Below are 115,343 nucleotides of genomic sequence, written 5' to 3'. Positions count from 1 at the left end.
TTTTCAAAAGTTATCTTGTATCATTATCTAAAGCTCAATTTTTTATTAGTTACATACCAGGATGTAGAATTCATATCCACTACTAAGCTATTTTTTATCATAATTTCATTGTAATTTATTTAAGCCGATATAACTATAAGTTGATTTAATATTTAGTAATCTATATTAATAAAATTACCATTTAAAGTCTTTCATTTTTACAACATGTAATTTATCATGAGTAACATTTTATACTCACAGTCATTAAGAAAAATAATATTGATATTCTTAGCCAAAAAAAATAACATACTCGTATAATAAAAAAGGTAGAGCAATATGCAGTTCCCTATTACACGGTTAAGACGTAAGCGTTCACATCAATGGTTACGTAATCTAGTAAGAGAAAATTATCTATCTATAAACGATCTTATTCTTCCTTTATTTGTACATGATAATGAAGGAATATCAGAACCTATTAAACAACTATCTGATATCAAGAGGTATTCAATTCCTGAGCTATTAAATATAGTAACACAAGCTGCAGATCTAGGAATAAACGCAGTAGCATTATTCCCAGTAGTAACAAACAACTTAAAATCCGAAAATGCAGAAGAAGCATTTAATCCTAATAACTTAATATGCAGAGCAATAAAAACACTAAAAGATCACATACCAAAAATAGGTATAATTGCTGATGTAGCACTAGACCCTTATACAATTTCAGGCCATGATGGAATTATCATAGACCAAAAAATTGATAATGATGCAACTGTTGCAGCTCTATGTAAACAAGCACTAGTATTAGCAGCAGCAGGATGTGATATTATAGCGCCTTCAGATATGATGGATGGCAGAATTAAAGAAATTAGAAATTCCTTAGATAACTGTAATTTCCAAGATGTGTGTATTTTATCTTATGCTGTAAAATACTGCTCAAGTTTTTATAAGCCATTCCGTGAAGTTGTAGGTTCATGTACAACATTTAAAACTATAGATAAAAGTACTTACCAAGCAGACATTGGAAATATCAACGAAGCACTTATTGAAGTAAAAATGGACATTAATGAAGGGGCAGATATCGTTATGATAAAACCAGGAATGCCATATTTAGATGTTATTAGATGTGTAAGTCAAAAATATCAAATTCCAGTATTTGCATATCAAGTAAGCGGGGAATACGCCATGATTAAAGTTGCAGCGCAAAACCATTTGTTAGACTATAATCAAGCTATGTATGAATCCTTGTTAAGTTTTAAACGTGCAGGAGCAAAAAGCATATTTACATATGCCGCTATAGATATAGCTAATATTATACTAAATAATCAATAGCCTTATAAACTTTATTGTATAACAGCATCTTTAATAAAAACTCTCTTCTGATTGTATACGTATACAGTGTACAAAGTACACAATATAAAAAATACCGACAATGCTAAAACTAAATATAGGCTTAATCCATTAACATAAAACAACAAAATACATAACTAAACACTACTTATGTAATCAAATATACCCTAGAAAATTTATTCACTGCCAATATTATTCCATTCATAATAAAAATATTATTTAGAATATTATCACATAAACTAAACACATATTCAATAATAAGTATATCATTTCTTAAATATAGAAAATATAATAAACACTTGATACTAAATTAAATCATAATTATGAGTTACCCATCAATTTTCATTTCTCAACTTAACTACATTTCTGAAGATCCCAATTACAATTACAATAAAATTCTAAAATCATATACAAAATCAATAAACTCATCAGCCGATATAGCAATATTTTCACGATATGCAGTTTCAGGATACATACAAAAAATCCCAACTTCACCTAAAGACTTTTTCAATCAATGCACACATACTATTGAAAAACTAGCAATACAAACCAAACAACAAAATACATCAATACTTATCGGTAGTATAAAACAACTTAATAATACAATACACGAAACTATCTACTTAATACAAAATGGTACAACTATAGAACTTATAACATTCGTAGCAAATACTCCACAAACAACCATTCCTATCACTTTTTCAATCAACAATAAAAATTTTGCACTATGTCCTATATCCGAAAACCCAGAATTACCCACACATTCAGAAAATACCATATTAATTATTATGGATAATATCCCATATACTCAACATACTAATACACGGCATAATGCAATTTTAAAATTAACAAACAATAAATATGCAGTATATATAAATCAAGTAGGTGGATATAATAATGTAGTTTTTTATGGAAAATCTTTCTTCACTTTTAATAATAATTATAACTTTTTAAACACATGGAAAGAAGATAGTAAAATTTGTACAGCAGATTCAAAAAAAAATAATTGTGATTCTTATACCTCAGATAGTGATATTGAATCAGACTATCAAGCACTGATGCTTGCACTAAAAGATTACGTATATAAAAACTCTATGACTCAAGTTATCATAGGATTATCTGGAGGAGTAGATTCTGCACTTGTAGCAACAATTGCTGCAGATGCATTAGGACCAGCCAATGTTCTGTCATTTATGCTACCAACAAAATACACATCAGAAATCAGCATAATCGATTCTCAAGAATGTGCAACAAGACTAGGAATCTCCTATAATATATTATCCATAGAAAGAATATTTCAAACTTCACTAACAACCCTTGAGAACATTTTTGTTGGCACACAAGAAGATATAACAGAAGAAAACCTACAATCTAGGATTCGTGGATTAATACTAATGGCATTAAGTAACAAATTTAAATTATTATTACTATCAACAGGGAATAAATCAGAATTATTAGTTGGATATGCAACATTATACGGAGATATGTGCGGAGGATTTGCTCCAATAAAAGATATATACAAAACCAGAGTATATGAAATAAGCCAATGGCGAAACAAAAATGTACCTGCAAATAGCCTATGTAATAATACAGAGGTTATTCCATCCCGAATAATAGAAAAACACCCATCAGCTGAATTACGTTATAATCAAACAGACCAAGACACACTACCTGCATATACTACCTTAGATTCAATCCTTAAATTACTAGTTGATCAATGTCTTTCCACAGAAGAAGTTATTAATAAAGGTCATAATAGTAAAGATGTAGACTACATAGCACATTTAATTAAAAAATCTGACTTCAAGAGGAAACAAGCCCCCACAGGATTAATCATCACAAATCCATATAATACAATTACTTAACTATAAGAATAACATACGTAAATAAAATTTAGAATAAAGAACAGATATACACATCATAATACGTATCTTATGAGAAATATCACTGTATATCTTAAAGTAACACTATACAAAAAAATATTTATCTAACTTGAGTAAAAGACTAATATCTTCAATATTATAACCTCATTGGGTCAAACCATGACCTACTGCCTAATTACGTTACTAATATGCACAAGTACAGCTTATACATATCTAATTATGCAGAAATCAAATAATAACAACCTGTTATAACACATACTTACAAAATCATGTACTCTATACTAAATAACAGCATGATTTTTTGCATACTATATAACTATATACAAATTACACATTTACCACAACTCTAAGTATTATGCTTCAATGGGTATTTACAACCCATATCCCCATAAACTACTAGTAATACAATAGTTTTATCCATTAGTACTCAAATAATATTCTGAATTATTTGTACATTTACATTGTTAGTGTAACAAATTACTTTTGAAAACTTGTCACATGTATCTACAATCACAATAGTCTACATTAAGCTCAATCTCTTCTTGAGACTATACTTATACACATTTTCTAAACTTCTAATTACGTGAAATAATAAATTGTTTAGAGATTGCTAATACTACTATACTTTTGCATGACTATATTGTTAATGTATACAAACTACCTCTGAAAACTTGTTACATCTATCCACAGTCACAATAGTCTACATTAAGCTCAATCTCTTCTTGAGACTATACTTATACACATTTTCTAAACTTCTAATTACGTGAAATAATAGATTATTCAGAGATTTCTAATACTACTGTATTTTCACATAACTAAAATTAAATTGCTCTTTACTCATACTTTACATTACTGATAAAACTATAATCATAAACATTAGAATATTAAACAACTTGCATCAGTTGTAAGACAATAAAAAAGCATATTCTAATACCACATAATTACAAAACTCTATTTCATTAATACAACTAGCATAATCAAGCGAATACTTACTCACCATACTACTAACATAAATTATTATAGCAAATGATGAATATTCCCTATCCATTGTCAATAGATTCACTAAATATCTTACATTCAATAGGTAATCCACAGACAAATTCTAATTGTAAATATCACCTAATAATTCTTTTATATAAAGTTACTTAACACATTCTTGCACAAGTATTATTACACAGACATCAAACAGCTATCATATTTACTAGGTTAACAAATCTTCATTAGCTCTTAGTTTATCCATTAAGTACTCTGCTCGACTTACAACCGATTGTGGGAATCCAGCAAGTTTTGCTACATGTATTCCATAAGACTTATCACTAGCACCAGGTATTATCTCATGTAAAAATACTACTTTCCCATCCCACTCTTCTACTTTCATACAAAAACACTTTATATGTTCTAAATGCCCATCCAACCTTGATAATTCATGGTAATGAGTTGCAAAAATAGCCCTGCTTCTATTAACATTGTGAATTTGTTCAATAACTGACCACGCAATAGACAAGCCATCATATGTACCTGTACCTCTACCAATTTCATCAAGTATTACAAAAGATCTTTCAGTAGCTTGATTAATTACCGCAGCAGTTTCCATCATTTCTACCATAAATGTAGAATACCCAAATGCAATATTATCAGATGCACCTACCCTGCTAAATATTTTATCAATTATTCCTATATGAGCGTACTCAGCAGGAACAAATGACCCAATATGAGCTAAAATACCTATTAATGCATTTTGCCTCAAAAAAGTGCTCTTACCTGCCATATTAGGACCAGTAATTAGATGTACACGTTGTAATGATGAAAGATCAATATCGTTTGCAATAAACTTACCATTTCTCTCAACTACAGGATGCTTACCCTTTTTAATATTAAATTCATAACTATCATCAACTATAGGTTTACTATAAGAATATTGTACTGCCAACTCAGCAAAAGAAGTCAACATATCAATTTCAGCAATAGCATGAGCAGTAACAGTTATGCTATCTGCATGCTCAATAACATGAGAACACAATTGACCAAAAATCTTGATTTCCAAACTAATAGCTGCATCTTTTGCAGATATTATTTTGCTTTCTAACTCTTTTAATTCGCTAGTTGTATATCTGACATTATTAGCTAGAGTCTGCCTATGAATAAAATTCTGATCATTAATCAAATGATTCGATGAAACCTCAATATAGTACCCTAAAATATTATTAAATAATATTTTTAAATTCTGAATATTAGTAACATTACGATATTTATCACGTAATTCCTGAATTATATTATTACTACAGTTTTGAATATATATATATTCTGACAATTGCGTATCATAACTAGGATTAATAAATCCACCATCCTTTATATTATTTACATTATTTTGTAATAATGCATTATTTAGAATACAAACTAGTTCCTCATATTTTCCTAACCTTGCACAAAAATCATTAATAATATCAACATCAAATTTACATAACAACTCAACAAGTTCATAAATTTTATCTAACGTCAATTTCAAAGAATACAAATCCTTAGGAGAACATCTAGCAATTTTTATCCGTGTTAATATACGCTCTATATCTGCAATACCACGCAATAGTTGCCTAATATTTTTACACAACATTTGATTATTAACAAAAAATTCAACAACATTCAACCTACGATTTATCGCATTAGCAGATGCAAGAGGAGATGATAAGGATCTTTTCAACAATCTCCCACCAGATGCTGTAACAGTAAAATCTATAGACGCAACCAATGATCCTTCTAATTCTCCAGATTGAGTACAAAACAATTCTAAGTTACGTAATGCTGCCGCATCTATAAACATAAAATCACTATCTACATATGCTTTTGGAAACCCTAATTTAGGTAAATTACCTTTTTGCGTTGCTTTCACATACTCTAATAAGGAACCACATACAGAAATTTCCACATCCTTCAAATCACCTAATCCTTTCAAAGTAGATATGCCATATACACTACACAAAGTATTGTATGCTCTGTTTGTATCAAAAAAACTACTTGAATACTGAGTTATAGAAAATTTATACTTCTTTATGGTAGAATACACTATATCAATTTCTAATAGATCATCAGAAATTAAAAGTTCCTTAGGACTAACACGTAACAAGTCACTATCAAGTTTAGTAAAACTAGTAATATGATAATAAAATAATCCAGTAGACAACTCTAACCATGCAATTGCACAACTATCATTAATTTTTACTATACAAGCTAAATAATTACTTTCCTTGGCTTCAAGTAAAGACTCTTCTACTATAGTACCAGGAGTAACAATTCTGACAACATCACGCTTTACCAAAGATTTATATCCTCTCTTTCGTGCCTCTTCTGATGTTTCTAGTTGTTCACAAATCGCTATTCTATAGCCCAATTTTACTAATTTATTTAAATAAGTTTCACTACTATGAAAAGGTACACCACACATAGGTACATTACCTTTCTTAGTTAATACAATATTTAATATTTTGGATGTTTTTATTGCATCATCAAAAAATAATTCATAAAAATCACCTAGCCTATAAAATAACAAATATTCCTTATACTGTTGCTTAAGTGTCACATATTGTTGCATCACAGGAGTAATACTGTTACTATTAGTCACCTTTTACCTATTATTAACTTTTATCATACATTATATACTTCATAAATAAATATGAAAATATAATGAGTATTTATAAAATTTAATCACAGTTATTCAATCAAAATATTAATAATACATAATGACATATTACAAATCGTAATGTATAATCAGTCTGTATTAGTTTTATCTAGACATTAATCATGGTATCATATGCTTTCTTTACTCAAGAAAGGTGTAGAAGTTGTTGTTAAAGTAGCTATCACACCAGCTACCACTAAGTTACCTCATAAAGAAAGCTTAGGTAAAATAATCCAAGGTGCTTTACCAGGTAAAGGTCCAAAAGAAAAATATTTTGATCTGCAAGTGCAAGATCCTAATTATAAAGCAGGTATAGAACTACCAGCTGAAACAAGAGTAGAAGGGAATCAGAATGAAGTTACGTTTAAGCTACCATATTATAAACTAGATCCTCAATCTTTACAGAAATTTGCAGCATGGCAAGAACAAGACAAAGAAGGAAATGTAGAAGAAACTAAACAAAGTCTTGCACAGTCTTTACTAGAGCCATCCAAAAAATTCAAAGAATTAGAAGCTAGTTACAGTGCAGACAGTAAATTTAATATACTAAAAAAATTAGACGAAGAACTTCAAAAAACAGGCGGAAAGCTTACTGTAGAATCCAAACTAGGTAGTTATAGACAACGCTTAAACATAGAAATAGACACAAGTGGGAAATCTCTGCAAGAAATAGAAGGTGAGGTAAAACATGCATTCAGTATGTTAGGCATACGCGATTCCAAATTAGTCAAAACTTCTGCAGCACGTCTTTATAAGTCATCCACTGATCCAAAAGTTACATCACTAGATATTAATACTAAGGATCCTACTCCCAATACACAAGAAGCATTAGATTCTGAGAAAATTAGTTCAGGAAGTACTCCAGAAAATGAAGGCTATGAAAAAATTAGTTCGGTAAACACTAACACTAACCAGAGTAGTACAACAGAACATGCACAAAATCCAGACAAAGTAGAAAGTAACAATTTTTCACTTACAAATCCTACACATATGCCTTATAGGAGAAGTCCATTACAGAGCTCAAGCATGCTACAACAGCTACAGGGTCAAATGCTAATGCAGAGTAGTCCATCAACATCATCTCCTGCCCCTATGCCTCCTAATGTAAGACAAAGTGTGGAAAAAATAGCAGCAGCTTTATCAGATACACTGTCTCATGAAGCACAAGGTAGTAATATAAGCACTACCACAAACAGCAAAGGTAAACCATCAAGTAGCCAAGGGAAAGTTCATAGGTAAGATAAAGAAATGAATAGCCTTTATGATGACAATAACATTTTTGCAAAAATATTAAGAAAGGAACTACCATGCGATATAGTATACGAGGATGAATTAGTACTATCATTTCACGATATATATCCTCAAGCTCCTGTACACATTTTGGTTATTCCAAAAAGCAAGTATATTTCATTCGATGATTTTATCAACTCTTCCCCTGACGTTATACACTTTTTTTCTGTAATAAAAAAAATTACCCATAAATTTCAATTAAACAAAACTGGATATAGACTAGTTACAAATCATGGAAAAGAAGGCGGACAGGTAATTCCACACTTTCATGTGCATATCCTAGGTGGTAAGCAGCTCTGATTTTTATTGAAACTAAAAAAAGATATAAATCAAAAACTATTTATGTTTTCCCATAGACTTTACATATTTATTTTATCTACATAGAAAAATTCACTATATTTCAATATATAACTTAGAAAACATATCCAATTAAAACTATAAGCATTCCAAATCTTTATTGACAATAAAGACAAATATACCTAATAAACTAGTATATTGCTAAACAAAAACATTGAGGAGCTACAACAAGATGATGCATACTGAAAAATTAAAAGGTGTTTTTACTGCGCTTATTACACCATTTAAAAGCGATTTTTCTGTAGACCATAATGCATTAACTGAACTCATCGAGTACCAAATTCAGAATAATATTAATGGTTTAGTACCATGCGGAAGCACTGGAGAGAGTACAACTTTAAGCTTCGAAGAATATTGCGAAATAATAAAACTATGTATCAAAGTTACAAATAAACGTGTTCCAATAATAGCTGGTTCTGGTTCATGCTCTACGCAAGAAACAATTAGGCGTACATTATATGTTAGTTCCTTAAATGTAGATGCAGCATTAATAGTTGTTCCATATTACAATAGACCAACCCATGAAGGAATATATCAACATTTTAAGACAGTACATGATGCAACCAACATTCCTATAATTGTATATAACATTCCTTCAAGAACCGGTACTGACGCAAGTGACACATTACTTGCACGTATATTAGCTTTACCAAGGGTCATAGGAGTAAAAGATTCAACTAGTGATATAAGCAGACCATTGAATTTAAAAATGCTAGTAGACAAGGATATACTACTATTTTCTGGAGATGATTTTACATGTTTAGCATTTAATGCCCATGGTGGTTCAGGATGCATATCTGCTGTTTCAAATGTAGCACCTAAAATATGCTCAGATATGCAATATGCTTTTTTTTCTAATAATATGAAAGAAGCTATGGAAAAAAGTAAGGCAATATTTAAACTATCAAAAGCACTGTTTTGTGAATCTAACCCATCACCAGCAAAATATGCTTTGAGCTTAATTACAAAATACATATCTCCAACAGTAAGGTTACCATTAGTTGGGCTAACTCAAGAAAATAAGTTAAAAGTCGAGAACACACTAAAAGAATTGGAACTTATTTAGTACTATCTTCACATAAGTTATTATTACACAATACACTTATGTGTGTATGTTAGTTCACTAGATAACATGTTCTACATAACATATTACAGTTAATACAATTAACTTATAAACCTAACAGTCTGTATAAGTTCCTTAAAGGCTATACAACCCTAGTTTTACATTTCCTTTTTTTATTCCTATTATATATAAGACCTACTTCGTACCATTTTCACGTAGGTTATTATTACATTATATAATTATGTCTGTATGTTAGTTCATTAAACAATATACTTTACATAACACATTACATACAATTAACCTTTAAGTTCTTTAACCTATAAACTCACAAGTATGCTTTTTCATTTTTACACATGTAAGGCCTACTTAGTACCATTTTCACGCAAGTTACTATTACATCATATAATTACACCTGTATATTAGTCTATTAGACAATATACCTGACATAACATATTACATACAATTAATCTGTAAACTCTTCGCCTACAGATTCACAAGTATTCTTTTTTATTTTTTACATATGTAAGGCCTACTTAGTACCATTTTTACGCAAGTTACTATTACATCATATAATTATGTCTGTATGTTAGTCTATTAGACAATATACCTGACATAACATATTATATATAATTAATCTGTAAGCTCTTCGCCTACAGATTCACAAGTATTCTTTTTTATTTTTTACATATGTAAGGCCTACTTAGTACCATTTTCACGTAAGTTACTGTTACATCATATAATTACACCTGTATATTAGTCTATTAGATAATATGCTTGACATAACATATTATAGTTAAATACAATTAACTTATAAACCTCACAGTCTGTAGTAAGTTTCTTAAAGGCCATACAGTCCTAATTCACATTTCTCTTTTTTATTTTCACACGCTGTGATGTCGACTATATCACCATAATTCATAAAAAACGGAGTAGGTATGACAATACCAATATCAGAAATTCAAGAATCCCTCAGTAATCTAACATCTTCATGGGAAGAATTCAAAACATTAAATGAAGAAAAGCTATTAGATATTAATAAAAAAAGCTCTTTATATCCTTCCATATTGGAAAAATTAAAAAAAACAGAAACTACCATTGAAGAACAAAATGAACGTTTAGATAGATTAGAAATATCATCACAACGTCCAATACTACATGATGACAAAACCTATACAGATTACGACTACAAAACATTCACACAATATTTACACAAAGGTAACACTGAGATACCAGGTGCTAAAACTTCAATATCAACTCTTAACGAATCATACTTCATCCCAAAAAATGTATCATACCACATAGATAAAAATTTGACAAAAAACTCAGTAATGCGTCAACTATGTTCTATAGAAAAAATATCCGGTGACAGTTTAGATTGCTTTGTAACAAACAACGATAAAACATCTGTAAATTGGAGAAGTGCACTTAATACCAGTAATACTCAAACATTACCAGAAGTTAACAAACATACCATAAACTTACATGAACTATATGCTCAACCAAAAATCACAAAAAAACTATTGGAAGACTCTTCAATAGATATCAGCAAATGGCTTATAGATCATTTAATCGATGCTTTTAGTAGAGCAGAAAATGCAGCTTTTATATCTGGAGATGGTAATAATAAACCAAAAGGTATCCTATCATATACAGATGAGTCACACACAATAACATCTACACAACTTGATAGTAATACAATAATTAAACTGTATTACTCTCTTGACGAATATTTTGCATCAAAAGCAGTTTTCCTAATGCATAGAAGTGTATTGCAGGAAGTTAGATCTCTCAAATCTCCTTCCGGACAATACCTTTGGTATCCAGGATTGACTACAGGATCTCCTGATACATTAATGGGATTACCAGTATACCAAACATCAGATATGCCATCATTAAGCTCAATATTGACACAATCGGATATGCCAAAACCAGCTATAGTACTTGCAGACTTCAAAAATACATATAAAATAATTGAAAACCGCGATATTAGAATACTAAGAGATCCATTTACAGATAAACCATTCGTAACATTCTATACAACGAAACGTGTGGGCGGAGGTGTAATTAACAGTAATGCTATGAAAATATTACAAATCCAATACACAGAAACACCAAGAAAGTAAATAATAAATATCAGTATTGATACCTTTTATTTGACTACTAACAATAATACACATATGATATATGTATAAATACTAAGATAAAACCCTATAACAGGGAATTTACTAATTACAACACATTATTATATGTGTATTACTTAATTGTCATTTTTGTATTCCGTAAGGCCGTAACATATTAAGTACTATCACTTGTTACAAATCCAATGTCTAGTTTAACCACTGATCTTTCCATAACACAATCAACAGCTATATTCTTAGTATATACAGTTGTACAATCTTATTATACATACACTCACACCAGGATTATACTGCTACGTCTATTTCCAGATAAAATAATAGCTTTACAACTAAACATTCAACACAGAATATTCTTATCTAATATAAAACTACCATATTATCTTTAAACATTTTCTTTTAACTAAACGTCATATTAGCAACTAACTTACATATATGGAGTATCAACTAATAACTCTTTGTAATTTTTGATTAAGCATATAATTTCTGAATGAGAATCACATCATAGTATTATAATAATACATCCTCACATTACTATTATATCAGACAGTACACTAATAAAATATAATACCTAATATAACTAACACTACATACTACATTCATACTCACTCAAACATACATATCTATTTGGCTATACAGAAATATCCAATTTTGGTACTTCAAGCACCATATATATTTGCACACATACTTTTTAACTATAGCAACAGAACTACTATATAAATTGAAAGTACATACTATAAACCTATTCTAATACACAAGATAAAATCTTACCCTGTTCTTTCAGATGATTACTTGTGTATCCAGCTGCAGTAGATGAAGAAGCAGGACGAGAAATGCATATTGCCTTTTTAGATTTTACATTAATTTTCATCAAAATATCTTCAATATAACTATTAATAAAAGTCCATGCACCCATATTCATTGGTTCTTCTTGACACCATACTACTTCTGCGTTGTTATAACGTTGTAATTCAAGCGTCAGCTGTTCTTCTGGGAAAGGATAATATTGTTCTAAACGTATCACTGCAATATCATTTATTTCATTTTTACTACGGGCTTCAATTATATCAAAGTACACCTTACCACTACATACTATAACTTTACGTACCTTATCATTACTACACAACGGATATATTTCACCAATTACAGGCAAAAAAGTACCAGAAAAATCAGATAACTTAGATACGGCCATTTTATGACGTAATAAGGATTTAGGAGTAAATACAATAAGTGGTTTACGAAAATCTCTACATACTTGCCTACGCAAAACATGAAAATAATTTGCAGGTGTTGTACAGTTAACAATTTGCATATTATCTTCTGCACATAATTGTAAATATCTCTCTATTCTCGCTGAGCTATGTTCTGGTCCTTGTCCTTCATATCCATGAGGAAGCAACATCACCAATCCACTGCAACGTAACCATTTAGTTTCCGCAGAAGAAATAAACTGATCAATAATAATCTGTGCACCATTTGCAAAATCACCAAATTGTGCTTCCCATATAACTAAAGTTGTTGGAGAGTTTGTACTATACCCATATTCAAACCCAAGCACAGCATACTCTGATAACGGACTATTAAATACCTCAAATGTTTCTTGCAATACACCTAAATTATTTAAAGGAACATAGTAATTTCCTGTCTTCTGATCTACTAATACTGCATGCCTATGTGAAAATGTTCCCCTACCACAATCTTGACCAGATAGTCTAATTTTAATATTTTCCGACAATAAGGATGCAAACGCTAGTGCTTCTCCAGTTGCCCAATCAATATTTTTGCCAGAAGACACTGACTCAAAACGTGCAGTCAATACCCTCAATATCTTCTTATTAACATCAAAGTTTTCAGGAATATTAGATAAAGCACTAGCTAGCTTTAACAATTCTTGCTCACTTACTCCCGTATTCGACAGATAATCTGCAAAATGGCCAATAATAGGCCTACGGAAGTTCTCCCAATTCTTCCTGAACCAATCCGCTTGATTAGGTGAATAAGATTCAGAATTTACAAATTCTTGATTAAGCATACTTTGAAACTTAGCTTCTAGAGAATCAAGATAATCTTGAGTAATTACTTTATCATTTACTAACTGTTCAACATAAAGTCTCATAGGAGTTTTATGCTTCATAATACAATTGTACATTATAGGTTGAGTAAATAATGGTTCATCACCCTCATTGTGTCCATAACGACGATAACACACTATATCAATCACAACATCTTTATTAAATTTTTGCCTATATTCAATAGCTAATTCAACAACTGCAACTACATCTTCTACAGAATCACCATTAACATGAAATATTGGAGCATCTATGACTTTTGCTATATCTGAACAATATAAAGAAGATCTAGAATCCTCTGGGTTCGTAGTAAATCCAACTTGATTATTAACTATTATGTGTATTACACCATAAACCTTATACCCAGACAAGTTACTCAAAGTCAACGTTTCCGCAACAACCCCTTGACCAATAACAGCAGCATCGCCATGAACTAAAATTCCAACTATAGAAGGCTTATCACCAGGCAATAATCTATCCTGCTTTGCCCTAACTTTTCCCATTACAGCTGGATTAACAGATTCTAAATGAGAAGGATTAGGAGACAAAGATAAATGTACAATTTTATCAGAAGACAATTGACGATCACAAGAATATCCTAAATGATATTTAACATCACCTGAAACTGATAAATCTTTTGGATAAGCAGTTCCACCTTTAAATTCATGTAGCATAGCTGCATAGGGTTTCTGCATAACTTTTGTCAATACACTCAATCTTCCACGATGTGACATACCTATCACTATTTCACGTAGATCAAATTTAGGTGATAAATCAACTATTTTTTCCAAAGCAACAACTAAAGAATCTCCACCTTCAATAGAAAATCTCTTATACCCTGGGTATCTAGTATGAATAAACTGTTCAAAATTTTCTACTTCCATTAGACGTTTTAATATATCTTTTTTTTCTATATCTGATACTTTATAAGGGGAACTCTCAATCTTATTCTGTAGCCAAAGTCTCTCTTCATGATCCCCAATATGCATAAACTCATAACCAATCTTACCGCAATAGATAGACTTCAAAGTATCAATTACATCATTTAAAGTAGGATTATTTAAATTTAAAACAGACTTTAACGGTTTAAAAGATTCTACATTGCTTAAATCAACATGTTTATTATATTCTAAATCACTAACTACACGTAAGCCTAAAGGATCCAAACACGCAACAGTATGTCCATAAGATCTAAAAAAGTTTAGTAACTCGATAACTTTAGACTCAGCTTCATTAGAAGCAACATCAATATTGTTCGAATTATTATCGGTTATACCTGTACTTTCTTGTATATATAACCCCTCAGAAAAAAATTTACGCCACTCCAAAGAAACAGAATTATTATCCTTTTGATACTTTTTATAAATATCCTCTATAAGATCTACATTTTCAGTAAATAAACAAGTTACATTTTTCATGTTTTTACCATACCAAACTTTAAAAAATCTAATGCTACTGTAGGACTCCATATAATTCAGATTTAAACACTTATGATAATTTCTTTCAACAAAATGTACTCATAATATAAAAATACCTAACAGTCACACAATTATATTATAGTTAGTGTCATTAACTTTTAAAATTTTACCACTAGAACAGAATCTATACTGAACTTATAAGTAGCTTAAGTAAAAACTACACTATTTAACAATCGTAGTAAGATTATCATCACTGTGATTATTTTTACATCAGTACCCTAGCATAACATGCTATACTAGCCATATACTCTTATCATAATTCTAGTCACTAACTTAAAATAAAAAATCTACCTTCCTATTAAAAATATTTAATTATCGCTCAAATATAAAATAATTAAAAGGTAAAAATTATACTTTAAACACGAATAATATTACAATTAAATATAACTAATAAGACTTAAATATATAAATTATATTCAATTCACTATCATACTCCGTAATATGCTTGATTTATACAATTACTATATGCTATACTGAAAATATAATTCTTAATTATCTTCTTATAGAACATTTATACTATATAGAATCTAGGACTAGTTGTTTCTTTTATTATATTAACAGTATTATTAAAGTAATTACCATTGATATCACTACTATTTGTAGTATAAGAAGATTTATATACCCCAGGATTTTGAAATAACAACTTTCAGACTCTACATTTTAAATGCTTAACGTAACCTATAGTGAATAAATTATGTACATACAAGTCAGATACACTTGACACTCACACATAATAGTTTACTGCAACCTTATTATCAACTAACTCTATAAAAACATGAAGAATATCAGTACAAAATTTAAACAACACATATCATCAGAAATTCTGACTCTTGCATATTGCATACAACTTACTTTGAAAAATAATAAAGTAATTGGTTTAACTGACTTTGACCAAGATTTAGTTATTGATAATATCACTTACAAATCAGCACCTGGATTAAACATAGATATTTTAAAATATAATACTACTTCCGGAAGTAGTACAAAAATAGAAACTATAATAGATGGCAATACAATAAAAGAAGAAGACATACTCTTTGGAATGTATGATTTCACCACAGTAAAAATACTTCTAGTAAACTACACAAACATAGATGAAGAAAATCTAATATTATTCTACGGAAACACAGATAAAGTAACAATAACTAATCATAAGTTAATAGTAGAACTTAATAGCATATCACATATCTTATTAAGGAATATAGGAAATTTTTTTTCGTCTTCATGCAGAGCTCAATTTTGTGATGCTCAATGTAAACTTAATAAGGAATCTTTTACTAACTCTCACTACATTACTAAAGTAATCAGCAAACAAGAATTTGAATGTATCACATTGATAAATACTGCAAATTATTATACATACGGATCAATAACATTTACTACTGGAAAAAATAGTAACCTCACATTAGAAATAAAACAACACAACAAATCATATGTTCAATTTTATAATTCATTACCACATAATATGAACATAGATGATAAATTTTTTATAATAGCTGGCTGTGACAAAAGCTTTAACACATGCAGTCATAAATTTAACAATAGTAAAAACTTCAGAGGAGAACCTCATATTCCTGAACTACAGATTTATACATATTAAGTTTACCAGTCACATCAAAGCAATTAGACAACTATAAGTGAATTATAATGACAATAGACTATATTTTTCTTCTGCCCTTTAAGAAATACGAACTTATAAAAAACCTTATTTATTTAAATACACCAATACTACAACTACTTATCAATCAATACCACATTCATATAAATTAAATGGTAAGCTTCCTTTTTTTACTAAAAATAACTTGCACCTTAGCTATATGTACAAGCTACAACTAAGGATACTATAAGAAATAATTTAAAACTATAAAAAACTTGAATAAAATTTTCTCAAAAATAACTATGAGTAATAATAATACCCATAATACTATTTAAGAATTAACACTCCAAGAATCCTTCTGTAGCAACTGTATTTATTATCCCATAGCCATCACACCAATCAACATCCCAAATGTACTACAATAAAAAACTCAATATAGACTCTGTTACATATTCTAATACATTATAGGTTACCGATAATACCGCATCATACAACACAAAATTTAAAATTATACAAAATCTGACTCCAAACCATAAACTTTAAAATTACCAACAAATATATTTGCACTTAACTATTGTAATAACAAAAGAACTGACAATTTCACTATCTCTCAATTACCACTAATATGTACTTAAGAAAGCATTCAAAAATACCTTCTATGAACTAATTTATTAAATACGTATATATAACATAAACTTGATGAATACTTGAAATGTAGATAACTTGCAATGCATTAAAAAAACAATATACACCTTATAGGTAAATTTTAGTCACCTAATACACATAAGTTATTAAATACTATAAAAAGTTCATCAAAATTTTTTTACAATCAACTTATTAATACAAAATACACAACATGACATAAACTTTGATATACATCCTAAAACTACAAATATTCTGTAAATACACACTACAAAGAATCAATAACATACACTTTAATTCACAACTAATAGGTTACCCCCATGTCTCTTATCATATTATCAAGTATAATTAACAGTATTAAAGAATCTATAGAGAACGTCCTTTCAGAAAAATATCATACAGCTAATCAAACCATACAAAATAACATAGATTTAAGCAGAGGTATCAAAAATAAATCAAAAATAAACAGTTTAAAAGTCCAAACATCAACTTATGGAAAAATGATACCTATAATATACGGAACAATGCGCATAGCAGGTAATATAATATGGATGGATAAAATAAAAGAAACAATACACCAGAATATAACAATTAAACAGACCCCTCATAAAGCTACTGAACATCTTAATTCTACACAACATCAATACCACGTAAGTTTAGCAATAGCTATATCAACAGGATATGTAAAAGAAATTTCAAAAATATGGGCGGATTCACAATTATTAGACTTAAGTACATTAACATATAGATTTTACCAAGGAACAGAAGACCAAGAACCAGACCCACTAATATCTAAAATAACAAACAACACCCCAGCATACCGTGGAATAGCATATGTAGTAATAGAAAATTTTCCATTGACAGATTACAAAAACCACATACCTAACTTTACATTTGAAGTCACAGCATATCCTCCTAATTATCTAAAGCAAGAACATATAACACATAAAATTAAGTGCATACATATTTCAGGACCAGGAGAATTCGCATATGATACAAAAATACATATGAAAACCTTCCAACAGAAAATTGGTAGCCAATATATCCCATATGGAACAGCACAACAAATTAATAACAACAGTACCCATAAAAAAGCAGATGCATTAATCTCTCTAAATCAATTACAAAATACTTTACCAAATACAGTATGGGTATCAGTTACTGTAGCTTGGTACGCAGACAGCCTAAACATACAAGACTGTAATATATATCCAGCAATTAACTTACAACCTAATATTATAATAACACCAGATGACTGGCACGTTGCAGGAATTAATAGAAAAACAGCAAGACAACTCTATAAAAACATTAATGATACATGTAATTATAATGGCACCACTAATGATACATCTTTAATCAGATATATACATGAACTCAAAGCAAGAGGATATAAAGTTATGCTATATCCTATCTTACAAACAGATACAGAAGAAAAATCATGGATAGGAAATTTAACTGGAGATGCTCAGAATATTAGTACATTCTTCAATAATCAATACAACCCATTTATCCAGCATTACTGCAACCTTACAAAAAATATAGTTGATGCTTTTATCATTGGATCAGATCTTATAGGCTTAACTAGAATAACAGATACCAATAATCATTACCCAGCAGTACATGAACTTATAAACTTAGCACGCTATGTAAAAACTCAAGTAGGAAGTAATACGATTGTAACATATGCAGCAAATTGGAGAGAATACCATTCCAATAATGGAGACTATAATATGGATGTACTATGGTCATCACAATATATAGATGTCATAGGTATAAATGCATATTTCCCATTAACTGATACACCACAACCTATCCAAGGATTTACAGAACAGGACATAATTAATGGATGGCATTCAGGCGAAGGATATGACTATTTCTACCTATACCCAGAAAAAAAACAAGACAAAGTCTTTTATACACAAGATAATAATCAATATGCTTGGAAAAATATACAACAATGGTGGAATGAATATCATTTTAATCAAGATAATAGCAAAACCATATGGATACCAAAATCAAAAAAAATATGGTTCACACAATATGGATTCCCAAGTATCGATAACTGTACAAGTCAACCCAGTATTTTCATAGACTACCCAGAACACAACACAAATCCAACATTCTCAAAAGGATCTATAGATTTCTACGCCCAAAAAATAGCACTCATAGGTACTATTACTGCATGGCATAATTCTGACATGGTAGAACAAATGTTTCTTAAAGAATGGGATGCAAGACCTTATCCTGATTTCCCTAAATTACAAAACATATGGCAAGATGCTCAAAATTGGCAAACCGGTTATTGGATACAAGGCAAGTTATTTTTATTAGATATATCACATATAATTCATAACATACTTACAAATATAGGATTACAGGATGCAAAAATAGCAATTCAAAATGTACATCATGCAGTAGATGGATATGCAATTACTGAAGCAGAGTCTGCCATATCTATATTAAATACATTACAAGATATATACAACTTTGAACTTACAGAACAAGATGATAAATTAGTTATTACCTCAAATTACCAACCATTTATACACAACATTCCAACAGAAGATATTATATTCAATCACAAAAACAATTATCTAAAAATTACTAAAACAAAATCATCAAATTTAGTAAATAGAATTAATTTCATGTATCTCAATAAAAACAATGATTATAAAGTCAGTTTACAATATGCAAGAATACCATTCATACAAAATACAATAGTAAAGAACTTTCAAATACCTATTGTTCTAAGTAATAATCAGGCAAAAATCATCACTCAAAACCTACTAAATAAAAAGTTGAACAATCAATACAGTTTCTACTTAACACTGCCAATAAAATATATCTGGCTATCTATTAACGATGTAATTAAGGTACAACATAATAACTTATCTTTTGATATAAAAATTACAAACATTAGCCTAGATAATCTCTCTATGAATATAGAAGGAATAAGCAATAATGAAATATCCACCAACCATCAACCTCTACTCTATGAAAATAGCATTATAGAAGATACTACAACAATACGCATTCTTGATCTACCATGCTTTCACAATATGGATAATATATTATATTTTATGATTACTAGAAAAACAACAGAGTGGAAAGGAAGTATTATATATTCACTTCAAGACAACACTGAACATCACAAACACGAATTATCTATAGACATAGAAACTATCACTGGTATTACAATTGATACTCTAGGTAATGGACCAACTACAATACCAGATACAGCAACTACACTAACAATCTTATTAAAAACAGGACAATTAAATTCAAGTACATCATTATTTATAAATAATAACAGTAATCTTGCATTAATTGGAAATGAGATTGTTCAATTCCAAAATGTTAAACATATCCGAGAAAATATCTATCAAATAAGTTATATGTTAAGGGGAAGATTCGGTACAGAATCATACGTTAATAAGCACAAAGACAGGGAACTCTTTATACTACTAGATAGCTTATCTTACATAACAACAAGTAAATCATTAATAAAAAAATCTTTAATGTACAAAGTCATATTTAATAGATCATCATCCTACGGGGAAGAATTAATTTACACATATTATGCTAACAATTTAAAACCATTATCCGTAGTACATGTTAAAGGTATGCGCGATATACATAACAATTTAACAATAACTTGGATACGTAGAGCACGTATCAACGCAGAATGGGTAGATAACATTGATACACCTCTTGATGAAGAAATTGAGAGTTACGATATAGAAATATTAGACAATCAAAATATAATAAAACGTACTGTTACAGTCAAAAACTCATCAACCTTTGTATATTCGATAGAACAACAAAACATAGACTTTAAATTCGCACAGAAAAATATAAACTTTAAAATATATCAGAATTCCAATACAGTAGGCAGAGGAAACGTTTATGTAGCAACTCTATAAACAATACATATTGATTAATAAATAGATCCTATATTACTAAATTTACCCTATAACTAAATATATACCTTAATATATCTATGAATAATAACACAATAGCTATAAGTCATATATTTAAAAACGACAATACTAAACATCAATATACAAAACTTACCTAAACAACATCACGTTATTAACACTATGATTATTCATATCAATAACGCAAACTGTAATTACAACAAATATCCCATCTAGGCACAACACAGTTTTTAAAGAAATCAATAATACTTCAGGTTCCGTGATAAGTTTTTCTTATCTATTTAAAAAATGAAAATACTAAACACCCATATACAAAACTTACCTAAACAACATCATGTTATCGACACTATGATTACTCATATCAATAATCCAACAAATACCCCATCTAGGCACAACACAGTTTTTAGAGAAATCAATAATACTTTAGGTTCGGTAATAAGTTTTTCTTATCTATTTAAAAAATGACAATACTAAACACCCATATACAAAAACTTACCTAAACAACATCACGTTATCGACACTATGATTACTCATATCAATAATCCAACAAATACCCCATCTAGGCACAACACAGTTTTTAGAGAAATCAATAATACTTTAGGTTCGGTAATAAGTTTTTCTTATCTATTTAAAAAATGACAATACTAAACATCCATATACAAAACTTACCTAAACAACATCACGTTATCAACACTATGACTCTTATATCAATAACGCAAATTGTAATTACAACAAATATCCCATCTAGGCACAACACAGTTTTTAGAGAAATCAATAATACTTACTGTCTTAAATCTTTTGCTAAGTTAGTACTACCAGAGAGAGTAGCTTGTTGCTCATCTTTAAGTTTTAAACAATCAATTACAATTTTAATCACAGTATCTTTGATAGACTCTGACTGTGTATCGTTGTTTCCCATAATTTATCCATTAAAAATTGAAACAGTATATACTGAACATAAACTTGTAAGAAAATAAACATTACACACTAATATATGTCGTGTTAAACTTACAAAGAACTAAGTTCAGCAAGAACAATAAAGTAAAATTGTAATACTGTTATTAGTTGAAAACAAAAACTGCACTTACTAGTGTATAATATATAACATACGCCTATAGGTTAGATTATAAACTCTCTCTATATATTCAGAAAATCGCCAAATAACACTTTATTTTATATTATCTACATCAATAAAGAAAAAATTATAAAATACCTAACTTTTATACACAAAAATATAATAATAATTATATCACAAGCTTTCTCTATCTACACCTGTTTACAGTTTTATCATTAGTAACTCATAATAAATACTCAGATAAGTTAATACTACACAAAAACTATTGTTTTGATATATTAATCATTATATGCTTATGAAGTAAAATAGTTGTCTATAAAGCTAATGCAAGGTCTATATATAAAGTCATACGGATGTCAAATGAACGTTTATGATGCTTTAATCATGGAAAATATTATCAAACCTCTTGGTTTCAGTATAGTAAATGAACCATCAGAAGCAGATATCGTCATATTAAACACTTGTCATATTAGAGAAAAAGCTGCAGAAAAGTTGTACTCAGAACTAGGGAGAATAAGAAAAATACAAGAAATTAAAGATTTAACTATAGTAGTTGCTGGATGTGTTGCACAAGCAGAAGGAGAAGAAATTTTTACTAGAGCACCATTTGTTGATATAGTAGTAGGTCCTCAAAGCATACATACATTACCTGAACTAATTATCAAAGCCCGTAAAATAAAGAAACAAGTTATTAACATTGATTTTCCTGCAATTTCAAAATTCGATTCTATTGCAGTAGAAGAATACACAAAAAACCAAGAAGTTTCTGCGTTCATCTCAGTACAAGAAGGATGCAATAAGTTTTGTTCATTTTGTGTAGTTCCGTATACACGAGGTGAAGAATATTCACGAACAGTAGAGTCAATTTTCAAGGAGGCACTCATTTTAGCAGATTCTGGAGTAAAAGAAATAACACTAATCGGACAAAATGTAAATGCATACCATGGAACATACAAAGGCAATGAATGGGATTTAGGCAAATTAATTCAACACATTGCAAAAATATCAAGCATAGAACGTATAACATATACAACATCACATCCACGCGATATGCATCAATCTTTATATGAAGCACATGGAAGTGAAAAAAAATTAATACCATTTATTCACTTACCAGTACAATCAGGCTCGGATAGGATACTAAAAAAGATGAATAGAAAACACACTGCTGAAGAATACATCAATATTATCAATACCTTACGCAAATATCGCACTGATATTGCTTATTCCTCCGATTTCATAGTCGGATTTCCAGGCGAAACACATGAAGACTTTGAAAATACAATGCAGTTAATAGAAGAAGTAAAATTTTCACAAGCATACAGTTTTAAGTATAGTCCAAGACCAGGTACACCAAGTGCAGAATATATAAACCAGATACCAGAAGAAATAAAATCACAACGTCTTGCAACATTACAAGAATTACTCCGTAAACAACAACTCGAATTCAATAAGAGCACAATAGATAAAGTTTATCCCGTATTGTTCAGCAAAAAAGGAAAATTTGATAACCAAATCATTGGAAAAACTCCTTACATGCAATCATGTTATATAAATACAAAACACCCAGAGTCATATTATAATCAGATAGCACCCATTAAAATAATAGATGCTCACCAAAACCACTTAACCGGCATAGTAAATTAGTAAGCTATCCACATAAATTTCAATAAAAAACCGTAGGTATATCCTAGATAATAACAATTTATATCACTAGAAATCACATTTTAAATATTGATAATATTAAAATTTATTAGCATCACTGTTATCCTAATAATCCAATATCAGTTTTAATATTACAAATATTAGACTACTATAAAAACTACTACATAACATAAACACAAAAAATATTGTCACTTTAAAACAAGTACAACTACAAAATATTTAGGCACTACTACTACTTAGCAACTCAGCATTACTTTTAATCACGATATCTATTAATAACAAAAAATTTTCATATATTAAAATATACAAAACATTGTCACTTTAAAACAAGTACAACTACAAAATATTTAGGCACTACTACTACTTAGCAACTCAGCATTACTTTTAATCACGATATCTATTAATAACAAAAAATTTTCATATATTAAAATATACAAAACATTGTCACTTTAAAATAAGTACAACTACAAAATATCTGATACTATTGTTACTTAATAACTCGCCATTAGTTTTAATCACAATATTCATTAACAACAAAAAACTTTCATATATTAAAATACAAAATATTGTTACTTTAGAATAAAGACAACTACAAAATACCTGGTACTATTGTTACTTAATAACTCGCCAATAGTTTTAATCACAATATTCATTAACAACAAAAAATTTTCATATATTAAAATACAAAATATTGTCACTTTAAAATAAGTACAACTACAAAATACTTGGTACTATTGTTACTTAATAACTCACCATTAGTTTTAATCACAATATTCATTAACAACAAAAAATTTTCATATATTAAAATACAAAATATTGTTACTTTAGAATAAAGACAACTACAAAATATTCAGGCACTACTACTCCTTAGCAATTCAGCATTACTTTCAATTATGATATCTATTAATAACAAAAAATCTTTATGTATATAAATATAACAACATTATCTATTTTGAAACGTTTCACGACAAAAAAATAAGAGAATCAATGATAAAAAAGTAATAATTGGCATGAAAAAGCTTATTTCTACAATACTGTATTCATTTTGATATTCTAACGCTAATCCTATAATATACATAATTATACCACCTGAAATAGACATAAATCCATTAACGACAGAACAAACAACTCCAACTCTATTTTTATCAACAATATCCGTTCCAATAGAAAAATTCAACATATGTCCTCCAGATGCAAATCCAAATATAAACATCAAAACACATAAAACATACGAATTACTACTAAACAACAGTAACGTTAAACTCACACATTGCAAAATACAAAAACTCATCAAAACATACTTTCTATTTTTCAAAACATGAGAAATTAAATTCACTAAAGGAGATCCTATAGCAAATCCTATCCAAATAACAGAATGTATAAGTGCCAAATAATACGTGTTCAAATTCAAAGCTATTAACAACTTTTGTCCCCACAACACTGCTACTGAGAGAAAAATACCAAACATTAAACTACCGACTATCGTAAAAAACCACATATCTCTTAGTAGTACTATCTCAAGAACATCATAAAATACCTCTGATAGTAATTTCGATATATTAATATTACTTCTCTTTAAATTCACTGATAACTTACAATCTGTTAACAATAACGTTAAAATAAGTACAATTATTTCAGCATACTCTATATACTGTATTAAGTACCTCCATGATATTCCATACGAAGTCAAAAATGTATAGAGATGCTCCATTAATAAAGAAGAAATACTATATATTGCTTGTACAAGTCCAAACATGACCCCTGATTTCAAATACGAAAAAAACTTATAGCTAATATACCCAGCACCTATAAAACCAAAAGATGCTCCAAAAGACAGAAAAATTTGTGATACAAAAAAACATATCCTATAATCAGAATAAGAAAATAAAAAAGTACCAATCAATATACTCAACATTGATATTGGCAATATTTTTTTCACACCATAATAATCCAGCATCAATCCACTAAATAGCTGAAAAATAGAAAAACACCACATATGCATTGATGCTGCTAGTGCAATGTATGTAAGACTTAAACTTAAATCTTGAGCAATGTAAGGATTTATTATAGAGTAAGTTATCTGAAAGTTACTACCACAAATAAGTACCAATATACTTATAAGCCAATTAACAATAGGAACAAAATTCATCTCTTATCCAAAAATCACCCTAACACCAAGTAAGAACTATCTATAGGCTAAACTATCGAAAGTCCCTACCATAGACAAGTACAAATACACTTATACATCAATTAACAATAGGAATAAAATTCATCTTTTATCCAAAAATTACCCCCAACACCAAGTAAGAACTATCTATAGGCTAAACTATCGAAAGTCCCTACCATAGACAAATACCAATATATTTATACATCAATTAACAATAGGAACAAAATTCATCTTTTATCCAAAAATTACCCCCAACACCAAGTAAGAACTATCTATAGGCTAAACTATCGAAAGTCCCTACCATAGACAAGTACTAATACACTTATACATCAACTAACAATAGGAACAAAATTCATCTTTTATCCAAAAATCATTCTAACACCAAGTAAGAACTATCTATAGGATAAACTACCAAAAACCGCTACTATAGACAAGTACCAATACATTTACACATCAATTAACAATAGGAACAAAATTCATCTTTTATCCAAAAATTACCCCCAACACCAAGTAAGAATTATCTATAGGCTAAACTATCGAAAGTTACTACCACAAATAAGTACCAATATACTTATAAGCCAATTAACAATAGGAACAAAATTCATCTTTTATCCAAAAATCATCCTAACACCAAGTAAGAACCATCTATAGGATAAACTATCGAAAGCCCCTACCATAGACAAGTACTAATACACTTATACATCAACTAACAATAGGAACAAAATTCATCTTTTATCTAAAAATCATCCTAACACCAAGTAAGAACCATCTATAGGCTAAACTATCGAAAGTCCTTACCATAGACAAGTACTAATACACTTACAAACCAATTAATAACTGGAATTTAATTCACCCTTTTTATCCAATAATTATCTTAATAACCAACACAATAACTATTATTACCCACACAATATCTTTATTTATAATAAATCTAGAATTATTCGCCTCATAATAACTGTTGATTAAATCTAGACTCTTATCAACTTTTTTCATAAAAAACGTAACATCATGCACTGTCTGATATAAACAAGATTTTCTCAATTTTTTAAGATATTTATTCTTATCAATCGTATATTTTTCCATCCATAACTCAGCTACTTCCCACATATTAACATTAAGAGACAATTGTCTACATACACCTTCTACTAACACTGTAGTTTTTTGTAACAAGAAAAGTTGTGGCTGTAATTTCATATTAAAATCACTAGTAACTTTGAACAACTGACTTAATAATGCAGCTATAGAAATATCTTTAGTATCTTTACCCACAATAGGCTCACCTATAGCACGACAAGCTGTTATAAAATTACTATATTTTGCATCAACATATCCTGCTCTATAATGAACATCAGCAACATATTGATAATCTCTCTTTATAAATCCCACAAGTATTTCTGTCACATACATACACGTAGCTTTATCCAATCTTCCGACAATACCAAAATCTATTATTACAATCTTGCCATTTGCATCTACCATAAGATTTCCTGGATGCATATCTGCATGAAATAACCTATCTCTATAAACTTGATTACAAAAACAAAATATCAAATTTTTTACTAGAGTTTCATTATTTTTTAAATTATAAAAACTATATATAGGAACAGCATCTACCCACTCTAATGTTAATATCCGTTTTGTAGTTCTGCTCCAATCTACCTGAGGGATATAACATGTTGGATCATCTTTCATGTTATGTCTCAATTCATCAGCATTTGCTGCTTCAAAACGTAAATCTATTTCCATTTTACATATTTCACTAAATGTTTGTACAAGTTCTAACAACTGAAAACGCCGTAACCCCTCAAAATATTGTGCTATTTTTGCTATCCAGAACATCAATTTGATATTATTTTCAAAAATCTGACCAATCTTTGGTCTCAAAATTTTCACAGCTCTTACATTTCCATCAATATCTTTTGCTTTATGCACTTGTGAAATTGATGCAGCAGCAACTGGAATTTCCTCAAATTCACAAAATACTTCACTTATTGCACATTTAAAATCTTCTTCAATAATCCTTACAACATCAGAATAAGAAAAAGCTGGTAATTTATCACATAAACATAAAAGATGATTTGCAACTTCTTCCCCTATAATATCACCTCTAGAGGCAATAGACTGACCAAACTTAATAAAAATTGGTCCCAATCTTTGCAATGCCATTGAAATTTTTTCTCCCTTAGACTTACATCTGATGGATCTGTTAGCAAACAGGTAAGTATAAGGTAATATATTATACCGTATTAAAACAACTAATATACCTAATATTGAACCTATATAAGAGAATATACTAAACATAAGATGAAAACATTTTTAAAAATTTTTCATTTTTCACAATTTCATTAGGAGATCCTTCACAGTAAATACTTTTATTAATACATATAACACGGTAGGAAGTTGCCATAACAAAATGCAAATCATGAGAAGTCATAATCACACTCAAGTTATATCTTAATATTAACTTATTGATTAATTTATAAAAACTATCTTTTGCATTAACATCCATACAACTTACAGGTTCATCCAAAATTATGATATCAGGATTAAGCATTAGACATCTTGCAAGCAAAACTAATTGTAATTCTCCATGAGATATTTCTGACATTTGCTTGTTTAAGATTTTCACAACATCTACATCTTTTAATACGTTATTTAAACTTAGCTTTTTCCTACATTTTGTATAACTAGATACTAAAAAGTATTCAACAGTCATTGGAATAAGAGAATTTACACTAAAATTCTGTGGTAAATATCCTATCACAAAATTTCTAGCATACTCCACTATTCCTAGATAATTTTTATATATCCCAACCAGAATTCGAATCAATGTTGTTTTACCTCCACCATTTGGTCCTAAGATTGTAACAATTTCACCAAACCTTACTTGAAAACTAATGTTATCAATCACTCTTTTTTTAGCATAAGCAAACGACAAATTCTTAACATTTATAATATAGTCATTGACGCATTTATCACGATGTGGAAAAATCTCATTTTTACCGAGCAAACTATGAAACATATAACTTTTATCTTATTCCTTTATATATCACTATATCCTATTACAGGATATTCTGTACCAAAAATTATAGCAACCATAAACCCAATATATTCTCTAGTTAATGCAGTAACAGAAAGTGTAACCAAACCAGTCCTACTAATTAATCAACAAATTTCAATACATGATTACATGTTAAGACCCTCAGACAAAAGGAAAATAAAGAATAGTGATGTAATCTTTTATGTAGACGATCATCTAGAAACCTTTGTAAGCAAAATACAAGATAAAACCTTAGTAAAACTATCCGATGTTGTAACATTACTACCATCAAGATATGACCCTCACTTCTCATATAAAGTTCACACAACATCAAATGATTTACATATATGGTTAAGTCCAGATAACGCAAAAAAAATAGTTGAGCATATAAGATCAGTACTATGTCAAATAGATCCACAAAATGCAGAAACCTACAATAAGAACGCACATGCAACTATATTAAAAATAACAGAACAAGCAAAAAAAATTAAACAACAACTTAATCCTATCAAAACAAAACCTTATGTTGTTGTCCACGATGCATACCAATATTTTGAAAAATATTTTGGTCTTAACTTCACAACATCTCTTTCTTCAAGTCACGATACAAACATCAGCGTTAAGAAACTAGTACACATACAAAAGATTATTACTGAAAACAATATATCATGTATTTTTTCTGAATCTCAAAATGAGAAAATCAGAAACTTATTTTCTCAACATAAAGTAATATTTCAAATACTGGATCCTATAGGAAATATTTCACACACAGAATCATATTTTGATATTATGCAAAATATTGCTGATAATTTCGTAAATTGTTTATCAACTACACAAAATTCGAAAAAATCAAGTGAAACATAGTTGCTACAAATACGGTACAGTTCTAATATTTAGTACATAAGCATTAGCTATTACAATAACATATAAATGATATTCAATCTGAATCTTATTTATGAGTATACTATTTACTTAAAGCTAAGTCTTAAACGTTCTAATGCGATTGGTTATTATGATGTAAATAAATACAGTACTAATATAGATGAGTGATGTCAATAATAATAAAACTCCTTATTTAAAACATTTAACAGACTACATTATCTTTTTTTTTTACGATTAACTATAACATAATTATCATTTTGTATTTTATGCATACACTTTATTACAGCTATAGTGCTTTTATACACTATAAATTAATACATACCTCGTACTGAAATATTCAAAAAACAATGACCCGATTTTAATAGGTTACACTACTACTATAATACTTACTTACATCATAAGTTATTTATATACAATAATTTAATTCTACATATAAAATTCCTTTATAAACTCAGAGATATACTATACTAATGTTAAGACATACAAAAACCAATACCCAACTCATTAACCATATTTAACAAACTATATTATACTAAATTTCATACAGGAAATTAACAGAAAATCCCACAACAATGCAGACTTTATCCTCGTACTTTCAAAAATAACGATCTAACTTTAAACAGATTACATCATAAATATAAACTTAGCTACACAATAAGTTATTTACCCATAACCACTCAAACCCAACTTTATGGATAAAAACTCCTTATCAACTTAAAGATAAACCATACCAATACCTAGATAAGCAAACAGTAGGACTCAGTCCATTGATTACATTGAATAAGCCATACTATACTAAATTCCACATAGAAAATTGAAAAAAATTCCTACAAATTTATTGCTTATTTAAGAAATAACATACCTAGAAGACAATGCAGCACTTAATGTACCTTCATCTAAATAATCTATTTCCCCTCCCATAGGTATACCACATGCTAATCTAGTGACTTTAACTCCCAATTCTTTTATCATTTGTGTTATATAATGCGTAGTAACTTGCCCATCCATAGTATTACTAATACCTATTATAACTTCTTCTATACCGGATTTTTGTATCCTAGTAATAATATTGCTAAAATTCAATTGATCTGGCCCTATTCCATAAATAGCAGATAAAGTACCCCCTAAAACATGATATACTCCTTGATATATTTTCCCTTTCTCAAAGGCCCATAAGTCTCCCAACTCTTCAACTATACATAACAACTTCTGATCACGTTTAACATCAGAACAAATACTGCATGGAGATTTCATATCTATATTAAAACATATAGAACATTCCTTAGCTTCAAGTGCTAAATCTTGAATACCTGATGCTAAAGGTAACATCACTTCTTCTTTATTACGAAGTAAATAAAGTACTATTCTTCTGGAAGAAGATGACCCTAGGTTGGGTAATTTTGCAAACATACCAATTAATTTATCAATATCCATGCTATTTCCCCCACACAACTAGCAAAAACTAATTAACACACCAAACGACCATAGAGCTTATTTAATACAAGCTCATAACATATAACTTTTAAAACTTATATGCAGATTTTACAGTACATTCTCAATAAAAAGTAAAATAAAATATGAACTGAGTAGTACAAAACTAACATGATAAATATATACTATGATATTGAGATATAAAAACAGTGCTCTATAAAATTAAAGTTTTGATTCATCTTCCGTTGATGTAAACTTATTATCTTTCAACTCCTGTTTTAAGTTACGAATACCTTTGCCTAAATCACTCATAACATCTGGTAATTTACCTGCTCCAAAGAGAACTAAGATTATTACTAAAATTAAAAAAATTTGCCAAGGACCCAATGTCATAATAAAACTCCCATACAAGTTATAAAATAATAAAACTATATCTTAAATAATAAAATTTTATTTAAGTCAAGCAAGATAAATATAGTATCACCAATTTGTGGTAACATTACATTATTAAACCTCATCCAATATGAGTGCCCTTTTACACATACAGATACCATATTATTAAAAAATTTTATATGCTCCACTATACCTTTAACTCCACAATTAGGATCATAAATAATAGCTTCAGGTCTTATACAAACTACTACTTCTTCACCATTATTAAAGGATTGTGCTGGTATTTCTCCTATTGGTAATGTTATAGAAGAATTTTTTACTACACCAACAAAATGATTTACCTCCCCAAAAAACCTAGCAAGCATGTGATCTTTCGGATTATAATAAATTTCATATGGCGTACCATGCTGTACTACATGTCCATCACGCATAACATATATTACATCTGAAACTTCTAACGCCTCTTCTGGATCATGAGTAACAAGTAATACAGTAATACCTTTAGATTTTAATAGTGACAATACATTTTTTCTAATATTAAAACGTAATACTGTATCAAGATTAGAAAATGGCTCATCCAACAATATGATTGCAGGCTTTTGAGCAATCGCCCTAGCAATTGTAACTAGTTGCTGTTGACCGCCAGATAACATATCCGGATACATATCTTTATAAGCGACCATATTTACAGATTGTAATATATCCAATGCAACCTGAAATTTTTGTGTCTTAGGTGGTTCTTTAATAGCAAACATTACATTCTCAATAACTGTCTGATGTGGAAACAGTGAAGGATGTTGAAAGATTAACCCAACATTTCGTTTTTCAGTAGGAACATAAAAATCATTATTAACAATAACCCTATCATTAATATATATAGAACCTTGACTGAGATTTTCTAATCCAGCAATTAGCTTTAACACAGTAGACTTACCACATCCAGAAGGACCAAGAAGACAAATCACTTCTCCTTTCTTACAAATTATATTAACATCATTTAATAAAAACTGACCTTTTTTATATTTATAAGAAACATTTTCCAACTGTAAACCCACCATTATAATAGACCTTCAGGAAATTAATACATACGAAACAGGCGCATAACTGCACCTCACGTAAGGTATGAACAAATTTTCAAAATATACCAAGTATACTAGCACATATGTTAATCTTTTTTTAGCTTTCTTGCAAGTAACACAACAATATAAAACTTACCTTTCTTATCTCAAACATCCCAATACACTAAAACTTCAGAAGTACTATAAAAATTTAGCAGAAACGATTTCATATGTTCTTAACAAACATTACATTTAACATATCTATCTATATCAATGCAATATATAATATAATTGTTGTCACAAGACGTAACACAATACATAATATATAAAACCAATCACTAAATCATATCTATACTAGAGTAAGAAATATCAAAATCTTAAACTAATTTGACAATCAACAATAAAATCTCTTTTTGAGTCTTGAAGAATATAAGAATATGAGCTATCATGATAGTATATAATCTTAGGCATATCATGTTTAGGCTGATATTTATAGTTTTAGTGACATTATTCATATATCACAATGGATATTCTGCAGAAGTTTCCGATCCTGTGAAAATAAAATTAATAGTAGGATCATTGGATATGAAAAGTAAAACTATGAACATAGGTGTTGAATTCAGAATTCAACGTGGGTGGCATATTTATTATAAATCACCAGGAGATCTTGGTTTACCAACAGTTTTCCAATGGCAAGAAGGTACTTTTAAAGATGTACAGATACATTGGCCACAACCTCTACAGCACACAGACACTACAAACAATAATATATTCCATAGCAACGTTTATAAAGATAATGTAATGTTTCCTATGTCATTTGTGCTAAAGGATAATCAACAAAATAATAAGGAGCTAAATACTACCTTGCGGATTAAGTATGCAGTATGCAAAGATGTTTGTATTCCTAAAGAAAATGTCATTATATTACATCGCTTCTTACAAGACTACATTAACACACAACATCTACAATTAATAAATTTTTGGAAAAATAAATAATATACTACAACAAAATAAAGCTCTATATAATATACCTATCGAAACTAATTCTCTATATTCTTAGGAAAACACCATTGTATTTCCTATCTCAATAATAACAAATACCAATAGTAATTTTTAGTAAAATCATAACGAAAAAAGCTACTCTATAACAATTAAGACCTTATCACTATCAGATTGTTATCAAATACATATATATTTGCTTAACAATACCAATACAGTTACATTAATATACACTCACATACTAACAAATAGAAAAACAACATTTTTTATACAAAATATTATGTACATAATATCACACTTTAGAGGTTAGCATGTAACCCAATAAACAATTATAAAACTACTACACCTATTATCATTTACAGTTAATACACGATACCTTTAATATGTTCAAAGGCAAGAATTATTAAAAAAATCAAATTTTATATTACACAAGTAAATATTTCTTAATTCAACATATTTGATATCATATATAAAACTTTATTTTTACAACACATATTAAAAATCTTAGAGAAACCATAAAATATTACTATTGCATAGGATTGCAAAGTTTGTTATACACATAAACTATTTGTATGCACCAAATTCACTATGGATACATTATATCATTTTCCACTTTGTCCATTTTCTAGGAAAGTACGTATTTTTTTGAAAGAAAAAAAGTTTAATTTTCATCAGATAGAAGAGAATCCTTGGAAAAAGCGTGAAGATTTTATTAAAATCAACCCCGTTTGCCAAGTTCCTGTACTAATTAGCGGACAATATGTCATTGCAGATAGCCAAGCAATTTGCGAATATATTGAAGAGTTATGTGATAGTATACCTATGTTAAGCAGTTCATTATATATTAGGGCCATTGTACGAAAGTTAATATTCTGGATTGATTACAAGTTTTATAATGAAGTGACAAAATACATAATAAACGAGAAAATATCAAAATATTATATAAAAAACGCAAGTCCAGATTCTAGGTTTATACAAGCCGCAAGACAAAATTTATTACCACACATTAGATATATAGAAAAATTATTAAAAACTACAAGCTGGATTGCATGTAACGAATTTACATTAGCAGACATTACTCTTGCAGCACATATCTCAGTATTAGATTATGTAAATATTTTACCTTGGCATTTAATCCCAACACTAAAAGAATGGTATTCTTTAGTAAAATCTAGGCCATCATTTAGTGACATACTAACTGATAAAGTAACAGGTATTACACCTCCTGTACATTACCAACAATTAGATTTTTAGTATATACTTATTATACTACAAGACTAGATAATAAAATATTATTCATACATAAAAACTATAACCTATACTATATGAAAACAACTTCACAACATATAAAATTACCAACCGGATATTCTATAGAACATCACGAAATCTTATACAATACAAACTATGAAGCAATAAAGCTTGCACAATATGGTGGTAATGATGGCACAATTATTGTATCTGATAAGCAAATCAAAGGAAAAGGCAGAAACAACCGGACATGGTATTCCCCAAAAGGAAATTTATACTTTAGTATTATAATAAGAAAGTCACCAGAAGTATTTCCTTTACCATTCATTTCCGCATTATCTGTTGGTACAACACTTAAACAAATATTTGATCAGGGAAATAATACAATTACAAAAGTACAATATAAATGGCCTAATGATATATTAGTAAACAACAAAAAAATATCAGGAATACTGTTAGAAAGTAGTATAGACCATAATAAACCTCAAGAATGGGTAGTAATTGGAATTGGAGTTAACATGTATGATGCCCCAGAATACGCAACAACTATACAGGATAATATGTCAAATTTCAGTTTATCAAATTTGGAGCTACTAGAAAAAATAATACATAACTTTGATAAGTTTAGAAAGGATTACCTAAATCACGGTTTTTCAAATATACGTAATTTATGGCTTAAGGATACATGTCACTATTTTAATGATCAAATTACCATTCAAAGTTGTAACAACATTTATATAGGGAATTTCGTGACATTAGATCTGAACGGTAGTATTGTGATAGAAAAAGAAGGACAAACTATACATATTACTTCAGGTGAAATATTTGATATTAAGTAACAATATAACTAAAAAATATATTGAAATAAATACTATTTATATTCTTAAATTAGAAATACAGAATATACATGATTTATCAAATAACAGATGACAATTAAAACCTTATGTAATACCACTAATTATACATAGATAATACATTTCCTATTTGTATCGACAATAATAAACCTGAATTATTTGACAACGCGTTAATTAATACACCTATGTCATAGATACAACTATACGTTAGAATACCTACACCCATATACAAATAATTTCACGTATAGAAACTATAAATTATGCAAAAAATACAAATTTTTAATTGACCTAACCAAGTTTTAAAGTAACAATACAGATGTTACCTAAAGTTCCATAAGGTTACTTTCAACACAATATTCCTTATAATAGTGTTTACTAACTGTGTGTTGATTTATACAGGAGTGTTATGCATAAAGTCAAATTAACTAATAGTCAGAAAGCTTTACTTAGTTTTGTTAATTCATTAACAAGAACTCATACACCTAGGAACCCATCTATCCTTCGAAATTGTCTCAGCTATATATCATTAACAATAGATAGGTTTCTATTCGGTAGACAAAACATTGTACATGAAGCATGTACTGTTGTAACTGAAGGAGTACGAGATCATATTATTATGAATTCGCCCTCATTTGAAGATTTTAGCACATTAGTATCTAGAATCGATGAACAACTTCAAGATCAAATTGGGGCTACATCTCTACTTAACATGCTATGTCTACAATTAGATAGGCAAGTTGCTACAGAAACTAGAGAGAATTTTAGATTAGCTCAAACAGCTCTTGGTAATACTGAAGAGATATTTTCTACACTAACTGTTACCAATAGTTTTGACGTGGGAAATCTAGAATCGTATATAGGTCTCCTATTAGATAAACTAAATGAGAGTAATAGTAATACACTATATCAGGAAGCAAAAAAATTACTTTCATTAACATGCTTATTAACTCCACGAACTATTTTGCTAAGAGGAATATCACGTGCTATATGTGCAATTGTTAATGGCGATAACATCACAACACTTCAAAATGAACATCACATAGAATACTGTACTACTACTTCCTTAAATATCACTGCATTTACAAGAGCATTTAGAGAAGATATAGTATCAAATCTTTCAGCAGAGTTTGCACGCACTCATCCAATAACAAACTGGCTTCTTAATGTTTCTAATAGTTTCAATACTAGCTGTACCACTCCAGCTTTATATGCATCCCTAGGGGCTGCACTTGGAATTTTTATAGCACGTGTTCATGCTAACTATGCTGTTAATCAAGCACAACATAACATAGTACAAGCATTACACAACCAGACAAATTATACTATAACTATTCTTAACAATCGTACTATTTATGAGAATGCTGTAAGTAATAATAGTATTAATGCTTATAATACTAATGGCACTAACATTACTATTTATGCTCCAGAACATGTATCTCAATACTTCCCAGAACACAGTGGGTGGTTTAATGGCATGGTTGAATGGATACCATTTGTCTTACGTACGGGCATGTTATTATGTGTATTACCAAGAGCTTTTCTCTCACCAGTAAGAAGAAATTTTATATTACGTAACTATAGGTCATTAGAGATTACACCACGAGAAAGGTTTGCACAACACACTCTACTCGCATCAATGGCATGGCGTTGGGCTTGCGTTACCAGTATGCAACCTGGAAGAATAGTAACTAGTACAACAAATGATACCTTTTTTAAATGGTCTATACTCAGGTATGTTGTACCAGCAACATTTCTAGAAGAATCTCTGAAAATCCAATCCATAGCAAAGTCTACTATTACAACAAGTTTCCGTGGTAGTCATAGTCAATTTAATGTAAGTCTTATACAAATTTATGTTAGTTGTATATTATCGTTGGCATTAGAATACACCAGTGTAAGCTTACCAACTGACTGGCAAGTTACAACCCAAGTTTTAACCATTATCACAAAAGTGATGAGGCCAGTAGCATTAGTTGCACCATTACTAATGAACCGTAGGCACATAATGTATTCTCCTTACATAAGGCAAGCTGCGTGTGCTAGTATGTTACGACTTGGAACAACAGGTATGTTCTTACCAGTCTTTGACTTATTCCGCGGTAAGACACATTATGAAAGCCTAACTGCTGCAGGATTACAAATCTGCAGCGCAATTTCTGATATGATGCTCGGAAATACTATAGTAACTATAAATACTGCAGAGATACACTTAACAATTATCAGTAGTATGGTGGACTCAGCTATATCAAGTCGTTCAACTATTATATTTCTCTTACCTTATGTAGAACAAGGATTTAGGAAACACAGGGATTACATGACTATTGCAGAGGCTGCAGCATTATTAGAAGAACAAATTCAACATACAACTACACAACAATCAAGCTCTGCATCCATCACAGAAATAACAGAAGATGAAGCACAACAGATAATACAAGAACAAGCAGCACAAGGAATAGCATCTGAAAGAGTAATAGTTAGGCAACGCAAATCTGACTTAAATGCACCACTAACAGAAGAAGAACTTGATCTATCATCACAAATAAAACCAAGAGTAAAAAGTTTATGTCCTGTTTCATTATATGATAATGTGGATACGACAGGCATAGATTCCACTTTACCGGAAGAAGGTCTGTCTTTATTACAATTACATGTAGAATCTCGCATATCTACTAGTGCTAGATCTCCAAGCTCAAGTTCTAGCGTAACAATACCTATTGTCCCAGACAATACTTCCCTATACCCAGAATTAGAAGTAGTAGTACATAGCACATATGAACCAAGTACAAGTGTAGATATATCTAGTGTACAACAATTAAAAAATATAAAGAGTACATCTCAAAAAAAGTAAAGGTACTTGATTATACCTAAAAATACATACATTTATATAAATATTAACTGAGGACACTGGAATTGCTAATTTAATATAGCTAAATTAAAATCTCAGGTATATAACGTTGTAATAAGTCTTTATATCTAAGTTTTTTATCATATATTATAAAAATATATTTTATTAATATTGATATACAACAATTGAGTAATTAATTTATCTAATAAAATAGGGGTGATAATAATAGATTTTACGATTTGCTATAACATTAATAAACGTCATATATACTACTCATAGCAATAATCTATAAGGAAATTACCCTTAGATTCTTGTTTAAAAGCACATAATAAACTAGTAAGTTTAAAATGAATTATTCCTATACTTTATATTTAATCGTTTCGATAATATTTCTCTGATAGACTTACTTTATTAGATTTATATCAAGTAAATTTGATAACTTATACATACTAATAATTATAAATAAATAATAATGTTATACTAAAAAAATATATATTAACACACGATTATTCAATTACACTACAATAATAAAGTTATAAGAATACGAAAATTTTCGTTGACCAGGTCAATTTTTTAATATAAGATTACTCTGGTTATGCAATCCTTGTTAAGGAATAGTTAATATCTTACTGTATCATCTCCTTAATAAGGTCAACCATGTCAAGTGCTTTTTCTATAAGGAGGTAACATGCATGGCAAGAATAAGATTAAACAGAGCACAGGAATCACTTCTTAGGCGTATCAGATCATTAATTTCAGACCACACACCTAGGTCTATCCAATTTTTTAGAAACCCCTTACGCTATATTATTAATCAATTTAACACAAGGTTACTTAATCGGCAAAATACTGTATATGAGTCATCTCTTCTTGTAACTGAAGAAATACGTGACTATTTTATTGACAATCATCTTTCACTTGAAGACTTAGTTATAGTATCCAACATAATTGAAAATGAGATTATTAAGTCTATAGAACTATCTTTATTCCATAAAATGTACTTGGACTTGAACAGATTCCTTTTGTATCAACTCCAAAATGATCCTACAAGAGCTCAAGAATCTGTATTTCGTCCTGAAGATAATACATCTCCATTAACACCATATCCAGGAAGGTTTGACCCAAGGAATCTTGATCACTATCTACAATTCGTAGCAGGTTATATAAACCCTAGCAATGAAGGAGTATTATACACTGAAGCACAAAGCATTTCTAGCAGAGTAAGTCTTATTACCCCACAAACTGCACTACTCAGAGCTTTAGCACGTGCAGTACTTGTTAGAAGTAATGATAATAGCCTTCCATTATCTAATGCACAAGAAGAAATTTCTACAGAATTTATAACTGCTATCTCCTTATCTTTGACTGCTGCTACACCAGGGTATAGATATTCTGTCTTGTCAGATTTGAGGCAAGAATTTGCCACCCAACATCCACACATGAACAGAATAATTAATGCATCCTCCGCTGTTAGTGCTTGCAGTCTTAGTCTTTCATTCGCATACATAATAGGTATTGGGGCAGTTTGGATAGTACGTGAGTACTCAGAACATGCCGTTAACAGAGCACGAAATGATATATTAAACATACTTAATCTAACAGATAATAACTCAACAGTAATTGTTAGAAATCGTACTCTCTATGAACTGTACATTAATAATACTAATAATTTTACTGATGTTTACAATAATAGTACTAATAGCACTTCAAATAATGCTACTATTATTCCTGCTCCTGGACATTCATCTGAGTATTTTCCAGAAAACTGGGGAATATTTAATGGTATACCTGGAATATGGACAACTATACTTTCTAGCACTCAATTACTTTGTGCATTACCAGCGTACTTCTGTTCAGCAGCTAGATCACAATTTATAAACTATAGGTTGCAAAATAGAATACAGCAAAGCTCATTAACTGTTATTCAACATTATCATCTTTTAGGCGCAGTCGTATTCCGGTGGATTGGTAACGTTGTTATGCAGCCTGCAGACATGCTAACTAACCCTACAAAAGATACTATTCTTAAGCACAGTATTTTTAGGTTCTTTTTACCAGCTTCATTTCTTGAGGAACCACTTAAGTGTGTATCATTGATGAATACTCTTGCAAGCAACACTCATCGTAGGCAAGAAAGAGCAGTAGTATCCCTACCTATTGTATATGCTACCACCTTCTCAACATTAGGGTTAGAATATCTTAATCTGTATATTAATAGTACTCCATTTACTGTCTGCATAAAAGCGCTCAGGCCATTTTCATTATTAATGGCATTATTTTGGAATCGCAGACATATAGCATACTCATCCAGGTTAACAAGGTACTGTGTAGCTTCTATTTCTCGTCTTGCGTCTTCACTGTTAGTATTACCATTATTTGACCTTGTTGGTGATCAATTACGTTACTTAAGTATCACAGGTGCAATAGATGTGTTGTTCAGTGTACAATCTGACATAGTTGCCAGTAATATGGCAAATGAAGCCAGTGAGATACAGATGCATATGGCTGTAATTCAACACTTAATAGATAGAAATGTACAACCTGGAAGTCCATTGCCTCTCATGTTATTAGCTGAAAGAGCACGTATTAGACAACAGCGCAGTCTTACCATATCACAAATGATACAATATCTTGAAGAAGAAATACAGAATATGGAACAGTGCTATGCATCTCCAAGAATAACAGAAGTTACAGACGCAGAAGCAGAACAGATACTACATGAACAACAAAGACAGTCACAACAGAGTAGGTCTGACTTAAATGCTCCATCACAACAACAAGAACCAGAAGGTGAACAAAGTACAAGCAGTAGTTGTTGTGTACCAGTACAACAATGTCTTGCAACAATGCGTACAAGAAGATCTGCTTCACATAGATCACATAGACATACTAGACGTCGAAGCAGTATAGACAGAATAATTCCTAGGTCTTATGATAGTGATAATGTAGAGTTATCAGAAGTACGTGTTTGTGGTGAATCCAGCATATTATTACAACCATCACGTCGTAGCATAGGTATAGGGAATCAAGATGACACCAGTGGAACACATGAAGACCGACCACCAGAAGAAGGCTCAGGTCCTTTATCTTCTGCAGTGGTACATCCCACAGTGCAAAGTACTACAGCTAGGCGTCGTAGTAGTGTAAGTTTAGTTGGTATAGACATAAGTACTACCGTCACACTACCACAAGACCAACAACCAAGGAGGCATACGTAATAAGCACATCTAAGCTATATATGCAAAAATTTATGTTGCTATTATTTTTTCTGCGTTAAAAACTTACATATATGCGGAAGAAATAGAATTTTGCTTCACTAATAGTAATAATTTTGTTGTTATTATGGTTCATTTAGCCTTAAATTTTAGTATTGTCATTGTTTGACTTTGTTTATAACTGATTACTTAAGCGTAATCAGATAGGCTAGATGTTCCAGTGTATAAGCTTACATAGTGTGCAGTAGTATAGCAGCTGAAGTCAGCAAAATACATGTGCATATGACCATAATCCTAACAGGTAGAGATTATAGATCTCCTTCTTTATTCTCCTATTCCCCTTTTTTTCTATGTGTTAGTAGTTGAAGGATGTGTGTAAAACTCATACACACTTACCAATAACACATAAGGAAGGTAAGTACCACACTATTATTTGATAAAGAATAATTAAAACATATTATTAAACATCATAGTTAAAAACTATCAATCTTATAATTCAAGTAATACAACATTCTAATACTTACTTATTGTACTTAATAGTAATATATGGTATAAGATGATATATAGCATTATCCTAACTGAGTAATATCATTAATACTTCTAGGAATTTGTGTATTACTTTGTCACTGACTACTGCAATACATTAACAATATGCATGTTTAAGAGAATACAAAAACTTTAATGTGTGCTACATCTTACTATAAAACTAATACACAATAAAATAAGAAATAATGTACTAAATTTATAACACGTTAACACGTAACATTGATCATGAGAAACAATCTCACCATATTTTCTTAAGCTTCACTACACTAACAAGTTACATAGAAAGAATTTTATTAATAAACCAAGACTTAAACATAATATTTTTATATCATAACATACTTAAATAGTACTAACTACTCTATATGTATGCACTATACATATGGGTTATCATTATATATTATTAAACTTAATACACAATAACACTCCTGCTAGTAGGAAATACCACAACTCACTATATGGGTCTTTTTCATTCTATCCTCATATTTTACAAATGTATTAATAAATTTATTATTTCTAAAACATACCCTACATAATGAAAGTTGTGCTCCTACTTATTATTACTGAAAAATTAATCACATAACTGATGAACTTTAAATGAATATAGAATTTTAGAGTTTAGCCATAGTAGCATTTATCTACCAAACATGGAGTATTACCTGAAGCACATCCAACGATAACATCTATTCTTACTGAACTCACCATAGGTTCATCAAGTAAAGTCTCAATTTTATGAATTAGCACATTTAATTCTCTTTCGTTCTCTAACAATATTTTACAACTTTTACACAAATTACATTTTTTACTTCTACGTGTTTTTAAACTATCTACTATATCTACCATAATATTATGCAGATGGGTTTCACAACTTCTTAAATCCATAAGAATATTATTAGCACATTTAACAAGCACATGAGATTGACGTATAAACTTCTTATTATAACTATCACATACATCTTCTAAAAATTTAAACCGATCTTCGTAATGTTTACATTCCTCTGCAATAGCATTTCTTTGTGTATTTAATTTGGCAACAAAAGAAGGTCCCATTAATTTTGACAATTCTTTAAAATCACGACATATATCATTAAAATCTGATAACATGATCTTGATCTTATCACGCACATTTCTTACTATTAAAATTTTTAACTTCACAGACTCCAATGATACATACACATCCAATTTCAACTTACCAAATACTAATTTTCTAAATAAATACAGCAACTTTGCACAAATACGTAAAGACATCACAAAAAGTAATGCAAATATTCCTGTACACAATAGCTCATCCTCTAGCTCTCCTCTTACTACAAAATCCTTAAAAGACAAATTATGTTTCTTTAACACAATTGTATGTGCAACATACCCAATAAGAACGCACATGCATGAGGAAATTACTGCTCCAATAAATAAATCAAGTAATGGAATAAGCGTATTAATTTTTATCGTATTATTAAATACTGTCTGCCAAAATTTAGCAGCACAATTAAAAAACAGAAAGAAAAATAGAACATTAGAAATAAAAACATTAATAGTAACTGCTATAATACTTATCACTTTACTTTTAGTACTACGATTAGCATAAACATATGTAATGTAGTTACTAGCGACATAAAATTTATTATGTTTATTACGCAAGATAATATTAATTAAAGTAATTACTGAAGGAATTAAGACTAACATCTTATATAATAAAAATTTATCCCTAATGTCATCATCAACAATAGCCATAATACCCTCCATATTACCTGACTATTCAACTACATAATCAAATATTAACATATTTTCATATCATATTACTAATATATTGATTATTTTCTTAATACTTTAGATTTATCAATTAAAATTAGTAAATCTTTTATATAAAAAAATATACAGTTACTTATTTCTCAATATAACATCTTATGAGTTATAAGATACCTAAATTACTGTTATCCAATAAATAAAAGACCTCTCAACATATACTGCATTTAAACAGAATCGATGGGACTTCTTTCTTCTACTGCTACACTTTTTACTTTTACTGAGCTACACAGACCATCTTTATCGTGTAATCTAGCTACTTCTTCATACCCTTCAGCATCAGCTATATTTCTAATACTCTCCAACACACGGGCAACCAAATAACTACCAGGTTGATGATACATTATGTACAATCCATCACAATATAATAAGAAAGCACTATGTAACATACTAGATCTAAAGTCGTCAAGTTTTCTACACAGTTCTTTACCTATATACAACTGAGAATTTGTTTTATATGTATCAATTAAAGAACAAATCATTTGCCGCTTACAATGTAAGTCTTGTACAATATCTTTTATATTATCTTTCATTTTATCAAGATATTGTTGAACATGCATATTCATTTCATGCTTTTCATAATATAATACCATAAATGAATAAACATTAAGATATAACTTAATGCTCAAATCTTTTAAATGTGACATTTGTACCCACGCCCTTTCCATGTACACCGAATTATCTACTTCATCCATACTAAAAGAACTTAAGAATTTATCAATTCTAACAAATACAGTAAATAAAAATGTGAACACACCAGTACATAACAGCTGATCTTCCATTTTCTCTGTAGCAAGAAAATTAGAAATAGGCTTACCCTGTGATTTTAAAACAATAGCATGGATTATACATCCTAGAATAACAGACATGCAAGATAACAACATTGGAAAAAGCAACATATGCACAGCAATACTGCTCCCGACATTACTATAAGTAAAAGTTCTCCAAAATTTAGGAATACACAGGCACACCATCATAAAAAATAGAGTATTACAAACAAAAATGTGCATACTCACTCTTATTCCACTAATAATTTGATCCTTAAAATTACGTTCTCGAGAAACATAATTTATATAATTTATAGGGAAGGAATAATTTTTATGAGTTGCTATAAATAAGTGCTCATTTAATATACTATCGCGTACTTTTTTAGCCTCAGGAAACAATAAACTTAGTGCTTTATATGATATCAATTTTCTTCTGACATACTCATCAACAATAGGCATAAGAGATATTATTATCTACTAAATTAACAACACTAATATTAACATAATAAGGTTTATTTATCAATACTTTTAATTAATAAATTAATAAATATAAGCCATATTTTTATAGATTGATTATTATTTCTTACAACTTTAAGAAAATTATCAGAGTATATTTTTATAATAGACAACATAATAATATGCTTTATTATACAATAAGCATTTTGTACATTAAATCATCTTAATTTAATTGAGCACACCTTAATAAATAGTATGTTTTACTATATATCATATTCTTAATTATACATGATAACTCTTCTGTAAAGAAGTCAAGCAATAGTTCAGAAAAATACTCTATAACCTAACAACAACTAAGTAATTAAAGTTTTGAACAATGCTGGTGACTATTCACGTATCAAACGTAACATGAAGATTATATTAGTTCTATATACTCAACAAATCACCCTAATTGAACATGAGGCAACTAGAAAAACAACAATCTATCAAAATTCATAGTTTCACATCAAAACATACATTACTCTAAATTATCACAACTGTTAATATATCTATATATTTTAAATTACATTTATAACATACTAAACTATATAAAATTGGAATACTTATTGCAGCTTTAATACTATTGAATATATAACACTGACATTTTTACTAAACATCACATACATTTTTAACAGTATAAATTAATAACTTACTCTTATAAGAATTTATCAATATCTATAATCACACACCTTATAAGAAGATAAGTTACACTTTATATACATAATATACATTTTACAATACAACTTTACCTAATATTTTTTATGGTTATATTAGAATCAATACTATATTATAATTCTAAGATAAAACCTTCTTATTAATAGTACGTGCTACAATATTTAAGATTACTACATATAATAAATCATCTTATTTCATACATTGTAGGTGAAGAAAGATTATTTCTACAAAATAATCTTTCTTCACATTCAACAATATAGCAAAAAGTACATTACATCTATATATTACTACATCCTTATATATATACTATATTAACAACGATTGACTGACAATGACTCCTGAAAATTTGTAGCACCAGTCACTACGTTATACAAATCATTACTAACAGCAACATCAGTAGCAGTACCAGCAGGAGCATCAGTAGCAGCGTCAGCACAAGAATCAGAATCAGCAGTTGAAACATCTGTCTTCATCTCTCGCCTAGGCAGTGTAATAAACTTATCATCATCATCATCATCATCCGTGGAGTATTGTGTTGTATATAGTCTCATTATCTGCCGCTGAATCTCTTCTCTTTCCTCAGGGGTCACATCTCTTGCACTATTATTTGATACCTTACTTGCAGTTACAAAATCCAATAATTTTTTGTTAACATGTAATACCAACAGACCAAAAAATGTACTCACCCCAGTACATAGTAGCTCATTTTCATCATTCACTGTAGACACAAATCTTGCCAAGCCTTTATGTTGAGAATCACGCTTAACAACATAATGTATCACATATCCAAAAAATAAACACAAACCTGACATAACAACTGAAGAAATCAAACAATTAAGCAGTCTATTTGATGTTAGGTTAATTCCTATCTTATCAAATATCCCTTCATAAGACCTAGACAAGGTATCAAATAATAGAAAGAAAAACAACGTGTTGAACATTAAAACATGAAGGGTAACAGCAAAAAATGCAATAATCTGCTCTTTTAGGTCACGTTCAATATCATCCTGATTTATAGTACTAGAAACAGAAGATACTGTTTTATCTTTCGGTTTACGAAAAAAACGAGATATGATTGAAGGAAGATAAGTAAATTTTTTATATATAATAAACTGATCTTTAACATAGTCATTACGTAACAACATAGCTATACCCATTATAATAGTTTTATGGTAAAATTAATATTTAGAAATTTAACTAATATAAGTTAATATAAATACTATTTAATTTAATTTATTTTATTAATTTTTATTAGAAAAATAAAGAAAAATTACTTATTATGGTTAATAAATATAACATTTCATTAAACTTATATTAGTATTTTACCTATATTAGAAAAAATATTATTATTTAATAACATCATAGGTATTAAAAAAACATGACCATTTCTTATGGTACAACTGCTGGTATAAATATCAAAACTATGTAATAAACAATTAACAAAACCAGTATAAGTATAGTTAATATAATACACTTAACATAAATATTAATAAGACTATACACATGAAGAATAAAGAGAAATGGAGCGGGAAAAGGGGTTCGAACCCTCGACCTCTACCTTGGCAAGGTAGCGCTCTACCAACTGAGCCATTCCCGCATACTTTAGGTTTGTACCTGAGGGTAGATTGTAAAACAATAACCATCTTAGTGCAAGAAAATTATCGCTCATTCTTTAAGATCTAAATTATAAAAAATAAATCTATTGCAAAGTATGCAAAAATTATAAACACTCTTAGTACTTGCAGGCTCAACGTTATTATTAAGTAAGAAAAAAGGTTACCAGATTATGCATCAATTTAGTCAACAATTACAGTGATGCTGTACATGTAGCATGCTATATATTTTTTACACAAGCAATAACATTTAACATCTGCAAAATAACTTTTACACACTGGAGACACGAAATGATCAAACGCTATAGTAGACCTGAAATGTCAGCAATCTGGGAAGAAAATAACAAATTTAAAATATGGATGGATATAGAATATTATGCATGTGAAGCACAAGTAAAATTAGGTATTATTCCAAGCTACATATTAGACAATTTAAAAAATAAAATTGAAAATTTTGACATAGAACGAATTAATGAAATTGAATCGACAGTAAAACATGATGTAATAGCATTTTTAACATATATAGCAGAATCTACTAATTCAGACATCAGATATTTACACTATGGCATGACAAGTTCCGATGTACTAGATACCTGTCTTTCTATTCAACTCAAACAATCTTGTGACATATTATTACATAATATAGAAGTAATATTAAACATCCTAAAGAAAAAATCTATAGAAACAAAATACATGCCATGCATTGGGAGAAGTCATGGTATACATGCAGAACCTATAACATTTGGATTAAAACTTGCAAGATTTTATGCAGAATTTAAACGTAATTATAATAGATTAAAAATTGCAAAAGATGAAATATCAGTTTGCAAAATCTCAGGAGCTATGGGCAACTTCGCTAATATCGATCCATTTGTTGAAGAATATGTAGCAAATTCCTTAAACTTAAAATCCGAATCTATATCCTCACAAGTAATACCAAGAGATCGACATGCAATGTTTTTTTCAACCTTAGGAGTTATTGCATCTTCAATAGAAAACCTTGCAATAGAAATTCGCCATCTACAAAAAACTGAACTTATGGAAGCTATGGAATACTTTTCATTAGGACAAAAAGGTAGTTCAGCAATGCCTCATAAAAAAAATCCTATACTAAGTGAAAATTTGACAGGTCTCGCTAGAATGATACGCAGCTATGTAATTCCCGCATTAGAAAATGTTGCCTTATGGCATGAAAGAGATATATCCCATTCCTCTGTTGAAAGATACATTGCACCAGATGCGTGTATCACGATGGATTTTGCATTAGCTAGGCTAGCAAACTTACTTGATAACATGATTCTATATCCAAATAATATGCAAAAAAATTTAGACCTATTAAAAGGTCTAGTATTTTCTCAAAGAGTACTACTTGAATTAGTGAAACACGGATTCACAAGAGAAAAAGCATATGAAATTATTCAAACTAGAGCAATGCAAGTATGGAATAATAACAGTAATTTTTTAGAAGAATTAAAAAACGATCTCCAAGTAACAAAGTATATCGATAATAAAGAATTAGAATCATTATTCAATTTTAATTATTATACTCAACATATAGATAAAATATTTAACAAAGTGTTCAACGAATAAATTTTTTGAATTTCTACATATCATATAATAATATTTATATATATATGACATAGTAAAACTACTTTTTATACAATCTAATTTAATGTATTTTCATATTAAAATAACTAAAAAAAGTGATAAGTTTTTTAACTAAGCATCGGTAAATATCAGTTATTTATTAATAAACTTATTAAATAATAGTAAGAAGGATTAACTAAAATTATAAAAAATATAATTTATATTAAAATTATTAAATAATTACTATTGACTGTTTACTATTTTTTAATTACAATACTAGTATTATTAACTGATTATGTTAATAAATATGGCCTTGTCTTACTATCAATGCATAACCATTAGGTAACACACACTTTATCTTACAGGTAAGACAAGGCCTCCATTAATACAAAATGTCAAACATTTCAAACGAATTGTTAATTAATTATACACATTTTATAAAAAGTAACAATTAGTTTCTACACACACAAGAATCATATATCTCGTTTTAACAAGAAAAATAAGCACAAACCTATTGATTATAATGTTTTATTATCTAGTGAACTTTACTTAGTACACTATTCATCCTTTCAGCAAAATCACTTACATCCTGTAACTCTTCCCCTTCAAGAATACATGCCTGACCCAACAACAGATGTAACATGTTACATAATACGTTATTCTCTCCATTTGCAGCATATTCATCTATCATCTTACTCACAATAGGATGTTTTACATTCACTTCCAAAATTTTTGTACTTTTATAGTTTAGCTGCTTCTGTTCTCTTAAGAATCTTTCCATTCTAATATCCATAGAACCATCTGCAACAGCCAAACATACAGGACTATCTGTTAATTTTTTTGAAACACGAACATTACTTACTAGATTATTAAGAACCTGAGCTGCATAGCTAATAAACTTATCTACTTTTTCCTTAGATTCAGTATCTTCACTCTTATTCCCTTTAGGTCCATCATCTTCTTCAACATCTGCAAACTTTTCCAAATCTTCATCTGCACGTACTACAGACCTTAAAGGTACCTTTTGATAATCAGTTACAACATTTGTCCAAAAATCATCAACAGGATCAACCAAAAGTAAAACTTCTATACCACGACTTACAAATCCTTCCAACTGTGGACTTTTCCTTATAGAATCTAAATCATTACCAGTCAAATAATAGATATTATTCTGCTCTGGTTTCATGCGTTCGATATAATCCTCTAAACTAACTAATGAGTCATTACTATACGTACTATAAAACCGGCATACAGATATCAATTCTTCACGAAATTCTGTATTCATTGACTCACACAATCCTTCTTTTAAAACTGAACCAAAGTTATCCCAAAATTTTGCATAATTTTCTATATCATTCTCAGCTTTCTTTTTTAACTCAGCCAATACTCTCTTAACTATTGAACGCTTTATTTTCTCAATAACCTTATTATTTTGTAGAGTTTCACGACTAATATTTAAAGGCAAATCTGAAGAATCTATAATACCCTTTAAAAACCTTAAATACTGTGGTATAATCTGTACATTATCTTCAGTAATAAATACTTTATTTACATATAATTTCACTGAGCACTTTCTATCAGGATGAAATAAATCAAATGGCTTAATAGAAGGTATATATAATAAATTAGTATATTCTATTACACCTTCATTCTTATTGTGCAATATCATCCAAGGTTCACCACCTACATGTGCTACTGTACGAAAGAAGTTCTGGTGTTCCTCAGCAGATATAGCATCTTTTGACTTTGTCCATATAGCAGCCTCACTGTTTAGCTTCTCTTCTTCCCCTTTATCATTAAGAAAATAAACTGGATAATTAATATGATAAGAATACGTAGTTACAATATGTTCAATACGAAACTTATCAACAAACTCACACTCCTCAGGTTTTAACGCTAAAGTAATTCTAGTACCACGAGACACCTGATCACCTTCTAATTGAGAAATGACAAACTCCCCATCACCAGAAGACTTCCATTGATAAGCTACCAATTCACCAGCCTTACGCGATTCAACTATCACCTCACTCGCAACCATAAACGCTGAATAAAAACCTACCCCAAACTTCCCTATCAATTCAACAACACCTTGCTGAGAAGAAGCACAATTATTCATTGCATCCAAGAATTTTTGAGTACCAGAATGTGCTATGGTCCCTAAATTATTAATAAGGTCTTCTCTATTCATTCCGATACCATTATCGGAAATACACAATCTATTTTTATCCCTATCTACACTTATAACGATCTTTAATTCAGAATCCCCACCCATCAAATCTTGATTAGACAAAGATTCATAACGTAGCTTATCACATGCATCTGAAGCATTAGATATCAGTTCCCTCAGAAAAATATCCTTATTAGTATAAAGAGAGTGGATAACAAGTTTTAATACCTTACCGACTTCAGCATCAAACTTCAAAGTTTCAGAATTTACAGTACTTTGCATTTCAACCCTCTTAAACTATTATTAGTAAAGATAAGTAATAACTACATTAATAATTTTCAAGACCTTTTCCCATATTAATTATCATAAATTTGCAACAAATCTATAGCATTCTTATATACCATAGCATCAGAATCCGGAGTACTGATTATTTCTTTTATTATACTAACAGCATTATCTAAATTATTATCCTTAATCATTGATATTGCTGCTATTTCCTTATTGGAAGATTTATACACATTAGATTTTTGAGATAACAATTTCTGGATTCTATCCTTTAATAAATCGGTATTATTAGTCTTAAGCAATGTTATAATTTCCAAATAACGTGCAAGCTCTCTTAATTCAGGAATCAATTTTTCATTATCAGCCAATTCAGCATATATTACCTGTGCTTCCTCTATTTTATCTTCAGTATAAATACTAGCTAACTTAAACTTAGCAAAATATTGATAATTAGACTTGTCATTCTTAATAACATCACTTAAAACCTTGATCATTTCATCCTTGTTAACATCATTCATTAATATGTTATACATTATGTCACCTACACTCTGCGACACCTTTTGATTTTGAAAATTTACCCAAGAAAATATTCCTGCAGATGTGACTAACAACACAAGCATGAATAACCCTATCCATTTTAACTTTACGATAGTCCCAACTATGTTTAATTTCATAAAACATCCAAACAATTCCCTAGATAACAGTACTGTAAAAAAATAAATTTATATAGTCAATCATTTTAGGCACATGTCCCCACAAATAGACCATTAATAGTAAATATATTAATTAACTAATTAATAACATTTAATCATAAATCATGACTACACTTAGATATTAATATGAATAGGTATAACTTATGATAAACTCAGCATTTTTTTATTTCTAATAGTAATTTCTTATTTGGTATTAACCCAATTCCACATATATCTGCAAGCATTAAATACATTACAATAAAAAAATATTACCTATCAAATATCACTGCATATTGATGCCAAATCTCAATTTTAAAATCGCTAGAATATACTTTTAGCTGATAATAACATACAATAATTAACTACAAGCAAAGCATTAAAGACATAAACTTTTTACAGTACTACCTTTGTTGCAAAATTGCCTCATTATCAGATTCATTGTAGTAAATATTAAAAATCATAGCCTTCCCTAGTTTACATTCATGTTATATGCATCCTACACGTAACCACAATAAGTCCTGTATAGTATTACATTCTACAGTACTTAAGCGATCAATAAGATATTAATCATTATTAAATATTCCTCTAACACTTATATAAACCACATATATCACAATCAGTTCCTACTTTTCTATAGTTTAAAAAAACTATATAGAACGTTAACACAAAATCATATAAACCATTATAATTCAACGTCACCAACAACTTACTTTTATAATTACTAAATCCATAGACTAGAACTAGCTTATAGAGTTTTTATACACATACATTACTAAATAATATTAACAAATAAATTGTAAAACTATATTGAAATTTTATGTCTAAAATTTAACATAACACGTTTAACTATACAACTAACACCTTGTGTTCACACATAATTATTCTTAAAACATTAAACAGTAGCTAACAACTATTTAAAATAATGTAGTTTATTATTGATTATTACATGCAACAAATCCTTTTAACAACCTAGTAAAACTACATTTGCTAGTTTTATATTATTATTCAACTAAACAATAGTCATACATTATCATTAGAGTAGCAATATATATTATATCACAGTAAGTATTAAGGAATTAACTTTTATTAGATAATATAAACCTTACATATACAAAAATAGCACATATTTATTTTTTACTCACTATATAACATATTCACAGTAACACAATAAATGTATATTATTCAATAAGGCATCTTAAATAACTTTTTATAAATATTTTTCATTATTTCTGTTACATAAGAACTAGATCAATGTCATAGTTCAAGAACAGATTATTTTTGTGGTATTATACACCTTAAAAAAAAAAAAAAAAGACTTGCACATGCTATGTCTATATCGATTTTATACATCTTTTAATATTCTTTTCTAATACCATAATACAATAACACCTACACAATAATAAATACCGTTAAAAAAATTTCTAGATACTTTTACTTTCATATTCACACAAATCTTGTACTATACATTTACCACATAGCGGTTTTCTCGATTTACATATATATCTACCATGCAATACCAACCAGTGATGTGCATACAATAACCATTGTTCTGGTATTACATTAACTAATGCACTTTCTGTTTTTAACACATTATTCTCTTTTACAAGACCTACTCTATTACTAACCCTAAATACATGAGTATCAACGGCAATAGTCGGTAAATTTAACCATGTATTTAAAAACACATTAGCACTTTTTCTACCTACACCCGGTAATGCAACAAGTGCTTCAAACTCTAAAGGTACCATACCATTGTATTGGTTTATAATAATATTACTGAGCGCAATTATATTTTTAGATTTTGCATTATATAATCCTATTGTATTAATATATTTTTTTAACCCTTCCTCTCCGAGATTCAACATTTTCTGTGGAGTATCAGCAATTTTAAATAATTTACTTGTAATCTTATTAACACTAACATCAGTAGTACGTGCAGATAAAACTATTGCCACTAACAATGTAAACTCATTAGAATACTTAAGCTCTATTTTAGGATAATGATTATGTTCTTGAAACTTACTAAATAACAAATTTATTTTGTTCTCATCCATCGCTCAAAATTATCAGAATTTATACATCATCAATGCCAGACTCATCTTTATGGTCAATTACTTTTGCTACCGATACAACCTTTTCTTGCTTATCAGTTTTAAATAAAGTTACACCTTGAGTACTTCTACCAACAATTCTAATATCGTTAACTGCAATACGTATTAGCTTCCCTTTATTTGTAATTAACATTATATGATCATTAGATTCAACTGAGAAACTACTTATAACATTACCATTTCTTCTAGTTGTTAAAATATTGACAACACCTACTCCACCTCTTAATGTAGTACGGTATTCATATGCAGAAGTTCTTTTGCCAAAACCATTTTCAGTAACTGTTAAAATAAATTCTTCATTCTGTACCATAGACATAAACATATCTTGACTAAGCCCGAGATCAACTAACATATTAGCTACACTCTGATTTATAACTCCATCCTCTTTTACAAGAAGACGTTTTTCTAAAGGAACTTTTAAATATAGATCTTTTGTCTCAGAGCTTACCTCCATAGCAATCAATACCGACATAGATATTACTTGATCTTCTTTTGAAGATAATCTAATTGCTCGTACCCCATCAGAAATTCTACCCTTAAACTGACGGATATTACTAACAGAAAATCGAATGCTTTTTCCTAACTTTGTGGATATGAGAACATGATTCTCTGCTGTACATACTTTAACAGATATCAAGGTATCACCTTCATCTAGTACCATAGCTATTTTTCCATTACTCGGCACATATTGAAAATCTGATAATGCATTACGTCTTAAATTGCCTGATGCAGTTGCAAATAAAATATTCAGTTGTTCTGTATCTTCCTGGTTCTCAGGTAATGGCATGACACTAGTGATTACTTCATTTTCACTGAGAGGGAAAATATTAACTAAAGACCTACCACGAGATGTAGGATCACCCAATGGAAGTTTATATACCTTCAACTTATATACTCTACCAATATTAGAAAAGAAAAGTACACTAGTATGAGTATTCACAACAAAAAGATTAGTTATTACATCTTCCTCCCTGATAGCCTGTCCAATCCTTCCTTTACCACCTCTTCTTTGAGCACGGTAATTAGAAAGTTTAACCCGCTTAATATAACCACTCATAGTTACAGTAACAACCATATCTTCTTTTGGTATAAGATCTTCAACGTCAGTTTCAAAATGTGAATAATCTATAGTAGTTTTTCTAGGGACAGCTAATTTTGTTTTTATCTCTTCTAGCCCATTTTTTACTAGTTTAAGCAAAGATTCTTTATTACCAAGAAGTTCAGTATACTGTTTTATCATGGATACCATAGACTTCAAATCAAGTTCTAACTTTTCTTTTTCCAGACTTGTCAGACGTTGCAATTTCATCTCTAATATAGATTTGACTTGAACACCTGTAAGCTGACAAACATCATTCACCACTATACTTTTACTATCTGCAACAAGTTCTATCATCTCTTTAACAGATGTTAAAGCACTCCATTTACACTCCAACAACCTCTTAGTAGCTTCTGCCGTGTCACGAGATGACCTAATAATAGATATAACTTGATCAATATTTAATACAGCAATGTACATGCCTATATATAAGTGAGCCTTCTCACGAACCTTTCTTAATCTAAATTGTGTACGGCGTGTTAGAACTTCTTTTCTATACTCAATAAACGTTGATATGATATCAAGTAATGACATCACTTTTGGTTTGTTATTATCCAATACAAGAGTATTAATACTAAAACTTGTCCTTAAAGGAGTTAGCCCTAAAATTTGATTCAATACTACCTGATGAGATACTTGTTTTTTTAACTCTATAGCGACACGTATCCCCATTTTGTTAGATTCATCACGTAAATCCAATATACCTTCTATTCTTTTCTCTTTTACTAATTCATGAATACGTTCAATAAGTTTCGCTTTATTAACCTGGTAAGGGATCTCATCAATAATTATTGCTTGTTTTCCAGATGGTAAATCTTCTATATGTGTTTTTCCTTGAACAATTATAGTACCTTTTCCAGTCATAAATGCAGAACGTATACCAGCATCACCTAATATAGTGCCTCCTGTAGGGAAATCAGGACCATGTACAATTTGAATTAGTTCATCAAAAGTAATATCAGGATTCTCAATATATGCTATACAGGCATCTACTACCTCACCTAAATTATGGGAAGGGATATTAGTTGACATACCAACTGCAACTCCACCTGCTCCATTAACTAATATATTGGGAAACTCCGCTGGTAGAACTACTGGCTCAGATTCATTACCATCATAATTAGGACGAAAATCAACAGTATCTTCATCTATATCATTTAATAAAAAGTGTGCCGCTTTTGCTAACCTTGCCTCTGTATAACGCATAGAAGCTGGTGGATCACCATCTATTGATCCAAAATTTCCTTGGCTATCAATCAATGGCAGTAATAAAGAAAAATCCTGAGCCATCCTTACTAAAGAATCATAAATAGCTGCATCAGCATGTGGATGATACTTACCCATCACATCCCCAACAACACGTGCTGCTTTCTTATAAGGCTTACTGTAATCATAACCAGATTTATACATAGAATATAAAATCCTCCTATGCACAGGCTTTAACCCATCACGTATGTCAGGTATTGCCCTACTGATTATCACACTCATTGCGTAAGATAGATATGAATCTTCTAATTCTTGTTCTATAGAAACTGGTATGACATTGTTGAGATCACTCATTTAAACTAATTAACATTAAAACATACCATACATCTTAATTACCAGATACACCTAGGTCAAGTAATTGTTTACAAAACAAATAATAGAATACAACAAAATAATATGTAACTCATTATCAACAAAACTAATATAATTGTATACCATTTAACAAACGATACATATTTACGCTAACAAAAACAAAGAATCTTTGAAATACTAATAATGATTTTTTAGTATATACCAATAGGTGTACATAACTACCTTGTACATGAATAAAAGACAAATAATTTTACCTTATTATGTTCATCACAATTTAAATGCCCATCCTAAAGTATTTTCCAAAAATTAATAAGTCTATAACAAAGCAATACATATAAAATTATAGCACAATAATCTTTTATATATTATAACCTACATATTTAATCACAAGATGAGCATCAAAACTATATAGTGCTCTCTTGCTCGGCTGAATTAATTTTCATTATGAACACAATACAAAACTATAATGTCACTCAAGACAAGACTACTAACTAAATATATATGTTTATAAATAATTACTTTTTATTACACAAGATATTAATACTATCAACTATGTTTTAATTTATTAGTACAAAACTACATGATATTTAGCAATATATAATAAGCCTGCAACGCTAGAAACAAAAAAACACCTTGCAATATCAATAACCAAATAGCACTTGGCAAAAGCTTCCTACACATAACATTAGCATATTGTATAAAAGTATATTTCTATATCATAAGATATTTTGACACCAGTCACTACATAACTGACCATCTTAAATGTTATATAAGTCTGATACAGAATGGAAAATACAGAATATAAATACTGTTATTACTAAACCGTTATTTCTTTATAATGTCGATTCTATTAGACTTATTAGATAAACAAGAGAAAAAACCTAAAATCAGCCATCTTTAGGAATATTCATATTTTTAATATTAATTTAGAAACAGATAATAGTGAAATTATCTAATATTCCAAAACTCAGATGGAAAATTACATTCACCTATTTTAATTTATTATATATCATCTTCGACTACTCAAGAATTAATAAATAATACCTACAAAATTTTACTATCTATACTAACACTAGAGATATTTTGACAAAGCACTGATATTTGACACAGTTATTGTTACTGTATCTTCAACAATAAAGCAATAACGACTAACTATAATAATCAGCCATTGTACATTATAAAGTAAGTGCTCACTGCTTTTATTTTAATTAAACCCTTGATAAAACAGAAATGCATTTACAAACATACTGACTATAACAATTGGTTATACTCTATCGAAACTGCTCACATAAACACTTACCATTTGAGAACAATATTAATAAATTTTTTCTCCTTAATTTAGTTGATTCCTAAACATTATTTTTACTACTATTTCAATATCCATTTTATAATTTTACTATCATATAAAAATCATTTTTACTGCATAAATACATCATCAAATTGCATACTTATCTACAAGTTCCATACCCAATCACATTATCTTTACTTTATATATCATACAATAATTTAGCTATATACCTAATAATGGAGAAATCAAACCCTAACCATCACTTGATAATAGCAACATACAAATGTATGATAAAAAAAGTACCAGTAGTACACTTCTTTTTTTAAAGAATCAATATTTTAACATTATATCCACCATATCAATTGATTTACAATAATCCTTAGTATTACAACCACTTATCCTATTAAAACCTACAGCTAGATATGCAAAATTATAAGTACCAATAACATTCTCACCTCTATGAAATAAAACTTCATATATTATTCTTAAATTATTAATTAAAAGTATTATAAAAAATAGATAATAAGTAAAAATCCTAAAAATATCTACTAATTTATTAATTTTTATGCTAATATTCATGGTTGTCATTATTACTTACAAAGGATAAGGAAATGCACCCATCAAATATAGCATTAGCATTCTTACTGGGATGTATAATATATGGTATACTAGTAGCTTTAATTACTGTATTAATACGGCACATTATATTTAGTAAAACAAAAAATCAAGTCACATCCAGTAAAAATATACCAGGTTTATCAGAAAATGATTTATCACAAATGTTCGACTCAGCAAATACCAAATTACACAAGCTAGACAGTCTATATTCTAAAGTGAATATACTAGTTGATAAGTCTACTATTGACGAAACAAGAATAGAATCAACATATGATGAACAAAAAATACAATCACTAGATCATTACTTGACTAAACAACATATAGAATATTTAAATAAAAGTAGAAACGATAATGACCCTGACAATCATAGCAGAGCTATATTAGGAGCATCACTTCATAGCATCTTTTTAACAGAGTTTTTAGACAAGGATAAGGTACCCAACATGCCTTTAATACATCATATGATAAACTATATTTACAGCAGCAGTTACATCAACTTACTATCTGATATAATAAATCAGGCAATACCTATTAAAGAAAAACATCCAATAAAAGAAATACATACCTCTAAACCAGCAATTACATTACAATATTATAGTAGAACACAAGAAGAATTTGCTGTTGACATAGAATTCGATCAAAAGATAATAAGAAAAGATAGGGCATATATGCCTTATTCGTTTACCGGGCATATACATTTTTCAATATCACAATTAAAAGATACACCCGAAGTTTTGCAATATTCACAAGGAGAAGTACTAATACATAGTAACAATGTATTAGACAATGTAGAATTATGGGGTCACAAGTCCATGCTAAAATTTACTATACCAAGCTTCACAGTTAATGCTCACTCTGCACAACAAACCGTTAATATACCTGTATTTGACACAATTACAAACAGTAAAGAAACAGAAGTTAGAGCAATTACATAATAGTAAATTTACTATCACAAAAGGTGACTATAATTTAAAGAAAACTTTTGTGTAAAAATTAGGAAATATCATATACTATATTATAATCAATGTCATAATTCTTATAAATATATCTACCTTAGTATTAATTAAGTAATTAATAAGAGGTAATAATTCTAACTACATCAAGTATTATTTTAAATTTATTAATAAAATATTACAAAAAATAAAAACATAAGTTTTTTACTGAGAATATATTAGTTTATTAACCTTTATATTAATATAATTATTAATATATTAACTTTAAAAAAGAAAAAGAAATGGGTAATTTGGAAATTTCAATCCTAGTAGCTACTGCGTTAGGAATGTTCATGACAGCTAGTATATTAATTGCTATCATGATTAAATGTATTTTATCAAAAAGAAGTGCATATACAATCAATAATGAAATACCTACCACAACTATTCCTAATTTATCAGAAGATAATTTATCAGAAATGTTTAATTCCGCAGATACTAAACTACAGGAAATAAACAGCCCCTATAACCATAAGGTCATCCTGAATATTGATGGAACTATAATTACTGCTCCAGTAATAAAATCAAAATATGAGGCATTAAAAAAAGATGGAGAAAATCACCCATTAGTTAAAAAACATATAGAATATTTACAAAAAAATAGAACTGATAATAGCCCTGACAACATTAACAGAGCTATATTAGGAGCATCCATTGAAAGTATTCTGTTAAAACATGATCCAGATAATACACCTGACACAGGATTAATACATCACATGATAAACCATATGTATACTAAAAGTTATATGCATTTACTATCGCATATGATAAATCAAGGAATACCTAACAAAGAAAAATACACAGTAGAAAACCTTAGCTTATCACCACAAATTACACTACATTATACAACTAATTCACCACAACAATTTTCTATCGATGCAAAGTTTTACAAAAAGTTACTCACAGCACAAAATAATACATTTCACTCTACATTTACTGGAGATATGCGTTTACTAGTATCACAATCAACAGATGATCCTAAATTATTGGATTACTCAGAAGGTAAAGTATCGTATATCCATTACAACACATTAAATGAACAAATACCAAATACTCAACGATCTAACACTGAAATGCGATATACTCCAATAACAGAACCAGAAGAAATACCATCTATACCAAGTATATCAAATATAACAGTATTAAACACTGAACAACAAGAAACTAGCAATACATCCGTTCTACCAAATTTTACTGTTTATACACACTCTGCAGAACAAATGCATGACAATATACCTAAGCTTGATACAATAACAACTGCTACTATACTATACAATAGAGACACACCTCTTCATTCAATGACATAAATATAAAACCTTACTTTTGTATTATTAAAGTGTCACTTAGTATTACAAGATACAATAGTCAATCTAATAAAAAACTGTAATAACACACTTAATAAAGTCAAATTAAAGACAGTTACGTAGAAAAACTATCTAAATATCTAGTAAAAAATATTGGAATACTACTATCTAGTTAACTATTCACAATTTCTAATACACTTAATTTACAAAAGTAAGGTTGAAAAAAACCCACTAAATAGTAATATAAATGGCTTATACACTATAAGCTAAAATCCCAATAATGATTGAATACAAACCTTAATTGTTTATACACAAAAACAATATTGTCATTCAATTCAAATTAGATCTTTCTTTTACCACATTATTCAAATTACATGGTAATGATAATATCATAAATAACCATTATACTAATAGGCTCTCTTATAAAGTTTATACTTAACAATCTTTTTAACCCTAATAAACATTTCACATCTATTACATAGACTCCAGTTGTTACATATAATAAATATCTACTACTCAATTCAAATATAAGATCTTCTTTTGACTGTATTATTAAAATATAACATACTACATGGTAACAATAATGATGAACTTATTACGTTATGGAAGACTATATTACTGCTCTTAATGAGGATCAGAAGGAAGCTGTTATCAATATCAATGGACCAATTTTAATATTAGCTGGGGCAGGAACAGGTAAAACCAGAACTATTACTTCAAGAATAGCTTATATTCTCAATAATAATTTCGCACTTCCCAATCAAATCTTAGCTGTAACATTCACTAATAAAGCTGCTAATGAAATGCTTTCAAGAATAAATGAGATAACTTTTGCATCTAACATATGGCTCGGCACATTTCATGCAATAGCAGCAAAAATTCTTCGACAACATGCTGAAATAGTTGGGCTAAAAAATGATTTCACTATTATTAGTACAGATGATCAACTACAAGTAATCAAAACAATAGTCAGTGACATGCACCCTGAATATGCATCAGATGCTCATAAAATCATCTTAAACAAAATACAAAGATGGAAAGATAGAGGGTTGTTACCTACAAATATAAGTGATACAGAACTAGGTAAACCAATTAATACAATAGCATTAAGCACCTACCACATTTATCAAGACAGATTAAAATTTCTTAACTGTGCCGATTTTGGTGATTTACTGCTACACAACATCGAAATATTTACTAAACAGCATAGTATTCTATTACATTATCAAGAGCAGTTTAAATATATTATGGTCGACGAATATCAAGACATCAATACCATTCAATATCTATGGCTGAGATTACTAGCACAAAAACATAAAAACTTATGCTGTGTTGGAGATGATGACCAATCAATATATAGCTGGCGAGGAGCAGAAGTTGGGAATATATTAAAATTCTCAGACGATTTTCCTAATGCAAAAACTATACGCTTAGAATGTAACTATAGATCAACATCAAACATCTTAGAAGTTGCTACAGCTATAATAAATAATAATAAATCCAGGTTAGGAAAAAAATTATGGACAACAAATAAAGAGGGAAATAAAGTTAGTTTGATGAAGTTCTGGGACAGCAGATTAGAAGCTCAGTACATATGTGAGTATATAAAGAACCTACACGACTATCAATTTAAAGAAACTGCAATTCTGGTCAGAGCAGGATTCCAAACTCGAATATTTGAGGAATACTGCATTAAGTACAATATACCCTATAAAATAATTGGTAGCACAAAATTTTATGATCGACAAGAAATTCGTGATATAATTGCATATTTAAAAATTACTGTAAATCCTCAACACGACATTGCTTTTGAAAGAATCATTAACAAGCCAAAACGGAATGTTGGAGCATCTACTTTCAACAAAATATATTCATGTGCCAAACAATACAATACTCATTTTTTGGATGCTACAAAAATATTAATTGAAAACAATCAGTTACCAGATAAGACATCTCGAACATTAAATAACTTATTAAACAAAATCAATTCTTGGAAAGAATCTTTGTTATCAGACTCAATATCAAACACTGTAAAAATGATAGCATACGATTCAGGATATATAGATATGCTAGAAAATGAAGGAGAAAGTGGACTAGCACGTATAGAAAATATAAAAGAATTGTTTTCCGCACTATTAAACTTCAATGATATAAATGCATTTTTAGAACACATTAGTCTTGTGACAGAAGTAGAAACATTAAACTATGATAACAATTATACATGTATCATGACACTACATGCAGCAAAAGGCCTAGAATTTCCTGTAGTTTTTTTACCAGGATGGGAAGAAGGAGTGTTTCCACATGAGAAATCTTTACAAGATAGAACAGGAGAAGCTTTAGAAGAAGAAAGAAGACTAGCATATGTTGGAATTACAAGAGCACGGGAACAGTTATTCATATCATGCGTAGCAGTAAGAGATATAAACAATTGGCGTCAACAAATGGAGATATCACGTTTTATAAAGGAACTACCTGTAGAACATGTACAAGTCATTAAAAACGTATCAAGTCATTATTAATTAAATTTACGTTTATAATTTTCTACCAATTATAAGCTGTATTTACCTGTTACACATATTATAATTATTAACTTTCTATACAATACATCTTTACAAATATTAATAACAATTCAACTTATTTAACATATACTTACAAGTGTTACATCAAAATATACTATATTATTAGAATACAATAAATATGGCCTAAACAGACTATTTAGTAACAATCTCACACTAAACAATATACATTAATATCCAACATATTCATCAATTATTAAAAATTAAATTGTTATAATATATTATAATTATTATTATGTAATATAATTACACGCTTTAATACATATTATACAGAGTTGTTATGATACATAGACTCCGCAACATATTTACTATACCTAAGTGTGTAAAAGCACTACAAACATTTAAATTAGAGAAGATAAGAAACACGCAATATAAAGAATGTTCTAGTGGACACCAAGCATGGTTGGACTTTCCTAGAAGTAATATATTAGTGAATGGCAAACATATAGACTTTAGTAATAAAATTGAACAATATTTAAAACAACATCATATAAAGAATATAAATAACATTAACTTCCGCGAAGCTTTACACAAGATACTAGACACAGTAACTCTTGAGCAATCTGGATTAAAAATAAAGCCAACACTTAAAGATGAGATAATAACTATCGCACACCAAGCATGTTTACATGGTTCATTATATACATCTGTACTGGCAGATATGGTTAATGATATACAGAATATACCAAGTAATCGTCATTCAAATCTTTTTGCAGTACTTAATAATTTTCAGACTAACATTACAATACTATCAGAAGATACTATAGATGTAGTGTATACCGAAGATGCACATATCAAAAATACAGAGCAAGAGCAGAATTTATATGATGGTATAAAGGCACGTTTATCATTTAAGGTTAGTACCTATGTTTCTGGAATTGCGGTATATCGCAATCCTTGTGTATCACTAACACTACCACAAACACTTCAAAGAGAGTTAGTGAGACCTCTACCAATGATCACATCAAATCTCTGGTCTAGAATCAAGCATTGTGTTAGGAAAATAAAAGACGGTGTACTAATTGCTGGCAGACATGCGGTCACACTTCACCATATCCAATCCACCATTGAGAATACATCAACAATATTCACCAACCAACGAGGTATGGTATGCAATACTGTAATGACATTCCAAAGATTACGAATTATGGAACAAGAAACTGAGGTCAATGAACCACAACATACCCCAAAACCACATCAGGTATTACCTAGATCTACAACATACTTATCAGAAGTCACTGGTTTTTCAGCAGAAGGACAAGGAGAGGGCCGATCAACATAGTGATTAAACAAATACAATTGCTATACTTATCAATAAGTTAAACATATGAATATTCCAGATATTTTATCATGTGCACAACACCTAAATCTCTCTAAGTTTATACGAAGAACAACACACCAAGAAATAACTTCAAGGAATACTCTATACCAATTAAGTAATAAGTTCTCATTAACACATGTAAATGGTATAGCCGTTGACATAAATAAAGAACTAGAAGAGGATTTAAAAAAATATTCAAATCCAACTTTAGAATTTAAAGATCAAACACGCGCTATTCTCTTACAAGCACTATCAAGGCTATGTTTTGCAGCCAGTAACATAATGCCTAACGTTATGATCTTAGATGAACTGATAAATATATTAAATCCATCAGGTTTATGCAGTACAGGGTATGTTACAATCACTCATAAACTACTCGATAAAATTACAGAGTGTATTCCAGATTCTTCAATTATGACAAAAAAATGTCATCACTTTCTTCACCTTAATTTCGAATGCAGCAATTTAGTACATATTTCATTTTGCGAAACTATACATTTAAATAATAATTCTGACCCCTCTTTATCTATAGGTACACAAATAGATTTTTCCATTCTAGCTAATCCTGACCACACTTTTGATTATGATAACATCAAGTTAACAATAAACGTACCACACAAAGTACATTCACATAAAATTTTAAGCAAGTGGAATATTATTAAAATAAATTGCAAAACAGCTATAACGAACTTTTTCCATAAAATTACTGCATGTTTTACTAGAAAAACTTATATACCAACACCAAAATTTAAAATACAAGAAACAATCGAAACAAACTCATCAGAAATAACATGCAACTTATCAAGCTTCACATTACATGCATTAAGACATCCAAAACAAATACAAAAACACTTATCTGACTTTCGGCAAGCTTTCAATAAAGCACAAAATTTACATCCTTCTACTACATCAAATCTATCAACAACAAAATTACCCTTCCAACATAATGTTCACAAAACTTCTGATTCTCAAGCTTCATGTTCTGACACTATATCAGACCTGCAAACAACAGAAAACTCAGAATCTTCAAGATTTAGATCTAATTCACGCTCATCATCTAGTACCTACTCTATCAGCACCACCTCAAAACAACCAATATCTAAATCTCAGTCCACACCAAACTTAGATCAAATACAACCAGTAAAGTTAAAGGCTAAATCCCATTCTGAATCAAGTATATGCAGTACATCTTCTTATGCAAATGCTAATACTCCAAGTCAACCACAAGAAAGAGCACAAAAAGGTAATGTTAGTCCATTTACCAAATTACATATTAAATTCAAACTAATAACTCAGCATAATAGAACAAATTTAACAAAATAAGTTATATTTTCGATAAATAATCTACGCCAATATTCAAAAACAGAGAGAGTAAACATATGTATACTTTATTCTGTGAGCGCAATTATATGCTAAATCTGCAACAACAAATCAAGGTAATAAATTAAGTTATTTTTATAGTCAATTAATACCAATATTTAAACAGAAAAAACAATATGTACATACTTGCTAAATTTGCTACTAACAAACTAATGACATATTATAAACATACTTGATAACATACAAATTTAACACATAAATCTTATAAAAGGCTACTATTGTCTCATAACTAATCAACTCTGTATAATTTAAGTGACCAAGTATTTCCTACATATTTTGACAGATTATACAACTATTTCACAACTAGTAGATAATATTATCTATTAGTATATATTACTAAAAAAAATCTATCTATATTGTTGAAACAGGCATTTTATTACAAATTAACTAAATTGTCATTACTTCTCTAGAATTCAATAGCAGTAAACAACTTATATTAACTAAAAGTAACAGTATTACATAACTGATAGGTTATTTCCCGTCATTCCTAAATATTGTACATTTGTTCTTCCAACAACATCAAGTACAGGAAGCATACTATCAGATACTTGTCTTTTAGAAAGTTTACGTTCTTTCACAATAAAAATTGGCATACTACATTGTACAACATTATGTATCCCACGAGGACATCCCATAAAATTAGTAATTATAGACATAAGACCTTCTACTGAACAATACTGTAAAATCTTGCTGTTATATTTTGTAGGCAATATAAAAAACTCGATGTTTGAGTAAACTGCATAGTCATATTCTTCATTCATAGATTTCTTTTTCGCTAAATCATCAAGCTCTATATTAATAGAAAGTAGGTGTGGCAATATTCTAACAGTCATTACTGTAGAAGTTCTATCATTATAATAATATGGTAAAGATTGCGCTACTGCCATATACTCTTCTTGTTGTACTAAATTGTCTATTATATTTAGTAACAAATTCTTATAACCTTGAGCATACAGATAGCTTATAGTATGATGTATTAAACATATATTGGGCTTATTTTCTACATTTTCTGCAATAAGACTTTCAAGAGCTGCTCCCATTGTAGCCCTCGTAATTTTATCATGCTCACTATTATATTTATAACTCTTACTAGCTTTTACATATTTTAAATGCTTTTCCATCAATTTATGATCTGGTCTTCTTTTATAATAATAAAATCTATCTATCAGTTGTTTCCCAACCTTAATATCATTAACATAAAAAGAAATCCTATCCTGATAAGAAATTTGTATATCACCCATAGTAGTATCCGCCGAACTAACTATTTTTGATAACTTACTTTGCAATGAACAATGTGATTTACCTTGCCTTTGAAAAATATAGGATTTTAAAAAAACAGCAACAACCAATAAAATCAGGATAACCATAATGCAGTATAATAATATACAGCCTATACAACTCATTCTTACTTATTAGCAAATATGATAACAAGTATCTATAATAACATAAATATTAATAAATTAATAGATCATAAAAGAATATTTCTATCTTGTAATATTTAGGATAATACTTATACTCTATATTAATAAAACAAAAACAATATAATACTTTTATACTATAACTATTTTCTAATATTTAATATATTTATTACGGACATACTTTAAACATTCTAAAAGTTTGTAGATTCCATATAAAACATGAACCGATTACTATTATAAGCTACATACCACCACATGTAAAATAGTTAAAAATAAAAATGCAATTCATGTTAAGTATTAGAATCAATATTTCATACCATAACAGCACTACATACCTTGATATTGAAATAAATTTTTATAAATATAAGAGTAATAACTATACTAATTCTTAGCATAAAGTTTTCATTGGCAGCTATATAAGTATTTATATCGGCCACATTTTATCACATATACAGACCAGATCCAGTACTTGTTCCTTCTACATCACTAACTAAAAGAGGAGATCTTTCCCCATGAGTCACTTGATTCGCCACAGTATATACTACACCCCTCCGATCTACTTGCTGCTTTATATTAGGTAAATGATCAAAGTCTGGTATACAATGTATATAAATCTCTTTAGGATGTATTACTTGACCTCTTTCATCATACTTAGTAATTGAAAAGCGGATACCTTTTTTTGATGAATATTCTAAAACCTCATCATTATTTTCTGCAGGTGATATTAATAAATTCATAGTTGAAAATAATCGACTACTATACCTTTTACAACACACCCCATTCACCATTGGTATACGCTTGCTAAGACTTACATCAATAGAAAGTTGATTTGGTAATGTTGTATCATACCTTACATTAAGTACTTGACAACTTATATCTAGAGGATACTGTAAACGCTCATACCCCATTGCTTTGTGCTTCAATTGTATTACATCATTTATCATATTTATTAATAAACATTCATAACCTGGAGAATACAGATAACTTATAGTATGGTGTATTAAACTCATACTTGGTGTCACCTGTGTACCTTGCATAATAATACTTTCAATAGCTGCACCAATCATAGCCCTGCTCATCTTAGCATGTTGACTGTGACTATTATATCTTTGACTAGTTTTTAGATAGTTAAGATGCTTAAGTACTAATAAATCATCTTGTCCCCTTTCTTGATAATCATTGAGTTGAGAACTGATCTGCTTACTTTTCTCCTCACCATTAATAAAAAAATAGGTTGTACCATTAGCTAAACAACTCTGCGTTCCATGAATAGCAGTATCTGCTGAATCAACCATGTCTAATAACCTAGTTCCTAACAAGGTTAATTCTTCACCATACAATATAATATATACTATTAAATAAATAACAAGAGCTAGGAACATGATACCAAGCACTATAGTAAAACATACTATTTTCCAATCATCCATTGTTTGTGTTCTAATAAATAATAATTAATGTTGTATAGCATAGTATATTAAAAAAGTAAAATATTTTATTAAAAAATTAACCTTAATATTTACTAAGAGCCTCAAATAATACCTAAAGCCCTATAACTACATGAAATTGCACAATATTCTTTATAGCATTACAACCTTATCTCACACAGCTTATGCTATTATATAAAATGAATTAATAATTATACTCGTTTTTCAGAAACTATACTTTTCTAAGTACAACATAATCCAATGATTAAACATAAATTGTATATATATGCTTTGATAACACAGAAAAAAGCACAGTCTCAATTCATATTTATCTTAAATCAACACCAATCTTGCAAATATTTAAAAGGAATACACAAATAATATTGAGCAAAACTTTATAAATAAACATAAAAAATTTTAATATAAAATCTTTGCTGATTATCACACAATAATATTTAAAGTGCAGTTTCAGCAATATGTCTATCGTCAACAACACTAGATCGTAACATACTACTCACACGCCTAGAAGGCGTCTCTTCTTTACCAACACAAAATGTTGGAATTCTAGTTCCATGTATCATGTTATACAGAAAAGCACTGTCTTTAACCACAGAATTCATGCCTGTGCATGACTTATATTGTAACGCTTGATTATTACGTCCCACAGGTAATACTGATAAATTTATATCTGAATATAAGTATCGAATACAATGCTCACTACCCAACTCTGATATAGAATCATTATTCTGAACTAGCACTTCCAAACTAACCTGATTTTGTCGCATTTTAGTATCATACTTAATAGTGAGCTTTATGCTCTCTCTATCAACATGATAACTATAGACAGGTATACGTATAAATTTATATATTGTAGATAGTTCATGTTGTATAACACGATTTACAAACTTTACTAACAAATCCTGATAACCCTCAGAATAAAGGTAGCTTATCACATGATGTATCAAAGATAAATCTAGTGTTTTCGTACTAACTTTTTGAATCATACTTTGAAAAGCTGCACCCATTATAGCCCTTTTTACATTATCACTATCATTGTTACTACTATATGCTTTATTAGTCCGTAAATATGCTAGATGTTGTTCTATTAATACATCATCTTGGTTCTGTTCATAATAATCAAACATCTCCATAAATTGTTTTCTCATGTCAACATCATTAACCATCAAACAAATGCTATTACTATAATCCCTTTCGGCTTTAATAGTAGTATTTGCCCCATCAATTATTGATGATAATCCATCTCCCAACAATTTCATTCTCTTCTTATGCAATCTTAGTAATACTATCATAGCAATCAAAACGATCATTAGTACGATCCCACTAAAAATAAGCAAGCCATACAATATTTTATTTGTACCTATCACACCCATTATTTACCTATATTAAACAATATTAATATTGTATAATATTTATTAAGTAATAAAAAGATATTTACTTTAAAAATTTATTTAACAATATTTATTAATAATCTTAAATAATGTATACAATTTTATGCTGTGTATAGTATTTTTTACATGTATATTAGCTCATCTGGTATAGTTCATGTTATTATATAGAATTCATGAATAACTTATATTTTCCTTAAAAATAATACAGATCTTTACACACAATGTTTTTATAATATGATAAATACACTATAAATTTACATTTTGTATTTATGTAAATACTTGGTATTTACAATTAAGTTAATATTGAGTTTAATAGTAATATATTCATATTGATTAATAATCTATAATTATTAGTAAAAATATCGTATATTTTTTATTAAAATTCCGATTAATACCTACATATATTAGGTTTCCACTATACCAACATCTTGACATTTAACAACATCTGACAAACATACATTATTAAGTGTGCGCATCAATACGTGGTCTACAAAGAACTCTGGTATAATACTCTCACATCTTACTTGAGATACAAGTCCTAACCTTCTACGTAAAAAATCCCAAACTAAGGATGTAAGACCTTTTTTTGATCTATATGTTAAAAATTGATCATCACTTAGTGTAGGCGATATAAATAATTTCATGGTTGAGAATGATGTTCTTTTCAACTCCAATTCACTATTGCAATTCAAAAAATCCTCACTGTACATGTCTACTTTAATACAACACTGATTACTCAATACTCTACTATCATATTTAATAGTAAGTGTAACACCGTTCCCAGGACGAATATTTGATACATACTTCACATTACTACACCATGTAGATCTTTTATATTTTAGTACCTCATTTACTAAATGCACCAATAAATCTTCATAACCTATAGAATAAAGATAACTTATCACATGATGTATTAAGCAAAGATTTGGACTAAAAGTATTTTTTCTCACAATCTTTTCAAAAGCTGCACCCATCATAGCTCTTCTTATCATCTTATTCTCATCATGCGAACTATAGCCCGCACTAGTTTTTAAATATTCTAGATGTTTTTTGACTAATATATCATCTGGCACCTCTTTATAATAAGCCAAGTTTTGCATAAATTCCTTTCTAATTTCAATACCATCAACAATACAACAGATTTTTTGACTATAATCTTCTTCCTCTCTTATAGTAGTATCTGCTATACTAACCATTACTGATAATTTATTTGACAATAATTCTAGCTTCCCTGCATTTCGTATACACACTATCACTATCACAGCTAATACAAGAACCATCACTATTAATACCAGAGCCATCATACCATATTTTTTTACCATCTCTAAAACTGTTACATCCATTGTTTACTTCCATTAAATAATTATTAAAAAAATTATATATGATATAGCATAAAAAATAAAAGTCTTAATTAAGATTTATTTGATAATATTGATTAACAATTTAAGTAGTTGATATCCTATATTCTCTAAAGTTGAAAAACATTTTTCATACTATAATTACCATCTTAGTATATATACACCACTAGCCATGAACCAATAGTGTACTCTAGAAACAACATATCCTCTATATGAATACAAATATACCAATATTAGAAATTGTCACATGCTCATACGTTTACAATACAACAATAAATTTTTATATGCTAAGTTGTAAAAATCGTTGTTGTACAAACTCGTGTAAACAAAATAGATATCGATTAAAATATTATTATCATATTGGCAGTATTATTAAGATACATAATAAACCCTCAACTGTAGGGTCTTAACAATTACATCAATTATTATATAAAACTATTAACTAACCTACATATTATTAAATTTAAATATTTTCAAGCAAAAACAATTAATTGATGTAAAAATCCTATCTATAATTTGTAAAGTTATATAACAAGATATTACGTACTGTATTGATATTTTATTCACTATCAGTTATGATTATTTAATAAGAAATTAATATTAATATTTAATTTATATACTATTTACTGCGTTATTTTAATATAATTGAATCATATCAATTTAGTACAATAAAAAATGCTATCAATTTGTTACAATAAAATAACCAACACTTTTGTCATTCTGAAAATCATAATGTTTGCTATACTTTCTATATTGCCAATACTGTTAATACCAATTATAGCCTTGTACAGTGTACTTAATCATATTCATAATAGTCATTTTTTTAAAAAACACTTAAGATGTCCTTCTGTAAAAGGGTTACAAGAAACCTTAATACCCCAAAAAGTAAGTAACTCAATAAAAACAGGATTTCAAACATTAAAAGATATTCAAAAGATCAATATTGAAATAAATGGTCATGAAATAGACACTAATGATATAGAAGCAAAACTCAACAAGTATAACAATTACAGAAATGCCTACGATATACCACAACGTATGTTATATCATATAGAATACATATCAAACAAATGCAAGATAACACACAAACAGACTAGAGAGATTTTTTTTGATAGAATCAGTTTAGCATTAGTACTTGAAGATCTGATATCCGAATATACACATAAAACAACTAATAATATACCTAACCCTAAACCTAATCCAAAAATTATACATGAAATAATAACACGGTGTAATAAACTCAACTACCTTAATGTTCCTAAACAAATATCAAGTAATATACTCAATTTAGAAGACAACCCATTCCTCATAGAACAAAAGCATCGTAACATCCAAATATCATTAGACACGATACTATTTACACCACAAAACAGTAATACTATGATATGTACTATTACAGAAGAGTTACCCATATCAGAAACACAACAAAAGTATTTGACCCTAGATCAAGAAACGTCAAATATAATTTCATCATTAAGATTTACTTTAGATGCAGAGTCACAAGACGACAGTATATTATACAACAATATAAGCTTTGAACTCAGTATACCTAATAATTTAAAAAGATATACCACAAAAACACATTGCAGAAACTTTATAAAAAAATCAAATAAAACTCATGCTATATTAAGTGAAATAGATACATATAATGGTAGAACATACTTTCTATACGATTTTCCAAAATTACAATCTTCCAATTTACTATCATTGACCAATAATGACATTACATACTCTGAGTATGAAATATCAACTTTAAACATTAGTAATTCTCTACCTTTTTAGTATAAAACACATGATTCTTGTAAAAAATAATTCTACTTAAAAGATATAATAATATAATTCGTATTTTTCTATAAATAACTATTACCTTATTAAATAGTTACTCTATTAAAACCACACAACATAATACTAAAAATGGAATCCTGGTATATTAAAATACTAAACAAAGTATATTAAGATTTAAACAGGATAGTAAAAATTAGACACATAATAATAACCTAACTTCTTATCCTATCCAACTATAGACTTAGCTTATCACACCTTACACAAAAATCTAAAATTGTTTATTAATATATATTATAAAATTAAATGATATATTAACAATTCTTTATGCTATAATAACACAACATTTTTACACAAAGCATTAAATTAACATACATAATGACCCGCTCATTTACTACTTTTGTTATTGCAACACTAGTCATATCTTTTATCGTAATAATGTATTTTATAATAAGACGGTACAAATATTTACCTAGCAAAAAAATAATCTTTAATACACACCTAACAAATTTATCACAAAAGACTACATCTATTATTTTTTCTACATCAGATGACATAAATCAAGATACATTAACAGCAACTCACTCTTTTGAGAATCTAACTAATCTACAAATTAGGTTACATAATGGGGGAATAATTGCCAAAGAATTTATACAAGCAAAATTGAAAAATTATACCCTACAAAATCAATCAAGTGTACAATTGATGAGACATACGCAATATATATCAGATCTATTAAACATAAGACCTTTTCATAAATGCTACAAAATGTACTCCCAGAGAATTATTGCATCTGCAATGCTTGATGAACTTTTTAAGTATTACAGTAAGATTAAACCTGATCCTAGTATAACATATGAAATAGTAAACCATCTACATAGTCAAGGTTATGAAAAGCTAGGATACAAGTTCTTAAAGCAAATATTAAATAGCCAAGGATATCAACTTGAAAATACAGACATTACTAGTAATGTTATACATTTTACTGTTATCAATAGTCACAAAATCCAGATATCGATTAACACAGATATACTCATATCCGCTGAAAATACCCATATTCACAATAGCAAAATAAAAACATGTATTACATTTAACTTATCATTGACAGAGATAACACCAACCCTAAGTTCAGCACTATACACAGATATAAAGCTGATTATAGGCATCCCCAATAACATCACAGATTATATAACGACAAAACAACCTACAGATATAACAGAAACAAATAGCACCTATAACTGTGCTACCATGATATTTAATGACAATAAACTTAGTGTAAATCAACAAGACTCCAAGTATTGTTATATCGGTTATAAACTACCAAATCCCACATTTAGTTCATTAAATAACCAAACACTACATAACCTACATACATTCTCACACAATACTACCCCCATTTAAAAGGGTATCTTTATAATTATAAATAATTTATGTCACCAAATATTATTCACCTTCATACTTTTCCTAACCAATAACTGTCCTACGTAAATATCATATATCCTTAGAAATACTGATAATACTTGTTTAACACTACATTTAAATAAAATATAAGCACACCCTCATAAATTAATTATATGGTTACAAATATACTGCAATCACCAATATAATATATACCAAAAAAATAATAAAAACTACTAAAAATATTAAATTAACAATATAGTACACAATATATAAATAATTTAAATAAATATCTTAATATTATTTAAAATAATTTTATATAATTATATTAAATAAAAAACTTGTAACATATAATGAATCATACCACAACTATTGGAATACTAGTAATAGCAGTACTAGGATTACTAGTACTATTCTCTGCTCTACTACTACTGCACATAAAATACACTGAGCAAAACACCAAAAAAATCATTTTCAGTTCCCATTTCAAACACCTCTCACACGATGTTATACAAAATATGCTATATCCACCAGATAACATAAAAGATCAAGTAACTACAGGACAGAGAGCACTTAGCAATATTAATAATTTATCTATTGATATACCTTCAACAAACAATACCCAATTTAAAGAGGAACTAACACAACAATTAGAACATTATCAATCACAAGATATGTCTAATCCAACCATAGCAAAACATTTGAGATACTTTTCACAACATTTTAAAACCACATCTCCTGAAGAGCTATTTCGCACATACAAAGACAGAATAATCTTAGGTGCAGCCTTTGAAAAAACAATAACAAAATTGAAATCAAATCTAATACTTGCTCCACAAACAATACAAGAAGTAATATACCATATAGGGTACACAGGTTTTACAGATAACATCCTAAATAATATTTTAAATCCAGATAAACAACCAACTTATTATATATCAAATCATAGCAAAAAAATACGCATAATTCCATCTAGTCAATACGAAACAGTGTTCGAAATTACAAGTAATATATCGATATGTGAAATTACAAATCCTAAAAAAAAGTATACTTTTAACACTAAATTATCCTTTTGTATACTACTACAAAATAACAAACTATCATATACTCAAACATTGTTTTCACTGACCCTTCCTAACAAAATAAAAGAGCATATTACTAATAAAAAAAGAACTGCTATAGAAATGGCAACCAATCCTCTGCCTACAGATTTAAGCTATGCTACGTTAAATTATACAGGACAAACTAATATTAATAGGACTTCCCATTATATAATTGAATATGCTATGCCAAATCCTAAACCATTAGATTTAACACAATTAAACAATCCTCCACCTAGAATACTAGATAACACACATATAAGTAATATAGATAATCCTATTATTAATACAACAAAGTTATAAAAATACACTGATTAAATAATAAGGAATATATTTATCATCACAATAATATAACTTCACCTTATAAAACTACTTGATATTGTAAAACATATATTTTCAAACAATAAATGTTTTACCAATACCACACAATATTAAATAATAGTATTATCACTTTAAGTGATAACCATAAAAGTTAAACAATTACATATCAATAACCAGCAGTAGTTATAAATATCAAATAAATCTTATAATATCCACCATTAAAAAAATAGAAATACCATTTTAAGTTATATGATAATAAAAGAATTTCTATCAATTCCTAATAAGATAAAAAACATGAGCTATCAATATAATATATTATATAAATACACTATCTTTTTAAACCTATTAAACTTAAGTGACTTTTACTTGTTAAAGTTATAACCCATCTCTTTAGTATAAATATTTACTAAATACTTTACCTATCTTGATAAATTATGTATAATTTTACTAAAATTACTAATATATTTAGTAAATATTTCTATATAGATTATGAATAACATTACTAACATAACCATTGCTACTATAATAGTATCAACAATTATCATTACATTAAGCGTTATATTATTTTACACATTACTATCACTGGCCAATCAAAATATCAGGTACAAATTTAGTATCGCAACATTCAAAGCATACTTAAATACATTATCAAAGAATGACATAAAGAAAATACTATCCCAAAAAAGTAAGTATATTATAGAGACAAACACAGGAACCAATCTTCTCAACTTAAATATTCTAATTAATGGAGTAGACTTTACTACACTCGAGAAAAAATCACAAAGACATTACCAAGACAATGATTATATAAAACTACTACACTCTATAAAAAACAAACATATTCATTATCTATCACAACTATTAGATACAACACCCAATGTACAAGAACTTTACAAATATACAGATGAAATTAATTTAGCTACATCTTTAGATGCAGTATTTTCAATCTTTTGCACAGTTATATCTGACAAGTTTGTTCCTCCTACTCCAAGCATAACACATGAATTAGTAATACAGCTTTGTAAGACAGGATATGAAATGCTCGGATACAGTATCTTGATGAATACATTAAAAGATAGTCAAACATATAACATAACAATAACTGACAAAAAAACAGAATTTTTACTAACCAACACACCTAATAAACTCGGAGTAAGGGTATTGACAGATATATTAATTTACAATCGTATTAATCCAAACATACGCTATAATATCAGCACTACATGCTCTTTCTATATTTTACAACAAAATCAAACATATAATAGTCACATTTCATACACTAATATGTATTTTACACTATCTTTCCCCCAACATATGAAACGCTATATTAATATAGAAGGATATGATATTGTTCAAAATTTAATAGAATCTGCACAAGAAAATCATAACTATCCTATACTTATTTTCAGCGAACAAAATCATCATAACCAGTACATTATGCAATACAAGATTCCATCTCCGATAACAGTACAGTTACCTACAATACAAGAACATACTACTACAAAAAATAGAACATCTACCCAAAACAACACTAGCCCTACAACAAAAACAATACCCCAAGAACAACAAAGACAAGTATTACATTTACAAGTTGAAAAGGATGGTATTTCCCATTTTATTCGCAACTCATCTCATAAAAAAAAGTGAATACATAACTTACCATAAAGCATCTTATATACACACTAAGAAACATTAGATTGATCTTTTTCTTAATACTGACTATAGAATATTTCTCACATTCCCTATTAATGCTTATTATGTTAAACTTATCATAACATCACTATGAGTTTATGCATGATATATTATAAACAAAACATTTTATACCACTGTAAGAATTTTAAGATAAAATATACGATGTTAACTCTGCTGATAGATTAAATTTTTCAAAAGCTACATGTTTATAAAAGTAAACTCTTATATCAACAAAAAACTAACCATAGTTTCTTGCATAAAATATACAACTAAAAATATCAAAATTTACATAATTTATAATGAATACTTCCCATCAAAGGATAACATTACCAAAATAATAACTTATATTCTAAATACAACACAGGTACAAATGTCTAATATCTAAATTAAGTAGTTTTTCATTTTATAGACAGAAAATCCACCTTTATAAGTACAACAATAAAATGTGCTATTACCCTCATTAAACTACTATACAATTCTTAGACTAACACTACCATAATAATTACAAAATCAATTTAAAATATAGTAATTAAATTTTTAGTTTCACCTTCACTATAATATTGTATATAACAAAAGCCCTATTAGGGAGGGCACCATTAATCAAAAAATACACATTGTATTAATATTACTAATGTTTATTAAGTAATATCATACCGTAACCTATTAAGAAATAATACAAGAACTTTGTAGTGCTACAATAACTAAAAAATCAAGACATATTCAAGAACTATAAGACGATACTTGATCATGATTTGCAGTATTTAAACATACATAATATTAATTATTAATTTTATATAAGTGATCTTTTTGTTTTTTTATCACATTAAGACCTTAATATCATCAATGCTTACCAGCCAATATTACACCGTAACCTATTAAGAAATAATACAAGAACTTTGTAGCGCTACAATAACTAAAAAATCAAGACATATTCAAGAACTATAGACGATACTTGATCATGATTTGCAGTATTTAAACATACATAATATTAATTATTAATTTTATATAAGTGATCTTTTTGTTTTTTATCACATTAAGACTTTAATATCATCAATGCTTACAGCCAATATTACACCGTAACCTATTAAGAAATAACACAAGAACTTTGTAGCGCTACAATAACTAAAAAATCAAGACATATTCAAGAACTATAGACGATACTTGATCATGATTTGCAGTATTTAAACATACATAATATTAATTATTAATTTTATATAAGTGATCTTTTTATTTTTTATCACATTAAGACTTCACACAAATAAACAAAAAGATATTTCATTATTTATGATTACTATGTATATAACACTAAAAAATAATCCACTATTCCATAGCTCATTAGAATATTAAATAAACTAACTCCCAAACATAATACTATCAATATACACACGTTAAGTGTATTTATTTTAGCTGCATTGTGGAACGTGCCGATAATTTTTGACTATATTTGTAGAAATTTCATTAACAATTATAAATTTATTATTAAAGTACTCTATTATAAATAATCTACAACAACCAATCTATAAAATAATAAATATACTTTTTAATTGCACTATCAATTAGAACTAATACCATAGTATATTTACAATAATTTTACTACCACAATATTTACATGCTACTGTATTAATATAACTGAACACAAATTTGCATAATATTAATTGACTATTTTAATAAAAAATGACACAATAATTAACAAATTTACTATATTTAGTAAATACTTAATTATAGACTTAACATTAATCTTAGCATTAACATGTTTGATCTAGTTCTACAGTTTAATAAAAACACAAATCATATATGCTTGCTAACAATATGGATATTAATTACTTTACTAAGTACACTAGTTACTATTTGTACAATTCTTTATCTTATATCATTTATTCATAGAAAATACTTAAGCAAAACACATACTAAAAAAATTCCAGCAGATACCCAACATATACCAGGCCTATCAAAAAGCAATTTATCAAAAATATTATCTTCAGCAGATACTACAATACAAAAGACAAATAGTCCTCATACTGGTAAGTTAAGTTTGTACATAAATCAGCAAGTTATACAAGATAATGCGATAACACAATTAAACAACTACCATCAAAGTACAGAAGATGATATACCAATAAGAAAACATATACAATACCTAGAAACACTACCACAGGTCTATAACTCCTACTTTTGTTTATCAGATAGAGCTATATTAGGAGCATCTCTTGAAAAAATTTTTAGTACATCAACAAAACATACACCAGATTTAAAATTAATACACCACATGATAAATTACACTCATACCATAAGTTACACTAATGCATTATCTGAAATACTAAATAATACAGTACATAACAATTCAAGATATAAACTAATAAATACTGCACTTCGCCCACAAATTAAAATAATTTACAACAGCGAAACACCAAATCAATTTTCAATTGATGTAAAATTTGAAAGATCATTAATAACAACAGGTAAAAAACCTAAAATATATCCAATAACAGCAGAAATAACTTTTTCAATATCATTATCAGAAGATAAAAATCAAACCCTGCAATACTCACAAGGAAAAGTTGTACTAAATCTTACTAAGACATCCAATTCAAATATAAGGTCTTTTTTAAATATCTTTTACAGATCTAATAAAACAATATCACGTGCTTTCCATAAAACAACGCTACATCAAGTATCAGAAAACTTAACTAAATTAATATATCCTTTACCAGATTTTACAATTCAAAATATCACACCCATAGAACAATCCCCACAGGAGATACCTACAATGTACAATACTAGCATCTCATCTAACCCAGAAAAAAGCACAAGACAACATTAATACATATATATTTTATTTAGTTATACAAGATACAATACCCCACATAAAAATGCAAAATTCTTACTATAGTAAATAATTTTGGCCAATATCAAAAATATATTACCACACAATAAGCTGATCAGTACATACTTATATAATCAATACACACAAAACACACTAACTAGACATACACTAAGAACCATTTCTATATAATAAGTAAGAATTTCTGATCTATAGTAAACATATTTGATTAATATCACAAGTATACTACAACCACAATAAGTTGATAATGATGTATATAAATTAATATATATTCAGAAAAAAAACACAAGCAATATACCAATATTTACAACTTTCTACATAAAAAGCAAAAATTGATCATTTACAGTAAATACCATAAACCAATTTCAACAATTCATGATAATACATTTATATATTATTCACAAAATTACATGCCTATATCAGAATCACTATCTATCTACACTATGATAAAATACTACACTTTACACAATACCAAACCCACTAGACTTGAAATCATAATATTAAGACTACTTAACACATTAAAAGTCACATGTATTTTTATAAATTTACTCCTACAGCTCAACTTCAAAATATAAATTCATATTAATATTAACACATAACAACAGAACAGAACCATGACACATCACTATTGAATAATTTTCTAAGTTACCAACCAAAAATACAATAACACTAAGTACACCGGAACACTACAGTATAGTACACACATTTGCTATATATATTTCTCACATGATTTGGGTATTCATTACCACATGCTTTACATGAACTACACTCTAACAAAATACAATAACACTAAGTACACTGAAACAGTATAGTATACACATTTGCTATATATACTTCTTATATAATTTGGGTATTCACTACCACATGCTTTACATGAACTACACTTTAACAAAATACAATAACACTAAGTACACTGGAACAGTATAGTATACACATTTGCTATATATACTTCTCCATAATTTGGGTATTCACTAACATATGCTTTACATTAACTACATTCTAACAATACATAACAATATTAAGTTATCGGAATATAGGATACACATTTACTACACATAATCTCTCATATGATTCGTACGTTGATTACCAGATTTTTTATGTTAACATACCTTAACAATATGTAACTATACTTATCACTTAAAGTCTATACACCAACTTAATCTACTTTACTACAATATAACTAGTACATATTTGTTTATACAAAACATATAAGCAGGAATTAATATTACTGTAGTAGGTAGTAATATTAAACAGAAAATTTTAATATAAAGAAAACTTGATATTATCATAAAGTTATTACTATAACAAATACAGATATTGATAGGTCATATATCAATTTTACTATTAACATTGTTATTTCACTTTCTTCATCCAAATCTAGAAGTATATATTCTACATCATAAGGCTACATAAATAGGCACTCCAACACTACTATAAGACATTCTAGCCAATAATATAAAATCATCTTAAATAACACAGAATATTCTCAAAACTATTAATAATCTTCTACAATGAAAAATAACGACACTAAGATCAACTCCATATAACACCCTATTGTACAAAATAGCATCACTTTATTAATTATTTAATGATTTTTTATATAATTAATCTTGAAATGTTAACATAATTAATACACTATAAAAAGATTTATTAATTGGTTATTAAATATGTAATAAGGTTGTTCAGGATGTTTATACTTTTATTTAAATCTCAAAATATATTCAAGTACTTTTTCATTATAATAACTACATATATGCTCTTACTTTTATTTGCATTAATAATTAGTAGAATAATATTCTATAATCACAATAAAAAAGTTAACCAAAACTTTAAAATTACATTTACAGATTACTTATCTACCCTTAAATTTCAACATGTACCAAAGATTATAGTTCCTAAAAAACTAAATGATCATATTATACATGGAGGATGTACAAAACAAGACAATCAACGCTTTAATTTACAAATTAACGGATATAAAGTTCATGATACTAAAGAACAAACAACAAATAAGATAGAAAAGGCACGAACTCAGAATCCTAAAAAATTTCATGCTATTGAAAATAGTCATAGACAATATATACTTCAATTAACAGAAAGTACCTCTATTGATGATAAATTTAAACCTAGAATCGAAATGGCTGCATACCTTGAACACATATTTGAACAATGTGGACAAGTACCTCAAAAAAATCTTATACATGAACTAATAACTTATTTAAATCAAGGAGCTTACTTATCATCGTCCTATTTTGTAATATATCGCATGATCAGCAAACATGCATTAAATCAAAATGTACACTTAACAAATACACCGTCTCAAGTAGAGATTACAGTAATTAATCCACATTCTCTTAGACTAACTATAAAGCATGACTTCCCTATAAAAGCTATAGATAGTGAAGGCAGTGTAACAAACAAAGTAAAATATACTATCAACTCTGAGTTATCTTTTGTAATATCATCAAAACCAAATGATATTTTTAGTTCTATTTCGTATAGTCAAGTTCAGATGAAATTCAACAAACCTAAGCTTTTATCACAATATTTTAGTAACAGCAAACATGAATATACAAAAGATGGTCATAAATTTATCATATCAGTAAAAAAGAACAGAAATAATATCATACTAAGAACATCTAATTTTAACTCACCACCTCATACAACATACTTAAAAAAAACAGAAGGTTACAAAATAGCAGACTATTATTCTGAACAACATGCTCATAGATACTTAGATAATACAACATGTAGTAAGACTTGTACTTTAAGTAGATAAACATCTAAATATTTTTTAAACTAAGTCACAACTTAATATTTACATAAACAACAAATACAACTTCAACAGTAAAACATAATATATACCTTGAAATTACATACCAACGCTATTTAGTACATTACACCATATATACTTTTATAAATTTACTACTGCAATTTAACTTCAAGATATAAACTTACATAAACAATAGCTCTGGTCACAATACAAATAATTTAAATTACCTGACAATATTCTACTCGAACCAATAACATATAGAAAATTTCTCACTACAAAAATTGACAATATATATAACAGTATCACAAGAAATAATTTAAAGTATATTAAACCACTGCATTTATTGATAACATTATGCAATTTTACACTGATGAAATTCACTCAAAAAGGACATCACTAATTCATATTCGCATCACTATATATAACTTATAAAAACAATTAACAGTATTACTAAAACCACTATATCTATTGGTAAACATCACGCTATTTCACATTGATAAAAGCCATATAACAAGATCAACATTAATTCATACTTACTATAGCTCACATCACCCATATATACTAAATCACCTGTCTATTAGTAGTAATATTACGTAATTTCACACTGATAAAAGTCATCTAAAAAAGCCATTACTAATTCACACCTGCACATAAATACACACAACTTATTTTTTTAGATAAAAAACACTGATAAATTTCATACATTCGATACTACACAAAATAATTACACACTTTGCATATTGCATTTACATGATATAATTCTCAAAATATACTGTATTCAATCATGTTAGATGACTTTAAAATAGATCCACTAGTCAAAGACAAGGAACCTCCATTAACAACTGTAGTTGTTGCAATGTCTGGAGGAGTCGACAGTTCAGTAGCAGCAGCACTGCTACATAAGTTAGGGTATAAAGTCATTGGCATAACTTTACAGCTATATAATAATAATCATAACAATGCAAAAGGTGCATGTTGTGGCAGTTTAGATACAAAAGATGCAAAACAAGTAGCATCAAGTATGGGGTTTCCTCATTATACCCTTAATTATGAAAAGGTATTTAGAGAAGAAGTCATAGAAGATTTTATAGATACATACACACAAGGTAAAACTCCTATACCATGCGTAAAATGCAATCAAGTTATTAAATTCCGAGATTTACTTAATACAACAAAATCACTAGGTGCTGATGTGTTAGTCACAGGACATTACATTAGAAAAATAGAACAAGGTGATGACATATACGTATATTCAAGCAAAGATGTTAAAAAAGATCAAAGCTATTTCCTATTTGCAACCACAGTTGAACAATTAAAGTTATTAAGATTTCCATTAGGTAACTTTCATAAAGAAGATATAAGAAAGTTAGCCAAGTATCTTAATCTACAAGTTGCAAATAAACCAGATAGTCAGAATATATGTTTTGTTACAGACACATATAAAAAAACAATCGCTGAATTAAGACCACAGACAATAAAAAAAGGTAATATAATAGACACTGAAGGTAACATATTAAGTCATCATAATGGTATAGTTAACTTCACAATTGGACAAAGAAGAGGCATCGGATTGTCTTCTAGAGAACCACTATATGTAATAAAACTCAATCCTGATACTAATGAAGTCACAGTAGGACCAAAATCTGCATTACTACAAAATAAACTACATATAAAAGAGCTCAATTGGTTAGCAAAAGAGCAAATTCCACACAACGGGTTAACAGTTAAAGTCAAGTTAAGGTCATCTCATACAGGGAGCACTGCTATTATTTACCCAAATAATAACAACACAGCAACCGTACTATTACAAGATAGCTATTGTACTGTAACTCCTGGACAAGCATGTGTAATATATGATCAAGATAGAATGTTAGGTGGAGGATGGATATGCTAATACTAGTCACAACATTCAGAATCAAACAATAATTTATACAAATATTGACATCAACTCATCGTACTTATCAACAAATAGCCACACAAGTTACTCACGTTTAAATACATAGCAGTTGCAGATATGTTAATCCTACTAACAACATCATCAGAATAACATTCAGAACTCAACAACAACTCATACAAACATTGACATTAATTCATCGTACTTATCAACAAACAGTCATACAAGTTACTCATGTTTAAATATATAGCAAATGCAGATATGTTAATCCTACTAACAACATCATCAAAATAACATTCAGAATCAAACAATAATTTATACAAATATTGACATCAACTCATCATATTTATCAACAAATAGTCATACAAGTTACTCATGTTTAAATATATAGCAAATGCAGATATGTTAATCTTACTAACAACATCATCAGAATAACATTCAGAATCCAACAATAATTTATACAAATATTGACACCAACTCATCGTACTTATCAACAAACAGTCATACAAGTTACTCATGTTTAAATATATAGCAAATGCAGATATGTTAATCCTACTAACAACATCATCAGAATAACATTCAGAATCCAACAACAACTCATACAAACATTGACATCAGCTCATCATATTTATCAACAAACAGTCATACAAGTTACTCATGTGTAAATACATACATATGATTAAGCAATATTAGAATAATGTATAGTATAAATTATATACTTACATATTATTTAGGGAGTAGTCTTTAGAACAAATGATAAACCGACAATTGTATTTTCCAAATATCTTCTTACTCCTATATAAACCTATATAATCTTTCATATACTCATATTATTAAAGTATTGTGATAAAAGGTTAGGTTTTCTATATTTCACTGCATCTTACTGCATACATTATGCATATAAATTTAAGTTATATCAGCAAATCAATATAACACGTTATTCTGAAACATAACAACTAACTAAATATTTAATTGATATTCATACGCTTACAAACAATGAACACATCTTTATTATTAAAGACACACAAGAATATCATAGAGAAATATAAGGAGACAAAAATTAATAACACAACCTCTTAATACCATAACAACTTACAATATTACAAATCATATACACAATAATTCAATAACTTATTTAAATAGTTTCTGTGTAACACATATTTAAAAATAAATGATATCAATAATTTATAGCAGATATATTAAACTGATACCTGACTTCATTTACATACCTTGTATTATAACATCCTTAAGGCCTGTTTCTATACAATAGTCCATTCCATTATAATAAAATTAATTTTACAATAATAAAACAATCAGTAAATACTCATCAGACCCATATATAACTAAATACATATTTCCTTACTATCAGATAGGTAGAACCAACCTTGATGTTCTTCTTTCATACAAAACATACTATATAGTATAAAAGACTATATAAACCCTTCACAATAAGTATAAGTTACCTTCTAATAAAACACTACTTACTGTTTTTTTGTGTCATATTACCTTAGAAACAGCAATAGCAATTTTACATGTTTTCTTTATTAAATATGATAACACCTTATAATCCTTACCATTAGCAGAATTATGACATGCAGCAATATTATGATGTTCTAATTCTTCATCACGAAACTGTACTATTTTCCTTCTCAATTCACTATCATCTAAAATTGATATTTGATCTTGATAATGTTCACTTATTACATCCTCAACAGCAACAGTACATGCCATAGCTGCACCTTCTCCTAACATAGCTGTTGTAACACCTAACATGACCCCCATAACATGCCATATCGGTATAAAAGCTGTAGGACGTATTTTTTTCTCTCTCATAATAGAATCAAAGTAAGAAAAGTGCTTCTGTTCTTGTCTTTTCATTTCTAAAATTTTTTCACCAATCAACTTTTTACGAAAGACTAATTCTTGACCATGATATATACAAACTGCACCATACTCTCCAGCATGATTCACTCTAATCATTTGATCTAAAACACTATTTATCCTTAACATATTGTTTAAAAAATAAATGAATACTTAACACTAAACACAACAAACAATATATAAAATTACAAGCAGCCATAGATAACCCCATAAATAGGAAACTAGGATGATTACAAGATACTGTAATACTTTTATTCAATAAAGCGTTTTTAATATCATCAAATGTACCAGATTCTATAGAATCCGTACACCCAAAAATATCTGAAACCCAACTATGTTCTAACGCAACATGGTAACCAGAAATTAACACATTACATACATAACACAAACACATACAGAAAAAAATGACCTTAGAAGGCTTTAACAAATGTATTAAAAATAAACCTATTGTAATAAAGTATGGTACTCGCTCATATATACACAATTTACATGGAAGCATTAAGAATAAGTATTGAGAAACATATGCTACAGATAAAGCAATAACACTAGCTATAAAAAGCAAGATAATACTATAGTTATTCATTATTTTCATAACTTTACTTAATAACCTTCACCAAAGTAAAAATGTACTTATTAAAAACTAATGCATTGTTAATAGTCAAATCAAAACATATAAAAGCAGCAAGATACATAACTATCAATGTATATATAGCTAATATCAACCCTTCAGATATTATTGAACAACAATTATTATACAATATCTGCATACTAGAAATTGGCCAAGGTTTTATTATTTCAATAATGTTAAAAAATACAAATGGGATCAGAAAAAATATCAAAAAATGCATAAAATCGTTAAACCAAGCAGGACATATAAAAACACCATGACATATTTTATTATAAAATACTGACAAACTATTATATATTGCAACTATTGCAGGCATGGTCAATCCAACTACTAGAAACTGTCCTGTTACTATCTGTATTACTATAGTATCACTTCTATCATCACCAAAACTATTAGACTGAAACACAAATATTGATATTACCCCCACTATTAAAAGAACCAGTGATATCTTTAAAAAAAATGCAGCAATCATAGAAGACATTACAATTAAACCATATGACATATAAGACATGCCATATACCAAGTAAAAAAACACGTACCCTAACAGTAGTGACAAAAGAGCTGCCCAATGATTTTGCCATGCTGGCAAATATCCAGTACCCATAAAGGTACTAATTAATTTAGTAGGTAATAATTTACCAACAAGTTTCATTAAAACTTGACACCATGAAGTTAACATATGCTAATACAAAAATATAAATTATTTTCAAATAAATCAAACATACAAGCTTACTTACATATGAATTATAAGCTAATATTGACTGATACTCTAATATTTATTCTTTAATATAACACATAAAATTATGCAATTTAAATACTTTCTTGACTGATATCAAATTTATTATTATGCTTACTTCAGTTATTACTTAGTTACTTGTTGTTTATGGCTAAAAGAGGCGCTACTTTACTGGTAAAATTGGCAAGCAGTGCAGGTACTGGTTATTTCTATGTAAAAAAGCGTAATCCAAAAAAGTTAATTAATAAGCTTTCTTTTCGTAAGTATGATCCTGTTGCAAGAAAACATGTATTATTTACTGAGGAAAAGTTACGTTAATCTGTGGTGATTGACAATCTTCTACAGATAACCCAGTAACCGTGGTAGTACAGCCTTTTGCACTGTCGGTATTTCCTTCTCCGTTTTTATTACTTATTTCTATTTTACTTTCATAACTTAATTCTGGTGTTTCTAGGAAAGCATGATCATTGTATATTGATATATAGTCACTATAAGTAGAAGATGTGCTTTTCATTAGTGCACCTGCAGTAGTGGAACAAACATTCTCAGGATTCATAGGGAAAAGTTTTTTATATGCTGATAAATCAGTACGTAGTTGAAATGCTACACAACATCCTATACAAATAATTCCTAAAGAAAAGATTATCAAAGCAGCTAAAAACACTTTTAAAAATAATATATCAGAACCCAACATCGCGAGCATGTTATCAACTTTGTCAGGAAAAGTCACAATGCCAAAGACTATAATACCAAAAAAGAATAAGAATACTAACATAGAGAACAAAGACGATTTAACAAACTGTTTTGTTCTAATTTTCGCGTACTTTTTGTTAATAATCCTCAACACTTTCCGTGTCATTAAACCTTTACTCATCAATTTTATGACATAACTATTACCATAAAGATCAAATAAACTTTGTCTTGAATCAGCAAGTAAACAATCTATTACACTCGCATTATTATATTTTATTGCAACATCTAATGGAGTTTCATTACAACGATTTACACGTTTTAGACTAATCTCATTATAAGATAATAGACGTTTCATTATTGGACCACTATCAAAACTTGCAGCTTGATGAATCAAGGTATTCCCTTCAGGATCTAATATTGCAAATATTGTATTACCTAACTTATCTTTATATTTCACACCATAATAATATTCTAACAATACAACAGCACACTCTACTCTACCTTTTTCAATTGCAAGATCAAAAGCTGTTTTACCAGCAGCATTACGTACTAACATAACAGTATTCCATCCCAAATCTATAGCCTTTTTCAACAATCCAGGATTATCACAAACAACACAATGATGTAGTAGAGTATTTCCATTACTTGCTCTAGTTCTCATTGTACTAGTAATAGGAGTATATCCTTCTACATTTTGAATAGATAAATCAATATCTTTACAGGACAATAAATAGTTTACGATCTCTAAATTTCCACCTTCTACTGCAAAATGTAATGCTGTACAACCTTCACTATTATTTGCACCTTCTTTATCAGTCAATTTTACTTGATCATTAATATCTAAACCAATTTCAACACAAAATGATAAAGCTCTACTATCAGTAGCCATAGCAGCATGATGCACTATACTTCGCCCCATAGAATCTCGTTTCCTAATGTCACGTGGATTATACTTTTCCAACAACCTCAATACATCTACTGCACCACTTGCTGCAGCTAAATGGGACGGTGTTACTTTAGATTTAACAGGTTTTCTTAAAATTACTGGTTTAGTATTATATTTAAGTAAAAACTCTGCACAATTTTTTGCATTATACATTGCAGCAAAATGCATTGCTGTATAGCCATACGCATTTTGTGTAGCAATATCAATATTATATTGAGAAAATAACTTTTCTATAACGTCTACACAATCTGACTGCATCATAAGAAAAACAATATTATCCTCATCAGGACCATATACCTTATGTACCATATCTGGAGACACCATATCAGTACTACCAACAACATAAGAATCACGTCTTCTATATTGTTTAGCAGACCTTACAGGTTCTAATTGTTCAACTTCCCGTAATTCAAGCAAGCACATTGTCCTTACAATATTCTCATAAGGTGTTTTACATACTTTACCTAACAATGAACTATCAGAACACACAGTGTGAGTAAAAGCTTTGAACTGTTGTACTATATTTAAATCTGTTAAACTCTGAAGATTAAAACCTTCACTTTGTAGTGCTAACAAATGATCAAGACAACCTAATATCTTATAGTCAACTTTACTTTGATTTCTATCTATCTTATATAATATCAACTCAGTTACTCTTTTTACTATCTGTCTACCAGTTTCACACCTCATGAGTACGCGACACAGCGAATCAACTGCTTGCCTATCTTCATGTTCCATAGCATATTGTAATGATTCAACTTTAAAAAATACAGGATGATAAATTAACTGTCCATCAATACATTCTACTGACAATTTGCTGATCCTTGATCCTCTTATCACAAAATTGCTATTAGCAATTGATGTCATAAAGTCTACACGATCACAAGATTCATGAGGAAAAACCAAAGCTATGCTACCAAGATCACATATATATATATGGCATAGACCACTACAGTTTGCACGTACCCCATCAATAGAAAGCTGAATACTATATTTTCCCGATGCATTTTGTAATATCAGGAAACCACACTCACGCCTAATACGCTTATTTTTATCACGTATTAAACGTGATGAAAGTTCCTGAAAAAATTCAGAAAAATCCCCACTTTTTGAAGCATGTGCTAATAATACGTTTAGTACTCTAATAGCTTCAGGAGATATTCCATATGTTTTTGCAGCATTTACCTCTCCAATATCTTGTTCTGATAAAGTGTCATCATGCTGCATAGACATATCAACAGAGAGATCACTTGAAATACCAAGCTCACTTGATACACTTCCCTCTTCTACCTCTTGTTGTAATTTAACATCATCACCACCTAACATCTTAATCTCTCTGCACTTATTTTGAGACTATTTCTATAAGCTAATACTATGAAAGATATATTAATAATTGTGATATATGATTAATCCTACAACTATAGATTAACTATAAAAAATATTTTACCTAACAGTACTAATCTTCAAAAGAAAATGTACATATTTGATCATAACTACACTTGGAATAAAAATACTATAAACACGTCTAACTTACATCAATCCTAACATATATGAGTTCCTACATTTACTTATAACACTAGAAACATATATATCTTTTCTTACAGTTTAAATAAGCAATTTAAACACACTTATTCTACATATGCTAAATATATATAACACAAAAAAACAATATTCTTAATATTAACAAAAGACATCCATATGCATGGTTCATTACATATTAAAATACGTAATCTTATATCCCTAAGACACACTGAACTCTATATATAGTAAATACATTCAAATAAACTTCTATTTCAGCATCTTTAATCTTTTATAAAAAAACAAACTAATGTAATGTATAAATAGTTGAATTAGTATATTAATAATAAGTGTTGACAAATTAACCACCGATAATTAGCATAGTAGTTATTTACATTATAAAAATTAATAAGTTAATTAATTTATTAATTGATAGCACACAAAAAACCTTAAGTTACATATTGTTAAAATACTTTATGAATAAAAATTTAGAAACAATACTAGAAGAAATACTAGAAACACCATTTTTTCATTCTATACAAACTATAGGAAACATGAATAATGTCTTTTATAAAGTTAACAGACGAAAAGTACGCAAAAATTATCAAAATATTATAAAACAATACGAAGATTTTCAAATAGCAACAACTTCACATCTTGATCATGCAATTTTTTTACTATACATGAGAATAGATTGACAACAAATACTAAAAAAAATTTTTCTAGTTTTATCATAGCATTACAAGAATCATATACCGATAATTTTCACCATCGACCTAAAAATAAGTTCTTGCAACAATTACAGTATATAGCTAGCAGCTTAACAAATTTAATGTACTTACAGTTCCATGCAGAATCACGATGGATAGATTACCCAGCACCTTTAATTCAAACATTAGACGCATTTGACAATCTAAAGATACTATCTTTAACCAATATAACAACACCCATGTTGCCCACATATACAAAAACAGAGATAACACTACGTAAAAACGCTGCTACTAACCACAATACAGAATACCTATTTTTAAACAACTACTTACTTACAACAATACAGTACTTCCCAAGACTTAAGTTTCCACAGATCTCACCTCATCCTTTCACGGCAAACATACTATATAATAAAACCCAAGCTATAACACTACATAAATATTTTCATTCTAATGCAATAACCTTAAACACCTTAGCATTAAGCAATACCACAATTGTAAATAATAGTGCAGTTGCAGTATACACCTGTAAAAATAAACGTAATAAAATTACATATGACCTAAGGAATGTTAAAGTCAAAAAAGACGGTATTACTAATAAAACACATCACATTGAAATCAAGACTTACCATAATATAACAATAGAAGACATACCATCAAATAACACTGTAATTTACCAATTTATACATTCTTTTCATTTCTCAAATTATAGCAATATTACTTTAATATTACTTAACACACCACAAAAATTAGAAACTATAAAACAGATGATTCACAATATACCTGATTATACATTAATCAACGTAGAATTACATACAACAACAAGTAGCCCCACAAACAAAAAAGAACATAATGATCACACATATCACATACCAGTATTACTTACCACATCAAAATCTCACACCATCAAGCCTAGTGATACAGGTTTTCCTAATACTAATATTGATACTAAACAAACTCACGTTAACACTGAAACACAAGCACTCCCTAGTACATCATCAAAAAGCTTACGTAGTAATTTAAATATCACAAGCCCACCTATAACCAATATTAAACAATCACATTCTAATATGAAAACACCAGACAATAAAAACTCACAGGATTCTCCTAAATCAAGCACTACATTAAAACCTCACATGATTAGTCCTAGTAGTACAAATCCTATCAACACTCATACTAATACCCAACATCAAACATCAGAATTCCCTAATACGTCAAAGACTTCGCACAGTAATTTTAATACAACAAGTTCACCCATGGTTGATGTTCAAGCATCATATGATGAACACTCTTATGGTTCATCAGAATTCCCTAATACACCTAAAACTCCAGGAAGTAGTTTCAATATTACTAGTTCACCCATGGTTGATGTTCAAGCATTATATGATGAACACTCTTATGGTTCATCACAATTCCTTAATACACCTAAAACTCCAGGAAGTAGTTTCAATATTACTAGTTCACCCATGGTTGATGTTCAAGCATTATATGATGAACACTCTTATGGTTCACCACAATTCCCTAATACACCTAAAACTCCTGTAAGTAACTTTAATATTACTAATTTACTTACAGGAGACCCACCAATAGATCAACTTGAAGAAGACAGTATAATTGAATTTTACATTAATGAAATCAAACAGAATAGGCAGATTGATATTTCCTTACTTGAAAATTATACATTAAAAAATGCTCACACCACACATTTACCTGTCTATACAGAAACTAATAGCTGTCAATATGAAAGCCCTAGTAGTATTTCCAGTGATATATCAATATCATCACATACTATGCAAGAATACACATCAACTACTAGAATCATCACACAAGGAATTAAACCATCACAAGTCAATAGAACACAGAATAACACAACAAATAATCAAAAAATAGAAAAACCACGAGTAAGCACCATAAGCACAACACTTTCAAATATTAGAAGAACAAGCATGTTAAATGTTATAGATACTACAACAGATCAGCATAGCCCAAGTCTTACTGTAACAACACAAAAAAACTTACTCAGTACAAACAATATAAATAGTAAAACAATACAATCTCATACAGCAAATCAACCAATAGATCCTTTAGCGGAAAAAACAACTCAAGGAAGCAGCCCTAATCTCACAAGTACAATTAACACAGTACATACCCAACAAACTATCAACCAATTAACCTGTATCGATATAAACTCATTGAGCATAGAGAAATTAATAGAAATGTATCTTGACGAAGATTATTACTATCAGAAAACAGATTTTCCAGAAAAAGAAGAGCATGAACCAATCAACATAAACACAGTAAACTCCCCAAGCACAAGTAGTGCACATTCTGAAAAATCACATAAAGACCTACCATTAAGTCCTTATACAACTTATCCAATAGACAGAAGCAAAAATGCTACTTTATCTACAACAATACACAATACCAATATAGTACATAGTAATACTACTCATACAACAGAAGAACACTCCTCTTCTCCAAGTTATAAGATAAAAGTTTCACACAGAAAACCATACAAACCTTATAATAAAACAACACAACAAAGCTCTTCAAGATAATATTTTTTTTCTATGTTACTGACTTACCTTACAACAATCAGTCATTTTATACTTATTATTATTTATTAATAAGTATACATTATAGCTTATAAAGTTAGCAATCTTATGAAAATCTTATATATATATTGTAAATTTAATAAAAATGTAATAATATTTTTAATATATTTAAAATATAAAAACTATAAGCACATTAAAATAAATAATTATAAACTAATATCTAGATTAACTATGTTAAGGAATATCAATCCTGTAATTTAAACAACAAAATACATTATGTTATAACAAATACACACAATCAACTATATCTGAAGTTATCATTTTATATTAATGATATAACCTGATAATCTCATTATATCTACAACAACATTATCCATTTATTCAAGCTAATCAAAAATTATAACAATTACTACCAAAAGAACAGATGCCTTCACACATCTTAACAACTGTGACACCCAATATAAAATACATGTATAAAGTAACAATATCTTTGATATTAATTAGTTAGCATACTAGTAACATAGTACATAACTTTCTAGATGTTGGTACATTAAACAACATCAACAATGCATTATAAGTAAAATTAGCAATATAATACCTTTATATACCATAAGTGATATTTTATTAAATAGGTTGATTCTTACAGACGTATGTTATATATTACACACTAGTAAGTACAGTTTTTGTTTTCAACTGATAACAGCATTACAAAAATTTTACTTTATTGTTTTGCTGAACTTAGTTCTTTGTAAGTTTAACATGACATATGTTAGTGTGTAATGTTTATTTTCTTACAAGTTTATGTTCAGTATATACTGTTTCAATTTTTAATGGATAAATTATGGGAAACAACGATACACAGTCAGAGTCTATCAAAGATACTGTGATTAAAATTGTAATTGATTGTTTAAAACTTAAAGATGAGCAACAAGCTACTCTCTCTGGTAGTACTAACTTAGCAAAAGATTTAAATTTAGACAGTCTAGATTTTGTAGACCTTGTAATGTGCTTAGAGGATCGTTTTTCTATAGAAATCTCTGACGAAGAAGCACAAGGGCTCGAAACTATAGATAAAATAGAGGAGTACATACGTAATAAACTATCAGACAAAACTAACTAGAGTTATTTTATGACAAAAAGAAAAGTTGTTATTACTGGTTTAGGTTTAGCAACTCCACTGGGAAGCGACACAAAAGCAGTGTGGGATCTCTTATGTAAAGGAGCCTCAGGAATAAAGAAAATCAACAGGTTTGATACATCTGACCTTGATTCTCAAATCGCTGGTCAGATAACAATGAAATCAGACTCTGAAGCATACATTTTTGATCCAACAAACTGGATAGAAGAAAAAGAACTAAAAAAAATGGATATTTTTATTCATTTTGGTATAGCAGCAGCTGCTCAAGCAGTTAACGACTCAAATTTGTTAGCTTACAATAATCTTGACTATAGTAGAGTAGGAGTAGTAGTTGGATCCGGAATAGGTGGGTTACCATTTATAGAAAAAACAACTCTTTGTTTACAGGACCGTGGACCAAAAAGAATTAGTCCATTTTTTATTCCCGCAAGTTTAATTAATTTACTACCCGGCCATATATCCATAAAATATGGTTTTACAGGACCTAATGATGCAGGAGTAACCGCATGTGCAACAAGTGCACAAACCATAGGTAACGCAGCAAGAATAATTAAATCCGGGGAAGCAGATGTTATAATAGCAGGTGGTGCTGAAAGTGCAATATGTCGCATAGGTATTGCAGGGTTTGCCGCATTAAAAGCTCTATCGACAAAATTCAATGATAGCCCAGAATTAGCATCACGTCCTTGGGATAAACAACGTGATGGGTTTGTTATGGGAGAAGGATCTGGCATAGTTGTACTAGAAGATTACGAGCATGCTAAAAAACGTGGAGCAAAAATATATGCAGAACTAATAGGATATGGTATGACCGGAGATGCATATCATATGACAGCACCACACCCAGAAGGAAAAGGTGGGAAAAAATCCATGGAACTAGCACTAAGTACTGCCCAGCTAAGTCCAGATTCTATAAATTATATAAACGCGCATGGAACGTCCACTCCTCTTGGCGACAGTACTGAAATTCATGCAATACAAGAAGTATTTAAAGATAGTGCATACAAGATTCCAATATCATCAACAAAGTCTTCCATAGGACATTTGCTCGGAGCAGCTGGAAGTGTTGAAGCTATATTTTCTATACTTGCTATAAATACCGGAATAATTCCACCTACTCTTAATTTATATGATTCATCTGAGGATCCAAGATTAAATCTTGTTCCATTAACTGCACAAGAGCATACAGTAAATTATGCTCTATCTAATTCTTTTGGCTTTGGTGGAACAAATGTATCACTGATATTTAGTAAGTTATGATAAAATCCAAAATAATAGGCTGAAGAATACACAGAGAGTCATTAACTTTCCCGTTATCATGGTTTTTATTAAACAAGTTTATCACTGAAATTTAGCAAACTACACCAAAACCAAAAATAACACCTCGGATAAAGAGCACATAGTAAATTATTTACTATTTAATTTCTTTGTTTTTTGTAACACACACGCACTACTAATATTTAGCAAGTTGCACCAAAATCATCAATAATCTACTGAAGCACACAAAGAATTATTAACTTTCCTGTTATCATGGTTTTTATTAAACAAGTTTATCACTGAAATTTAGCAAACTACACCAAAACAAAAAAAAATAACACCTCGGATAAAGAACACATAGTAAATTATTTACTATTTAATTTCTTTGTTTTCTGTAACACACACGCACTACTAATATTTAGCAAGTTGCACCAAAATTATCAATAATCTACTGAAGCACACAGAGAATTATTAACTTTCCTGTCATCATGGTTTTCATTAAACAAGTTTATCACTGAAATTTAGCAAACTACACCAAAACCAAAAATAACATTTCGATAAAGAATATAAAGTGAACTATTCAATATCTAGCTCATTTGGTTTTAGTTAGACAGATATGTTTTAACATTTAGCAATCAAAATAATATATCTCTTGTGTACTAGTTAGTAAATTTTTTATTCTTTTTTACAATGTAGTAATTAATTGTTTGATTATTCTTACTTAATATTTTAACTTATATTTTAAGTATAAAAACAAATCAATCATGCAAATTCAAAAAAAACTATCTTACAAAGAACTTGTATCATGTCTTAGAATAATTAGAACACAAAATATTGGGCCATCAACATTTTCTGCATTAATAAAAATATATAAAACATGTGATAACATACTAGAAATTCTACCAGAATTAATCAAAAAATCTAAAACATACAATAAAATCCATACTATATGTTCCATTGAAACAGTAGAACAAGAAATTGAAAATACTCACAAAATAGGAGGCAGAATAATTACAGTCTTCGATGAAGATTATCCAGAAAACTTACGTAACATTCATGACTATCCACCTATACTTACAACATTAGGAAATATATCACTGCTGAAGCAAAAAATCATAGCTATAGTAGGAAGTAGGAACCCATCAATCAATGGACAAAATTTTGCTTATAAGTTATCTTATGAGTTAGCAAACGCGGGGTTTACAATTGTATCAGGATTAGCTAAAGGAATAGATAAGTCCGCACATAGCATAATTTTTAAACATTTGCCAACAATTGCTATAATGGGTAACGGAATTAACATAGTATACCCACAAGAAAATACAACTTTATATAAAGCAATAATAGATAATGGAGGACTAGTTACAACAGAGTGTCCATTTGCTATGTTACCAAAAGCACAACTATTTCCTCAACGTAACCGTATAATCTCTGGATTATCACTAGGAGTAGCAGTTGTTGAAGCATCCATGCAATCAGGATCTTTAATAACAGCAAATTTTGCACTTCATCAAAATAGAGAAGTATTTGCAGTACCTGGATCACCTTTTGACTATAAATATAAAGGCAGCAATTACTTAATTAAAACAGGATCAGCCAAACTCATAGAACAGACTAACGACATAATAGAAAGTCTACAGTTCAACAACCATCATTACGTACAACACTCTCTTTTTGATAATATTACAAATTATCAAAACATTACAGAAATTCATAATGCAAAGAATCTTATTTTACAACACATAACCCATAGCCCCGTTGAAATTGAAGAAATCATTGTGTCAACCAACTTAAGTATAAGTACTACCTTAATAGCACTACTAGAATTAGAAACATCACATAAAATAGAAAGATTACCTAATAATAAGGTGATGCTTATACACAACTAAATGAATTTCCAATTTTACAATATCACAAAAACACAAATAGAACAGTTGTCTTACTGTAATATAACCCTATATGCTATTTAAAACATTACAAACATAGACCATTTCAATAGGCATATTTCATTTATAAAAATCACTGTTGAATTAAAATTAGTATATTCTAACAGTCATATATACACTTCAATAACTCTATAAACAGTAAGACAAGCACAATAAACAACAATACTCAATCTACATTCAACAAAATACAATTTTTTTTAATATACTTTTACAATACTACAAATTACAATACCTTAACAATTCTACCTTGAATTTGTAAACTATATAACTCAACTAAAATTAGTATATTCTGACAGTCATATATACACTTCAATAACTCTATAAATAGTAAGACAAGCACAATAAACAACAATACACTCCCGATACATAACAAAACATAGTTTTCAGAACTTTATAATGCCATAAGTATATATTAGAAATTGCTGTTCTATATCTAACATAATCCGATGCAATTATATTTATAAAGTAAATTATTAATATCAGTTCAACTGCATAAATAGATCATCCTAATGTATATATAGAAATACCTTTCCCTGTGATTTATTCTTGCTTTGATAAAAAAACATCTCTATCCTCCACAGTTAATCTATTATGAGGATAACCTATTGCAAACTATAAATCCATTATCTACCACATGAAAAAATAATATTTCACTAACGTATAAAAAATTATAATGGTATTACCTTACATATAGAAAAATAACCTTATGTTATCTCCTTAAAAACAACTTATCTATTTCAAGCAAACTTAGTTTTATATAAGTTGGTCTGCCATGATTACACTGCCCAGAATGTGACGTATTTTCCATATTTCTTAAAAGAGCATTCATTTCTTCAATTTTTAATTTTCTACCACTCCTAATAGAGCTATAACATGCTATTGTAGCACATATATCTTTAATCTTATCATCCAAAAACAAAGTATCTCCTACTTCTACAATACTATCAAGTATACAACAAATTAATGCCTTTACATCAAAACTACCAAAAATCGCAGGTACTTCTCTCACTATAACTGACAAATTACCAAGCGATTCAATAAGCAACCCAAGTTTTAATAATTTTGCCTTATACTCCATTAGCACCTCTAAGTCACAGCTATTATTCATTTCAACAACTTCAGGTATCAATAATATCTGACGCTTTACACCTTCTTTTTCCATAACCTGTTTCATATATTCATAAACTAATCTTTCATGAGCAGCATGTTGATCAACAATAATAATCCCATCTCGTATCTGGGATATAATATATCTACTATGTATCTGACATACAGCATATCCCAATGGATCACAATCAATTAAACTATTCTCCTGCTGATTACTAGTTGCTATTGTATTTTCACTCTTATTATAAGTAATAGGAATCATATCATGATCTTTTACCACACAATACAATCCTTGTTTTTCGTAGTCACTCGGGTGTAGGTCCTTTCGATCTTCTTTAACTATACACGACACATCAACATGAGAATTTCCACTTTTAGATTTATCCTCCAAAACAAAAAATTCCTCAAAATTATTATTAACACTAACATTGAACGTATTGTTCAATATTTCATTATTTTTTACAGATAAATTATCTATAGTAAATGATTGTACATCTGAATTAGATGTTTCAAAATCATCAATAGATGAATACCGTTTTAAATTACTCTCAGAACACTGTTCACCTAAAGAATACTTATCAACAACATTTGTTGAATTTTTTACCTTAGTAATATTATCTCTTATAAACGGATCATTTCCCAAATTACTAATAGACCTTAATTTATGACTAATTTTAATAGCTAACGCATTCTTGATTGCATTTACTACAACTTTATATATTAACCTTTTATCCTGAAACCTAACTTCAGACTTATTAGGATGAACGTTAGTATCAACTTGATCACATGGCATATTAATATACAATACAACTATTGGATACTTATCCTTTTCTATAAAATCACTGTAAGCATATCTAACTGCCCCTATTAACATATTATCATAAATAGGACGTCCATTTACAAATGTATATATAAGGCTTGACTTACCCCGACTCAAAGTAGGAAGACCAATATAACCAGTCAAAGTTATCATATTTTCAACTAAATGTACTGGCAAAGAATTCTTATAAAATTCCATACCTAAAATTTTAATTTCAGCTAACCTATCAATTTCTGATTGCTGTTTTAAATACTTTAATATCTGTTTACCATCAACATACAAAGAAAATATAATGCTATGGTTTACCATAGCTAGTTTATTCACCATATCAATAATGGATTGCACTTCTGCTTTTTCAGTCTTTAAAAATTTTAATCGATTAGGAGTAGCAAAAAATAAATCACGTACCTCTATATAAGTACCACAAGAAAGAGCATTTGGTATTAATTCTTGTACCTTTTCTCCACCTTCAATTATTATTGACCAAGCTGTATCAGAATCATGAGATCTAGATATCATTTTTACTTTACCAACAGCTGCAATAGAAGTCAGCCCCTCTCCTCTGAACCCCAAAGATTTTACTCTAGTTAAATCACCATCAGGAAGTTTAGATGTAGCATGACGGACAAATGCAATTTCCATATCTTCTTTTCTAATACCAACTCCGTCATCACTTACAAGTATTAAATTACGTCCACCACGCTCTATTGTAACACTAATAGTAGTAGCTTTAGCATCTATCGAATTTTCAACTAGTTCTTTAACTACACTAGCAGGACATTCTATAACTTCACCTGCAGCAATTCTATTAATTGTCCTAGGATCTAATAATATAATCGACATATGCTAACATTCAAATAAATACACAATTACAGTATATAAGAAATAACAATAAGAGATCACTAGCACAACTATAAAATACTTATTCTATAAAATAGAATTTAAATTATACCAATACACCAGATATTATTTCTAAATAATACTTATAAAAAATACTATTTCAACTGCATCACGGTACCAAAATTACGCTAACAGTACAAATAAAATATCAAGACAGCAAAGTAACAAAACTAGCAAACTCATCTAATAACAAGACAATTACCTAATATACAGATAATCACATAGTATTGATATGTTTTTAATGCTGTAAACAACACAATCAGATGATAAACAACTTTTCAATTTAGTAGGATACACAATAATATTCTATACAAACAAATACTTATATAATCATTTTACATTCTATATAACACCGAAAAGTTAAAGACAATACAACAAGCAACATATCATTATCTTATAGTCCTACTCTTATATATTAAAAATTGAAACACTTTTTATTAATTACACATTGAATGTTTATGCTCTTGCTAATTAAAAAGACAAAATTACACCCTACTTAAAAATAATACATTCTCACACTGATAATTTTTATACAACAATTACATAGACACAACTTACACACTACAAGTACTACATACTTTTCACTGTATTTTCAATTAACAATAAATAAAACTAGAAAACACTAGTGTTATTATATACTAGACTCTATTCATGCATTCTTTCTTTATAAACAAGCAGACTTATAAGATTGTTTGTACATCCATATCATTCAAAGAATTATTAATAGATGCAATATGTTATACATAAAATACACAGTACATTTTATTGATCGGATGGTAAATAATAAATATATCTGAATATACAGAAGATGAAAAATTAGAAATAGCGAGAGTACATTCTCTTACTTAAATATATATTTTAAATTAATCACTAAAAATAATTTAAGTCTCACTAACACTAATATGTAATGATGTAAATTTAATACACAATATTCTAAAATACTTTTACTACAAAATAACATTTACATATTATTCAGAAAATATAATAGATGAGTCCTTGTTTAAAATCACATACTATCCAATCACTAAAAAGCAATCACAGTTTTATTAATTCCCAATAACTCTAAAATTCTTGTCCCTGTAAATCCTCAGTATAAGGGAAAGTCAATGTGACTACAGTACCAGCATTTGGTTCACTCTTTATTTTGAATACACCATTCATAAGCTCAACTAATTTCCTACTTAAAGGTAATCCCAATCCCGTACCTTCATACTTACGAGAATGCTTACTATCGACCTGCCCAAAAACAGACATAACTTTATATAAATCTTGCTGTGCTATACCTATTCCAGTATCAGTAATTTCAATAACAATCAACTTATCTTCGAGATTATACCTAACAACTAATTTTACAGTTCCATTCTCAGGAGTAAATTTTATTGAGTTAGACAATAAATTAATGATTATCTGTTTTATCCTTTTAGGATCAGCTACCATTACTACCTTATCAGATGGTAGATTTTTCTCTAGGTACACTTTCGCCTCTTCAGCCCGCGGAATCATCATATTAAAACATGATGAGACAATCTTGCTTAAATCAAATTTTATAAATTCTATCACCAATTTATTCGCCTCAGCTTTAGAAAAATCTAAAATGTCATTAATTAAACTCAACAAATGTACACCAGAACTATGTATATCATTTACATACTCTTTATAATCAGAATTTCCTATAGGCCCCAAAGACTCACTTTTTATCATTTCTGAAAATCCAATAATAGAGTTCAAAGGAGTACGTAATTCATGGCTAACATTTGCAAGAAACTGTGACTTACTAATATTTTCCTGCTCTGCTATTTCCTTTGCTTCCTTCAACTTAAGATTTACATCATATTGTTTACTAAGCATCTTTGTATTTCTATAATATATACACCACGTTACAACTACAAATATGACAATAATTAAAACAACGATAACTAAAAATATAGTATAGAAATCAACAATGAAACTAGATAAGTTTTCAGAATTTTTAATAATCTTTAAAAACATCAAAGGATGATGACTCTGGTCACCCAACGGGAAAATAGGAAATATTGAAACAACATCTGCACTACTCTTAACTTTATGGTCTATATATTCTCCTCTCAATAACGAATTCATATCACTAGAACGAAGTAGTAAATCTTGTTCTGCAATTTCATCACTACTTTTATTAGAAAATATCACATTACCATCAACATTATATAAAATAACGTGAAAATCTTCAACTCCATCCAATGCCTTTAAAAATTCAGCACGCAACCTGATCAGTAAATCCATATAATACGCATTAGTCCCCATATGACTTGGAGCCTTAGCTAATAATTGAGCATACTTATTAATTACAGAATTGACTAGTATTGCTTTAATATTAACATTGATCTCTTTTGAAACTTCATATAAATAATCATTTTTCAAGTATACATGTGTATATCCAATCGCAAAAAATAAGGTAACCAGTAAACATACTAATAATAGAATTCGTACAGACTTCATATATAAACCTAATTACATAATGAGTATAATATTATTTATATAATAGTATTTTTATAAACTTTTTCTTAGTTGACATATAACAATATTATATTATCCTAAGTTACGCGTTAGTTGGTATTTTAGTACATTATCTAAAAGTTCAAAGTTTTAAGGAGCAGCTTTCATGCAGGATTCACCAATTTTACAGGTTTATGATCCCTCACTTGTTACTTTTTCGCATGGTAAAGGAGTCTACCTATATGGTCATGATGGGAAAAAATACATAGACTTTCATTCAGGAATTGCAACCAGTTCTTTAGGACATGCGCATCCTGTACTAGTAGAAACTTTAAAAAGGCAAGGTGAAAAGTTATGGCATTTATCAAACTTACACACAATACCTGAAGCTATAAAGTTAGCACAAAAATTAGTAGACATAAGCTTTGCAGATAAAGTATTTTTTAATAACTCAGGAGCTGAATCTGTAGATTGTGCGTTAAAAATAGCACGGTCATACCAGTGTGGTAAGGGTAATACCCAACGCTATAGGTTTATTACATTACAACACTCTTTTCATGGTAGAACTTATGCTGCGTGTTCAGCAAATGAACCAAGCAATTTCTCTCCTCTGCTAAAGCCATATGTTGAATGGTTTGACAGTGTAGAACCTAACATTAAAGCTGTAAAAAACGCATTAAACGAAAACACAGGAGCAATATTAATAGAACCTATCCAGGGTGAAGGCGGAATTAATGTACTAGATGCTTCTTTTATAAAGGAATTACGTGCAATCTGTGATCAGAACGACATATTACTGATTTTTGATTGTGTCCAATGTGGAACTGGAAGAACAGGAAAATTTTTTGCATATGAGCACGTTAATGTAATGCCTGATATATGTACCCTTGCAAAAGGATTAGGTAGCGGCTTTCCAGTATCAGCGTGCTTATCAACCCGTAATGCCTCTCAGTTTATGGGAATTGGGATGCACGGATCTACTTTTGGAGGGAATCCACTAGCAACTACTATTGCTGGAACCGTTGTTGATGAAATTCTAAAACCCGGATTCTTAGAAAATGTAACTAAGAATAGTCAGTATTTACATAAAAAACTAGAAGACCTATCCGACAAATTTCCAGTGATTCAAGAAATAAGAGGGAAAGGGTTGTTAATCGGAGTAAAAGTCAATACCAACAGTAGAGCATTAATGAAAGATTTAGTAAATTATGGCTTACTACTCAGTACTGCACGTGGTAACGTTTTAAGGGTAATACCACCTTTAATAATAACTCAGCAAGAAATTGATGAAGGTATAAATATTTTAGAAAGCTATCTACAAGAAAATAAGAATAAATTGTAGTTAGCTAATAATTAGTTTATACTTGTTAATTGAGTTTACATTAAAAGCTCCTTATTGTTTAATTTAAAGTGGTGGAGGGTTATGTTATGCTACACAAAGGTTATGATGATATTTTCGGAAACAACAGACCAGGAGATAATGATGCTTCATGTTTCAAGCACATAGCAATAGAAGATCTATATAATAATCAATCATCATCCAGTGATAGTTCTTCTACAAACGCTATTGATTATGACAGGATCTTTGTTGCTATATCTTTTATTTCTTTAATAGTAGAAGCAGCATCATCTGGGTTTAATTTAATATCATCTCAAGTAAATATAGCAAGTAATATTAAACGCACAATTGCTATTGTTTTCTATATAATTCATACTTTACTTACCATTTGCGCAATTGTAAATTCAGCACTTGCAATAAAACAAGCAATAGACTTTAGGCGTGCAAATAAAAAAAAGTATACATGTGATAAATATGTAAAATATTCAAACGATCTACAAGTTTCTGAAAATTCTTTAACTATCATATCACAAGCATTATGGATTGTAGTTTGCGTATCATCATTGTTAATGTTATATACATCTAGTAATGCAAGATTAGAATGTGCATTGTTATACATATCAATCTTAGCTCCTTTATTTGGTGTACTTTCTTGCATTTTAAGAGTATCGGATTCTACAATAAAAACTAAAAATCCTAATATTCAAGAAGATAAGAAAAAGAATGCTAAGTGGTTTACAATTTTGTATGGTATTGTTTTACTTGTTGAAATAGCACATTGTGCATGCCATATAATTGAAGCAATGTCTTTAGAAGGTAAAATGCAAAATCTTTACGATTTTTCAAATTTACCTGTACTTATCATAGAATTGGCAACAATATTTGCATTTACAGTTGCACTTATTGCAGAACAGTGCCTTAACAAGCCACCTAAAGAAGAACCTTGTAAGTCTCAAATCTTGGTACAACCTTTATTAAATGTTGTCGACGACTCTACCAAACGGGTACAGTATTGTTGTATGTCTTAGTAAATTTTTAATTTAGCTCTTATATCAGTGTAATAAATTTACATCTCGTATAGGGGTGTTTACCTTTTGTTACAACTTTAGCTCTATCATCACATAGGTATCACATATCATTTATATATATAACAAAATAAAACTACCATACTAGTATCACCACTATATAAACAAAGATGTGAATACTCAATATACGTACAAAAGCAAAATAACAGTTTAGCTATATTTTAATAACATAACCTCAGATGTATTCACTAAACAAAAATAATAAAGAAACCCTACTAACACGATTTGCACTTAAATTTAACTACAACTTTATTACATAAATGATACACCTCAAATAAAATCACTACAGAAACTAGAAAATAATTAATAGCTCAACATCAATTATTCCTTACTATTAATCAGCTGTAGATTAGTATATTTGGTAACATTCAAACTATTTGATAGTACAAATTATATTTATAAACTAATCAAGCAATATTTCCCGTTTACCAGTACTAGCCATACCAATCACCCCATCTCTTTCCATACGTTCCACCAAATTCGCAGCTCTATTATATCCTATTCTCAATTGCCTTTGTATATAACTAATAGAAGCTTTACGGTCCCTCATCACAATTAACACTGCTTGTTTATATAAATCGTCATCACGATCAAAACCATTATCATCTATAATATCGTCATAATCTTGATAAACTTGCGTAATACCATCTACATATTCTGGCACACCTTGAGATTTTAAATACGAGACAATATTCTGTACTTCATCATCGCTGACAAAAGCTCCATGAACACGTATTATTTTTCCTCCAGATACCATGTACAACATATCACCCATACCAAGCAATTGCTCAGCACCTTGCTCTCCTAAAATTGTTCTACTATCTATCTTTGAAGTCACAGCAAAGCTAATTCTAGTAGGGAAATTTGCTTTTATCACTCCTGTAATCACATCAACAGAAGGACGTTGAGTAGCCATAATTATATGAATACCTGCCGCTCTAGCCATTTGAGATAACCTCTGTATTGAAGACTCAATTTCCTTTCCAGCAACAAGCATCAAATCCGCCATCTCATCCACTATAACTACAATATAAGGAAAAACACGAAGTTCCACTGATCTTTTTTCAAATACTGCTTCACCCGTTTCTCTATCAAACCCTGTCTGGAAGACCTTCTCTAATGATCTATTTTGACTAATTGCTTCATTAATTTTATCATTATATCCAACAATATTTCGTGCACCAATATCTGACATCAACCTATAACGACTTTCCATTTCACTGACTACCCATTTTAAAGCAGCAATAGCTTTCTTAGGTTCAGTTACTACTGGTGTTAATAAATGCGGTATAGAATTATAAACTGACAACTCTAATACTTTAGGGTCAATCATAATCATTTTGCATTGATCTGGGCTTAAACTATAAATCAGCGATAATATCATCGTATTAATTGCAACAGATTTTCCAGAACCTGTGGTGCCAGCAATCAAAAGATGCGGCATCTTAACTAAATCAGCTATAATTACTTCACCATCGATCCCTTTACCTAAAGCTATAGGCAACCTAAGGCTAGAATCTCTATATTGAGGACTTTCTAATAAATCACGCAACATTACAATTTCTCTATAATGGTTAGGTAATTCTATCCCCATTACATTTCTTCCAGGAATAACTGATATACGTGCTGATAACGCACTCATTGAACGAGCAATATCATCAGATAGACCTATCACCCTTGAGGATTTAGTACCAGCAGATGGTTCAAATTCATACAATGTAACCACCGGACCATATCTGATATTAACAATTCTTCCATGTATAGAAAAATCTTTAAGTACTTTATTAAGCAAAATCGCTGTGCTATCATCTGGGCAATACTGTCTACCACTTACTGGAGCAGGTTTAGCTAAGTATTCAATACTAGGCAATTCAAACGTACAACTAGGTTTTCTACTTACCACATTACAGTTGTTAAAACTGACAACTTCTTTCTCATAGTCTGGAAAATTTATTTTACCTTCCATTAAGTGTTTATCTTCAAGGTTTGTAGACCTCACTTTCCCATGATCTTGCTCTTGACTAAATACTTCACTCACAAAACCTTCATTTTCAAAGTCTTGATCTAATAATCCATCATCTGTAAAATCTTCGTCCTCACAATCTTGATCTGATAAGTCATCATCTGTAAAATCTTCATCTTCAAAGTTTTGATCGGATAATTCATCATCATCTGCAGAATCTTCATCTTCAAAGTCTTGAGCCGATAAGTTATCATCAATGAAATTTTCATCTTCAAAATCTTCTCCTGATAACTCATCACTTATTAAGCTTTCATCCTCCAGATCCTGATCCTGTAAGTCCTGATTTGAAAAATCTTCACTTATTAAGCTTTCGTTTGCTAGACCTTCATTAACTAAATCCTGGCCCATAGATACTTCTTTTTCATGCTCTACATTGTAAGCATTATGCAATTGTTTCCCACAATGAGCTACTGCTACAACAGAATTAGTACCGTAATTATTACTCAACCAGTCAGTTACTCTATAATATATTGTTAAAATGACATCGTAAAAATATATCCCTACCTTTTTCCAACCAATAACTCCCACAACACCTATTATCGTCATACAACACAATATAGGCATAGGAAATTTTTGAAAAGCAGTTCCTAGAATACCTCCTTGATAATACTTATCCATAAACTCCAAAGAGAAACTAGATACAATGCCACTTATACTAACTATAATGCTACACCCATTTACAAGATATAGATAAATCTTCCTATTAAACAACACAGGAAATATAATCAACAATACAATTACAAAACTCGATATTCCAAATATCTGCACTAATATATCAGCTATATGCGACCCAATAATTCCACATAAATTTTGTACAGGAGCACCAGTTGCTACATTAAAAGACAGATCTTTACTAGAATATGTTACAATCGATAGAAAAAGAAACATTCCAGTACAAGATAACAAAGACATCCTGAAGAAGAAAATAAATTTATCAAATGTAAGTTTCATATTAACAATTCTCTACCCAAAGTAGTAACGCAAAGCATATCTCACAAAGTTAATAAATACTAGTAGTATAAGAGGAGACAAATCAAAACTATAAGAAACAATAAAAGGAAAAAGCTTTCGTATAAAATTCACAGCCGGAAACATGAGTTTTGACAAAAACAAAAAAACATTATTAATAAACTCATTATACCTATTCACAATATTTAAGGCTATCAACCAACCCAATACTATCCATAACACTAAAGAAAAGTTATAAATACTCAATAATGTATCAAGTAAATATACAATAGGATGCATAACTAATAGCTCTTTCTTATATAAATAACCTTAAAGGGTATAATACACTAAAATCATAGTCAATTAAAATAGAAAATTTGAACTTGAAAAACACAACATTGTTATTTATTATGTATAGTTTACTTTAATATCTTATCCTTGATGGGTTTATTGGTAATTGCAACATTTAGTATACTTATATTACTAATTCTATCAGCATTTTTTTCTGCTGCTGAAACAAGTATTACTTCACTTAGTAGTTCTCTTGTACATAAGCTGATGCTGAAAGGTAATAAGAGAGCAAAAATTATTCATAACCTCAGCCAAAAAAAGAAAGTAGTCATTAATACTGTACTAATAGGTAACACTATTATTAATATCACGGCTTCTTCAATCGCCACAGCTGTTTCAATTGAAATTTTAGGGCCTCAAGGTATACTGTTTTCAACAATAGCTATGACATTTTTCATATTAATATTTTCTGAAGCATTACCTAAGAGCTACGCTATACTCAACCCAGAAAAGATTGGGCTACTTATATCTTATCCATTATCATTTTGTGTATTAATTCTATCACCAATAACTTTATCTATACAGTACATAATAGATTGTATCTTGAAAATACTGCACATGCACAAAGATAAAGAAATCATTTCTGCAGCTGATGCCATGCGAAATTTGATATCATTACATGATAGTAAAGGTACTATGCTAAAACAAGATTTAGACATGTTAAGCAGTATATTAGATCTTGCAGAAACTGAAATTTCACAAATAATGACACACAGAAAAAATCTATTAGCCTTTAATATAGACACAAACATACATGACTTAATAAAAAAAATATTATCAAGCCCACATAGTAGAATACCATTATGGAAAAACCAGGAAGACCAAATTATAGGAGTAGTACACGTTAAAGATGTTATCACATTAGTCAGAGAAAAAGGCAAAAATATAACTCAAGAAGACCTCAATATAGTAATGACAAAACCATGGTTTGTACCAGATACCACTTTATTAAGTGTACAATTACATAACTTTCTAAGAAGTAGAAAACATCTTGCTTTAGTTATAGACGAATATGGAACCCTACAAGGAATAGTAACATTAGAAGATGTAATTGAAGAAATAGTAGGAGATATCACTGACGAACACGATATTACAAAAGAAGCTCCTATCAAAAAAATCTCTGATACTACATATCACATCAACGGTGATACCTCTATAAGGGATATTAATAGACAATTACGCTGGGATTTACCCGACGAAGATGCATCCACATTAGCAGGTGCAATCGTATATGAAGTTGAACGTATACCAGAAGAAGGAGAAGAATTTTCACTATATGGCTTATTATTTAAGATACTAAAGAAAAATGGACATACAATTTCTGTTATTCAAGTAGATATACCACAAGAAAATACTTCTGTAATACAAGCTAACGAAAAACAGTGACACTGAATACAATATATTTCACAACTACTAAATTCCAACTAATTTTATAAAACACATTTTTGTTCACTTCTTGCAAAGTTAACAATAACAACTTTATTGTTATGTACAAGTAACTACGTGCTAAGTACTGTTCTCTTACAGAAATAAACTAATAAAAATTACAAAAATATATGCTTTCTCTTATTTAATTACATAACACTTTTTTTAAACACAAACATAAAAGAACTCTATCCTTAAAAACATTCAACAGGTGATACATTCCACTTACAACAAAACCACTAACATCAATTAGAAATATAATATCAATGAATTATTGTTTATGATACTATATTTATTATTTACTCGAAACTACATTCAATACATAAAACTATCCATTCAAAAAACATTACTATTTGTCAACAACATCAAAAACATAAATATTGCAACCAACATATACGCAGTATATTACATAACAACACGTATTTTTCTCAATATTATTATAATTGTTATCAATAACATGGAACATTTTTACATAAAATAACACTATTATTACTTAGAAAATAAAAAGAGATTCTATAAAGCATCCAGGTGCAGATGATTGTAATGTTGATAAATTAAAATAGTATATCTTATATTAACTACTATATTTTACAAAAACAGTAGAACTATATTACTTTTAAATAGCTAGCAACATCATCTACATCGAAAATTAAATAACCATGAAGTAGTAACATAGTAAATACTTATCATATATCAAATAACTTTATGTTATCACTAAACATAAAAATTCAATTTTCACGAAAGTATGTACTAATGCTATTAAACTATTATCCATATTACATATATTGTATAAATAATAAAGACCATACTACCTAAATAGTTAGTACATCACATCTTTTAATAACTAAGTGACTATTAATTACCAACATCTAGTCTATTTATTATCTATATCTACAATCTAAATTAATAATATCATTATTACTAACAATACAAAGTGCAATTCATAAAAAGGTAAACGCTATGTTACTAATTACCAATTTACATTACATCCTAAAAAAACTATGAACTTTTTTCTCACACTACAATCAAAATACACATATCTCACTAATAAAAATAAAAACACTACAAGTATCTATACTCTCCTTTCAGAGAAACCTATATGTTTCAAATGCTCAAATAACTTTATATGAAATTACTATTTACTCTATATTTCAAAATTATATTGGTTCTCTCCTTTTTTTACAAATATAAGCTTACTAACACATAAAATTGCACACTATAATAAACAAAGTAAATACATAACTAATAAATAATAGTACTATATGGTTAAAACAACAACTAATATAATCAACCACATTTTTCTAAAAATTTACTAATCACTCTATCAGGATATTCACTATTGATCACTGCAGAAATCACTGCTATTCCACTCACACCTGTTTTAATTACAGACTCTACATTAGACAAATTAATGCCACCGATAGCAACAATATTATAACGTAAGTGCTTAACCCAATAAGTTAATAAATCTATTCCTTGTGACACAAAATCCATACTTTTTAACGTTGTAGGGAAAATAGGACCAAAAGCAATATATGAAGGAGATAAATACCTAGCTATTGCTAATTCATAATAACAATGGGTACTAATACCCAGTTTCAATCCTGCGTTAAATATCTCTTGAAAATTTGCATTTTGTAAGTCCTCTTGTCCCAGATGAACTCCATATGCTTTATATTCTATTGCAAGTTCCCAATAATCATTAATAAATAACTTGACACCATATTGATCTGCGATGTAAACACACTCTTTTATTTCTTGTGCTATCTCATCCATAGATCTATTTTTTATCCTTAACTGAACTACTTTGACACCACAATTAATGACATATTTTAACCATGACAAATTTGGCACTATTTGATAGAATCCAATAGGTTCTACAATAGAATAAAATTTTACTTTAGCAGAATTATTATTATTATACACAACCACTGGAAAACACTCCTCATCCAAAAAACAAGCACATTGATTAGCAATTTGATTTATAAATGCCCTAGTCAACACTAACGAATCCTTCTGAAAATCAGAAAAGTTCAAACATTTACTTACCAATACTTTTGTTTTTTTATAAGTAGAAATGAATTCCTCTTTAGTGTTAGATTCTATACTATTATACAATAGCCAAAAGCCTTTTTTACCATCAAAATAATAATCTCTACATAAATTACCATTTGTGTTAAATACATTAACTACATATATGCTCTTTTTTTTTATATCATATAACAAACTTACAC

General features: G+C 28.9%; 68 protein-coding genes and 1 tRNA gene (1 of these 69 running past the window's edge). 38 read left to right on the top strand and 31 right to left on the bottom strand.

Annotated features, from left to right (window positions below):
- Positions 1-315: 315 nt before the first annotated feature.
- Positions 316-1,308 carry a porphobilinogen synthase gene (gene hemB, locus EDL80_RS01490; protein WP_158406442.1) on the top strand — a complete coding sequence of 331 codons (993 nt, stop codon included), beginning with the start codon at positions 316-318 and terminating at the stop codon, positions 1,306-1,308.
- A gap of 341 nt (positions 1,309-1,649) precedes the next feature.
- Positions 1,650-3,191: an NAD(+) synthase gene (nadE, locus tag EDL80_RS01485; RefSeq protein WP_158406441.1), complete on the top strand. Its 1,542-nt coding sequence runs from the start codon at positions 1,650-1,652 to the stop codon at positions 3,189-3,191.
- 1,219 nt (positions 3,192-4,410) lie between these two features.
- On the opposite strand, the gene mutS is transcribed toward nadE, so the two are convergent.
- The gene (gene mutS, locus EDL80_RS01480) at positions 4,411-6,795 is read right to left on the bottom strand and encodes a DNA mismatch repair protein MutS (RefSeq protein ID WP_158407087.1); all 2,385 of its coding nucleotides are present in this window, start codon (positions 6,793-6,795) and stop codon (positions 4,411-4,413) included.
- Between the two features lie 219 nt (positions 6,796-7,014).
- Between mutS and EDL80_RS01475 the strand changes: the two genes are divergently transcribed.
- The 4 genes from EDL80_RS01475 to EDL80_RS01460 all read left to right on the top strand — a co-directional run bounded on the left by EDL80_RS01475 (position 7,015) and on the right by EDL80_RS01460 (position 11,715).
- Entirely contained in the window at positions 7,015-8,121 is a 1,107-nt protein-coding gene (locus EDL80_RS01475; protein ID WP_158406440.1) for a hypothetical protein, read from the top strand.
- A gap of 9 nt (positions 8,122-8,130) precedes the next feature.
- Positions 8,131-8,472, top strand: a complete 342-nt coding sequence (locus EDL80_RS01470) for a histidine triad nucleotide-binding protein (protein ID WP_158406439.1) — start codon at positions 8,131-8,133, stop codon at positions 8,470-8,472.
- 232 nt (positions 8,473-8,704) lie between these two features.
- A complete protein-coding gene (dapA, locus tag EDL80_RS01465) occupies positions 8,705-9,595 on the top strand; it encodes a 4-hydroxy-tetrahydrodipicolinate synthase (protein ID WP_158407086.1) in 891 nt (296 codons plus the stop codon).
- A gap of 932 nt (positions 9,596-10,527) precedes the next feature.
- Complete coding sequence (locus tag EDL80_RS01460; protein WP_158406438.1) at positions 10,528-11,715, top strand: phage major capsid protein; 1,188 nt, start codon at positions 10,528-10,530, stop codon at positions 11,713-11,715.
- A gap of 754 nt (positions 11,716-12,469) precedes the next feature.
- Here EDL80_RS01460 and EDL80_RS01455 read toward each other — a convergent pair.
- Complete coding sequence (locus EDL80_RS01455; RefSeq protein ID WP_158406437.1) at positions 12,470-15,214, bottom strand: 2-oxoglutarate dehydrogenase E1 component; 2,745 nt, start codon at positions 15,212-15,214, stop codon at positions 12,470-12,472.
- An 835-nt stretch (positions 15,215-16,049) separates the two neighbouring features.
- Between EDL80_RS01455 and EDL80_RS01450 the strand changes: the two genes are divergently transcribed.
- The 3 genes from EDL80_RS01450 (at position 16,050) to EDL80_RS01440 (ending at position 21,916) form a co-directional block, all read left to right on the top strand.
- A complete protein-coding gene (locus tag EDL80_RS01450; RefSeq protein WP_158406436.1) occupies positions 16,050-16,874 on the top strand; it encodes a DUF2163 domain-containing protein in 825 nt (274 codons plus the stop codon).
- A gap of 959 nt (positions 16,875-17,833) precedes the next feature.
- Positions 17,834-21,436, top strand: a complete 3,603-nt coding sequence (locus tag EDL80_RS01445) for a glycoside hydrolase TIM-barrel-like domain-containing protein (protein ID WP_158406435.1) — start codon at positions 17,834-17,836, stop codon at positions 21,434-21,436.
- Between the two features lie 303 nt (positions 21,437-21,739).
- Positions 21,740-21,916: a hypothetical protein gene (locus EDL80_RS01440; RefSeq protein WP_158406434.1), complete on the top strand. Its 177-nt coding sequence runs from the start codon at positions 21,740-21,742 to the stop codon at positions 21,914-21,916.
- A gap of 316 nt (positions 21,917-22,232) precedes the next feature.
- On the opposite strand, the gene EDL80_RS05150 is transcribed toward EDL80_RS01440, so the two are convergent.
- The gene (locus EDL80_RS05150; RefSeq protein ID WP_230957221.1) at positions 22,233-22,370 is read right to left on the bottom strand and encodes a hypothetical protein; all 138 of its coding nucleotides are present in this window, start codon (positions 22,368-22,370) and stop codon (positions 22,233-22,235) included.
- Positions 22,371-22,850: 480 nt separating this feature from the next.
- On the opposite strand from EDL80_RS05150, the gene miaB reads away from it, so the two are divergent.
- Positions 22,851-24,173: a tRNA (N6-isopentenyl adenosine(37)-C2)-methylthiotransferase MiaB gene (gene miaB, locus EDL80_RS01430; protein WP_158406433.1), complete on the top strand. Its 1,323-nt coding sequence runs from the start codon at positions 22,851-22,853 to the stop codon at positions 24,171-24,173.
- Positions 24,174-25,134: 961 nt separating this feature from the next.
- Here miaB and EDL80_RS01425 read toward each other — a convergent pair.
- The 3 genes from EDL80_RS01425 to EDL80_RS01415 form a co-directional block, all read right to left on the bottom strand.
- Positions 25,135-26,340, bottom strand: a complete 1,206-nt coding sequence (locus EDL80_RS01425; RefSeq protein WP_158406432.1) for an MFS transporter — start codon at positions 26,338-26,340, stop codon at positions 25,135-25,137.
- 876 nt (positions 26,341-27,216) lie between these two features.
- Positions 27,217-28,659 (bottom strand): AarF/UbiB family protein, encoded by a 1,443-nt coding sequence (locus EDL80_RS01420; protein ID WP_158406431.1) that lies wholly within the window; start codon positions 28,657-28,659, stop codon positions 27,217-27,219.
- A complete protein-coding gene (locus EDL80_RS01415) occupies positions 28,652-29,380 on the bottom strand; it encodes a metal ABC transporter ATP-binding protein (protein WP_158406430.1) in 729 nt (242 codons plus the stop codon). The genes EDL80_RS01420 and EDL80_RS01415 overlap by 8 nt, the downstream gene beginning before the upstream one ends.
- Between EDL80_RS01415 and EDL80_RS01410 the strand changes: the two genes are divergently transcribed.
- A complete protein-coding gene (locus EDL80_RS01410; RefSeq protein ID WP_158406429.1) occupies positions 29,372-30,262 on the top strand; it encodes a zinc ABC transporter substrate-binding protein in 891 nt (296 codons plus the stop codon). The two genes, EDL80_RS01415 and EDL80_RS01410, sit on opposite strands and share 9 nt — an antisense overlap.
- 864 nt (positions 30,263-31,126) lie before the next feature.
- On the opposite strand, the gene recR is transcribed toward EDL80_RS01410, so the two are convergent.
- From recR to EDL80_RS01395, 3 genes are all read right to left on the bottom strand, one after another.
- A complete protein-coding gene (gene recR, locus EDL80_RS01405) occupies positions 31,127-31,714 on the bottom strand; it encodes a recombination mediator RecR (protein WP_158406428.1) in 588 nt (195 codons plus the stop codon).
- Between the two features lie 219 nt (positions 31,715-31,933).
- Positions 31,934-32,104: a twin-arginine translocase TatA/TatE family subunit gene (gene tatA / locus EDL80_RS01400; RefSeq protein ID WP_158406427.1), complete on the bottom strand. Its 171-nt coding sequence runs from the start codon at positions 32,102-32,104 to the stop codon at positions 31,934-31,936.
- Between the two features lie 35 nt (positions 32,105-32,139).
- Positions 32,140-33,162 carry an ABC transporter ATP-binding protein gene (locus EDL80_RS01395; RefSeq protein ID WP_158406426.1) on the bottom strand — a complete coding sequence of 341 codons (1,023 nt, stop codon included), beginning with the start codon at positions 33,160-33,162 and terminating at the stop codon, positions 32,140-32,142.
- A gap of 474 nt (positions 33,163-33,636) precedes the next feature.
- On the opposite strand from EDL80_RS01395, the gene EDL80_RS01390 reads away from it, so the two are divergent.
- The 5 genes from EDL80_RS01390 to EDL80_RS01370 all read left to right on the top strand — a co-directional run bounded on the left by EDL80_RS01390 (position 33,637) and on the right by EDL80_RS01370 (position 42,326).
- The gene (locus EDL80_RS01390) at positions 33,637-34,158 is read left to right on the top strand and encodes a protein-disulfide reductase DsbD domain-containing protein (protein ID WP_158406425.1); all 522 of its coding nucleotides are present in this window, start codon (positions 33,637-33,639) and stop codon (positions 34,156-34,158) included.
- A 591-nt stretch (positions 34,159-34,749) separates the two neighbouring features.
- On the top strand, positions 34,750-35,415 hold the full coding sequence (locus EDL80_RS01385; protein ID WP_158406424.1) for a glutathione S-transferase family protein: 666 nt from the start codon (positions 34,750-34,752) through the stop codon (positions 35,413-35,415).
- Between the two features lie 71 nt (positions 35,416-35,486).
- A complete protein-coding gene (locus EDL80_RS01380; RefSeq protein ID WP_158406423.1) occupies positions 35,487-36,248 on the top strand; it encodes a biotin--[acetyl-CoA-carboxylase] ligase in 762 nt (253 codons plus the stop codon).
- A gap of 421 nt (positions 36,249-36,669) precedes the next feature.
- On the top strand, positions 36,670-39,111 hold the full coding sequence (locus EDL80_RS01375; RefSeq protein WP_158406422.1) for a hypothetical protein: 2,442 nt from the start codon (positions 36,670-36,672) through the stop codon (positions 39,109-39,111).
- 689 nt (positions 39,112-39,800) lie between these two features.
- Positions 39,801-42,326: a hypothetical protein gene (locus EDL80_RS01370; RefSeq protein WP_158406421.1), complete on the top strand. Its 2,526-nt coding sequence runs from the start codon at positions 39,801-39,803 to the stop codon at positions 42,324-42,326.
- A gap of 1,158 nt (positions 42,327-43,484) precedes the next feature.
- On the opposite strand, the gene EDL80_RS01365 is transcribed toward EDL80_RS01370, so the two are convergent.
- The 4 genes from EDL80_RS01365 to EDL80_RS01350 all read right to left on the bottom strand — a co-directional run bounded on the left by EDL80_RS01365 (position 43,485) and on the right by EDL80_RS01350 (position 48,203).
- Positions 43,485-44,597: a hypothetical protein gene (locus EDL80_RS01365; protein WP_230957612.1), complete on the bottom strand. Its 1,113-nt coding sequence runs from the start codon at positions 44,595-44,597 to the stop codon at positions 43,485-43,487.
- 239 nt (positions 44,598-44,836) lie between these two features.
- Positions 44,837-45,895 (bottom strand): hypothetical protein, encoded by a 1,059-nt coding sequence (locus EDL80_RS01360; protein ID WP_158406419.1) that lies wholly within the window; start codon positions 45,893-45,895, stop codon positions 44,837-44,839.
- Between the two features lie 1,022 nt (positions 45,896-46,917).
- On the bottom strand, positions 46,918-47,751 hold the full coding sequence (locus EDL80_RS01355) for a hypothetical protein (protein WP_158406418.1): 834 nt from the start codon (positions 47,749-47,751) through the stop codon (positions 46,918-46,920).
- 376 nt (positions 47,752-48,127) lie between these two features.
- A tRNA-Gly gene (locus EDL80_RS01350) sits at positions 48,128-48,203 on the bottom strand.
- 307 nt (positions 48,204-48,510) lie between these two features.
- On the opposite strand from EDL80_RS01350, the gene purB reads away from it, so the two are divergent.
- Complete coding sequence (gene purB, locus EDL80_RS01345; RefSeq protein ID WP_158406417.1) at positions 48,511-49,809, top strand: adenylosuccinate lyase; 1,299 nt, start codon at positions 48,511-48,513, stop codon at positions 49,807-49,809.
- Between the two features lie 532 nt (positions 49,810-50,341).
- On the opposite strand, the gene htpG is transcribed toward purB, so the two are convergent.
- From htpG to gyrA, 4 genes are all read right to left on the bottom strand, one after another.
- A complete protein-coding gene (gene htpG / locus EDL80_RS01340; RefSeq protein ID WP_158406416.1) occupies positions 50,342-52,255 on the bottom strand; it encodes a molecular chaperone HtpG in 1,914 nt (637 codons plus the stop codon).
- Positions 52,256-52,329: 74 nt separating this feature from the next.
- Positions 52,330-52,932 (bottom strand): hypothetical protein, encoded by a 603-nt coding sequence (locus EDL80_RS01335; protein ID WP_158406415.1) that lies wholly within the window; start codon positions 52,930-52,932, stop codon positions 52,330-52,332.
- A gap of 1,439 nt (positions 52,933-54,371) precedes the next feature.
- Entirely contained in the window at positions 54,372-55,004 is a 633-nt protein-coding gene (gene nth / locus EDL80_RS01330; protein WP_158406414.1) for an endonuclease III, read from the bottom strand.
- 19 nt (positions 55,005-55,023) lie between these two features.
- On the bottom strand, positions 55,024-57,720 hold the full coding sequence (gene gyrA, locus EDL80_RS01325; RefSeq protein ID WP_158406413.1) for a DNA topoisomerase (ATP-hydrolyzing) subunit A: 2,697 nt from the start codon (positions 57,718-57,720) through the stop codon (positions 55,024-55,026).
- A 1,917-nt stretch (positions 57,721-59,637) separates the two neighbouring features.
- On the opposite strand from gyrA, the gene EDL80_RS01320 reads away from it, so the two are divergent.
- The 5 genes from EDL80_RS01320 (at position 59,638) to EDL80_RS01300 (ending at position 67,163) form a co-directional block, all read left to right on the top strand.
- On the top strand, positions 59,638-60,579 hold the full coding sequence (locus tag EDL80_RS01320) for a hypothetical protein (RefSeq protein WP_158406412.1): 942 nt from the start codon (positions 59,638-59,640) through the stop codon (positions 60,577-60,579).
- A gap of 299 nt (positions 60,580-60,878) precedes the next feature.
- Positions 60,879-61,943: a hypothetical protein gene (locus tag EDL80_RS01315; RefSeq protein ID WP_158406411.1), complete on the top strand. Its 1,065-nt coding sequence runs from the start codon at positions 60,879-60,881 to the stop codon at positions 61,941-61,943.
- Between the two features lie 599 nt (positions 61,944-62,542).
- The gene (locus EDL80_RS01310) at positions 62,543-64,462 is read left to right on the top strand and encodes an ATP-dependent helicase (RefSeq protein ID WP_158406410.1); all 1,920 of its coding nucleotides are present in this window, start codon (positions 62,543-62,545) and stop codon (positions 64,460-64,462) included.
- 337 nt (positions 64,463-64,799) lie between these two features.
- On the top strand, positions 64,800-65,801 hold the full coding sequence (locus EDL80_RS01305) for a hypothetical protein (RefSeq protein WP_158406409.1): 1,002 nt from the start codon (positions 64,800-64,802) through the stop codon (positions 65,799-65,801).
- Between the two features lie 45 nt (positions 65,802-65,846).
- Positions 65,847-67,163, top strand: coding sequence for a hypothetical protein (locus EDL80_RS01300; protein ID WP_158406408.1), 1,317 nt, complete (start codon positions 65,847-65,849; stop codon positions 67,161-67,163).
- Between the two features lie 512 nt (positions 67,164-67,675).
- Here EDL80_RS01300 and EDL80_RS01295 read toward each other — a convergent pair.
- The 4 genes from EDL80_RS01295 to EDL80_RS01280 form a co-directional block, all read right to left on the bottom strand.
- Positions 67,676-68,623, bottom strand: a complete 948-nt coding sequence (locus EDL80_RS01295; protein ID WP_158407146.1) for a hypothetical protein — start codon at positions 68,621-68,623, stop codon at positions 67,676-67,678.
- Positions 68,624-69,081: 458 nt separating this feature from the next.
- Positions 69,082-70,065, bottom strand: a complete 984-nt coding sequence (locus tag EDL80_RS01290) for a hypothetical protein (RefSeq protein WP_158406406.1) — start codon at positions 70,063-70,065, stop codon at positions 69,082-69,084.
- A 452-nt stretch (positions 70,066-70,517) separates the two neighbouring features.
- Positions 70,518-71,453, bottom strand: a complete 936-nt coding sequence (locus EDL80_RS01285) for a hypothetical protein (protein WP_158406405.1) — start codon at positions 71,451-71,453, stop codon at positions 70,518-70,520.
- Positions 71,454-71,875: 422 nt separating this feature from the next.
- Positions 71,876-72,814: a hypothetical protein gene (locus tag EDL80_RS01280; protein ID WP_158406404.1), complete on the bottom strand. Its 939-nt coding sequence runs from the start codon at positions 72,812-72,814 to the stop codon at positions 71,876-71,878.
- Between the two features lie 747 nt (positions 72,815-73,561).
- Here EDL80_RS01280 and EDL80_RS01275 point away from each other — a divergent pair.
- The 7 genes from EDL80_RS01275 (at position 73,562) to mnmA (ending at position 86,631) form a co-directional block, all read left to right on the top strand.
- Positions 73,562-74,611, top strand: coding sequence for a hypothetical protein (locus tag EDL80_RS01275; RefSeq protein WP_230957220.1), 1,050 nt, complete (start codon positions 73,562-73,564; stop codon positions 74,609-74,611).
- A gap of 438 nt (positions 74,612-75,049) precedes the next feature.
- Positions 75,050-76,012: a hypothetical protein gene (locus EDL80_RS01270; RefSeq protein ID WP_230957219.1), complete on the top strand. Its 963-nt coding sequence runs from the start codon at positions 75,050-75,052 to the stop codon at positions 76,010-76,012.
- 350 nt (positions 76,013-76,362) lie between these two features.
- Positions 76,363-77,412: a hypothetical protein gene (locus tag EDL80_RS01265; RefSeq protein WP_230957611.1), complete on the top strand. Its 1,050-nt coding sequence runs from the start codon at positions 76,363-76,365 to the stop codon at positions 77,410-77,412.
- A 507-nt stretch (positions 77,413-77,919) separates the two neighbouring features.
- A complete protein-coding gene (locus EDL80_RS01260; RefSeq protein WP_158406401.1) occupies positions 77,920-79,077 on the top strand; it encodes a hypothetical protein in 1,158 nt (385 codons plus the stop codon).
- A gap of 1,795 nt (positions 79,078-80,872) precedes the next feature.
- Positions 80,873-81,943 carry a hypothetical protein gene (locus EDL80_RS01255; RefSeq protein WP_158406400.1) on the top strand — a complete coding sequence of 357 codons (1,071 nt, stop codon included), beginning with the start codon at positions 80,873-80,875 and terminating at the stop codon, positions 81,941-81,943.
- A gap of 1,774 nt (positions 81,944-83,717) precedes the next feature.
- The gene (locus EDL80_RS01250; RefSeq protein ID WP_158406399.1) at positions 83,718-84,743 is read left to right on the top strand and encodes a hypothetical protein; all 1,026 of its coding nucleotides are present in this window, start codon (positions 83,718-83,720) and stop codon (positions 84,741-84,743) included.
- Between the two features lie 778 nt (positions 84,744-85,521).
- Positions 85,522-86,631 carry a tRNA 2-thiouridine(34) synthase MnmA gene (gene mnmA, locus EDL80_RS01245; protein ID WP_158406398.1) on the top strand — a complete coding sequence of 370 codons (1,110 nt, stop codon included), beginning with the start codon at positions 85,522-85,524 and terminating at the stop codon, positions 86,629-86,631.
- Positions 86,632-86,963: 332 nt separating this feature from the next.
- On the opposite strand, the gene EDL80_RS01240 is transcribed toward mnmA, so the two are convergent.
- From EDL80_RS01240 to EDL80_RS01225, 4 genes are all read right to left on the bottom strand, one after another.
- The gene (locus EDL80_RS01240; RefSeq protein ID WP_158406397.1) at positions 86,964-87,221 is read right to left on the bottom strand and encodes a hypothetical protein; all 258 of its coding nucleotides are present in this window, start codon (positions 87,219-87,221) and stop codon (positions 86,964-86,966) included.
- A 907-nt stretch (positions 87,222-88,128) separates the two neighbouring features.
- On the bottom strand, positions 88,129-88,641 hold the full coding sequence (locus tag EDL80_RS01235) for a demethoxyubiquinone hydroxylase family protein (RefSeq protein ID WP_158406396.1): 513 nt from the start codon (positions 88,639-88,641) through the stop codon (positions 88,129-88,131).
- Entirely contained in the window at positions 88,625-89,104 is a 480-nt protein-coding gene (locus EDL80_RS01230) for a disulfide bond formation protein B (protein ID WP_158406395.1), read from the bottom strand. Before EDL80_RS01230 ends, EDL80_RS01235 begins: the two co-directional genes overlap by 17 nt.
- Before the next feature lie 4 nt (positions 89,105-89,108).
- Complete coding sequence (locus EDL80_RS01225) at positions 89,109-89,819, bottom strand: phosphatidylglycerophosphatase A (protein ID WP_158406394.1); 711 nt, start codon at positions 89,817-89,819, stop codon at positions 89,109-89,111.
- A gap of 204 nt (positions 89,820-90,023) precedes the next feature.
- Between EDL80_RS01225 and rpmG the strand changes: the two genes are divergently transcribed.
- Entirely contained in the window at positions 90,024-90,194 is a 171-nt protein-coding gene (gene rpmG, locus EDL80_RS01220) for a 50S ribosomal protein L33 (RefSeq protein ID WP_158406393.1), read from the top strand.
- Here the strand turns inward: rpmG and EDL80_RS01215 are convergent.
- The gene (locus EDL80_RS01215) at positions 90,172-92,841 is read right to left on the bottom strand and encodes an ankyrin repeat domain-containing protein (protein ID WP_158406392.1); all 2,670 of its coding nucleotides are present in this window, start codon (positions 92,839-92,841) and stop codon (positions 90,172-90,174) included. The two genes, rpmG and EDL80_RS01215, sit on opposite strands and share 23 nt — an antisense overlap.
- 668 nt (positions 92,842-93,509) lie before the next feature.
- Here EDL80_RS01215 and EDL80_RS01210 point away from each other — a divergent pair.
- The 5 genes from EDL80_RS01210 (at position 93,510) to dprA (ending at position 100,582) form a co-directional block, all read left to right on the top strand.
- Positions 93,510-93,731, top strand: coding sequence for a hypothetical protein (locus EDL80_RS01210; protein ID WP_158406391.1), 222 nt, complete (start codon positions 93,510-93,512; stop codon positions 93,729-93,731).
- Positions 93,728-96,301, top strand: a complete 2,574-nt coding sequence (locus EDL80_RS01205) for a hypothetical protein (protein ID WP_158406390.1) — start codon at positions 93,728-93,730, stop codon at positions 96,299-96,301. The genes EDL80_RS01210 and EDL80_RS01205 overlap by 4 nt, the downstream gene beginning before the upstream one ends.
- 838 nt (positions 96,302-97,139) lie before the next feature.
- Positions 97,140-97,418: an acyl carrier protein gene (locus tag EDL80_RS01200; protein ID WP_158406389.1), complete on the top strand. Its 279-nt coding sequence runs from the start codon at positions 97,140-97,142 to the stop codon at positions 97,416-97,418.
- Positions 97,419-97,427: 9 nt separating this feature from the next.
- The gene (fabF, locus tag EDL80_RS01195) at positions 97,428-98,696 is read left to right on the top strand and encodes a beta-ketoacyl-ACP synthase II (protein ID WP_158406388.1); all 1,269 of its coding nucleotides are present in this window, start codon (positions 97,428-97,430) and stop codon (positions 98,694-98,696) included.
- 761 nt (positions 98,697-99,457) lie between these two features.
- A complete protein-coding gene (gene dprA, locus EDL80_RS01190; RefSeq protein WP_158406387.1) occupies positions 99,458-100,582 on the top strand; it encodes a DNA-processing protein DprA in 1,125 nt (374 codons plus the stop codon).
- 766 nt (positions 100,583-101,348) lie between these two features.
- On the opposite strand, the gene mutL is transcribed toward dprA, so the two are convergent.
- Both mutL and EDL80_RS01180 read right to left on the bottom strand, forming a co-directional pair.
- Positions 101,349-103,409, bottom strand: coding sequence for a DNA mismatch repair endonuclease MutL (gene mutL / locus EDL80_RS01185; protein WP_158406386.1), 2,061 nt, complete (start codon positions 103,407-103,409; stop codon positions 101,349-101,351).
- 1,119 nt (positions 103,410-104,528) lie between these two features.
- On the bottom strand, positions 104,529-105,941 hold the full coding sequence (locus EDL80_RS01180) for a sensor histidine kinase (protein ID WP_158406385.1): 1,413 nt from the start codon (positions 105,939-105,941) through the stop codon (positions 104,529-104,531).
- Positions 105,942-106,104: 163 nt separating this feature from the next.
- Between EDL80_RS01180 and EDL80_RS01175 the strand changes: the two genes are divergently transcribed.
- Together EDL80_RS01175 and EDL80_RS01170 are read left to right on the top strand one after the other, a co-directional pair.
- Positions 106,105-107,280 carry an aspartate aminotransferase family protein gene (locus EDL80_RS01175; protein WP_158406384.1) on the top strand — a complete coding sequence of 392 codons (1,176 nt, stop codon included), beginning with the start codon at positions 106,105-106,107 and terminating at the stop codon, positions 107,278-107,280.
- An 86-nt stretch (positions 107,281-107,366) separates the two neighbouring features.
- Positions 107,367-108,305 (top strand): hypothetical protein, encoded by a 939-nt coding sequence (locus EDL80_RS01170; RefSeq protein WP_230957217.1) that lies wholly within the window; start codon positions 107,367-107,369, stop codon positions 108,303-108,305.
- 460 nt (positions 108,306-108,765) lie between these two features.
- Here the strand turns inward: EDL80_RS01170 and EDL80_RS01165 are convergent, their stop codons facing one another.
- Both EDL80_RS01165 and EDL80_RS01160 read right to left on the bottom strand, forming a co-directional pair.
- On the bottom strand, positions 108,766-111,336 hold the full coding sequence (locus EDL80_RS01165; RefSeq protein ID WP_158406383.1) for an FtsK/SpoIIIE family DNA translocase: 2,571 nt from the start codon (positions 111,334-111,336) through the stop codon (positions 108,766-108,768).
- A gap of 12 nt (positions 111,337-111,348) precedes the next feature.
- On the bottom strand, positions 111,349-111,633 hold the full coding sequence (locus tag EDL80_RS01160) for a YggT family protein (RefSeq protein ID WP_158406382.1): 285 nt from the start codon (positions 111,631-111,633) through the stop codon (positions 111,349-111,351).
- 141 nt (positions 111,634-111,774) lie between these two features.
- Between EDL80_RS01160 and EDL80_RS01155 the strand changes: the two genes are divergently transcribed.
- Positions 111,775-113,070, top strand: a complete 1,296-nt coding sequence (locus tag EDL80_RS01155) for an HlyC/CorC family transporter (protein WP_158406381.1) — start codon at positions 111,775-111,777, stop codon at positions 113,068-113,070.
- A gap of 1,326 nt (positions 113,071-114,396) precedes the next feature.
- On the opposite strand, the gene thiE is transcribed toward EDL80_RS01155, so the two are convergent.
- A protein-coding gene (gene thiE / locus EDL80_RS01150; protein ID WP_158406380.1) for a thiamine phosphate synthase crosses the window boundary here: on the bottom strand, positions 114,397-115,343 show its 3' portion. The gene runs 100 nt beyond the window's last position; only the last 947 of its 1,047 coding nucleotides appear in the window; its start codon lies beyond the right edge, outside the window; its stop codon occupies positions 114,397-114,399.

The organism is Ehrlichia ruminantium, assembly GCF_009728835.1.
GTDB lineage: Bacteria > Pseudomonadota > Alphaproteobacteria > Rickettsiales > Anaplasmataceae > Ehrlichia > Ehrlichia ruminantium_B.
This window is presented reverse-complemented; position numbering and strand designations above follow the sequence as displayed.

Bases quoted from the DNA above. Each gene is read 5' to 3' on its own strand.
- EDL80_RS01305 (WP_158406409.1), top strand. From the start codon at position 64,800: ATGATACATAGACTCCGCAACATATTTACTATACCTAAGTGTGTAAAA.
- EDL80_RS01295 (WP_158407146.1), bottom strand. From the start codon at position 68,623: ATGAGTTGTATAGGCTGTATATTATTATACTGCATTATGGTTATCCTG.
- tatA (WP_158406427.1), bottom strand. From the start codon at position 32,104: ATGACATTGGGTCCTTGGCAAATTTTTTTAATTTTAGTAATAATCTTA.
- EDL80_RS01230 (WP_158406395.1), bottom strand. From the start codon at position 89,104: ATGAAAATAATGAATAACTATAGTATTATCTTGCTTTTTATAGCTAGT.
- EDL80_RS01370 (WP_158406421.1), top strand. From the start codon at position 39,801: ATGGCAAGAATAAGATTAAACAGAGCACAGGAATCACTTCTTAGGCGT.
- EDL80_RS01450 (WP_158406436.1), top strand. From the start codon at position 16,050: ATGAAGAATATCAGTACAAAATTTAAACAACACATATCATCAGAAATT.
- EDL80_RS01415 (WP_158406430.1), bottom strand. From the start codon at position 29,380: ATGTTTCATAGTTTGCTCGGTAAAAATGAGATTTTTCCACATCGTGAT.
- EDL80_RS01355 (WP_158406418.1), bottom strand. From the start codon at position 47,751: ATGTTGTTACGTAATGACTATGTTAAAGATCAGTTTATTATATATAAA.
- EDL80_RS01225 (WP_158406394.1), bottom strand. From the start codon at position 89,819: ATGTTAACTTCATGGTGTCAAGTTTTAATGAAACTTGTTGGTAAATTA.
- EDL80_RS01255 (WP_158406400.1), top strand. From the start codon at position 80,873: ATGTTTGATCTAGTTCTACAGTTTAATAAAAACACAAATCATATATGC.
- dapA (WP_158407086.1), top strand. From the start codon at position 8,705: ATGCATACTGAAAAATTAAAAGGTGTTTTTACTGCGCTTATTACACCA.
- mutS (WP_158407087.1), bottom strand. From the start codon at position 6,795: ATGCAACAATATGTGACACTTAAGCAACAGTATAAGGAATATTTGTTA.
- EDL80_RS01380 (WP_158406423.1), top strand. From the start codon at position 35,487: ATGAAAACAACTTCACAACATATAAAATTACCAACCGGATATTCTATA.
- EDL80_RS01165 (WP_158406383.1), bottom strand. From the start codon at position 111,336: ATGAAACTTACATTTGATAAATTTATTTTCTTCTTCAGGATGTCTTTG.
- EDL80_RS01210 (WP_158406391.1), top strand. From the start codon at position 93,510: ATGAATAAAAATTTAGAAACAATACTAGAAGAAATACTAGAAACACCA.
- EDL80_RS01360 (WP_158406419.1), bottom strand. From the start codon at position 45,895: ATGCCTATTGTTGATGAGTATGTCAGAAGAAAATTGATATCATATAAA.
- nth (WP_158406414.1), bottom strand. From the start codon at position 55,004: ATGGATGAGAACAAAATAAATTTGTTATTTAGTAAGTTTCAAGAACAT.
- mnmA (WP_158406398.1), top strand. From the start codon at position 85,522: ATGTTAGATGACTTTAAAATAGATCCACTAGTCAAAGACAAGGAACCT.
- EDL80_RS01285 (WP_158406405.1), bottom strand. From the start codon at position 71,453: ATGGGTGTGATAGGTACAAATAAAATATTGTATGGCTTGCTTATTTTT.
- EDL80_RS01290 (WP_158406406.1), bottom strand. From the start codon at position 70,065: ATGGATGATTGGAAAATAGTATGTTTTACTATAGTGCTTGGTATCATG.
- hemB (WP_158406442.1), top strand. From the start codon at position 316: ATGCAGTTCCCTATTACACGGTTAAGACGTAAGCGTTCACATCAATGG.
- purB (WP_158406417.1), top strand. From the start codon at position 48,511: ATGATCAAACGCTATAGTAGACCTGAAATGTCAGCAATCTGGGAAGAA.
- EDL80_RS01335 (WP_158406415.1), bottom strand. From the start codon at position 52,932: ATGAAATTAAACATAGTTGGGACTATCGTAAAGTTAAAATGGATAGGG.
- EDL80_RS01375 (WP_158406422.1), top strand. From the start codon at position 36,670: ATGCATAAAGTCAAATTAACTAATAGTCAGAAAGCTTTACTTAGTTTT.
- EDL80_RS01365 (WP_230957612.1), bottom strand. From the start codon at position 44,597: ATGGCTATTGTTGATGATGACATTAGGGATAAATTTTTATTATATAAG.
- EDL80_RS01320 (WP_158406412.1), top strand. From the start codon at position 59,638: ATGCACCCATCAAATATAGCATTAGCATTCTTACTGGGATGTATAATA.
- htpG (WP_158406416.1), bottom strand. From the start codon at position 52,255: ATGCAAAGTACTGTAAATTCTGAAACTTTGAAGTTTGATGCTGAAGTC.
- EDL80_RS01385 (WP_158406424.1), top strand. From the start codon at position 34,750: ATGGATACATTATATCATTTTCCACTTTGTCCATTTTCTAGGAAAGTA.
- EDL80_RS01470 (WP_158406439.1), top strand. From the start codon at position 8,131: ATGAATAGCCTTTATGATGACAATAACATTTTTGCAAAAATATTAAGA.
- EDL80_RS01260 (WP_158406401.1), top strand. From the start codon at position 77,920: ATGAATAACATTACTAACATAACCATTGCTACTATAATAGTATCAACA.
- EDL80_RS01270 (WP_230957219.1), top strand. From the start codon at position 75,050: ATGTATTTTATAATAAGACGGTACAAATATTTACCTAGCAAAAAAATA.
- miaB (WP_158406433.1), top strand. From the start codon at position 22,851: ATGCAAGGTCTATATATAAAGTCATACGGATGTCAAATGAACGTTTAT.
- EDL80_RS01280 (WP_158406404.1), bottom strand. From the start codon at position 72,814: ATGGATGTAACAGTTTTAGAGATGGTAAAAAAATATGGTATGATGGCT.
- EDL80_RS01315 (WP_158406411.1), top strand. From the start codon at position 60,879: ATGGGTAATTTGGAAATTTCAATCCTAGTAGCTACTGCGTTAGGAATG.
- EDL80_RS01175 (WP_158406384.1), top strand. From the start codon at position 106,105: ATGCAGGATTCACCAATTTTACAGGTTTATGATCCCTCACTTGTTACT.
- EDL80_RS01310 (WP_158406410.1), top strand. From the start codon at position 62,543: ATGGAAGACTATATTACTGCTCTTAATGAGGATCAGAAGGAAGCTGTT.
- EDL80_RS01395 (WP_158406426.1), bottom strand. From the start codon at position 33,162: ATGGTGGGTTTACAGTTGGAAAATGTTTCTTATAAATATAAAAAAGGT.
- EDL80_RS01390 (WP_158406425.1), top strand. From the start codon at position 33,637: ATGTTTAGGCTGATATTTATAGTTTTAGTGACATTATTCATATATCAC.
- EDL80_RS01420 (WP_158406431.1), bottom strand. From the start codon at position 28,659: ATGTTTAGTATATTCTCTTATATAGGTTCAATATTAGGTATATTAGTT.
- EDL80_RS01445 (WP_158406435.1), top strand. From the start codon at position 17,834: ATGTCTCTTATCATATTATCAAGTATAATTAACAGTATTAAAGAATCT.
- EDL80_RS01250 (WP_158406399.1), top strand. From the start codon at position 83,718: ATGCTCTTACTTTTATTTGCATTAATAATTAGTAGAATAATATTCTAT.
- nadE (WP_158406441.1), top strand. From the start codon at position 1,650: ATGAGTTACCCATCAATTTTCATTTCTCAACTTAACTACATTTCTGAA.
- recR (WP_158406428.1), bottom strand. From the start codon at position 31,714: ATGGATATTGATAAATTAATTGGTATGTTTGCAAAATTACCCAACCTA.
- EDL80_RS01275 (WP_230957220.1), top strand. From the start codon at position 73,562: ATGTTTGCTATACTTTCTATATTGCCAATACTGTTAATACCAATTATA.
- EDL80_RS01265 (WP_230957611.1), top strand. From the start codon at position 76,363: ATGAATCATACCACAACTATTGGAATACTAGTAATAGCAGTACTAGGA.
- EDL80_RS01200 (WP_158406389.1), top strand. From the start codon at position 97,140: ATGGGAAACAACGATACACAGTCAGAGTCTATCAAAGATACTGTGATT.
- EDL80_RS01160 (WP_158406382.1), bottom strand. From the start codon at position 111,633: ATGCATCCTATTGTATATTTACTTGATACATTATTGAGTATTTATAAC.
- EDL80_RS01180 (WP_158406385.1), bottom strand. From the start codon at position 105,941: ATGAAGTCTGTACGAATTCTATTATTAGTATGTTTACTGGTTACCTTA.
- mutL (WP_158406386.1), bottom strand. From the start codon at position 103,409: ATGTCGATTATATTATTAGATCCTAGGACAATTAATAGAATTGCTGCA.
- EDL80_RS01440 (WP_158406434.1), top strand. From the start codon at position 21,740: ATGAAAATACTAAACACCCATATACAAAACTTACCTAAACAACATCAT.
- EDL80_RS05150 (WP_230957221.1), bottom strand. From the start codon at position 22,370: ATGGGAAACAACGATACACAGTCAGAGTCTATCAAAGATACTGTGATT.
- EDL80_RS01155 (WP_158406381.1), top strand. From the start codon at position 111,775: ATGGGTTTATTGGTAATTGCAACATTTAGTATACTTATATTACTAATT.
- EDL80_RS01170 (WP_230957217.1), top strand. From the start codon at position 107,367: ATGCTACACAAAGGTTATGATGATATTTTCGGAAACAACAGACCAGGA.
- rpmG (WP_158406393.1), top strand. From the start codon at position 90,024: ATGGCTAAAAGAGGCGCTACTTTACTGGTAAAATTGGCAAGCAGTGCA.
- EDL80_RS01215 (WP_158406392.1), bottom strand. From the start codon at position 92,841: ATGTTAGGTGGTGATGATGTTAAATTACAACAAGAGGTAGAAGAGGGA.
- EDL80_RS01455 (WP_158406437.1), bottom strand. From the start codon at position 15,214: ATGAAAAATGTAACTTGTTTATTTACTGAAAATGTAGATCTTATAGAG.
- fabF (WP_158406388.1), top strand. From the start codon at position 97,428: ATGACAAAAAGAAAAGTTGTTATTACTGGTTTAGGTTTAGCAACTCCA.
- EDL80_RS01235 (WP_158406396.1), bottom strand. From the start codon at position 88,641: ATGTTAAGGATAAATAGTGTTTTAGATCAAATGATTAGAGTGAATCAT.
- EDL80_RS01475 (WP_158406440.1), top strand. From the start codon at position 7,015: ATGCTTTCTTTACTCAAGAAAGGTGTAGAAGTTGTTGTTAAAGTAGCT.
- EDL80_RS01410 (WP_158406429.1), top strand. From the start codon at position 29,372: ATGAAACATATAACTTTTATCTTATTCCTTTATATATCACTATATCCT.
- dprA (WP_158406387.1), top strand. From the start codon at position 99,458: ATGCAAATTCAAAAAAAACTATCTTACAAAGAACTTGTATCATGTCTT.
- gyrA (WP_158406413.1), bottom strand. From the start codon at position 57,720: ATGAGTGATCTCAACAATGTCATACCAGTTTCTATAGAACAAGAATTA.
- EDL80_RS01425 (WP_158406432.1), bottom strand. From the start codon at position 26,340: ATGAATTTTGTTCCTATTGTTAATTGGCTTATAAGTATATTGGTACTT.
- EDL80_RS01300 (WP_158406408.1), top strand. From the start codon at position 65,847: ATGAATATTCCAGATATTTTATCATGTGCACAACACCTAAATCTCTCT.
- EDL80_RS01460 (WP_158406438.1), top strand. From the start codon at position 10,528: ATGACAATACCAATATCAGAAATTCAAGAATCCCTCAGTAATCTAACA.